The 110,274-nt window shown below is 64.9% G+C and carries 113 protein-coding genes, 3 tRNA genes and 1 pseudogene (2 of these 117 running past the window's edge); 57 read left to right on the top strand and 60 right to left on the bottom strand.

Annotated elements, in window-relative coordinates; translation table 11 throughout:
• From atpA to SAMIE_RS10285, 3 genes are all read right to left on the bottom strand, one after another.
• Positions 1-744, bottom strand: the start of a protein-coding gene (gene atpA / locus SAMIE_RS10295; protein WP_066701370.1) for a F0F1 ATP synthase subunit alpha. The gene continues 786 nt to the left of window position 1, outside the view; 744 of the gene's 1,530 nt are visible here — the first part of the coding sequence; it begins with the start codon at positions 742-744; the stop codon falls past the left edge of the window.
• Positions 745-756: 12 nt separating this feature from the next.
• Positions 757-1,311, bottom strand: coding sequence for a F0F1 ATP synthase subunit delta (locus tag SAMIE_RS10290; RefSeq protein ID WP_066701371.1), 555 nt, complete (start codon positions 1,309-1,311; stop codon positions 757-759).
• A 201-nt stretch (positions 1,312-1,512) separates the two neighbouring features.
• Positions 1,513-3,060, bottom strand: a complete 1,548-nt coding sequence (locus tag SAMIE_RS10285; protein WP_066701372.1) for a S1C family serine protease — start codon at positions 3,058-3,060, stop codon at positions 1,513-1,515.
• A gap of 116 nt (positions 3,061-3,176) precedes the next feature.
• Here SAMIE_RS10285 and ada point away from each other — a divergent pair, with 116 nt between their 5' ends.
• Both ada and bchE read left to right on the top strand, forming a co-directional pair.
• Positions 3,177-4,241, top strand: coding sequence for a bifunctional DNA-binding transcriptional regulator/O6-methylguanine-DNA methyltransferase Ada (gene ada, locus SAMIE_RS10280; protein WP_066701373.1), 1,065 nt, complete (start codon positions 3,177-3,179; stop codon positions 4,239-4,241).
• Positions 4,242-4,323: 82 nt separating this feature from the next.
• Entirely contained in the window at positions 4,324-5,856 is a 1,533-nt protein-coding gene (gene bchE, locus SAMIE_RS10275; protein WP_066701374.1) for a magnesium-protoporphyrin IX monomethyl ester anaerobic oxidative cyclase, read from the top strand.
• Here bchE and SAMIE_RS10270 read toward each other — a convergent pair.
• Positions 5,843-6,013 carry a DUF1289 domain-containing protein gene (locus SAMIE_RS10270; protein ID WP_066701375.1) on the bottom strand — a complete coding sequence of 57 codons (171 nt, stop codon included), beginning with the start codon at positions 6,011-6,013 and terminating at the stop codon, positions 5,843-5,845. The genes bchE and SAMIE_RS10270 overlap by 14 nt on opposite strands.
• Positions 6,013-8,181 carry a primosomal protein N' gene (locus tag SAMIE_RS10265; protein ID WP_066701376.1) on the bottom strand — a complete coding sequence of 723 codons (2,169 nt, stop codon included), beginning with the start codon at positions 8,179-8,181 and terminating at the stop codon, positions 6,013-6,015. The genes SAMIE_RS10270 and SAMIE_RS10265 overlap by 1 nt, the downstream gene beginning before the upstream one ends.
• Before the next feature lie 80 nt (positions 8,182-8,261).
• Here SAMIE_RS10265 and fsa point away from each other — a divergent pair, with 80 nt between their 5' ends.
• Positions 8,262-8,915, top strand: a complete 654-nt coding sequence (gene fsa / locus SAMIE_RS10260) for a fructose-6-phosphate aldolase (protein ID WP_066701377.1) — start codon at positions 8,262-8,264, stop codon at positions 8,913-8,915.
• A gap of 289 nt (positions 8,916-9,204) precedes the next feature.
• Here fsa and SAMIE_RS10255 read toward each other — a convergent pair.
• Positions 9,205-9,281, bottom strand: a tRNA-Arg gene (locus SAMIE_RS10255).
• Between the two features lie 70 nt (positions 9,282-9,351).
• On the opposite strand from SAMIE_RS10255, the gene SAMIE_RS10250 reads away from it, so the two are divergent.
• Together SAMIE_RS10250 and SAMIE_RS10245 are read left to right on the top strand one after the other, a co-directional pair.
• Complete coding sequence (locus tag SAMIE_RS10250) at positions 9,352-10,074, top strand: queuosine precursor transporter (RefSeq protein WP_066701378.1); 723 nt, start codon at positions 9,352-9,354, stop codon at positions 10,072-10,074.
• A gap of 63 nt (positions 10,075-10,137) precedes the next feature.
• Complete coding sequence (locus SAMIE_RS10245; RefSeq protein ID WP_066701379.1) at positions 10,138-11,109, top strand: GGDEF domain-containing protein; 972 nt, start codon at positions 10,138-10,140, stop codon at positions 11,107-11,109.
• Here the strand turns inward: SAMIE_RS10245 and truA are convergent.
• Together truA and fmt are read right to left on the bottom strand one after the other, a co-directional pair.
• Positions 11,076-11,840 carry a tRNA pseudouridine(38-40) synthase TruA gene (gene truA / locus SAMIE_RS10240; protein ID WP_066701380.1) on the bottom strand — a complete coding sequence of 255 codons (765 nt, stop codon included), beginning with the start codon at positions 11,838-11,840 and terminating at the stop codon, positions 11,076-11,078. The genes SAMIE_RS10245 and truA overlap by 34 nt on opposite strands.
• Before the next feature lie 7 nt (positions 11,841-11,847).
• Positions 11,848-12,756, bottom strand: coding sequence for a methionyl-tRNA formyltransferase (gene fmt, locus SAMIE_RS10235; RefSeq protein WP_066701381.1), 909 nt, complete (start codon positions 12,754-12,756; stop codon positions 11,848-11,850).
• 53 nt (positions 12,757-12,809) lie between these two features.
• Here fmt and recR point away from each other — a divergent pair, with 53 nt between their 5' ends.
• Both recR and def read left to right on the top strand, forming a co-directional pair.
• Entirely contained in the window at positions 12,810-13,406 is a 597-nt protein-coding gene (gene recR, locus SAMIE_RS10230; protein WP_066701382.1) for a recombination mediator RecR, read from the top strand.
• A gap of 191 nt (positions 13,407-13,597) precedes the next feature.
• On the top strand, positions 13,598-14,128 hold the full coding sequence (gene def / locus SAMIE_RS10225; RefSeq protein WP_066701383.1) for a peptide deformylase: 531 nt from the start codon (positions 13,598-13,600) through the stop codon (positions 14,126-14,128).
• A 65-nt stretch (positions 14,129-14,193) separates the two neighbouring features.
• On the opposite strand, the gene SAMIE_RS23400 is transcribed toward def, so the two are convergent.
• Positions 14,194-14,340, bottom strand: coding sequence for a hypothetical protein (locus SAMIE_RS23400; RefSeq protein WP_157077772.1), 147 nt, complete (start codon positions 14,338-14,340; stop codon positions 14,194-14,196).
• Between SAMIE_RS23400 and SAMIE_RS10220 the strand changes: the two genes are divergently transcribed.
• Both SAMIE_RS10220 and SAMIE_RS10215 read left to right on the top strand, forming a co-directional pair.
• On the top strand, positions 14,339-14,641 hold the full coding sequence (locus tag SAMIE_RS10220) for a hypothetical protein (protein ID WP_066701384.1): 303 nt from the start codon (positions 14,339-14,341) through the stop codon (positions 14,639-14,641). The genes SAMIE_RS23400 and SAMIE_RS10220 overlap by 2 nt on opposite strands.
• Positions 14,642-14,708: 67 nt before the next feature.
• Positions 14,709-15,428 carry a hypothetical protein gene (locus SAMIE_RS10215; RefSeq protein ID WP_174522239.1) on the top strand — a complete coding sequence of 240 codons (720 nt, stop codon included), beginning with the start codon at positions 14,709-14,711 and terminating at the stop codon, positions 15,426-15,428.
• A gap of 3 nt (positions 15,429-15,431) precedes the next feature.
• On the opposite strand, the gene phoB is transcribed toward SAMIE_RS10215, so the two are convergent.
• The 7 genes from phoB to SAMIE_RS10180 form a co-directional block, all read right to left on the bottom strand.
• Positions 15,432-16,133, bottom strand: coding sequence for a phosphate regulon transcriptional regulator PhoB (gene phoB, locus SAMIE_RS10210; protein WP_066701385.1), 702 nt, complete (start codon positions 16,131-16,133; stop codon positions 15,432-15,434).
• A gap of 3 nt (positions 16,134-16,136) precedes the next feature.
• A complete protein-coding gene (phoU, locus tag SAMIE_RS10205) occupies positions 16,137-16,832 on the bottom strand; it encodes a phosphate signaling complex protein PhoU (RefSeq protein WP_066701386.1) in 696 nt (231 codons plus the stop codon).
• Between the two features lie 17 nt (positions 16,833-16,849).
• The gene (gene pstB / locus SAMIE_RS10200; protein WP_066701387.1) at positions 16,850-17,638 is read right to left on the bottom strand and encodes a phosphate ABC transporter ATP-binding protein PstB; all 789 of its coding nucleotides are present in this window, start codon (positions 17,636-17,638) and stop codon (positions 16,850-16,852) included.
• Positions 17,635-18,897: a phosphate ABC transporter permease PstA gene (gene pstA, locus SAMIE_RS10195; RefSeq protein ID WP_066701388.1), complete on the bottom strand. Its 1,263-nt coding sequence runs from the start codon at positions 18,895-18,897 to the stop codon at positions 17,635-17,637. The genes pstB and pstA overlap by 4 nt, the downstream gene beginning before the upstream one ends.
• Entirely contained in the window at positions 18,894-20,288 is a 1,395-nt protein-coding gene (gene pstC, locus SAMIE_RS10190) for a phosphate ABC transporter permease subunit PstC (RefSeq protein ID WP_066701389.1), read from the bottom strand. Before pstC ends, pstA begins: the two co-directional genes overlap by 4 nt.
• A 6-nt stretch (positions 20,289-20,294) precedes the next feature.
• Positions 20,295-21,347 (bottom strand): substrate-binding domain-containing protein, encoded by a 1,053-nt coding sequence (locus SAMIE_RS10185; RefSeq protein ID WP_066701440.1) that lies wholly within the window; start codon positions 21,345-21,347, stop codon positions 20,295-20,297.
• Positions 21,348-21,452: 105 nt separating this feature from the next.
• Positions 21,453-22,739, bottom strand: a complete 1,287-nt coding sequence (locus SAMIE_RS10180; RefSeq protein ID WP_066701390.1) for an ATP-binding protein — start codon at positions 22,737-22,739, stop codon at positions 21,453-21,455.
• Positions 22,740-22,841: 102 nt separating this feature from the next.
• Here SAMIE_RS10180 and SAMIE_RS10175 point away from each other — a divergent pair, with 102 nt between their 5' ends.
• From SAMIE_RS10175 to SAMIE_RS10155, 5 genes are all read left to right on the top strand, one after another.
• Positions 22,842-23,276, top strand: coding sequence for a hypothetical protein (locus tag SAMIE_RS10175; protein ID WP_066701391.1), 435 nt, complete (start codon positions 22,842-22,844; stop codon positions 23,274-23,276).
• 144 nt (positions 23,277-23,420) lie between these two features.
• A complete protein-coding gene (locus tag SAMIE_RS10170; RefSeq protein WP_066701392.1) occupies positions 23,421-24,587 on the top strand; it encodes a glycosyltransferase in 1,167 nt (388 codons plus the stop codon).
• 59 nt (positions 24,588-24,646) lie between these two features.
• A complete protein-coding gene (locus tag SAMIE_RS10165; RefSeq protein ID WP_066701393.1) occupies positions 24,647-24,934 on the top strand; it encodes an HPr-rel-A system PqqD family peptide chaperone in 288 nt (95 codons plus the stop codon).
• Positions 24,931-25,794 carry an HprK-related kinase A gene (locus SAMIE_RS10160; protein ID WP_066701394.1) on the top strand — a complete coding sequence of 288 codons (864 nt, stop codon included), beginning with the start codon at positions 24,931-24,933 and terminating at the stop codon, positions 25,792-25,794. The genes SAMIE_RS10165 and SAMIE_RS10160 overlap by 4 nt, the downstream gene beginning before the upstream one ends.
• The gene (locus SAMIE_RS10155; protein ID WP_066701395.1) at positions 25,791-26,780 is read left to right on the top strand and encodes a nucleotidyltransferase domain-containing protein; all 990 of its coding nucleotides are present in this window, start codon (positions 25,791-25,793) and stop codon (positions 26,778-26,780) included. The genes SAMIE_RS10160 and SAMIE_RS10155 overlap by 4 nt, the downstream gene beginning before the upstream one ends.
• Positions 26,781-26,826: 46 nt before the next feature.
• Here the strand turns inward: SAMIE_RS10155 and SAMIE_RS10150 are convergent, their stop codons facing one another.
• Positions 26,827-27,420, bottom strand: a complete 594-nt coding sequence (locus tag SAMIE_RS10150; protein ID WP_066701396.1) for a TetR/AcrR family transcriptional regulator — start codon at positions 27,418-27,420, stop codon at positions 26,827-26,829.
• Between the two features lie 72 nt (positions 27,421-27,492).
• Between SAMIE_RS10150 and bdcA the strand changes: the two genes are divergently transcribed.
• The gene (bdcA, locus tag SAMIE_RS10145) at positions 27,493-28,206 is read left to right on the top strand and encodes an SDR family oxidoreductase (protein ID WP_066701397.1); all 714 of its coding nucleotides are present in this window, start codon (positions 27,493-27,495) and stop codon (positions 28,204-28,206) included.
• A 42-nt stretch (positions 28,207-28,248) separates the two neighbouring features.
• On the opposite strand, the gene SAMIE_RS10140 is transcribed toward bdcA, so the two are convergent.
• The 4 genes from SAMIE_RS10140 to SAMIE_RS10125 form a co-directional block, all read right to left on the bottom strand.
• Positions 28,249-29,589 (bottom strand): amidohydrolase, encoded by a 1,341-nt coding sequence (locus tag SAMIE_RS10140; RefSeq protein ID WP_066701398.1) that lies wholly within the window; start codon positions 29,587-29,589, stop codon positions 28,249-28,251.
• A 121-nt stretch (positions 29,590-29,710) separates the two neighbouring features.
• Entirely contained in the window at positions 29,711-30,262 is a 552-nt protein-coding gene (locus SAMIE_RS10135; RefSeq protein WP_066701399.1) for an opacity protein, read from the bottom strand.
• Positions 30,263-30,398: 136 nt separating this feature from the next.
• Positions 30,399-31,190, bottom strand: coding sequence for a 3-hydroxybutyrate dehydrogenase (locus SAMIE_RS10130; protein WP_066701400.1), 792 nt, complete (start codon positions 31,188-31,190; stop codon positions 30,399-30,401).
• Positions 31,187-32,371 (bottom strand): patatin-like phospholipase family protein, encoded by a 1,185-nt coding sequence (locus SAMIE_RS10125; protein ID WP_408641263.1) that lies wholly within the window; start codon positions 32,369-32,371, stop codon positions 31,187-31,189. Before SAMIE_RS10125 ends, SAMIE_RS10130 begins: the two co-directional genes overlap by 4 nt.
• Positions 32,372-32,528: 157 nt before the next feature.
• Here SAMIE_RS10125 and ypfJ point away from each other — a divergent pair, with 157 nt between their 5' ends.
• Entirely contained in the window at positions 32,529-33,407 is an 879-nt protein-coding gene (gene ypfJ / locus SAMIE_RS10120) for a KPN_02809 family neutral zinc metallopeptidase (protein WP_066701402.1), read from the top strand.
• 3 nt (positions 33,408-33,410) lie between these two features.
• On the opposite strand, the gene SAMIE_RS10115 is transcribed toward ypfJ, so the two are convergent.
• Positions 33,411-33,710 (bottom strand): hypothetical protein, encoded by a 300-nt coding sequence (locus tag SAMIE_RS10115; protein ID WP_066701403.1) that lies wholly within the window; start codon positions 33,708-33,710, stop codon positions 33,411-33,413.
• 67 nt (positions 33,711-33,777) lie between these two features.
• On the bottom strand, positions 33,778-33,966 hold the full coding sequence (locus SAMIE_RS10110; protein ID WP_066701404.1) for a hypothetical protein: 189 nt from the start codon (positions 33,964-33,966) through the stop codon (positions 33,778-33,780).
• Positions 33,967-34,062: 96 nt separating this feature from the next.
• Here SAMIE_RS10110 and SAMIE_RS10105 point away from each other — a divergent pair, with 96 nt between their 5' ends.
• The 6 genes from SAMIE_RS10105 (at position 34,063) to xth (ending at position 40,048) form a co-directional block, all read left to right on the top strand.
• The gene (locus SAMIE_RS10105; protein WP_066701405.1) at positions 34,063-36,765 is read left to right on the top strand and encodes a bifunctional [glutamine synthetase] adenylyltransferase/[glutamine synthetase]-adenylyl-L-tyrosine phosphorylase; all 2,703 of its coding nucleotides are present in this window, start codon (positions 34,063-34,065) and stop codon (positions 36,763-36,765) included.
• Positions 36,749-37,213, top strand: coding sequence for a peroxiredoxin (locus SAMIE_RS10100; protein WP_066701406.1), 465 nt, complete (start codon positions 36,749-36,751; stop codon positions 37,211-37,213). The genes SAMIE_RS10105 and SAMIE_RS10100 overlap by 17 nt, the downstream gene beginning before the upstream one ends.
• Entirely contained in the window at positions 37,210-38,019 is an 810-nt protein-coding gene (locus SAMIE_RS10095) for a ferritin-like domain-containing protein (protein ID WP_066701407.1), read from the top strand. Before SAMIE_RS10100 ends, SAMIE_RS10095 begins: the two co-directional genes overlap by 4 nt.
• A 109-nt stretch (positions 38,020-38,128) precedes the next feature.
• A complete protein-coding gene (locus tag SAMIE_RS10090) occupies positions 38,129-38,857 on the top strand; it encodes a M23 family metallopeptidase (protein ID WP_174522240.1) in 729 nt (242 codons plus the stop codon).
• 79 nt (positions 38,858-38,936) lie between these two features.
• Positions 38,937-39,263, top strand: a complete 327-nt coding sequence (locus SAMIE_RS10085) for a HesB/IscA family protein (protein ID WP_066701408.1) — start codon at positions 38,937-38,939, stop codon at positions 39,261-39,263.
• A gap of 11 nt (positions 39,264-39,274) precedes the next feature.
• A complete protein-coding gene (xth, locus tag SAMIE_RS10080) occupies positions 39,275-40,048 on the top strand; it encodes an exodeoxyribonuclease III (RefSeq protein ID WP_066701444.1) in 774 nt (257 codons plus the stop codon).
• A gap of 3 nt (positions 40,049-40,051) precedes the next feature.
• Here xth and SAMIE_RS10075 read toward each other — a convergent pair whose 3' ends face one another.
• The 3 genes from SAMIE_RS10075 to SAMIE_RS10065 are packed head-to-tail and all read right to left on the bottom strand — an operon-like array spanning position 40,052 to position 41,702.
• Entirely contained in the window at positions 40,052-40,699 is a 648-nt protein-coding gene (locus SAMIE_RS10075) for a heme exporter protein CcmB (protein WP_066701409.1), read from the bottom strand.
• Entirely contained in the window at positions 40,696-41,298 is a 603-nt protein-coding gene (ccmA, locus tag SAMIE_RS10070; RefSeq protein WP_066701410.1) for a heme ABC exporter ATP-binding protein CcmA, read from the bottom strand. The genes SAMIE_RS10075 and ccmA overlap by 4 nt, the downstream gene beginning before the upstream one ends.
• Positions 41,295-41,702, bottom strand: a complete 408-nt coding sequence (locus SAMIE_RS10065; RefSeq protein WP_066701446.1) for a metallopeptidase family protein — start codon at positions 41,700-41,702, stop codon at positions 41,295-41,297. The genes ccmA and SAMIE_RS10065 overlap by 4 nt, the downstream gene beginning before the upstream one ends.
• 42 nt (positions 41,703-41,744) lie before the next feature.
• Between SAMIE_RS10065 and SAMIE_RS10060 the strand changes: the two genes are divergently transcribed.
• Complete coding sequence (locus SAMIE_RS10060) at positions 41,745-42,032, top strand: 4a-hydroxytetrahydrobiopterin dehydratase (protein WP_066701412.1); 288 nt, start codon at positions 41,745-41,747, stop codon at positions 42,030-42,032.
• Between the two features lie 4 nt (positions 42,033-42,036).
• Here the strand turns inward: SAMIE_RS10060 and SAMIE_RS10055 are convergent, their stop codons facing one another.
• The 3 genes from SAMIE_RS10055 to SAMIE_RS10045 all read right to left on the bottom strand — a co-directional run bounded on the left by SAMIE_RS10055 (position 42,037) and on the right by SAMIE_RS10045 (position 45,682).
• Positions 42,037-42,534, bottom strand: a complete 498-nt coding sequence (locus tag SAMIE_RS10055) for a hypothetical protein (RefSeq protein WP_332004583.1) — start codon at positions 42,532-42,534, stop codon at positions 42,037-42,039.
• On the bottom strand, positions 42,531-44,864 hold the full coding sequence (locus SAMIE_RS10050) for a patatin-like protein (RefSeq protein ID WP_066701414.1): 2,334 nt from the start codon (positions 44,862-44,864) through the stop codon (positions 42,531-42,533). The genes SAMIE_RS10055 and SAMIE_RS10050 overlap by 4 nt, the downstream gene beginning before the upstream one ends.
• Positions 44,865-44,983: 119 nt before the next feature.
• A complete protein-coding gene (locus tag SAMIE_RS10045; RefSeq protein WP_066701415.1) occupies positions 44,984-45,682 on the bottom strand; it encodes an endonuclease/exonuclease/phosphatase family protein in 699 nt (232 codons plus the stop codon).
• A gap of 88 nt (positions 45,683-45,770) precedes the next feature.
• Here SAMIE_RS10045 and radA point away from each other — a divergent pair, with 88 nt between their 5' ends.
• The gene (gene radA, locus SAMIE_RS10040; protein ID WP_066701450.1) at positions 45,771-47,138 is read left to right on the top strand and encodes a DNA repair protein RadA; all 1,368 of its coding nucleotides are present in this window, start codon (positions 45,771-45,773) and stop codon (positions 47,136-47,138) included.
• A 12-nt stretch (positions 47,139-47,150) separates the two neighbouring features.
• The gene (locus SAMIE_RS10035; protein WP_066701417.1) at positions 47,151-47,669 is read left to right on the top strand and encodes a CvpA family protein; all 519 of its coding nucleotides are present in this window, start codon (positions 47,151-47,153) and stop codon (positions 47,667-47,669) included.
• A gap of 185 nt (positions 47,670-47,854) precedes the next feature.
• Here the strand turns inward: SAMIE_RS10035 and SAMIE_RS10030 are convergent, their stop codons facing one another.
• The 4 genes from SAMIE_RS10030 to SAMIE_RS10015 are packed head-to-tail and all read right to left on the bottom strand — an operon-like array spanning position 47,855 to position 51,681.
• Positions 47,855-48,769, bottom strand: a complete 915-nt coding sequence (locus SAMIE_RS10030; RefSeq protein WP_066701418.1) for an NAD-dependent epimerase/dehydratase family protein — start codon at positions 48,767-48,769, stop codon at positions 47,855-47,857.
• A 4-nt stretch (positions 48,770-48,773) separates the two neighbouring features.
• On the bottom strand, positions 48,774-49,904 hold the full coding sequence (gene proB, locus SAMIE_RS10025) for a glutamate 5-kinase (protein WP_066701419.1): 1,131 nt from the start codon (positions 49,902-49,904) through the stop codon (positions 48,774-48,776).
• A 31-nt stretch (positions 49,905-49,935) separates the two neighbouring features.
• Positions 49,936-51,033, bottom strand: coding sequence for a GTPase ObgE (gene obgE / locus SAMIE_RS10020; RefSeq protein WP_066701420.1), 1,098 nt, complete (start codon positions 51,031-51,033; stop codon positions 49,936-49,938).
• Between the two features lie 30 nt (positions 51,034-51,063).
• Positions 51,064-51,681: a TetR/AcrR family transcriptional regulator gene (locus SAMIE_RS10015; protein ID WP_066701421.1), complete on the bottom strand. Its 618-nt coding sequence runs from the start codon at positions 51,679-51,681 to the stop codon at positions 51,064-51,066.
• Between the two features lie 52 nt (positions 51,682-51,733).
• Between SAMIE_RS10015 and SAMIE_RS10010 the strand changes: the two genes are divergently transcribed.
• Together SAMIE_RS10010 and SAMIE_RS10005 are read left to right on the top strand one after the other, a co-directional pair.
• Positions 51,734-52,585: a metal-dependent hydrolase gene (locus SAMIE_RS10010; protein WP_066701423.1), complete on the top strand. Its 852-nt coding sequence runs from the start codon at positions 51,734-51,736 to the stop codon at positions 52,583-52,585.
• A gap of 31 nt (positions 52,586-52,616) precedes the next feature.
• Positions 52,617-53,150 carry a GNAT family N-acetyltransferase gene (locus SAMIE_RS10005; RefSeq protein ID WP_066701425.1) on the top strand — a complete coding sequence of 178 codons (534 nt, stop codon included), beginning with the start codon at positions 52,617-52,619 and terminating at the stop codon, positions 53,148-53,150.
• A gap of 16 nt (positions 53,151-53,166) precedes the next feature.
• Here SAMIE_RS10005 and SAMIE_RS10000 read toward each other — a convergent pair whose 3' ends face one another.
• The 3 genes from SAMIE_RS10000 to rplU all read right to left on the bottom strand — a co-directional run bounded on the left by SAMIE_RS10000 (position 53,167) and on the right by rplU (position 54,608).
• Positions 53,167-53,739 carry a GNAT family N-acetyltransferase gene (locus tag SAMIE_RS10000; protein WP_066701427.1) on the bottom strand — a complete coding sequence of 191 codons (573 nt, stop codon included), beginning with the start codon at positions 53,737-53,739 and terminating at the stop codon, positions 53,167-53,169.
• 273 nt (positions 53,740-54,012) lie between these two features.
• On the bottom strand, positions 54,013-54,282 hold the full coding sequence (rpmA, locus tag SAMIE_RS09995) for a 50S ribosomal protein L27 (RefSeq protein WP_066701429.1): 270 nt from the start codon (positions 54,280-54,282) through the stop codon (positions 54,013-54,015).
• 29 nt (positions 54,283-54,311) lie between these two features.
• Complete coding sequence (rplU, locus tag SAMIE_RS09990) at positions 54,312-54,608, bottom strand: 50S ribosomal protein L21 (RefSeq protein ID WP_066701430.1); 297 nt, start codon at positions 54,606-54,608, stop codon at positions 54,312-54,314.
• A gap of 185 nt (positions 54,609-54,793) precedes the next feature.
• Here rplU and SAMIE_RS23575 point away from each other — a divergent pair, with 185 nt between their 5' ends.
• From SAMIE_RS23575 to ybaL, 3 genes are read left to right on the top strand one after another with little or no spacing between them, the layout of a single operon-like run.
• Entirely contained in the window at positions 54,794-55,186 is a 393-nt protein-coding gene (locus tag SAMIE_RS23575; RefSeq protein WP_066701432.1) for a hypothetical protein, read from the top strand.
• Between the two features lie 56 nt (positions 55,187-55,242).
• Positions 55,243-55,377 carry a hypothetical protein gene (locus SAMIE_RS23985; RefSeq protein WP_267886515.1) on the top strand — a complete coding sequence of 45 codons (135 nt, stop codon included), beginning with the start codon at positions 55,243-55,245 and terminating at the stop codon, positions 55,375-55,377.
• A gap of 59 nt (positions 55,378-55,436) precedes the next feature.
• A complete protein-coding gene (gene ybaL, locus SAMIE_RS09980) occupies positions 55,437-57,086 on the top strand; it encodes a YbaL family putative K(+) efflux transporter (RefSeq protein ID WP_066701434.1) in 1,650 nt (549 codons plus the stop codon).
• Here the strand turns inward: ybaL and SAMIE_RS09975 are convergent.
• The 13 genes from SAMIE_RS09975 to SAMIE_RS09915 all read right to left on the bottom strand — a co-directional run bounded on the left by SAMIE_RS09975 (position 57,072) and on the right by SAMIE_RS09915 (position 70,160).
• Positions 57,072-58,610, bottom strand: a complete 1,539-nt coding sequence (locus tag SAMIE_RS09975) for a cryptochrome/photolyase family protein (protein ID WP_066701436.1) — start codon at positions 58,608-58,610, stop codon at positions 57,072-57,074. The genes ybaL and SAMIE_RS09975 overlap by 15 nt on opposite strands.
• Positions 58,611-58,660: 50 nt before the next feature.
• On the bottom strand, positions 58,661-60,391 hold the full coding sequence (locus tag SAMIE_RS09970; protein ID WP_066701451.1) for a DEAD/DEAH box helicase: 1,731 nt from the start codon (positions 60,389-60,391) through the stop codon (positions 58,661-58,663).
• 311 nt (positions 60,392-60,702) lie between these two features.
• Entirely contained in the window at positions 60,703-61,401 is a 699-nt protein-coding gene (rplA, locus tag SAMIE_RS09965) for a 50S ribosomal protein L1 (protein ID WP_066703044.1), read from the bottom strand.
• 4 nt (positions 61,402-61,405) lie between these two features.
• On the bottom strand, positions 61,406-61,837 hold the full coding sequence (gene rplK, locus SAMIE_RS09960) for a 50S ribosomal protein L11 (protein ID WP_066703047.1): 432 nt from the start codon (positions 61,835-61,837) through the stop codon (positions 61,406-61,408).
• Positions 61,838-61,951: 114 nt separating this feature from the next.
• Positions 61,952-62,488 (bottom strand): transcription termination/antitermination protein NusG, encoded by a 537-nt coding sequence (gene nusG / locus SAMIE_RS09955; protein ID WP_066703049.1) that lies wholly within the window; start codon positions 62,486-62,488, stop codon positions 61,952-61,954.
• A 27-nt stretch (positions 62,489-62,515) separates the two neighbouring features.
• A complete protein-coding gene (gene secE / locus SAMIE_RS09950; RefSeq protein WP_066703051.1) occupies positions 62,516-62,722 on the bottom strand; it encodes a preprotein translocase subunit SecE in 207 nt (68 codons plus the stop codon).
• Between the two features lie 171 nt (positions 62,723-62,893).
• A tRNA-Trp gene (locus SAMIE_RS09945) sits at positions 62,894-62,969 on the bottom strand.
• Between the two features lie 79 nt (positions 62,970-63,048).
• Positions 63,049-63,960 carry a YihY/virulence factor BrkB family protein gene (locus tag SAMIE_RS09940; RefSeq protein ID WP_066703053.1) on the bottom strand — a complete coding sequence of 304 codons (912 nt, stop codon included), beginning with the start codon at positions 63,958-63,960 and terminating at the stop codon, positions 63,049-63,051.
• A gap of 84 nt (positions 63,961-64,044) precedes the next feature.
• The gene (locus SAMIE_RS09935; RefSeq protein WP_066703123.1) at positions 64,045-65,268 is read right to left on the bottom strand and encodes a dihydroorotase; all 1,224 of its coding nucleotides are present in this window, start codon (positions 65,266-65,268) and stop codon (positions 64,045-64,047) included.
• Positions 65,269-65,300: 32 nt separating this feature from the next.
• Entirely contained in the window at positions 65,301-66,296 is a 996-nt protein-coding gene (locus SAMIE_RS09930; protein WP_066703055.1) for an aspartate carbamoyltransferase catalytic subunit, read from the bottom strand.
• A gap of 44 nt (positions 66,297-66,340) precedes the next feature.
• Positions 66,341-67,951 carry a phytoene desaturase family protein gene (locus SAMIE_RS09925; RefSeq protein WP_066703125.1) on the bottom strand — a complete coding sequence of 537 codons (1,611 nt, stop codon included), beginning with the start codon at positions 67,949-67,951 and terminating at the stop codon, positions 66,341-66,343.
• Entirely contained in the window at positions 67,948-69,111 is a 1,164-nt protein-coding gene (locus SAMIE_RS09920) for an aromatic ring-hydroxylating oxygenase subunit alpha (RefSeq protein ID WP_066703057.1), read from the bottom strand. Before SAMIE_RS09920 ends, SAMIE_RS09925 begins: the two co-directional genes overlap by 4 nt.
• Before the next feature lie 83 nt (positions 69,112-69,194).
• On the bottom strand, positions 69,195-70,160 hold the full coding sequence (locus SAMIE_RS09915; protein WP_066703062.1) for a bile acid:sodium symporter family protein: 966 nt from the start codon (positions 70,158-70,160) through the stop codon (positions 69,195-69,197).
• 99 nt (positions 70,161-70,259) lie between these two features.
• Between SAMIE_RS09915 and SAMIE_RS09910 the strand changes: the two genes are divergently transcribed.
• Positions 70,260-71,018 (top strand): enoyl-CoA hydratase-related protein, encoded by a 759-nt coding sequence (locus SAMIE_RS09910; protein WP_066703065.1) that lies wholly within the window; start codon positions 70,260-70,262, stop codon positions 71,016-71,018.
• Positions 71,019-71,086: 68 nt separating this feature from the next.
• Here the strand turns inward: SAMIE_RS09910 and SAMIE_RS09905 are convergent, their stop codons facing one another.
• Together SAMIE_RS09905 and SAMIE_RS09900 are read right to left on the bottom strand one after the other, a co-directional pair.
• On the bottom strand, positions 71,087-71,398 hold the full coding sequence (locus SAMIE_RS09905) for a hypothetical protein (protein ID WP_066703067.1): 312 nt from the start codon (positions 71,396-71,398) through the stop codon (positions 71,087-71,089).
• 81 nt (positions 71,399-71,479) lie between these two features.
• Positions 71,480-71,980, bottom strand: a complete 501-nt coding sequence (locus SAMIE_RS09900) for a MarR family winged helix-turn-helix transcriptional regulator (RefSeq protein WP_066703127.1) — start codon at positions 71,978-71,980, stop codon at positions 71,480-71,482.
• A 128-nt stretch (positions 71,981-72,108) separates the two neighbouring features.
• Between SAMIE_RS09900 and SAMIE_RS09895 the strand changes: the two genes are divergently transcribed.
• A tRNA-Gln gene (locus SAMIE_RS09895) sits at positions 72,109-72,183 on the top strand.
• Positions 72,184-72,888: 705 nt separating this feature from the next.
• On the opposite strand, the gene SAMIE_RS09890 is transcribed toward SAMIE_RS09895, so the two are convergent.
• Entirely contained in the window at positions 72,889-74,010 is a 1,122-nt protein-coding gene (locus SAMIE_RS09890) for an IS110 family RNA-guided transposase (protein WP_066703072.1), read from the bottom strand.
• Positions 74,011-74,232: 222 nt separating this feature from the next.
• Here SAMIE_RS09890 and SAMIE_RS09885 point away from each other — a divergent pair, with 222 nt between their 5' ends.
• The gene (locus SAMIE_RS09885) at positions 74,233-74,688 is read left to right on the top strand and encodes a hypothetical protein (protein WP_232037415.1); all 456 of its coding nucleotides are present in this window, start codon (positions 74,233-74,235) and stop codon (positions 74,686-74,688) included.
• 1,257 nt (positions 74,689-75,945) lie between these two features.
• On the opposite strand, the gene SAMIE_RS09880 is transcribed toward SAMIE_RS09885, so the two are convergent.
• The 4 genes from SAMIE_RS09880 to SAMIE_RS09865 form a co-directional block, all read right to left on the bottom strand.
• Positions 75,946-76,668 (bottom strand): MobA/MobL family protein, encoded by a 723-nt coding sequence (locus SAMIE_RS09880; RefSeq protein ID WP_066703077.1) that lies wholly within the window; start codon positions 76,666-76,668, stop codon positions 75,946-75,948.
• An 82-nt stretch (positions 76,669-76,750) separates the two neighbouring features.
• Positions 76,751-77,287 (bottom strand): hypothetical protein, encoded by a 537-nt coding sequence (locus tag SAMIE_RS09875; RefSeq protein WP_126516813.1) that lies wholly within the window; start codon positions 77,285-77,287, stop codon positions 76,751-76,753.
• Positions 77,288-77,331: 44 nt separating this feature from the next.
• Positions 77,332-78,024 (bottom strand): hypothetical protein, encoded by a 693-nt coding sequence (locus SAMIE_RS09870; RefSeq protein WP_066703082.1) that lies wholly within the window; start codon positions 78,022-78,024, stop codon positions 77,332-77,334.
• 100 nt (positions 78,025-78,124) lie between these two features.
• Positions 78,125-78,931, bottom strand: coding sequence for a 3'-5' exonuclease family protein (locus tag SAMIE_RS09865; protein WP_066703085.1), 807 nt, complete (start codon positions 78,929-78,931; stop codon positions 78,125-78,127).
• A gap of 340 nt (positions 78,932-79,271) precedes the next feature.
• Between SAMIE_RS09865 and SAMIE_RS09860 the strand changes: the two genes are divergently transcribed.
• Together SAMIE_RS09860 and SAMIE_RS09855 are read left to right on the top strand one after the other, a co-directional pair.
• The gene (locus tag SAMIE_RS09860; RefSeq protein WP_232037414.1) at positions 79,272-79,562 is read left to right on the top strand and encodes a hypothetical protein; all 291 of its coding nucleotides are present in this window, start codon (positions 79,272-79,274) and stop codon (positions 79,560-79,562) included.
• 119 nt (positions 79,563-79,681) lie between these two features.
• A complete protein-coding gene (locus tag SAMIE_RS09855; protein ID WP_066703088.1) occupies positions 79,682-80,203 on the top strand; it encodes a hypothetical protein in 522 nt (173 codons plus the stop codon).
• Positions 80,204-80,265: 62 nt separating this feature from the next.
• Here the strand turns inward: SAMIE_RS09855 and SAMIE_RS09850 are convergent, their stop codons facing one another.
• Both SAMIE_RS09850 and SAMIE_RS09845 read right to left on the bottom strand, forming a co-directional pair.
• The gene (locus tag SAMIE_RS09850) at positions 80,266-83,379 is read right to left on the bottom strand and encodes a hypothetical protein (protein WP_066703091.1); all 3,114 of its coding nucleotides are present in this window, start codon (positions 83,377-83,379) and stop codon (positions 80,266-80,268) included.
• A complete protein-coding gene (locus SAMIE_RS09845; protein WP_126516811.1) occupies positions 83,376-83,882 on the bottom strand; it encodes a hypothetical protein in 507 nt (168 codons plus the stop codon). Before SAMIE_RS09845 ends, SAMIE_RS09850 begins: the two co-directional genes overlap by 4 nt.
• Positions 83,883-84,155: 273 nt before the next feature.
• On the opposite strand from SAMIE_RS09845, the gene SAMIE_RS24120 reads away from it, so the two are divergent.
• From SAMIE_RS24120 to tnpC (SAMIE_RS09750), 20 genes and pseudogenes are all read left to right on the top strand, one after another.
• A complete protein-coding gene (locus tag SAMIE_RS24120) occupies positions 84,156-84,518 on the top strand; it encodes a hypothetical protein (RefSeq protein WP_157077777.1) in 363 nt (120 codons plus the stop codon).
• Positions 84,403-85,235: pseudogene (gene istB / locus SAMIE_RS09840) on the top strand (IS21-like element helper ATPase IstB). Before SAMIE_RS24120 ends, istB begins: the two are co-directional and overlap by 116 nt.
• Positions 85,236-85,529: 294 nt before the next feature.
• Entirely contained in the window at positions 85,530-85,835 is a 306-nt protein-coding gene (locus SAMIE_RS09835) for a MarR family transcriptional regulator (protein ID WP_066703095.1), read from the top strand.
• A 135-nt stretch (positions 85,836-85,970) separates the two neighbouring features.
• Positions 85,971-87,368: a TolC family protein gene (locus tag SAMIE_RS09830; protein WP_232037419.1), complete on the top strand. Its 1,398-nt coding sequence runs from the start codon at positions 85,971-85,973 to the stop codon at positions 87,366-87,368.
• A 1-nt stretch (position 87,369) separates the two neighbouring features.
• Positions 87,370-89,475: an ATP-binding cassette domain-containing protein gene (locus SAMIE_RS09825; protein ID WP_126516810.1), complete on the top strand. Its 2,106-nt coding sequence runs from the start codon at positions 87,370-87,372 to the stop codon at positions 89,473-89,475.
• A 44-nt stretch (positions 89,476-89,519) separates the two neighbouring features.
• On the top strand, positions 89,520-90,644 hold the full coding sequence (locus SAMIE_RS09820) for an HlyD family efflux transporter periplasmic adaptor subunit (protein WP_232037413.1): 1,125 nt from the start codon (positions 89,520-89,522) through the stop codon (positions 90,642-90,644).
• 218 nt (positions 90,645-90,862) lie between these two features.
• A complete protein-coding gene (locus tag SAMIE_RS09815; RefSeq protein ID WP_083952606.1) occupies positions 90,863-92,206 on the top strand; it encodes a tandem-95 repeat protein in 1,344 nt (447 codons plus the stop codon).
• Positions 92,207-92,302: 96 nt separating this feature from the next.
• On the top strand, positions 92,303-94,849 hold the full coding sequence (locus SAMIE_RS09810; RefSeq protein WP_066703111.1) for a beta strand repeat-containing protein: 2,547 nt from the start codon (positions 92,303-92,305) through the stop codon (positions 94,847-94,849).
• Positions 94,850-95,047: 198 nt separating this feature from the next.
• Positions 95,048-95,740 (top strand): M23 family metallopeptidase, encoded by a 693-nt coding sequence (locus tag SAMIE_RS09805; RefSeq protein ID WP_066703114.1) that lies wholly within the window; start codon positions 95,048-95,050, stop codon positions 95,738-95,740.
• Between the two features lie 191 nt (positions 95,741-95,931).
• A complete protein-coding gene (locus SAMIE_RS09800) occupies positions 95,932-96,825 on the top strand; it encodes a response regulator (protein ID WP_126516809.1) in 894 nt (297 codons plus the stop codon).
• 173 nt (positions 96,826-96,998) lie between these two features.
• Positions 96,999-97,343, top strand: a complete 345-nt coding sequence (locus tag SAMIE_RS09795) for a hypothetical protein (protein ID WP_066703121.1) — start codon at positions 96,999-97,001, stop codon at positions 97,341-97,343.
• Positions 97,344-97,437: 94 nt separating this feature from the next.
• Entirely contained in the window at positions 97,438-97,851 is a 414-nt protein-coding gene (locus tag SAMIE_RS09790) for a transposase (RefSeq protein WP_062346444.1), read from the top strand.
• On the top strand, positions 97,848-98,219 hold the full coding sequence (tnpB, locus tag SAMIE_RS09785) for an IS66 family insertion sequence element accessory protein TnpB (RefSeq protein ID WP_062346440.1): 372 nt from the start codon (positions 97,848-97,850) through the stop codon (positions 98,217-98,219). Before SAMIE_RS09790 ends, tnpB (SAMIE_RS09785) begins: the two co-directional genes overlap by 4 nt.
• 294 nt (positions 98,220-98,513) lie before the next feature.
• Positions 98,514-100,007 carry an IS66 family transposase gene (gene tnpC, locus SAMIE_RS09780; RefSeq protein ID WP_066522435.1) on the top strand — a complete coding sequence of 498 codons (1,494 nt, stop codon included), beginning with the start codon at positions 98,514-98,516 and terminating at the stop codon, positions 100,005-100,007.
• 366 nt (positions 100,008-100,373) lie between these two features.
• Positions 100,374-100,787 (top strand): transposase, encoded by a 414-nt coding sequence (locus SAMIE_RS09775; protein WP_062346444.1) that lies wholly within the window; start codon positions 100,374-100,376, stop codon positions 100,785-100,787.
• A complete protein-coding gene (gene tnpB / locus SAMIE_RS09770) occupies positions 100,784-101,155 on the top strand; it encodes an IS66 family insertion sequence element accessory protein TnpB (protein ID WP_062346440.1) in 372 nt (123 codons plus the stop codon). The genes SAMIE_RS09775 and tnpB (SAMIE_RS09770) overlap by 4 nt, the downstream gene beginning before the upstream one ends.
• Positions 101,156-101,449: 294 nt before the next feature.
• Positions 101,450-102,943, top strand: coding sequence for an IS66 family transposase (gene tnpC, locus SAMIE_RS09765; protein WP_066522435.1), 1,494 nt, complete (start codon positions 101,450-101,452; stop codon positions 102,941-102,943).
• Between the two features lie 49 nt (positions 102,944-102,992).
• Entirely contained in the window at positions 102,993-103,406 is a 414-nt protein-coding gene (locus SAMIE_RS23390) for a transposase (RefSeq protein WP_062346444.1), read from the top strand.
• On the top strand, positions 103,403-103,774 hold the full coding sequence (gene tnpB / locus SAMIE_RS09755) for an IS66 family insertion sequence element accessory protein TnpB (protein ID WP_062346440.1): 372 nt from the start codon (positions 103,403-103,405) through the stop codon (positions 103,772-103,774). The genes SAMIE_RS23390 and tnpB (SAMIE_RS09755) overlap by 4 nt, the downstream gene beginning before the upstream one ends.
• A 294-nt stretch (positions 103,775-104,068) precedes the next feature.
• Entirely contained in the window at positions 104,069-105,562 is a 1,494-nt protein-coding gene (tnpC, locus tag SAMIE_RS09750; RefSeq protein WP_066522435.1) for an IS66 family transposase, read from the top strand.
• Between the two features lie 379 nt (positions 105,563-105,941).
• Here the strand turns inward: tnpC (SAMIE_RS09750) and SAMIE_RS09745 are convergent, their stop codons facing one another.
• Positions 105,942-107,903 carry a site-specific integrase gene (locus SAMIE_RS09745; RefSeq protein ID WP_232037412.1) on the bottom strand — a complete coding sequence of 654 codons (1,962 nt, stop codon included), beginning with the start codon at positions 107,901-107,903 and terminating at the stop codon, positions 105,942-105,944.
• 324 nt (positions 107,904-108,227) lie between these two features.
• On the opposite strand from SAMIE_RS09745, the gene SAMIE_RS09740 reads away from it, so the two are divergent.
• Positions 108,228-109,058, top strand: a complete 831-nt coding sequence (locus tag SAMIE_RS09740; RefSeq protein ID WP_066703760.1) for a 23S rRNA (adenine(2030)-N(6))-methyltransferase RlmJ — start codon at positions 108,228-108,230, stop codon at positions 109,056-109,058.
• A gap of 135 nt (positions 109,059-109,193) precedes the next feature.
• The gene (locus SAMIE_RS09735) at positions 109,194-109,514 is read left to right on the top strand and encodes a hypothetical protein (protein WP_066703758.1); all 321 of its coding nucleotides are present in this window, start codon (positions 109,194-109,196) and stop codon (positions 109,512-109,514) included.
• A gap of 116 nt (positions 109,515-109,630) precedes the next feature.
• Here SAMIE_RS09735 and SAMIE_RS09730 read toward each other — a convergent pair whose 3' ends face one another.
• On the bottom strand, positions 109,631-110,274 hold the 3' portion of the coding sequence (locus SAMIE_RS09730; RefSeq protein WP_066703769.1) for a TonB-dependent receptor. 1,927 nt of this gene lie beyond the right edge of the window; the window shows 644 of its 2,571 coding nt (coding positions 1,928-2,571); the start codon falls outside the window, past its right edge — the gene reads right to left on this strand; its stop codon occupies positions 109,631-109,633.

Raw genomic sequence — 110,274 nt, 5'->3', positions numbered from 1 at the left:
ATAGGGCGCGAGATACTGGAGCGGGGCGGGTTCCGAAGCGGTCGCGGCGACGACGATGGAATATTCCATCGCGCCATTTTCCTCGAGCTGCTTGACGATCTGCGCGACGGTCGAGCGCTTCTGACCCACGGCGACGTAGATGCAGTAGAGCTTCTTGCTCTCATCGTCGCCCGCGTTGATGCCCTTCTGGTTGATGAAGGTGTCGATGGCGACGGCGGTCTTGCCGGTCTGGCGGTCGCCGATGATGAGTTCGCGCTGGCCGCGGCCCACAGGGACGAGGGCGTCGATGGCCTTGAGGCCGGTCTGCACGGGTTCGTGCACCGACTTGCGGGGGATGATCCCCGGCGCCTTGACTTCCACGCGCTTGCGCTCGGTGTACTGGATCGGCCCCTTGCCGTCGATCGGGTTGCCAAGGCCGTCCACGACGCGGCCCAGCAGACCCTTGCCCACGGGCACGTCGACGATGGTGCCGGTGCGCTTGACCGTGTCGCCTTCCTTGATCTCGGCGTCCGATCCGAAGATCACGACGCCGACATTGTCGGCTTCGAGGTTCAGCGCCATGCCCTGCACGCCATTGGCGAAGGCGACCATTTCACCGGCCTGCACATTGTCGAGGCCATGGACGCGGGCGATGCCGTCGCCCACCGTCAGCACGGAGCCGACTTCGCTGACCTGTGCTTCGGTGCCGAAATTGGCGATCTGGTCCTTGATGACCTTCGAAATTTCTGCGGCGTTGATGTCCATGATTGTAAGCCTTCAGCCTTTCATCGCCATGGCGAGGGTGTTCAGTCGGGTGCGGATAGAGCTGTCGATCATCTGGCTGCCAATCTTGACGACCAGCCCGCCCAGGATCGCGGGGTCGACCTTCGCGTCGATGGCGACGTCGCGGCCGACGCGGGTGCGCAGGTTGCGGGCCAGCGCCGCGACCTGATCGGCGTCGAGCGGGTGCGCGCTCGTCACTTCGGCGCGGGCCTCGCCCTTGTGATTCGACAGCAGCGTTTCATAGGCGCGGATGACGGCGGGAAGCTGCGCAAGGCGGCGGTTCTGCGCCAGCACGCCCAGAAATTTCGTGGTGAGCGGGTCGATGCCCATGGAGGATGCGACCGCGCCGATCGTCTTGCCTGCTGCATCGCGGCTGAGGACCGGACTGTTGATAAGCCCCTTGAAATCCGCCGATTGCGCGACGGCGGCCTTCAAAGCGGCGAGGCTGCCCGCCACCGTGTCGAGCGCGTTCGAGTCGCGCGCCAGATCGAACAGCGCCACCGCGTAGCGGCCGCTGAGACTGGCCTGAATACCGCCGCTCATCTCCACGCTTCTACCGTCCTCCGTTTGACGCACCGGCCTGTCGTTCATGCCAGTCATGCAAAAAGAGGGCGCGGGCTAATCCCGTCCCGTGCCCCTGTGCGGGCCGGTTAGCAGCGACATTGTGACTATGCAAGTCGCGTGACATGATTCGGCCATAAGTGCCGGAACCGGCTTATTTGCATGAGTATTTCCGCCGTCGCCGCGCCGTCAGGGCGCCGGATCGACAGGCGCCAGCCGGCCCTTCTGGCAATGATAGACGATCCGCTCGTTGGGCTGCGCGGGCAGCAGCGCGGCGACATCGCTGCGCAGCCCGGCGATGCGGGTGAGCAGGTCTGAGTCGCCGCCGCATCCGGCGAACCCCTTGTCCTTCGTCAGCGCGCGAACCTTGTCCATCGTGTCGAGGTCGGGCAGCCAGCGTTCGATGCGCAGCGTGCCGGTTGCCGGGTCGAACTGGCTGGCGGTCACATAATTGCCCTCGTCGGGGATGGCGGTGCGCTGCCATGCCGATCCGCTGGCGACATATTGCATATTGCCGTCGACGCAGCCGCCTTCGGTCCAGTTGAAGCCGACATCGTTGGGCTGCGACACCGTGAGGCGGCTGCGATTGAGGTCGACCCTGCACACATTGTCGCCGGCCCACGCATAGGCGCCGTTGCTGGTGACGCCCCTGTCTTCCGGCAGCTTCACCCGCTCGTCGATGCCCGAAAAGCTGGGGCGCAGCAGGAACAGGCCGAGGGCGCCCAGCATCGCCACGCCGCCGCCCGCCAGGAACCAGACCGCCTGCTTCTCCTTGCCCTGCGTGTAGAACAGCCCGCCCGCGCCCATGCCCAGCACCGCGAGCGCCAGCAGCACGGCCGCCCCCGCCATCACATTTTCGCGCGCGGTGATGATGTCCTGCGCCGCGTCCTCCCGCGCCTTCGTCAGCGCGGCGTCGCGCGCCTCGGCGCTCGCCCGGTCCTTCTGTTCGCTGGCCTGCGCTTCCCGCTGGGTCAGCGCCGCTTCGGCGGCGTCGGCCTCCGCCATCGACCGGCACGGAACCACCGTGTGCAGCGACGCCACCCCCGCCTGCCGCAGGAAGGACGCGACCTCGCGCCACGACACGGCAAAGCCGAACTCGGCGTCATTGCCGTCCGACACCGACCCGAAGCTGTTGACCCCCAGCACCCGCCCGCAATCGTCCACCAGCGGCCCGCCGCTGTTCCCCGCGGCGAGCGGGGCGGTATGGAGCAGGGTGTCGAAGCTGCGGCTCGCCCGGCCTGCCGAAATGTTGCCGCTCGTCTTCACCGTCGCCAGCGGCTCGACCAGTTGCTTGAGACCGAGGCCTTGCGCCCGGTCCACCGTGCCGGGATAGCCGATGGCGGTGACATGCTGGCCGTCCGCGACGGCTCCCGCGAAAAATGTGCTGACGGGCAGGCGGCCCTGCTCCAGCTGGATGAGGGCCAGGTCGTTGCCCGGCGAATAGGCGATGATCCGCCCGCCATAGGTCTTAGTGCCCTCCGACGGGATGACCCCGATGACGAGGTTCTTTTCCTCGCGCGCCAGCTCGACGACATGAGCGTTGGTCAGGATCTTGTCCGGCGCGACCGCAAAGCCGCTGCCATGTCCCACGAAATAGGCTTCCGACCCGTCCGTCGCGACCAGCGCCACGCGCACCACCCCGCGCGCGGCGGCGGCGATGTCCTGACTTTCGGCCCGCGCGGCGGCGGGAGCGAGCAGGGCGAGGATCAGGGCGAGGCGGCGCAGGACAGGAAGCATCGTCGCGCATTCATATGCGAAGCGGTGTCCCGCGCAATCGGGAAAAGACGATACGCGCCGCTTTGAACGCAAGGCGCGGGAAGCATGGCGCGCGCGGGCGCATTATAGCATAGGCTATGAACCAGATGACCGCTCTTGCGCCCCCTTCGCCCCTGCCGCCTGACGACGACGCCTGCTGGGACGCCTTCCTGCGCCGCGACCGCGCTTTCGACGGGCGCTTCGTGGGCTGCGTGACGAGCACGGGCATCTACTGCAAGCCCAGTTGCGCCGCCCGCCATCCCCGGCGTGAGAATATGCGTTTCCTGCCCGATGGCGCGGCGGCGCGGGCGGCGGGATACCGCGCCTGCCTGCGCTGCCGCCCCGATGAGCTGGGGCGCGACCGGCTGGCGGTGGAGCGCGCCGTCGCCCTCATCGAAGCGGCGGAGGAGATGCCCTCGCTGGAGGCGCTGGCGGCGCAGGTCGGCTATGCCCCGCATCATTTCCACCGCCTGTTCAGCCGCGCCACCGGCGCGACGCCCGCCGCCTATGCGCGCGCCTTGCGGGCCGGACGGCTCAAGGCGGCGCTGGAAAAGGAGAATAATGTGACCGACGCGATCTACGCCGCAGGCTATGCAGCGCCCAGCCGCGCCTATGCCGACGCACGGGCGCATCTGGGCATGACGCCTAGCGCATGGAAGGAAGGCGGGCGCGGCGTCACGATCCGGTGGAAGGTGGCGGACAGCAGCCTCGGCCCGATGCTGGTCGCCGCAACGGACAAAGGCCTCTGCCGCATCAGCTTCGGCGAGGGCGAGGCGGACCTGCGCGCCGCCTTCCCGCAGGCCGACCTGCGCCCCGCCGACGCCGCCCTCGACAGGCTGGCTGGCGCAATCACGGCGCTGGTCGATGATCCCGCCGCAGCGCCCGACCTGCCGCTCGATGTCGGCGGCACCGCCTTTCAGCAGGCCGTGTGGGCGGCCCTGCGCGCAATTCCCGCCGGCGAGACGCGCAGCTATGCGCAGCTCGCGGCCGCCGTCGGCCGCCCCGCCGCCGTCCGCGCGGCGGGCACCGCCTGCGGCGACAACCGCCTCGCCGTCCTCATCCCCTGCCACCGCATCCTGCGCAGCGACGGCGGCCTCGGCGGCTACGCCTGGGGACTGGAGCGCAAGCGTGCGCTGCTGGATCGGGAGAAAGAGGAAAGCTGAAGGAACGACATCCAAAATTCTCCTGTTTTCATCCCTTTAACACTGTGCTGGGATAGAGACGCGAGAAAGGAAAGGGTGTCGATTGCGAATCTTGCTGGTCAATGTGCCTCATCCCGCCATCGGCAGTCGGATACCAAAGGAGCAGTTGCCGCCGCTGGGGCTGCTTTATGTAGGCGGCTCTTTGATAGACAGCGGACATGACGTGGCATTGCTCGATGGCGAACATGGTCCAGTGCCGTTGCCGGACCTGATTGACGAGATCGTTCGCCGGGCGCCCGATGCAGTTCTCTTCGGCCACTCCGGATCGTCTTCGGCGCAGCCTATCATCAGCGCGGTAGCCGCGCAGGTAGCGCAGGTTCTTCCTCGAACCTTCATCCTCTACGGCGGCGTGCATCCGACCTATTTCTGGCGCGAAATCCTTGCTGCGGAACCGTATGTTCACGCCATCGTGCGCGGCGAAGGAGAGGAAACGGTGCGCCGGCTGATGGCGGCCCTCGAGGCGGGCGCAGCGCTCGACGACATTGCCGGTATCGCGTTCCGCCGGGACGGAGAGATCGTCGGCACCTCGCCCGCGCCGGTCATCACGAACCTCGATGCCTACCGGATTGGCTGGGAACTCATCGACCATAGCCGCTACAGCTATTGGGGCGGCAAGCGCGCCGTAGTGATCCAGTTTTCGCGCGGCTGCCCGCATCTCTGTAACTATTGTGGTCAGCGCGGCTTCTGGACGCGATGGCGACACCGTGATCCTGTTTTGCTGGCGGGCGAGATCGCGCGGCTCCATCGCGAACAGGGCGTGCAGGTCTTCAATTTCGCCGACGAAAACCCCAGCGCGGGCCGCAAGCCCTGGAAGGCGTTTCTCGAAGCGCTGATCGCGGAGGACATAGATGTGACGCTGGTCGGATCGACACGCGCCGATGATATCGTGCGCGATGCCGACATCCTGCATCTCTACAAGAAAGCCGGATTTGAGCGGTTCCTGTTGGGCATGGAGAATACCGATGAAGCGACGCTTGCGCTGATCCGCAAGGGCGGAGCGGTCGCGACCGACCGGGAGGCGATCCGGCTGCTGCGGGAGCATGACATATTGTCGATGGTCACATGGGTGGCGGGTTTCGATGACCAGACCGACCCCGATCTGTTGCGCGGGTTGCGCCAGCTCGTCGCCTACGACGCCGACCAGATTCAGGCGCTTTACGTGACGCCGCATCGCTGGACCCCCTATTACCGGATCGCAGCCGACAAGACCGTGGTGCAGTCCGACCTGACGCGATGGGATTACAAGCATCAGGTGCTCGGCATGCGCACGATGCCGCGCTGGCGGCTGTTCCTTTGGGTCAAGGCGATAGAGGCGGTCGCGCAGCTTCGCCCGCGCGCCCTGCGGCGATGGATATGGCACCGCGATCCCAAATTGCGGCATGCGATCCGATGGTATTATCGCATGGGCCGCCGCGTGTGGGTGCATGAAATGCTGTCCTTTTTCTTCCGTGACCGTCCGGACCGCTCTGGCGGCACCGTCGCGCAGTTTCTGGGCGCACCGCAGGATCATGAGGAAGAAGCATCCACGGTGTCCCGTCGCCGCAGGGCGCAGTCCGCCTCAGTCAGCGCGGCCTGAAACCCCGCACCCGCGCCATGATCGCCGTGCGTTCGGCGTCGGTCATGCCGCTCCAGCGCGCGATTTCGTCCATCGTGCGGCCGCAGCCGGTGCAGGTCTGCCGCGCCGCGTCGAGCGCACAGAGGTCGCGGCAGGGGCTGGGAACGGGGCTTCCCATCACATGAAGCTGTAGGGATCGACGTCCACCGCCACCCGCGTGCCCGATTTCCAGGCGATATTGCCCAGCCATTCCCGGATCGCGCCCTGCACGTCGACCTGTCGGCTGGCGTGGATCAGCAGCCTATGCCGGTGCCGCCCCCGCAGCACCGCCAGCGGAGCAGGGGCGGGGCCGTAGACCCGCATCCCCTCGATCGCCGGCGCGGACTTGCCGATCAGGCGCGCGGTCTGCGCGGCCTCGTCCGCATCCTCGCTCGACACGATGATCGCGGCGAACCGGCCGAAGGGCGGGGCGTTCGCGCGTCGCCTGTTCTCCGTCTCGACCTCGTAGAATCTCTCGGTATCCCCGTCGATCAGCGCCTTGATGACCTCGCTCTCGGGCATCCGCGTCTGGATGAAGACGCGGCCCGGCTTCTGCCCCCGCCCGGCGCGCCCCGCCACCTGCACGATCTGCTGGAATGTGCGCTCCGCCGCGCGCAGGTCGCCGCCCTCCAGCCCCAGATCGGCGTCGATCACGCCCACCAGCGTCAGGTTCGGGAAATGATAGCCCTTGGTGACGAGCTGCGTGCCGACGATGATGTCGATATCGCCCGCTTCCACCGACTTCACGAAATCCGCGACTTTTGCCGGCGACCAGAGCGTATCGGAGGTGACGATGGCGGTGCGCGCGTCGGGCCACAGCGCCTTCACCTCGTCCGCGATCCGCTCGACGCCGGGGCCGCAGGCCACCAGCGAATCCTCCTCCTTGCATTCCGGGCAATGGCGGGGCGCTGGCGTCACATGCCCGCAATGATGGCAGGCGAGCCGGTGGGTCAGCCGATGCTCGACCATCCACGCTGTGCAATTGGGGCACTGGAAGCGATAGCCGCAATGGCGGCACAAGGTCAGCGGCGCATAGCCGCGCCGGTTAAGGAAGAGGAGGCTCTGTTCCCCCTTCGCCCGCGTCTCGTCGATGGCCTTGACCAGTTCGGGCGCGATCCAGCGGCCCCGCTCGGGCGGGTCGGTCAGCAGGTTGATGCCGTGAATGTCCGGCATCTCCGCCCCGCCATAGCGCGACGGCAGCCTGATCTCCGCATAGCGGCCCAGCTCCACCTGATGCCGCGTCTCGATGGCGGGGGTGGCGGACGCGAGGATGACGGGGAATTTCTCGATCAGGCCGCGCATCACCGCCACGTCGCGCGCGTGATAGTGAACGCCATCCTCCTGCTTGAAGCTCGCCTCATGCGCCTCGTCCACGACGATGAGGCCGAGCTTCGGATAGGGCAGGAACAGCGCCGAGCGCGCGCCTACCATCACCTGCGCCTGCCCGCTCGCGATGGCGCGCCACGCCCGCCGCCGCTCGCTCTGCCGAAGGCCGCTGTGCCAGTTGACGGGAATCGTGCCGAAACGCTTCTCGAACCGTTCGAGGAAAGGCTCCGTCAGCGCGATCTCGGGCAGCAGCACCAGCACCTGCCGCCCCGCGCGGATCGCCGCTGCAATCGCCTCGAAATAGACTTCCGTCTTGCCCGACCCGGTGACGCCGTCGAGCAGGAAGGGCGCGAAGTCCCCGCTCCGCACCGCATCTGCCATCTGCCCCGCCGCCGCCGCCTGCGCCTCCGACAGGGCGGGCGGCGCATGGTCCGGATCGGGCGTGGGAAAGGGCGTATCCACGCTCACCTCCACCGCCTCGAAGATGTCCTGCCTGACGAGGCCGCGGATCACCGCGTCGCTCACTCCGCCGATCATCGCCAGCTCACGGATCAGCCCCTGCCGCTCGCCGATCCGCTCCAGCGCCTGCGCCCGCTGCTCGGTCATGCGCTCGGGCACCGCGCCGGTCGCCTTATACTCGATGACCGTCCGCGCGCCCTCCAGCGCGGACATGGACGAAAGCGCCATCCGCAGCACGGCGGCGGGCGGCGAGAGATAATAGTCCGCCGTCCATTCGATCAGCCGCCGCAGCGGTTCCGGAATCGGCGGCGCGTCCACCACCTCCAGCAGGTTGCGCAGCCGGTTGTCGCCCACCGTCTCGACCTGCGGGAAGCTGTTCTCCTCCCACACCACGCCGATCAACTGGCGCGGACCCAGCGGCGCGACGACGATGCTGCCCGGCTCCACGCGCATCCCGTGGGGCACGCGATAGTCGAGGGGACCGAGGGCAGCGTTCAGCAGGAGGACACGGGCGCGGGACATTTCCGCCCCATGTAGGACAGGACAGGCGGGAGACGCTATAGGCGCAGCCAACGAATCACTTTGCTTGTCAGGGGACAGCCATGAAATTCTTCGTCGACACCGCCGACATCGCCGAAATCCGCGATCTGGAATCCACCGGCCTGCTCGATGGCGTCACAACCAACCCGACCCTCATCCACAAGTCGGGCCGCAAGTTCCTCGAAGTGATCGAGGAAATCTGCGGCGTGGTGGACGGCCCCGTCTCCGCCGAAGTCGTCGCCCTCGATCATGAGACGATGATGAAGGAAGCCGAAATCTTGCGGAAGATCGCGGACAATGTCTGCATCAAGGTCCCGCTCACCATCGACGGTCTCAAGACCTGCAAGGCGCTGACCGGAGAGGGCACGAAGGTCAACGTCACCCTCTGCTTCTCCGCCAATCAGGCGCTGCTGGCGGCGAAGGCGGGCGCGACCTTCATCTCGCCCTTCGTCGGCCGCCATGACGACAACGGCTTCGACGGCCTCGCCCTCATCGAAGACATCCGCCTCATCTACGACAATTACAGCTTCACGACCGAAATCCTCGCCGCCTCGCTGCGCCACCCCATCCACGTCCTCGACTGCGCGAAGATCGGCGCGGACGTCATCACCGCGCCCCCGGCGGTCATCCGCATGCTGTCGAAGCACGTCCTGACCGACAAGGGTCTCGAAGGCTTCGCCGCCGACTGGGCGAAGACCGGCCAGACGATTCTCTGAGCCGCGGACGGCTTGTCCGGTCTGTCCCCGTCTTGATCCAGGTAATGGATCGCCATCCGAAATGGTTGCATGAAGACGGGAACAGACGGGAACAGACGGGAGACAGAAGATGCACGAGGACGACGACATCCTCTATTATCGCCGCCGCGAACAGCAGGAGCTGAAGACGGCGCAGACGCTCACCGACCCGCTTGCCGCCCGGCTGCACTGGGAAATGGCGCAGCAATACGCCACCCGCGCCCGGCTGCGCGAGGAAGCGCAGGCCTATCTGGAAAGCGAAGGCAAGGATTGGCGACCCCGGCAGGATTCGAACCTGCGACCATTCGCTTAGAAGGCGAATGCTCTATCCAACTGAGCTACGGGGCCGCAGCGCCCTGCGAATAGCGGCCGCGCGCGCCGCTTGCAATCGGCAGGGCAGCCGATAATCATCGCGGCCATGAGCGACGGGACATTGCAGCGGATCGACGCAGGCGCGCTGGGGGAACGGCCGCTGCGCTATTACGACTTTTTCATGGGCGCGTTCGTCACCATCCTGCTGCTCTCGAACCTGATCGGCGCGGCCAAGCTGTCGAGCGTGGGCGGCTTCACCTTTGGCGCCGGCATCCTCTTCTTTCCGCTGGGCTATGTGCTGGGCGACGTGCTCACTGAAGTCTATGGCTATGCCCGCGCGCGGCGCTGCGTCTGGGCGGGGTTCGCCGCTATGCTGTTCATGGCGGGGATGAGTTGGGTCGTGGTGGCCCTGCCGCCCGCCGAAGGCTGGCCCGACCAGAAAGCCTATGAAGCCGTGTTCGGCAGCACATGGCGCATCGTCTTCGCGTCGGTGTGCGCCTTCTGGGCGGGAGAGTTCGCCAACAGCTTCGTCCTCTCCAAGATGAAGATCCTGACGCAGGGAAAGCATCTCTGGATGCGCACCATCGGATCGACCGTGGTGGGGCAGGGGGTGGACAGCATCCTTTTCTACCCGCTCGCCTTCTACGGCCAGTGGACCGATGCGCAGGTCGTGACGGTGATGGTGACGAACTGGGCGATGAAGGTCGGCTGGGAAGCGCTGCTCACCCCCGTCACCTATGCCGTGGTCGGCTTCGTCAAGCGGCGCGAGGGGCTGGACATTTATGACGAGCACACCGACTTCACCCCGTTCCGCACCCGCCTCTCCTGAAATTTTCTGCGGCCACCGCTTCGATAAGGTCATGTTTACCAGTTTCGCGGCAAAGAGTCGGGGATGAGCAGGCATTGGCACGAGCAGTTTTCCGCGCCCGCGCAGGGGCATGACGTCGATCTACTGGCGCGCGAGACCGCCGCTCAATGCTACGGGGCGATGGAGGCGGAACTGGCCCGCGCCCGCCGCCGGTTCGACGCCACCTTTCACCATGCGCCGGTCGGCATGGCGCATGTCGGGCTGGACGGCAGCTTCCTGCTGGTCAACCCGCGCTTCTGCGCCATCAGCGGCTATGATGCCGACACGCTGATCCGCACCGGCTTCCAGCAGATCACCCATCCCGACGATCTGCGCGCGGACGAAGCGTTGCTCACGCGGCTGAACGCTGGCGAACTGCCGCGCTATTCGATGGAAAAACGATATATCCGCGCAGACGGAGCGATCATCTGGGTCAATCTGACCGTCGCCATGGCGCGGGACGAGGCAGGCGAACCGGATTTCTATGTCGCGGTGATCGAGGATCTGTCCGAACTGCGGCAGGCGAGTTTCGAGGCGATCCACGATCCGCTGACGGGTCTGCTCAACCGGCGCGGCTTTGCCTCGCGCGCGCGGGACCGGATCGGCGATACGGGAGCCTCGCTCCCGCAATGCTCGCTTGTCTTCCTCGATCTGGACGGGTTCAAACAGCTCAACGACCGCGAAGGCCATGGCGCAGGCGACGCCTGTCTGGTCGAGGTGGCCCGGCTTCTGCGCGCACCGTCGGGCGAAAGCGACCTGATCGCGCGGCTGGGCGGCGACGAGTTCGTGCTGCTGATGCTGGATGAGGACGCTGACGGCGCGCTGCACCGGGCGCAGCGGCTCTGCACTGCGCTTGCCGGCTGCGGCAGGGGCATCACCGGCAGCATCGGCCTCGCCGTTGCGGAGGCAGGCGAGTCCGGGCTGGACAGCCTGATCGCGCGGGCCGACACGGCAATGCTGACCGCCAAGCGCGCGGGAAAAAATCAGGTCCGCGTCGCCGTCTCCGCTCCGGCATAGGCCGCGCGCACGAAATACAGCCCGTCCGGCGGCGCGTTGAGGCCCAGCGCCGCGCGGTCCCGCGCCTCCAGCGCCGCGCGCAGATCGTCCGCGCTCCACCGCCCCATGCCCACCATCGCGAGGCAGCCGACCATCGACCGCACCTGATGGTGGAGGAAGGACCGCGCCGCCGCGTAGATCGCAATGCGGTCGCCGTCACGCTCCACATCCAGCCGGTCGAGCGTCTTGACCGGGCTGTCCGACTGGCAGTGCGCCGACCGGAATGTGGTGAAGTCATGCCGCCCCACCAGCACCTGCGCCGCCGCGTGCATCGCCTGCGCATCGAGCGGCTGGATCACCCGCCATACCAGCCCTTCCTCGAAGGTCAGCGGCGCGCGGCGGTTGGCGATGCGATAGACATAGGATCGCCCGATGCAGGAAAATCGCGCATGCCAGTCGCCCGGCACCTCGACGCAATCTAGGATCGCGACCGGCGCGGGCCGCATCACGGCGTTGAGCGCTTCCATCAGGCGAAACGGCGCGATCGGCTTTTCCACATCGGCATGGGCGCGCATGCCAAGGCCATGGACGCCTGCGTCGGTGCGCCCTGCTGCGTGGACCGCCACCCGCTCGCCCGTCACCTGATGGATCGCGTCCTCGACGGTCTGCTGGACGCTGGCCCCGTGCGCCTGCCGCTGCCACCCCATGAAGGGGCGGCCATCATATTCGACGGTGAAGGCGAAACGGGTCATGGACGGATCACGGATCGACGCGGCTGCCCGCGGGCATCTCATAGCCGCGCAGCAGTTCGCCCGCGCTCATCGCGCCCTTGCCCGCCCGCTGGATCAGCGTCGGGCGAATGGCGTCCGCGCCGCAGCCGATCAGCAGGCTGTCGTCCAGCAGCACGCCCGGCTCCCCGCCATGATGCTCGACATGGGCGGCAAGGATGCGGAACCGCTCGCCGCGATACTGGAAGAAAGCGCCCGGCGCGGGATTGAACGCCCGCACCTGCCGCTCGACGCCATGCGCGCCCTTGGCAAAGTCGATCCGCGCTTCGGCCTTGTCGATCTTCGCGGCATAGGTCACGCCCTCCTGCGGCTGCGCCATCGGCGGATGCAGCGAAATATCGTCCAGCACCTCGACCATCAGGTCCGCGCCCGCTTCCGCCAGTTCGGCGGTCAGCCCGCCCGCCGTCTTGTCCTCCACCGGCGTCACATGCTTGGCGCGCATCGGTCCGGTGTCGAGGCCCGCTTCCATGTCCATGATCGTGACCCCGGTCACATTGTCCCCGGCCAGGATCGCCCGCTGGATCGGCGCTGCTCCCCGCCAGCGCGGCAGCAGCGAGGCGTGGATGTTCATGCAGCCATTGCGCGGCGCGACGAGGATCGCGCGCGGCAGGATCAGCCCATAGGCCGCCACCACCGCCACATCGGCGTCGAGCGTGGCGAATGCCGCCTGCGTGTCCGCCTCCTTCAGCGACAGCGGCGTGCGCACTTCGATCCCCAGCGCTTCGGCCCGCTGATGCACGGGGGAGGGGCGCAAGCCCTTGCCCCGGCCCGCCGGGCGCGGCGGCTGGCTGTAGGCCGCGACGACCTCATGCCCCGCGCCGATCAGCGCATCGAGGGCCGGAACGGCGAAATCGGGGGTGCCCATATAGATTATCCGCATAGCGCGTCCTCAAAGCCCTTGTGTGCGACAGTTGCAACACTTTATCTCGGTCCATGGCTTCACCAGAAATCGACGCCCTCACGCAGGCGCTCTCCCGTCTGCCCGGCCTTGGCCCCCGCTCGGCGCGCCGCGCGGTGCTGCACCTCCTCAAACGCCGGGAAAGCGCGATGGAGCCGTTGCTGCGCGCGCTGGAGGCGGTGAACGAACGGCTTGTCACCTGCGGCATCTGCGGCAATGTCGACACCGTCGATCCCTGCGGCATCTGCGCCGATCCGCGCCGCGACGCCCGCGCGCTCTGTGTCGTGGAGGATGTGTCGGACCTCTGGGCGCTCGACCGCTCGCGCCTCTTCCCCGGCCGCTTTCATGTGCTGGGCGGGCGGCTTTCCGCGCTGGAAGGGGTGCGGCCAGAGGATTTGGGCATCGACGCTCTGGTTGCGCGGGTGGAGGCGGGCGGCATCGACGAGGTGGTGCTGGCGATGAACGCCACGCTGGAGGGGCAGACCACCGCCCATTATCTTGCCGAGCGGCTGGAGCGCTTCCCCATTCGCCTGACGCAGCTTGCCCATGGCGTGCCGGTCGGCGGCGAACTCGACTATCTCGACGAAGGCACGCTGGCGCAGGCGCTGCGCGCGCGCCGGCCGATGGCCTGACCTGTCCTACCTTTGCCTTGTCTCCTATCCCGGCAGGGTGCACGCGAGGGAGGCGTGCGCAAGAAAATGTCCGGTATAGGAAATACTATGTCAAAACTTGCGGGAAATATGCGAAGTTAAGCGAACAGGGATCATGAACACCCCGCCGCCTCCGGCTTGAATCGATCCTGCGTTCCGCCTATGTTCGGACCATGGCAATCCGTCCCATTCTCGAAGCACCCGACCCGCGCCTGCGCACCATCTCGACCCCGGTCGAGACCATCGACGACGATCTGCAGACGCTGATCGACGACATGTTCGACACCATGTATGACGCGCCGGGCATCGGCCTTGCCGCGATCCAGGTCGGCGTGCCCAAGCGGGTGCTGGTGATGGATCTTCAGGAACCCGAGTCCGACGAAGAAGGCGCGCCACCGGTCAAGAAGCCGATGGTGTTCATCAACCCGGAAATCCTGAAAGGCTCCGAAGACCTCTCGGTCTATAACGAAGGCTGCCTGTCGGTCCCCGACCAGTTCGCCGAAGTGGAGCGTCCCGCCGTCATCCGCGCAAGCTGGATGGATCGCGAAGGCCGCATCCATGAGGAGCAGCTCGAAGGCCTGCTCGCCACCTGCCTCCAGCATGAGATGGATCATCTGGAGGGGATTCTCTTCATCGACCACCTCTCGCGCCTCAAACGCGACATGCTGATGAAGAAACTGCTCAAGGCGCGCAAAGCGGCCTGACCGCCGCCGCGAAAGTGCAAGTAAAGCAACGCCCTGACCATGATGTCGGGGCGTTTTTCTTAAACTTAAGGTGAAAAATCCTTTTCTTTCAATCCGTTCATCTTGCTCGACTGGTCGGGCGTGATGCACAAATCGTCGGAACCTTTCTTGCCGGATGATGCTTGTTCCGCTTGGAAACGTTTCGCCTGGAAAATTAAAGGAGCAATAACCATGTCGCCTTCCGTCAAGAAGATCGTTCCCCTCTCGCTCGTGCTGGTCGGCGCGCTGGGCCTTGGCGGCTGCGCCACCAAGGGCTTCGTGCGCGAGCAGGTCGCCACCGTGAACCAGCGCGTCGATGCGCTCGACTCCAAGCTCCAGCAGACCGACGCCACCGCGCAGCAGGCGCTGGGCGAAGCGCGCTCGGCCTCGGGTCTGGCGCAGCAGAACGGTCAGCGCCTCGACCAGCTCGGCGCGCGCGTCGATGGCGTCGAACAGCGGATGGCCGAAGCGCAGCGCAAGCGCCCGCGCAACTGATACGAGATTGGAAAAGGGCCGGGGCTTGGCATAAGCTCCGGCCCTTCCACATGAGTCGCCACCTTCCATGATGAAATTGCCGCAGGCGTCGTTCGCGATGGCGCTCTCGATCGTCGCTCTCGCAGCCACGCCGCCCGCCCTCGCCGCGCAGAAGCCGCGCAAGGGCAAGGAGGCCGCAGCCGCACCGGCCAAACCGGCCAGACAGCCCGACGCTACTGAAATGACCGTCGATCCCACGCCCCCGGCGCAGCGGGTCATGGGCTGGGTCGGGTCGGCGCGCGACAATGGCAGGCTGCCCTACGCCATCATCGACAAGCAGTCCGCCCGCATCTGGCTGTTCAACGCGAAGGGCGAACGCATCGCCGACGCGCCCGTGCTGATCGGCATCATGGCGGGCGACGACGCCACGCCCGGCATCGGCGCCAAGTCGCTGGCGGAGATCGGCCCGGCGGAAAAGACGACGCCAGCGGGGCGCTTTCTCGCGAAATTCGGGGTCGCGGCGGGCAAGACCCGCGTGCTCTGGGTCGATTACGCCACTTCGGTGGCGCTCCACACCATCCCGCCCGGCAACCCGAAGGAAAAGCGCGTCGCCCGGATGCTCAGCCCCGACATTGCCGACAACCGCATCACCTTCGGCTGCATCAACGTGCCCAAACGCTTCTATGCGCAGGTCAGCCCGCTGTTCGCGAAGAAGGGCGGCTACGTCTACATCCTGCCCGACATCAAGCAGCCGGAGGACGTCTTCCCGCAACTCCACGCCTATCCGGCGGCGGCAGGGGCAGGCTGACGCTCAGCCCGCTCCGTCGGTGTCGAGCGCATAGCCCGCCGACCGGACCGTGCGGATGATGTCCTGATAGCGGCCATCGCCGTTGATCGCCTTGCGGAGGCGGCGGATATGCACGTCCACCGTGCGCAGTTCGATGTCGCTGTCCTGCCCCCACACGCTGTCGAGCAGCCGCTCGCGCGAGAAGACCCAGCCGGGATGCTCCAGAAAATGCTTGAGCAGCCGGAACTCCGTCGGGCCGAGCGGGATCACCTGACCGCTGCGGCGGACCTTGTGCCCCACCGTGTCCATTTCGACATCGGCGAAGGTCAGCGTCTCCCCGGCCAGCGCCGGACGCACCCGGCGCAGCACCGCGCCCACCCGCGCCACCAGTTCGCGGGGCGAGAAGGGCTTGGTCACATAATCGTCCGCCCCGGTTTCGAGGCCGCGCACGCGATCCTCTTCCTCGCCGCGCGCGGTCAGCATGATGATGGGCACATTGGCGGTGCCGCTCATCCGGCGCAGGCGGCGGCACACTTCGATCCCCGACAGGCTTTCGACCATCCAGTCGAGCAGCACGATGTCGGGCGTGCTCTCCTGCGCCATCAGCAGCGCTTCCTCGCCATCGACGGTATGCGCGACCTCGAAATCCTCGCGCTTGAAATGCCAGATGAGCAGTTCGGCGAGCGCCGCGTCATCCTCCACCAGCAGCATTCTGGCCCGTGCCATGCGCTATTCCTCCGGCTGCAGATCTTGGCGGCGCTCGCGGTCGGGCAGCGTCTGGCCGGTCGCGGCATAATAGACCATCTCCGCGACGTTGGTCGCATGGTCGCCGATGCGTTCGATATTCTTGGCGACGAACAGCAGATGCGCGCACTCGCTGATCGTCTTGGGATTTTCGACCATGAAGGTGACGAGCGTGCGGAACACGCTGTTGTAGAAATCGTCCACCACGGTGTCGCGCTCGACCACCGCCAGCGCCAGATCGGGATCGCGCGCGGCGAAGGCGTTGAGCGCGTCGTGCACCATCTCGCCCGCGACCTGCCCCATGGACGGGAGCAGCGACACCGGCTCCATCGTCCGGCTGTTGGTGGCGATCAGCGGCACGCGCTTGGCGATATTTTTGGCATAGTCGCCGATCCGCTCGACCACGCTCACGATCTTGAGCGCCGCGATCACGTCGCGCAGGTCGTTGGCCATCGGCGCACGCAGCGCGATGACCTGAATGACGAGCTTTTCGACCTCCGCCTCGATGGCGTCGATGCGCTTGTCGTCGGCGACCACCTGCGCGGCAAGGTCGCGATCCTGCCGCAGCAGCGCCACCATCGCATTCTCGATCGCCGCTTCGGCCCGTCCGCCCATTTCGGCGATCAGCCCCCGCAGCGTGTCGATTTCCTCGTCGAAAGCCTTGATCGTATGTTCAGCCATAGTTCGTCTCCCCCGGATCAGCCGTATCGTCCGGTGATATAATCCTTGGTCCGCTCCTGACGCGGGTTGGTGAAGATGTCGGATGTCACGCCATATTCGACCAGTTCGCCCAGGTGGAAAAAGGCCGTGCGCTGCGACACGCGGGCCGCCTGCTGCATGTTGTGGGTGACGATCACGATGGCGTAGCGGCCGCGCAGTTCGTGGATCAGTTCCTCGATCTTGGCGGTCGCGATGGGGTCGAGCGCGGAGCAGGGTTCGTCCATCAGGATGACTTCGGGTTCCACCGCGATGGCGCGACCGATGCACAGCCGCTGCTGCTGCCCGCCCGAAAGCGCGGTGCCGCTGTCGTGCAGGCGGTCCTTCACTTCTTCCCAGAGGCCCGCACGGCGCAGCGACTTTTCGACGATCACGTCCATGTCCGCCTTCCCGGCGGCAAGGCCGTGGATGCGCGGGCCGTAGGCGATATTTTCGTAGATCGACTTGGGGAAGGGATTGGGCTTCTGGAACACCATGCCCACCCGCGCGCGAAGCTGCACCACGTCCATCGACGGCGCGTAGATGTCGTCGCCGTCCAGCGTGATCGTCCCTTCGACGCGCGCCGACGCGACCGTGTCGTTCATGCGGTTGAGCGTGCGCAGGAAGGTCGACTTGCCGCAGCCCGACGGGCCGATGAACGCGGTCACATTGTCCATGTCGACGTCGATGGACACGCCCTTGATCGCCTGCTTGGTACCGTAGAAGACCTTGACGTCGCGCGCCGTCATCTTGGGGTCGGCGGGGGCGAGGGCTTTCTGTTCTTCGGTCATGACCACCGTCTTTCGAATTTGTTGCGCAGGTAGATGGCGAGCCCGTTCATCGCGAGCAGGAAGACGAGCAGCACGATGATCGCGGCGGACGTCTTTTCGACAAAGCCCTTCGACACTTCATCGGACCACAGGAAGATCTGGACCGGCAGAACGGTCGCCGGATCGGTGACGCCGCCCGGCGGCGTCGCGATGAAGGCGCGCATCCCGATCATCAGCAGCGGCGCCGTCTCGCCCAGAGCGCGCGCCATGCCGATGATCGTGCCGGTCAGGATGCCGGGCAGGGCGAGCGGCAGGACATGCTGGAACACCACCTGCACCGGCGACGCCCCGATGCCGAGCGCGGCGTCGCGGATGCTGGGCGGCACCGCCTTGATCGCATTGCGACCGGCGATGACGATGACCGGCATGGTCATCAGCGCCAGCGTCATTCCGCCCACCAGCGCGGCGGAACGGGGCAGGTGCAGGAAGTTGAGGAAGATCGACAGGCCCAGCAGACCGAAGATGATCGAGGGCACAGCCGCCAGATTGTTGATCGACACTTCGATGATGTCGGTCCACCACGCCTTTGGCGCATATTCCTCCAGATAGAGGGCGGTCGCGACGCCGATGGGGAAGCTCAGCAAAAGGGTGACGAGCATCGTCAGCAGCGACCCCTTGAACGCGCCCCAGATGCCGACCTGCGTCGGATCGGTGCCGTCGCTCGACGACAGGAACGTCGCGTTGAAACCGGTCGACAGGACGCCTGCCTTCTTGAGCCGCTCCACCGCCGCTTCCGCTTCCGGCGTGCCCTTGCCCTTGTTGGCGAGGTCGATGGCGGTCGCGGCGGGCAGTTCGATCGTGGCCGTCCGCCGCAGGATCGTCGGATCGTCCTTAATCGCATCGCGGATCGCGAGCCATGCCGTCGGAGCGATCAGGTCGTCGCCATCGGGGCCGAGCGCCTTTTCCGCGACCGCGCCCGTCATCGTCGGCAGTCCGGCTTCGGCCAGCGCCCTGTCGGTGATGGCGGCGGGGTCGAGCTTCAGCGGCGAGGCGGGGAAGTCGATCTTCACCGCAATCTCGGTCCGGGTGAAGCCGCGCAGGCCGTTGCCCATCATGGTGACGAGCAGGAAGGCGAGGAACGCGGCCGACAGCAGCACCGCGAGCAGTCCGACCGCCCTGAAGCGCCGTTCGGAGGCATAACGGCGGGCGATCCGCCGCTGCATCGCATCCGATTTCCAGTCGGTAGGCAGGCGCTCTGCGGAAAGAGGAGCGGAACTCATTCGTAAGCCTCGCGATATTTCTTCACGACCCGCAGGGCCACGATGTTGAGCAGCAGGGTGACGATGAAGAGGACGAGGCCGAGCGCGAAGGCCGCCAGCGTCTTGGCGCTGTCGAACTCCTGATCGCCGGTCAGCAACTGGACGATCTGCGTCGTCACCGTGGTCACGCTGGCGAAGGGATTGAGCGTCATGTTCGCGGCAAGGCCCGCCGCCATCACCACGATCATCGTTTCGCCGATCGCGCGGCTGACCGCGAGCAGCACGCCGCCCACAACGCCCGGCAGCGCAGCGGGGATCAGGACGCGGCGGATGGTCTCGCTGGTGGTCGCGCCCATGGCGAGGCTGCCGTCGCGCATGGACTGGGGCACCGCCGCGATGCTGTCGTCCGCCATGGAGGACACGAAGGGAATGATCATCACGCCCATGACCAGACCGGCGGCGAGCGCGCTTTCGCTGCTGGCGCCGCCGATGCCGATGGCGGCGGCAAGGTCGCGCAGCGCCGGGGCGACGGTCAGCGCCGCGAAATAGCCGTAGACCACCGTGGGCACGCCAGCCAGCACCTCCAGCATCGGCTTCATCCAGCGGCGCACCGTGGGGCTGGCATATTGGGTGAGGTAGATCGCGCTCATGAGGCCGAGCGGAATGGCGACGATCATGGCGATGATCGCGCCGATGAAGATCGTGCCCCAGAACAGCGGCACCGCGCCGAACGCATCATTATTGCCGTAGCCCATCGCAGCGGACTGCGGCGACCATTTGAGGCCGAAGAGGAAATCGACGGGACTGACCATCGAGAAAAAGCGGAAACTTTCCCACAGGAGCGACGCGACGATGCCCAGCGTCGTCACGATCGCCAGCAGCGAAGCCAGCAGCAGCAGCGCCATCACCAGCCGCTCGACCCGCGTGCGAGCGCGGAAGTCGGCGCGGATGCGGGTGAAGGCATAGGCGCCCCCGGCAAAGGCCAGCACCAGCGCCAGCGCCGCGCCCGCCATGCCGTAATGCGATCCGGCTTCGCGATAGGGCTGCACCAGCGGTTCGCTCGCCGGGTTGAAGGCGGCGGCCTGATCGCCCTGAGCAATGGCCCGCGCTTCGCCCAGAATGGCAGAACGGGCGAAGGCGTCGGTGGGCAGGGTGCGCGCGGCGGGGTCCGCCAGCACGCTCTGCGTCACGAGGCCGGGCGACACATTCGCCCACACCGCCAGAAACAGCGCGGCGGGCGCGACCGCCCACAGCGCCACATACCAGCCGTGGAAGCCGGGGAGCGAATGCACCGCGTCGCGGCGGCCCGACGCGCGCGCCGCCGTCTGGAATCGGACGGCGCGGGCGCGGGCGCTGACCCAGGCGATCGCGCCGAGGCCTGCGAGCAGCAGGAGGATGGCTGGTCCGGTCATAGTCCCTTACTTCAGATCCGTGCCGTCGAGCACGGTCAGCATTTTGACGATCTTCGCGTTTTTCGCGCGCACCTCTTCGGGCGCCGCGACCATGCCCCGCTTGGTGAGCGGCCCGCCCGGCCCCCAGTTCACCGCGAAAGCGTCGAGATAGCCCGCAAGGCCGGGAATGGCCTTCATATGCGCTTTCTTGACATAGACGAACAGCGGCCGCGCGCCGGGATACTGGCCAGTCGAAACCGTGTCATAGGTCGCCTGCATGCCGTTGATCGGCACGTCGCGCAGGCTGTCCTTATTCTCCTCCAGAAAACTGAAGCCGAACACGCCGACCGCATCGGGATTCGCGCCGAGCTTCTGGACGATCAGATTGTCGTTCTCGCCGGCATCGACATAGCGGCCATCCTCGCGGACGCGGGTGCAGATGCCCTTATATTTCTTCTCGTCCTCTTCCTTCAGCGCCTTCATCGCCGGGTCGGTCTGGCATCCCTTTTCCAGGATGAGTTCGGCCAGCGAATCGCGCGTGCCGCTGGTCGATGGCGGGCCGAGGACGGTGATCGGGACGGCGGGGAGGGAAGGGTCGACATCCTTCCACGTCTGCGCCCGGTTGTCGCCCTTGCCATAGGGACTGGCCGCCAGCGCCTCATAGACGATCCTGGGCGTCAGGCTGATGGGCGGGCCATTTTTCGACTGGGCGAAAGCGAGGCCATCGACGCCGATCTGCACCTCCACAATGTCGCGGACGCCGTTCGACCGGCACTGTTCGAACTCGGACTTCTTGATGCGGCGCGACGCATTCTCGATGTCGGGATATTGCGCGCCGACGCCCGAGCAGAAAAGCTTCATGCCGCCGCCCGTGCCGGTCGCCTCGATGATCGGGGATTTCATGCCGGGCGTTCCCAGCACGAAGATTTCAGCGGCTGCGGTGGCGAAGGGATAGACGGTCGAAGAACCGACGGCCCGGATCTGGTCGCGCGTCGTGCTTGCGCCGCCCGCACCGTCACCGCAGGCGGTGAGGGTGCAGAGGCTCGCAACGCTGACGGCGAGCAGGACTGAGCTTTTCACGCGGGTCTCCAAATTCAGGGCCGCGAGTCCCGTGTCGCCGCCCCCCTGTCGGAGAACGCCCCTAATCGCGGTTCGTCGCCGCTTTGTGACATATCGGTTTCATTTTCATGACACCGTGCCCGAAAGTGCCGAAGGCCGCTTTTTCTCGTCGTTCCTCTGCGCGCTTTCCTCGACCGGCGGCGGCAGCAGGACGGTGATGGTCGCCCCCTTGCCCAGCGTGCTGGCAATATCGAATCGCCCGCGATGCCGCTCGACGATGTGCTTGACGATGGCGAGGCCGAGGCCCGTGCCCCCCATCGCCCGGCTGCGGCCGGAATCGACGCGGTAGAAGCGTTCGGTGAGGCGCGGCAGATGATCGGGCGCGATGCCTTCGCCTTCGTCCGCGACGATCAGCTTCGCCATGCGGCTCGGCCCTTCGGTCAGCGACACATGAATTGGCGTGCCGGGGCGGCCATATTTGACCGAATTGCCGATGAGGTTGTGCAGAAGCTGCGACAGTTGCGCCCGGTCGCCCTGAACGGCGGGCACGGCAGGCGCGATGTCCATCTGCACGTCACGGCCCCGCTCGCCGTGGCTGGAGCGAAAGACGCCGACCACCTCCGCCGCCAGTTCGGCCAGATCGACGCGCATGTCGGGCAGGCGATGCTTTTCCGATTCGATGCGAGACAGGGAAATGAGGTCGTCGATCAGCCGCTGCATCCGCCGCGCTTCGCCGTCCATGATGCCGAGGAAGCGTTGCCGCGTTTCCCCGTCCTTGCCCAGTTCCGGGTCGGCCAGCGTTTCGATGAAGCCCAGTATTCCGGCCAGCGGCGTGCGCAGTTCATGGCTGGCATTGGCGACGAAATCGACGCGCATCCGCTCGGCGGCATGGGTTCCGCTATGATCGACGAGGTGGACGAGGCGGCGGATGTCGGCGACGTCGCCCACCGGCGCGATGCGCATCTGCCAGCGCGCATCGCGGCCGCCCACGCCGACCAGTTCGATGGTCAGCGGCTCGGCGAGCGGGGCCGTGCTCGACAGCCGCTCGGCGGCGGCGGGGTGGCGGATGGCGAGCCGTGCGTCCTCCCCCTCGATATGATTGCCCAGCAGCCGCTGCGCCGCGCGGTTGGCGCGCAGGATGCGCCCGCGCTCGACCAGCATCAGCGGGTCGGCGATCGCTTCCATCAGGCTGGCGAAGGCGGGATGATCGGGAAAGTCGGGAATGTCCGCGTCCGCAGGTGTGGTGTCCGTGCCGGTGGGCGTCCCTTCGGCGCAGATCAGCATGACGACAAGGCCCGCCAGCACCGGCAGCGCGATGGCGATGGCCGACGCGCCCAGCGCCAGCGCGCCCCCCGTGCCCAGAAGCAGCATGGCGAGCGAGGCGGTGATCTGGGAAGTGGTCAGTCGATTCATGGTTACCGCGCTGGATATTTCCCGCATTTGCTGCGATGTCTGAACCCAATAGCGGCCAATCGTGACGCTTTGGCAAGCGCATTGACAGAAATAGGGACGCAGATGAACGAACCGACGCAGCCGCAGGATGCCGCGCAGGGCGAAGAGGCAGGGCGCACCGACGCCGCGCTGCCCGTTCCCTCGCGCCGCCAGTTGCTGATGGGCGGAGCGGTCGCGGGCGCGGCCATCGTGTCGATCCGCCCGGCGCTCGCCAACACCGCCGCGTCGGTGCTCAACTGCACCATCCCGGTCCCCGATCAGGGCCGCGCCAGCAACTATATCGCGCCGGACGGCAATCTGGTCCCGGCGGGCACGCAGGGCGCCTATCCCGGCGCGGGGCGGCCCTTCTCCGGTGAACAGGTCAAGCAGGCGATGCAGGGCGGGCGGCTGCCCGGCACCAGCTACGAGCAGAATCAGGCCTATCTCAACTATATCCGCCGCCTTCAGCGCGGCACCAGCGGCTTTACCTGCTACGCTTCCCTGCAAATGCCGCGCTAGGTCTCGAAACAGGCGGACCCCGTCCGCCGGATCGCGACGCCGAAATATATCGTTTCTGCATTGTAACAAACTGAACTTTGGATGGATTTCCCGGTTTGACTCCGTCACAGACAGGGCGGGTCGCATACTACAGGGGAACAGTCGATGTTTCAGTATGGCGGCCCGGAAGGGTCCAGACCCTTTGTCGCGATCTATCTCTATCAACCGGGCGACGGCGGTCTCGACCGCGTCGCCATCCTCCTCGCCAACCATCTGCTCCGGCGACGCATTCCGGTCGAACTGTGGATGACGAGGCTGGAAGGTCCAGCGGCGCATCTCATTGATCCCGACGTCCCCGTGCGTCAGGTCAAAGCGCCCCGCATGGCCCGCCGCCTGTCGATGATCGCGCAATATCCCCGCCTCGCGGCCATGGTCCGGCGCCATCGCCCCGACATCCTCTATTCGGCGGGCAATCAGAGCAATATGCTGGTGGCGCTGGCGTGCCGGGGGACACCGACAAAGGCGGTGGCGCGCATTTCCAACCCGATCGTGCACGCCGGAAAGCACCGCCTGCCGACGCTTGCGCGGCTCAGCCGGTTTCGCGCGATCAGCCGCATCAGCGATCTGACCATCGTCATGGGCGCGCATGACCGCGATCTGCTGGAAGCAACCGGCCCGGTGCGCCTGCTGCCGCGCCCCACCGTCACGCCCGCCATGGCGCGGATCGGCGCGTCGCGCAAAGGTCGCTGCCCGGACGCGCCGTGGCGGCTGCTGATGGTCGGCCGGCTCGCAAAGCAGAAGGACCATGCGACCGGGCTGGCGGCGCTGGCCCGCTTGCGCCACATCGACTGGCGGCTGACCATCGCGGGGCAGGGGCCGCTCGAAGCGTCGCTGCGGGACCGGAGCGAATCGCTGGGCATCGCTGACCGCGTGACCTTCGCCGGCTATGTCGGTGATCCCGATGCGCTGGCCGCCCTCATGGGGGAATCCGACATTCTGCTCCAGCCATCCTGCTGGGAAGGGCTGGGCGCCACCCTGATCGAAGCGCTGTCCTGCGGAACGCAGGTGGTTTCGACCGACTGCACGCCCAATATCCGCCCGATCATGGCTGCGGCGGCGCAGCATCCGGTCGTGCCGGTGGGCGACGCCGCCGCCTTCGCGCGCGCCGTCGAACGCACGATGGCGCATCCGGTCGCGCCCGAAAGGCTGACCGCCGCCGTGCGCGATCATGGCGTGGAGCGCGCGCTCGACCATTATCTCCACGCGTTCAGGACGCTGGTCGGCATTCAGGCGAACGCGACGCCCATCGCCAGCCCCGTGCTGATACGTTAGGCACTTGGCTACTCTCCCGCGCTAGAGAAGGGGGGAGACGCGATCCGGGGGTGCCATCATTGTCCGCGACGACAGCCTATCGCCGGAGCGAAGCCGACGCGCTGCTGACCTGCGCGCTCGATGACCTGACTTTGCTCTATCACCGCCGCTCGGGTCAGACGCATATGGTCATCAGCCCCGTGCCGGAGATTCTCGCCCGCATGGAAAGCGGCGCACCGGTGACGGCGGCGGCGCTGCACGACGATCTCGCGCGCGACTTTGACCTCGGACCCCGCGATGCGGCGGTGGAGGCCATCGCCGCGCATCTGGAATCGCTGGCAGCGCTGGGGCTGGTGCGCCCGGCATGAGGCACAGGCTGACCCTGAAGATCGGTCCGGCGAACTTCCGCATCGGCTCTGCATGGGCGTCGCCGATTGCGGCGCTGCGGCGGCTTTATGCCGGTTATCCGGATGCGGACGGGTGCATCGCCGACTTCACCGTTCGGCTCCAGCCGACCGGCGCGCTGCGCCGCTGGGTGCGCCCGTCCATCTTCATCACCGGCGACCATGGCCTTGCCGACGCCGCGCCGATGAGCCTTGCGCATGGGCTGCTGGCGGCGGAAATGGGGATGAACCTGCAAATGGCGCTGGGCTGGCGGCGGCACCTGCTGCTCCATGCATCGAGCGTCGAGAAGGACGGGCGCGCGCTCGTCATGACGGGCGAGTCCGGCTCGGGCAAATCGACGCTGGCGGCCTTGCTGGGTGAGCGCGGCTGGCGCTTCATGGGCGACGAGTTCGCGCTCCTCGACCTGACGAGCGGCGCAATCCTGCCCTTCCCCCGCCTCGTCAGCCTCAAGAACAGCGCTATCGACGTGGTGAAGGGGGAAGTCGGCGAAGCCCGCATGGGACCGCTGTTGCGGGGCACGGCGAAGGGAGACATCCGCCACATGGTCCCGCGCGCCGACGCCGTCGCGCGCATGGGGGAGGGGGCGATGCCCGCGCTGCTTCTCTTCCCGCGCTTCGGTCACGCCAAGGACGAAAGGCCGGTCGGGCAGGCCGAAATCTTCATGCGCATGACACAGGCGTCGACCAACTATGTGACGCTCGGGCAGCCGGGCTTCGCTGCGCTGACCCGCTTCGTGCAGCAGGTGCCCGCCCGCGCCATCGACTTTCCCGACGGCGAAGCCGCCGTCGCGATGGTCGAGCGGCTGTGGGAGGAACTGGCATGAGCGCCGCGCTGCTGGTCCGCGCCCTGCGCGATCCCGCAAGCGTCGAAGCGCTCCGCGCTGCGCAGTGGAACGCACTGCTCGCCGCCGCCAAGGCGGAGCGGCTGATCGCGACGCTGGCCGTCCGGCTGGAGGAGCGCGCCGTGCCGCCCGCCGCCCGCGCCGTGCTGGACGACGCCCGCGCCGACGCCGAGCGGGAGGCGCAACAGGCGCTCTGGGAAGCGGACCGCGCCGCCTTCGCGCTGCGCGGGACCGGTGTGCCGCCGGTGCTGCTCAAGGGCGCAGCCTATGCCGCCGCTGGCCTTGAAGCGGCGCAGGGCCGCTTCATCGGCGATCTCGACATCCTCGTGCCGCGCGCGGCGATGGATCAGGTGGAGCGCGCACTGCTGGCGGCGGGCTGGGAATGGGTGAAGGAAGACGCCTATGACGACGCCTATTACCGCCAGTGGATGCACGAACTGCCGCCCCTGATCCATGCCGAGCGCGACCGGATGATCGACGTGCACCACAACATCCTGCCGCTGACCGCGCGCCCCCGTCCCGATCCGCAGGCGATGCTCGCCGATGCCGTCGCGGCGGGGGAGGGGTTGTATGTCCTCTCACCCGAAGACCGCGTGATCCATGCCGCCGCCCATATGCTCGCCGACGGAGACCTGCAGGGCGGGCTGCGCAACCTGTGGGACATTCACTGTCTCCTCCGGGAGTGCGATCCGGCGGATCTGGATCGACGTGCGGAACGCCATGGCCTTGCCCGCGATGTGAGACAGGCCCGCAGGCTGGCAGGTGCGATCTACGGCGCGGGCACGCGCCTGACCTTGCGGGACCGGCTCTTCATCGCCCGCCTGCTCGCCCGCGACGGATGGGGCCGCGAAACGCGCAAGCCGCTGGTGTTCGCCTTCTACCTGCGTTCGCACCTGCTGCGCATGCCGCTGCCGATGCTGGCGCGCCACCTGTTCACCAAATGGCGCAAGGGCCACCGGCCCCAATGATCCGACAGGCCCGATGATCCGACAGGCCCAGCGATGCGGGGGGCGGTCAGCGCCCGCCCAGCATCGCCCGGATCGCCAGCCCCGCCATGTCCGCCACCGCCAGTATCTGCTCCGGTGTCTTGCCCGCGCGCGCATCGGCGGACATGCCGGACATGATCGCCGCCATATAATCCGACACGACCTGCGCCTTGTCGGGATGGGTGATCGCCACGAAGTCGCGCATCCGGTTGCAACTGTCGTTCAAGAAGGCACGCGCGCGGCAGCTCGCGTCCGGATCGACGCCTCTCGCGCCCTCCAGCACCAGGCAGCCGGGCGCCTGCGGATCGGCGGCGTAGATTGCCGCCGTCTCCCGCAAAAAAGCGGACAAAGCCGCCGCCGGATCGCCGCCCGGCGCCAGCAGGTCGCGCATCGGAGCGGCGGCGCAGTCATAGCGCGCCAGCACCTCCTCATAGAGCGCGGCCTTGCTGCCGAATGCGGCATAGAGGCTGGGCGGATTGACGCCCATCGCTTCGGCCAGCGCCGCCACGCCGACCCCCTCATAGCCATGCGCGTGGAACAGCGCCTGCGCCGTCCGGAGCGCCTTGTCCCGGTCGAAAGCGCGCGGTCGGCCACGGCGTTTCGATTTTTCTTTATCGACCACTATAAAAATCCTTGAATCGGCGCATCGGTACTATACATAGCGACTGCTACAAAATTCTCAAGGAAAGCTCCCATGACCGACTTCACATCCAAAAAGGCACTCGTCATCGGCGGCAGCCGCGGCATCGGCGCGGCAATCGTCCGCCGGTTCGCCGCGGACGGAGCGCAGGTGACATTCACTTATTCCGGCTCGCACGACGCAGCGCAGGCGCTGGCGGCGGAAACAGGCGCCACCGCCGTCCGATCCGACGCCGCCGACCGGCAGCAGGTGGTAGATGTCGTCGCCGCGCAGGGGCCGCTCGACATATTGGTGGTGAACGCAGGCGTCGCCATCATCGGCGACCCGCTCACCTTCGACGCCGACGAGGTGGACCGCATGATCGACATCAACGTCCGCGCGCCCTACCATGCGTCGGTCGAAGCCGCACGGCGGATGCCCGACGGCGGCCGCATCATCGTCATCGGCTCCGTCAACGCCGATGCGGTCCCCTTTGCGGGCGCGGCGGCCTATGCGCTCACCAAATCGGCGCTTCAGGGTCTGGGCCGTGGACTGGCGCGCGACTTTGGCGATCGCGGCATTACCGTGAACATCATCCAGCCCGGCCCCATCGACACCGATATGAACCCGGCGGAAGGCGGCATCGCTGACATCGTCAAGCCCTTCCTCGCGATCAAGCGCTATGGCAGGGCGGATGAGATTGCGGGCCTCGCGGCCTATCTCGCGGGTCCGGAGGCGTCCTATGTCACCGGCGCGTTCCACACGATCGACGGCGGCTTCGGCGCCTGACGCGGTGGCAGAAGCGGGCGCTCCATCGGGGCGCCCGGCCGCTCATTTCCTTTTCAGTATGTCGAGCGCCAGCACGGTCATCGCCTCGCTCGCCGTGGCGATGACCTGATCGGCCTGCGGCGCCCAGAAGGGGCTGTGGAGCGAAGGCAGTGTCGCCTGACCCGCCTTCGCCGCCGCCATTTTGTCGGCAGGCACACCGCCCACCCAGAAGATGAAGCTGCTGATGCTCTTGTCCGCGCGGTAAAAGCGCCCGAAATCCTCGCCGCCCATGACCGCGGCGGTCCGCACGACGCGCCCCTCGGGGAAATGTGCTTTCAGGATACCCGCCATCTGCTCGGCGAACTCGGGCGGATTATAGGTGGACGGGGTGAACTCGTCCTTCACCGTTACCACCGGCATCCGGTCCTCCGGCACGCCCGCCGCAATCGCCTCGCCGCGCGCGATGCGGCGGATGCCCTCGATGAGCTTCGCGCGCGTTTCGTCCGAATAGCTGCGGACGGTCAGCAGCAGCTTGGCTTCGTCGGGGATGATATTATGCTTCGCCCCGCCCTGAAAGCTGCCCACGGTGACGACCGCCGGATCTTGCGGTTCCTGCTCGCGGCTGACCAGCGTTTGCAGGCTGGTGACGATCCGCGCGCCCAGCACGATGGGGTCTTTCGTCGTCTGCGGATAGGCGCCATGGCCGCCCACGCCCTTCACGTCGATGTCCACGCTGTCCACATTGGCGAGCGCATAGCCCGGCGTGTAGCCGATCTGCCCGGCGGGCAGGTTCGCCGCATCGTGGAAGGCGATGGCGTGTGTCGGGCGCGGGAAGCGGGTGTAGAGGCCATCCTCCAGCATGTCGCGCGCGCCCTTGCCCACTTCCTCTGCGGGCTGGAGGATCATGACGAGCGTGCCGTCCCAGTACTTCTTGCGCGCGGCAAGCAGCTTCGCCGTCTCGATAAAGGCCGTCATGTGCGTGTCATGGCCGCAGGCGTGCATGACCCCCGTTTCCACGCCTTCGGGCGTCTTGGTCCGCACTTTCGACGCGAAGTCGAGGCCGGTTTGCTCGACGACCGGCAGCCCGTCCATGTCGGCGCGGATCAGCAGCACCGGGCCGGAGCCGTTCTTCATCACCGCGACGACGCCCGTGCCGCCGACCTTTTCCGTCACGTCGAATTTCAGTGCGCGCAGCCGCCTGGCGAGCTTGGCGGCGGTGCTCACTTCCTGAAGCGACAGTTCGGGACTGGCGTGGAGATCGCGATACAGCGTCATCAGCCCGTCCATATCCTTCGCGACCGCAGCGCCGATCTCGCTCTGCGGCGGCGGCGTCGTGGGTGTCTGTGCGGCGGCGATGGACGAAAGGCTGGCGGCGGCCAGAAAGGCCGTTAACGCGTGGCGCATGTGCGAATGTCTCCCTTGCTGGGGCGGGAGCATAGGCGCAAATGCGCGGCGGAAAAGGGGCAAAAGCAAAAGGCCCGCCCCTTGAAGGGACGGGCCTTCGGCCGTCAGCCTGACGAAACGGTCAGAGGTGGAACACCAGACCGGCCATCGGGCGGAAGCTGTCGAAGTCGTAGGTGTCGACCTGGAAGCGGACGCGCACGCCGCTGTTGCCGGTGATGCCGCCCATGCCGATCTCCTTGGGACCGACCTCGACGCCCGCGCCGTACATCCAGTCCTTGCGGTCGGGCCAGCCGCCCTTGCCGTTGACCCACTGATAGCCAGCCGACGCGTAGATCAGGCCGCTTTCACCGGCGCGCGCGCCGAACCGGCCCTTCACGCCATATTCCCAGTCGATGTCGCTGAAACCCTTGGTGGCGTTGCCTTCAACGCCGACGAAAACGGGGCCGAGCGGCACGTTGACGCCCGCGATACCGCTGATGAGCGCACCGTTCATGATGGTTTCGCCCGGAATGCGGCCGAACTCGCTGCCACGGTCGAACGTGTGATAGCCGCCCAGTACGCCGACATAGGGTTCGATGCCGAAGGCGTCGGTGCCGTCAGGCGCGGTGTCCTGCGCGAAGGCAGCCGAAGGCAGCGCGGCGACCATCGCCGCGGCGAGAAGATATTTTTTCATAAGGGAAAATCCTGCGAAGTTGATGTTTGCGTTTGCGAGGGTTTAACCCACGGCAATCTTCGCTGGTTTCCCTTCCGCCCCGAAAATCTCGCTGCGTTGCAAAAAGGACACGGAAACTTGCTGCAAGATGAACGGCTTACTGCGCCGTCCAGCCTCCGTCGATGCTGAGATTGGCGCCCGTCACCTGCGCCGCCGCGTCGCTGCACAGATAGAGCGCGGTCGCAGCAACCTGCTCGGCGGTGACGAACTGCTTGGTCGGCTGGCCCGCCAGCAGCACGTCGTTCATGACCTGCTCGCGCGTCATGTTCCGCGCCTTCATCGTATCGGGAATCTGGTTTTCCACGAGCGGCGTCCAGACATAGCCGGGCGAAATGCAGTTGGCGGTGATGCCGAACGTCGCGACTTCCAGCGCGACCGTCTTGGTGAAGCCGGCAAGTCCGTGCTTGGCCGTCACATAGGCCGCCTTGAACGGCGAGGCGACGAGCGAATGGGCCGACGCGGTCTGGATGATCCGCCCCCATTTCTTCTGCTTCATATAAGGCACCGCGAGCCGCGTCGTATGAAACGCGGCGTTGAGGTTGAGCGCGATGATGAGATCCCATTTGTCGAGCGGAAATTCCTCCACCGGCGCAACATGCTGGGTGCCCGCATTGTTGATGAGGATGTCGACGCCGCCGAAGGCGTCCGCCGCTTCCTTCATCATCGCCTCGATCTGGTCGACCTTTGTCAGGTCATGGCCCGAAAAGAGCGCCTTCGCGCCGGACAGCGCCTCAAGGCCGACCCGTTCCTTCTCGATGGCGTCCGCATCGCCGAAACCGTTGATGACGACATTGGCGCCTTCACCCGCCAGCGCCCTGGCATAGGCGAGGCCGATGCCCGATGTGGAACCGGTGATGAGGGCGGTCTTGCCGGCGAGGGACTTGCTCATGCGCTCTTCTCCTTCAGGTGATCGGGGGCGTCGAGGTCGAAGGACGAACTGCGGCCGTTGACGATGTTGCGGGCGATGAGGTCGCCCTTGTGCATGACTTCTTCCACCGCTTCCCGGCCCTGACTCCAGTGGTCGAGCATGGTCGAGCGGGAAAATTCGAAGTCCTTCGCCCCGCTTTCCCAGTTGCGGGTGCGGTAGATGAGGTGGACGATGTTGACCGATCCCTGATCCAGACACTGACGCAGCGCCTGTGCTTCCTCGCTGCGCTGGAGTTCGGGCGGCAGCCGGTCGAGCAGCGCCTTGATCGCGCCATGTTCGCGGCGCAGGCGCAGATACTGGTCCGTCACCTGCCGGGTGCGGCTGCTATACTGGATGTCCTTCATGCGCGAATAGACATCGGTCATCTGCCGCGGCATCGGCCCTTCGGCGGGGAAGAGATCGACCTGAAACACCAGCATATCCTCGGTCTGGTGGTCGAGAACATGAGCCAGCGGGGTGTTGGAGACGATGCCCCCGTCCCAATACCAGCGCCCGTCAATCTCCACCGGCGAAAGGCCCGGCGGCAGGGCGCCCGAAGCCATGATGTGCCGCGCGTCGATCCGCGTGTTGCCGCCGGGGCCGCGCGTATCCCAATAGGCGAAATTGCCCGTCTCCACCTCCACCGCGCCCACCGACAGCCGGACAGGCCCATCGTTGAGCAGATCCCAGTCGACGCAGGCGTCCAGCGTCTCCTTGAGCGGGGAACTGTCGTAGAAGCTGATCGCGCCCGGCGTCCCTTCGGGCATCAGCGTCGCGGGCCAGAGGCGCGGGCGGAACATGCCCGGCACGCCGAACCCGGCGACCACACTGGCGGCGGTGAGGTGCGCGGCTTCCCGGATATGGTCGATTTCGGGCAGGATGACGTTGGGCATCCCGCCCGACACCGTATACCAGAATTTCTTGAGCCGGCTGATGCGGCGGTGCGGCGGATTGCCCGCGATGATGGCGGCGTTCACCGCGCCGATGGAAATGCCCGCAACCCAGGAGACATCGACGCCCAGCTCGTCGAGCCGCTCATAGACCCCCGACTGATAGGAACCCAGCGCGCCCCCGCCCTGCAACAGCAGCGCCACCTCGCGCGGCAGCGGCAGCGGCGTGCGTGCGCGGCGGGGCGGCTTGGAATCGGATGCGGGAGTGTTCATGTCTGCCATGTCGCAGTGCAATATAGAATGTGGGCGCGGCATTCCAACTGAACTTGTCGTAACAATCGGGACATATCGCGCAACTTTCCGGCCGGTCGGGCAGTTCCCTCCTGCGATCGGATCGCCTAGGAAATGACCGGCGAACAGGGAGGGCAGAATGCGGCTCGACGACGAACAGGAAAGCAGCCATTTCGAGGTGCAGGACGGCCGGGGCGGCGGCTTTGGCGGCGGAATGGGCGGCGGCCTCGGCATGCTGCTCCCGCTCATCGGCAGCCGGTTCGGCTGCGGCGGCATCGTCGTGGTGCTCATCGTCATGGCGGTGATGGGCATGAACCCGCTGAGCCTCGTGGGCGGCGGAGGCGGCGGCCAGCCGGTGCAGACGGAAAGGCCGAAGCTGGAGGATCTGTCGGATGTCCAGCGCACCTCGCTGCGCGTCCTGGGATCGACCGAGCGCCGCTGGAGCGACATCTTCAAGGCGGAAGGGCAGAGCTATCCGCCGCCGACGCTGGTTTTCTACAGCCAGAACGGCCAGTCGGGCTGCGGCGCGGCGATGTCCGCCATGGGGCCATTTTATTGCCCCGCCGACCAGCGCATCTATCTCGACACCGACTTCTTCCGCGAGATGGAAACCAGGTTCAACGCGCCGGGCGACTTCCCCATCGGCTACATCATCGCGCATGAGGTCGGCCATCATATCCAGACCGTCACCGGTGAAGCCGACCGCATCCGCAAGGCGCAGCAGCGCGCGTCGGAAGCGGAAGGCAATGCGCTTCAGGTCAAGATGGAGCTGCAGGCGGACTGCTATGCGGGCGTCTGGGCGGCGCGCGACACCAACCTCATGGAGCCGGGCGATCTGGAGGAAGGGATGCGCGCGGCCGAAGCGATCGGCGACGACACGCTCCAGAGGGCGGCGGGGCGTCGGCCCGTGCCGGAAAGCTTCACCCACGGCACCAGCGCGCAGCGCATGCAATGGCTGCGCAAGGGGCTGTCCACCGGCGATCCGTCGCAGTGCGATACGTTCGGCGGTGCGATCTAGGCTTTAGCGGCTGACGTTCTGCGCGCCGTCCTGCGCATTGGTCTCGCCCAGAGGCAGCATCGGCTCCCCGGCGCCGGGGGTCGGCTGGCCGAAGGCGGGGGCGGCAGACAGGACGGCGGCAGGCTCGGGCGCGGGCTGCGGCTGGGCCATCGGGGCAGGGGGCGGCGACTGCACGGGCGCCAGCGGCTCTGCCTGTCCCGCGGTTCGATCGGTCCCGTGCCGGCTGCCCGCCACCGAATCCGCCATGATCGCCAGCAATGGCGCTGCAACCAGAGTGATGAGCGCAAAAACGCGGTAGTTCATGCCAACCCCATTCCGCTACGAATGACGGCTTCGCGTAGCAGGAAAAGGTTAATGCCGTGCTGACGGACTAATGCCGGTCGAGCCTGTCCAGCAGCACCATCATGTCGGCGGGCAGCGTCTCCCGCGTCGGCGCGAAGGTGGAGCGCAGAGCATTGCCGACCCCCTCATAGGGCGCGGGACTGCGCACGGTGACGACCTGTCGTCCCGCATCCCGTCCCGGTGCCGATCGGCCGATGGATTTGCCCTGTAAGTCCATGACATCCAAACGGCCTTGTTGCACAAAAGTTTCTGGCAATCGGCATTGGTGCGGGCAATAGCGCCGAACCGGAGACGAAAAGGCGGGAGAGTCAATGTGACCCAATGGGCACCGACGGAGGAGAGGATCAGGGCGCATTCGCCCTTTCTGGCGCGGGCGCTGGACCGCTTTCCTTCTGTGACCGGGGCGCTTCGGGACGGCGATTTCGAAGGGGCGCTCGGCGCGGCTCGGGACGTGGCAGCGCCCGACGATCCGGTCGCTCGCTCGCTGCGGCGGCGGCGCGGCGCGCTGGCGCTGGCGGTGGCGGGCGCGGACCTTGCGGGTGCGTGGGACGTGGACCGGGTGACACGCACCCTGTCCGATTTCGCCGACGAAGCGCTGGAGGAAGCGCTCGCCACGGCGATGCGCGAACGCTATCCCGACGCCGAGCATAAGGGGTTCGTCGTGCTGGCGCTCGGCAAGCATGGCAGCCGCGAACTCAACTATTCGTCCGACATCGACCCGATACTGCTCTACGATCCGCGCACTCTGCCCCATGGGGAGCGGGAGGATGTGGCGGACGCCGCCGTGCGCATCGGCCGCCGCATGAGCGAACTGCTCACCGCGCGCGACGGCGACGGCTATGTCTTCCGCGTCGACCTGCGCCTGCGGCCCTCGCCCGAAGCCACGCCCATCGCGCTGCCGGTGGAAGCGGCCATCGGCTATTATGAATCGACCGCGCTCGGCTGGGAGCAGGCGGCCTTCATCCGCGCGCGCCCTGCGGCGGGGGACAGAGAACTGGGCGAATATTTCCTGCGCCAGATCCGCCCCTTCGTCTGGCGGCGCAATCTCGACTTCGGAGCCATCGACGCCATCGTCGACATCAGCCGCCGCATCCGCGACCATTATGCGCAGGGGCAGGCATTCGGGCCGGGCTATGATCTGAAACGCGGGCGCGGCGGCATCCGCGAGGTCGAATTTTTCGCGCAGGTGCACCAGTTGATCCACGGCGGACGCGATCCTTCGCTCCGGTCGGGCAACACGCGCGAGGCTTTGCGCGCGCTCGCGGCGGCGGGCGTGGTTGAAGCGGACGCCGCCACGCGGCTCGATGACGCCTATGTCCTTTTCCGCACCGTCGAACACCGGCTCCAGATGGTCGAGGACCGGCAGACGCACGAGTTGCCCAGATCGCCCGAAGCGCTCGACAATGTCGCGCGGCTGCACGGGGCGGAGGACGGCGCGACGCTGATCGGGCTGCTGCGCCCCCATGTCGAATGGGTCGGCCGCAACTACGACCGCCTGACGCCGGAGAAGGAGGATGCGTCCCTCTCCCGCGACGAGGACCGGCTGAAGGCGCAGCTCACCGACATGGGGTTTGCCGATGCCGACACGCCGCTCGCCCGCATCGCGCGCTGGCGTGGGGGCACGATCCGCGCCCTGCGCAGTGCGCCCTCGCGCGATGCGCTGGAGGCGCTGCTGCCCGGCCTGATGCGCGCGCTCGCGACCGCGCCCGATCCCTCGCGCGCGCTCAACCGGCTCGACGACATGATTGGCCGCCTGCCGAGCGCGATCAATTTCTTCAAGCTCCTCGCCGCGCGCCCCGCGCTCGTCGCGCTGCTGGCGGAGATATTGAGCCACGCGCCCACGCTCGCCGACGCGCTCGGGCGGCGGGCGGAGCTGCTCGACGGCCTGATCGACGCATCCGCCTTCGACCCCGCACCGCCTGTCGATCAACTCGCGGCGCAGTTCGCCGCGCTGGAGCCGGGCGAGGATTATCAGGCGCTGCTCGACCGCGTGCGCCAGCGCGTCAACGACCGCCGCTTCGCCATCGGCGCGCAGATCGTCCGGGGCGGCGATCCGCTGGAGGGGGGCAGGGGCTATGGCCGTGTCGCGCAGGCCGCGATCGCGGCGCTGGGCCGCGCCACCGTCGCCGAGTTCGAGGCTGCTCATGGCAAGGTGCCGGGCGGCGAACTGCTGATCCTGGCGCTCGGCCGCATGGGCGGCGGCGTCCTGACCCATGCCTCCGACCTCGATCTCGTCTATCTCTTCACCGGCGATTTCGCGACCGAAAGCGACGGCCCAAAGCCCTTGGGCGCGACGCAATATTTCAACCGCCTCGCCCAGCGTGTCACCAACGCCCTCTCGGTGCAGACGGCCTCGGGCCGCCTCTACGAAGTCGACACCCGCCTGCGCCCCTCGGGCGCGCAGGGGCTGCTCGCGGTCAGCCTCGACAGCTTCGCCCGCTATCAGCGGGAGGAGGCATGGACGTGGGAGCATCTGGCGCTCACCCGAGCGCGGCCGGTGTTCGGATCGCCCGAGGCGTGCGCCGCGCTCGATGCCGTGCTCGACGAAACGCTCCAGCGCCCGCGCGATCTCGACAGCCTGACGCGCGAAGCGGTCAAGATGCGCGGCGACATCGCCCGCCACAAACCGCCCGCCAGCGATCTCGATGTGAAGCTGGTGCCCGGCGGCCTCGTCGATCTCGAATTTCTCATCCACGTGACTCAGTTCCGTCATCGCATGGCGTTCGACCCCGACCTGTCGGTGGCGCTGGCCGAACTGGTCGCGGCGGGGCACCTGCCCCCCGGCCTGATCGCCGCGCACGACCTCATCACCCGCTTCCTCATCGTTTCCCGCCTCGTCTCGCCCGCCTCGACCGAGCCGCCCGAAGCGACCCGCCCGCTCGTGGCGCGGGCGTGCGGGGCTGACTCTTGGGACAGGCTGCTTGAAAGCTACGCGGAGGCGCGGCAATGCGTGTCGACAAGCTGGGGCGCGCTCGCCGCCCCCTATCAGGAGCCTGAAGATGCTGGACAAGGGTGACGCCATACCCCCCGTGACGCTGAAGGATGCGGAAGGCGTGGACTTCACGCTCGACGCCTATCGCGGCAAGCCGCTGGTCGTCTATTTCTATCCCAAGGCCGATACGCCCGGCTGCACCAGCGAGGCGAAGGATTTTACCGCGCTGGCCGACGCCTATGCCGCCGCCGGCGTCCCCGTCATCGGCGTGTCGAAGGACAAGCCGGGCAAGCTCAAGAAATTCACGGAGAAATACGGCCTCTCCGTCATCCTCGCGTCGGACGAGGAAAGCGGCGCGGCCTGCGAGGCGTTCGGCACATGGGCCGAAAAATCGCTCTATGGCCGGAAATATATGGGGATCGAGCGCGCGACCTTCCTTTTCGACGCGGGCGGCCATGTCGCGCGCGTCTGGCCCAAGGTGAAGGTGAAGGGCCACGCGCAGGAGGTGCTGGAGGCCGTGCGGGCGCTTTGACCCTTCCGCCCTCCATCGCCAGCGTCGGCGCGGCCTGCGCCCATGTGCTGCTGACCCCCGATCCTGCGGCCAAGCTGATGGCGGCGCGGGCGGTCGCGCGCGCATGGCGCCTCGGGCGGCTCGCGCACCGCTTCGACGCCGCGATGCCCGACCGGCCCGCACGCCCCGCCGCGCCCGAACTGCTGCCCGCCAACCGGATGCCCAAACGCGGCAGGATCGGCTCCGACCGCGCGCGCATCGCGATGCTCCACGCGCTCGCCCATATCGAATGTGTCGCCATCGACCTGGCGTTCGATCTCATAGGCCGGTTCGGGGGAGAATTTCCGTCCGCCTTCACCGACGAATGGATGCGCGTCGGCGCGGACGAAGCGATGCACTTCGCCCTGCTCGACCGGAGGCTGCGGCAGATGGGCAGCCATTACGGTGCGTTGCCCGCGCATGACGGATTGTGGGAAGCGGCGGAGGAGACGGCGCATGACGCGCTCGCCCGGCTCGCCGTCGTGCCCATGGTGCTGGAAGCCCGCGCGCTCGACATCACGCCCGCCACGGTCGAGCGGTTCGAGCATGTGGGGGACAGCGCATCGGCGCGGATACTCCGGCGCATCATGATCGACGAGATTCGGCATGTGTCGGCGGGGACGAACTGGTTCGGCTGGGCGACGAACGGACTGGGGCTGAACGCCGCCAATCATTACCAAATCCTTGTGAAACGGCATTTTCGTGGGACTCTGAAGCCGCCATTCAACGACTCGGCGCGTCGACAGGCCGGTTTAACCGAAGATTTTTACGTTCCGCTTGCAAGCTGAGCCGGGATTTGCAGTCTGCGCTCAGCGGGGGCGATCCAGGTCGCCAAAAGATTTGAAACAAGCCAAGCGCCGAGTGGCAACAGCCTCCGGTGACATAGTCGGGGTCTGCATGTCGGTTCTTCATTCGGGTAATGCGCGCGGGGCGATTTGGTTCCGGTCCGCAAATATGGTTATCAAGGCTTTCACCGGCATGGCGGTTTTCGGAACGCTCTGTGCGATGGCCCCGGCCCACGCGGCCGAAAGCGACGATCCCTATGGCGACGCGACCGAAATCAACATGAGCCCGCTCGGGCCGTCCGACGTCGGCTTCTCCAATCTCTTCGCCAGCCTTCAGCGGATGGACGGCAACGCCAAAACCGCCGCCTACATCCCCTCGGGCCGCCCGGTCGAAAAGCTTTCGCTGACCTCCAACTTCGGCGTCCGCTCCGATCCCTTCAACGGCGGCGCGCGGATGCACAAGGGCATCGACATTCCGGGTCCGATCGGCACTCCTATCCACGCCACCGCCGACGGCATCGTCAGCCGCTCGGGCTGGGCCAGCGGCTACGGCAACCTCGTCCAGATCTCGCACGGCAGCGGCATGGAAACGCGCTACGGCCACATGTCCAAGCTGCTCGTCGCTGAAAACAGCTATGTGAAGCGCGGCCAGATCATCGGCCTCATGGGGTCGACCGGCCGTTCCACCGGCAGCCACCTCCATTATGAAGTCCGCGTCGACGGCGCGGCGATCAATCCGCTGCCTTTCGTCGCCGGTCCCGACTATCTGGTGGCGATGAACACCAAGCCGCCCGTCGCGATGGGCGGCCCCACCAAGGCGGATGAAAAGGCGGTCGACTGACCCCACTCCGTCCAAGAGTTTCGCAAAGGCCCGGCAGCAACGCTTGCCGGGCCTTTTGCTTGCTCCTATCTGAAGCATCATGGCTGACATCGACCTTACCCCATCCGCCGCTGCCCGCGTCTCGGCGATTGCCGCCAAACAGGGCAAGCCAGCGATCCTGCGCCTGTCGGTGGAAGGGGGCGGCTGCTCCGGCTTCCAGTATCGCTTCGGTCTGGCCGAAGCCGTGGAGCCGGAGGATCTGTCGGTCGAACGCGACGGCGTGACGCTGGTCGTGGACGATGTCAGCATCGACCTGGTGCGCGGATCGGCGGTCGATTTCGTCTCCGATCTGGGCGGGCAGGCGTTCAAGGTCACGAACCCCAACGCGACCGCCGGATGCGGTTGCGGCACCAGCTTCTCGGTGTGACGCCGCTTCCCATGCGCATCGCCACCTTCAACATCAACGGGATCAAGGCCCGCCTGCCGCGCCTGATCGAATGGCTCGACGAAACGCGGCCCGACATCGCCTGCCTTCAGGAAATCAAGACCAGCGACGAAACCTTCCCGGTCAAGGACATAGAAGCGGCCGGTTACGGCGCGATCTGGCACGGGCAGAAGGGATTCAACGGCGTCGCCATCCTCGCGCGCGGCGAAACCCCGGTCGAGGTCCGGCGCGGGCTGGAGGGCGAGGCGGAGGACGAGCATAGCCGCTATCTCGAAGCCGATGTGAAGGGCGTGCGCGTCGCCTCCATCTACCTGCCCAACGGCAATCCGCAGCCCGGCCCCAAATTCGACTACAAGCTGCGCTGGATGAAGCGGCTGCGCGCCCGCGCCGCCGAAATCTGGGCGGAGGAAGTGCCCGCCGTGCTGGCGGGCGATTATAATGTGATCCCGCGCGATGTGGACACCTATTCGGTGAAGGCCATGGCCGACGACGCGCTGATGCAGCCTGAAAGCCGCGCCGCCTATCGCCGTATGCTGGGGGACGGGTGGACCGATGCGCTGCTATCGCGCCATCCTGGCGGTGGCGTTTGGACCTTCTGGGACTATCAGATGAACGCATGGCCGCGCGACGCTGGCTTTCGCATCGACCATCTGCTGCTCAGCCCCGCCGCTGCCGACCGCATGATCGACGCGCAGGTGGACAGGGATTTCCGCGGCCGGGAAAAGGCCAGCGACCACGCGCCGGTCTGGGTGGAACTCGCCGCCTGATGCCTATTCCCGCCCGGCGCGGATCGCCGCGCCCCCGGCAAGGGGCGTGATCGCCACCAGCAGCAGCGACGCCGCGCCCAGAAACTTGATCGCCGCCCCGCTGCCGTCGCCCAGCGATCCCGCGCCGAAGATCAGCAGCGGCACCGCGAGCGGCAGCGCCAGCAGCCCCGCCAGCGCCCCGCTCGACCGCAGCCCCGCCGTCAGCGTCGCGACCAGCAGCCCCAGCGCCGCCAGCGCAGGCGTGCCTAGCAGCAGGCCCGCCTCCAGCTTGAGGATCGTTCCCGCGTCGAGCTTCAGCAGCGCGGCGGCAGGCAGGCTCGCCAGCATCAGCGGCGGCCCGAACCCCAGCCAGTGTGCGATCAGCCGCGCCGTCACCAGCATCTCCTCCCCGATGCCGCGCAGCGCGATCTGGTCGAGCACGCCCGCTTCCATGTCCGGCGCGATCAGCCGGTCGACCGGCAGCAGGCAGGCGAGCAGCGCTGCGATCCAGATCATGCCGCCGCCGGTCCGCGCCAGCACGGCCGCGTCCGGTCCCACAGCGAAGGGATAAAGGCTGGCGACCAGCAGCAGGAACGCGACGGGCAGCCACAGCCCCGCCGACGCCCACGCCTGCCGCAGGTCGCGCGCGATCAGGAGCCGCAGCGCCCTCATGCGGCCACCTCGGGCCGATAGTCACCCAGCGCCATCGTCGTGCAGGCGGGCAGGGGAAGCGGCTGGTGCGATGCCGCGAGCACGATCCCGCCGCGCGCCAGATGCGCTCCGACCGCATCGCCCAGCAGCGCCAGCGACGCATCGTCCAGCCCGTTGCCCGGTTCGTCCAGCAGCCAGATCGGCGCGCCGCTCGCGATCACCCGCGCCAGCATCGCGCGCTTGCGCTGCCCGGTGGACAGCATCCGCACCGGCACCTGCGCCAGCGGTCCCAGCGCCACGGAATCCATCGCCGCCCCGACCGCTCCGGGCACGGCTCCGTCCAGCCCGGCCCAGAAGCCCAGCGCCCGCTCCAGCGGCGCGTCCTGATCCAGCGCCAGCCGCTCGTCGCTCAGCGCGATCCGCCCTTCGCGTTCCACCGATCCCGCATAGGGGCGCAGCAACCCCGCGCACAGCCGCAGGAGGCTCGATTTGCCCACGCCATTGGGTCCGGTCAGCAGCGCTGCGCCACCCGGCGCCAGGTCCAGCGAAACGCCACGGAACAGCAGGCGCTCGCCGCGCAGGCAGGCGACATCGCAAAGCCGCAGGGACGCGCCGCTCATGGCGCGACCATGTCCTCCAGCACATGCATGTCGAGATCGGACAGGCCGAAATGATGGCCGATCTCATGCACTACGACATGCGTGATGAGCGCATCGAGCGGCACGCCCGTTTCCACCCATTCGTCGAGCAGGGGGCGGCGGTAGAGATGCACGGTCGGCGGCGCGTCCCCCGTCTGCGCGTCCTGTCCGACCGGGCGGCCGGTATAGAGGCCGGTCAGGCCGAACGGATCGTCGATCTCCATCTCCCTGAGCACGTCTTCATCCGCGAATTCCTCGACGAAGAGGACGACATGGGCGAGATGCTCGCTGAAGGGCGGGGGCAGGCGGGACAGCGCCTCCAGCGCCAGCGTCTCGATCTGTTGCGCGGTGGGCGCGAAGAGGGGCGGTTGACCGTCGGATGCCATCGCTGCCACATAAGCCAAAGCACACAGCCGGGATAGGGTCGAATGATCGGGAAGTTGAGCGATGAAGCGCGCGCGCTGGCGTTGGCGGACCTGCCGCAATGGACGGCGGTGGCGGAGCCGGACGGCATTTCGCGCCGCTTCACCTTCGTCGATTTCGCCGCCGCCTTCGGCTTCATGACGCGCGTGGCGATCATGGCGGAAAAGGCGGACCATCATCCCGAATGGTCGAACGTCTATAATCGGGTGGACATCCTGCTCACCACCCATGACGCGGGCGGCCTGTCGCAGCGGGACGTGGACATGGCGAAGGCGATCGACGCCATCGCCTGATGCGTCAATAGCTCGCGGGCGCCTCGATCCGGTCCTCATATCCCTTGAGCGCGGCGATCACCGCAGGATCGGCGGCGTAGCGGCGGCGCAGCATGGCGAGCCTTGCATCGGTGCCGGTGCACAGCTCGGTCACATTCTCGTCGATATAGGCGCGCCGTTCCGCGTCATGGGGCTGCTCTCCCCGGAAATGGTCGCATCCGTCGCGGTCCACCATGAAAGCGGTGACTTCTCGGGGAAAAGGCTCCACCGCGCCATCGTCGGGCGATGGCGGCAGGTCCAGCGGATTGCGCGGCGCGGGCTGCGCGCGCACCGTGACCTTCGGACCGGGGCGGGGAAGGGCGACGGGTTCGGGCGGCGGGGGCGGTGTCTCGGGCGCGGCTTCCGCCACGGCAACGGGCTTGGGCGGCGTGCTGTTGGTCTCCGCCACGGGATCGGACGTGTCGCGGCAGCCGGCCGTGGCCAGCATCAGCATCACCGGAACCAGCATCCAACGCCCGCTCACCCGATTTCCTTTCGCAAGCTGGCGATGAGGTCGGCCACATGGGACAGCCGCGACTCTTCCTCTTCCAGGATCGCCAGAAACGCGGCCCGCCTATAGTCGGCCAGCCGCTCGGGGGAAAGACGGCTTGCCACGGGTGTTGCACTATTCACGATGTCCAGAAGCCGCTCGACGCCATGGAGCCGACCCCAGAGATAGTCGTTTTCCCGATAAGCCCTGCTAAAGAAGGCACCGAAATTATTGAATTCTATGCCTTTCAAAGTGACGTCTGCGCTGCCCGCCCGGATGGCGGAGCAATCCTCCGGCGAAATCCGGTCGACCTTCACCGGATCATATTCATCCAGAGTGTCACCCTGAAGCAACGGTAGTGTCGCGATGTCGGTGAAGGGAAAGCCGAGATAGGCGAGCAGCATCGTGCGGCGGCCGCCCTTGGGCAGGGCGGCAAAGGCTTCGGCCAGCATTTCGTCCGCCGCATCGTCCCGCGCCTTGAGGCCGCGCGCGTCCGCCACCGCGTCCAGCGCCGCGCCCGCATCGGTGGGCACCGCCTTGGCCGCCGCCACGACCGCCTCGCCATGAAAATCCGCATCCTCGCATTCGGCATAGAGCGCCAGCGCGCCATAAATGGCGTCGTGCATCGCCTGCACCGTCGGATCGTCGCTCTCCGCCTCCAGCTCCAGCGTCTCGGCCAACCGCCGCGCGACATAACGCAGGCGGCGGATGCGGAAGGCGAGGTCATGGGCGCGGAAGAAATCCACCGGCCCGCTCGCCGATCCGTTCGCTTCGCCGAGTTGATCCGCGCCCCGCGCCCGGACCTCGCTCCACACCGCCTGCCGGTATGCCTCCCGCATCATCGCGCTTTCCTCGCCCGACAGGCGGAAAAGAAGGTCGCTGAGCGATTCGACGATGCCCGACAGTTTCAGATGCCCATAGGCCGGGAACGCGAAGCCCGCCGCGCCCGCCGCCCGCTGCTGCGCTCTGGCCCGCCAGCCGGACAGGCGCGCGGGCGTCGGCCGGTCGAGAAACAGCATCCGCCCGACCGCACCCTCGACCTCCGCCTCGATGCCGGGCCGCAGCGCGTCGAGGATGCGCCGCATTCGCCGAATCCGAGCCGAATGCCGGTCGATCGCTTCCAGATTGTCGCGGATCGGCTGTTCGCGCGGGATGTCGCTGAGCGCGCCGAAGATGGTGCGGAAAAATCCGGGCAGCGGCGCGTCGTCGCCGCGCGGCGCATCCTCCTGCTCGCCCTCGCGATTGAGGCGGATCGAACGATGACCGGGCTTGGGGTCGATATAGACGAAGCGCCGGTCCACTTCCCGCCGCGACGGCCGGTTACGCAGCGCGCCGATGGCCTGCGCGAACGGGGCGTTGGCCAGCACCGATCCGTCGATCAGCACGGCGTCCTCCGCTGTCCCTCGCGCCGCATGGCGGGGCAGGGCGCGCGCCAGAAAAGCGTCGCGCGTCGGCCAGCTCCGGTGGCGGCGCTTCAGCACCCGGTCCATTTCCCGCACGGTGAAGGGGGGGAAAGCGCCGGGAAAGCTCGCCGTCGCGCGGGCGGCGAACGACAGTTCGACAGGGTCGGCAAAGGCCCGCGCATCGCGCCCCCGCGCCCGAAAGCCGATGGACAGGCGATGTTCAGTTTCAATGACTTGCGGCGGACTGTTGAGATTGAGACTTTGCGGATGCCCCTCAAAATCCGTGACCGTGACAAACAGGTCGAGCGGATGGCCTTCGGGCAGCAGCGCCGGCCCGCGCTCGCTCGCCTCCATGGCGTCGAACGCGTCGATCAGCATCCCGGTGAACACGTCGCCCCCGAAAGGCGGCTCGAACCAGCGCGAGCGGATGAAGCGCGACAGCTTCATGCGCACCTCCTCGCGCGTGTCGGGCGCGACCGTCCGCTCCACCGCATCGCCCGGCCGCCGCGCCGCCATCCAGACGAGCGGCGTCGCCCAGAATTTCGTGAGCGCCCGCGCGGGCCGCGCATCGGGATCGAGCAGCCGGTCGACATCCGCATTGTCGAGCCACAGGTCCGTCAGCGGCTCCAGCGACTGCCCGGTCTCTATCGCCTGCGCGAGGAAGATGCCGTTGATCCCGCCCGCGCTCGCACCGGCGATGATATCCGGCATGACGCGAAGCCGGATGCCGCTTTCCGCCTCGATCGCTTCCAGCACCTGCCGGTAGACCGCTTCGCTGCCGTCGCTGGCAGGAACATGGTCGTGAAAGGCCCGGCTCGCCCGCGCCAGCCGCCACACTTCCTTGGTGATGCCATGCATGTAGACGGCAAGGCTGATCCCGCCATAGCAGACCAGCGCCAGCCGTAATTCCCTCTCCTTCATGGAAGCAGCGTCGCAGAGGGCGGGGCGGGATGCAACCCGTTCGCTTCGAGCGAAGTCGAGAAGCCTCAGGCGCTGCGCCAACCGTTTCCCGACACGCTCGAAACGAACGGAGACTGACGTCAGCGAACAATAAAATCCGCCCAGATCGGCAGATGGTCCGACGCCTTGCGCGCCGCCGCGCTTTCATGGACGCCGCAGCCTTTGAGCGTCATCCGCCCGCAATGCATGATCCGGTCGAGCCGCGCCACCGGGCGGCGCGCATGAAAGCTGCGCCCGCACGGCGCGAAGCTGTAATGGCGTGCGAAGTCGGCGAGGCAGCCGCGATCCGCGCTCCATTCGTTGAGGTCGCCCATCAGCACCGTGGGCATCGCCTCGCGCTGGCCCGCCGCATGGATCACGGCGGCGGCCTGCTTGCGCCGCCATAGGCCGGAGAGGTCGAGATGCATGCCGAAAACGCGCAGCGTCGCGCCCTTGAGCGCGACTTCGGCCATCGTCGCGCCGCGCGGCTCCAGATAGGGGAGGTGCAGCACATCGTGCGCGCCGATCTCCGCCTCCTTGCGCACCAGCAGTGCGTTGCCGTGCCACCCCATCGAATCGACCTGAACATTGAGCGGCACGGGCTTGTAGTTGCTGGCTTTCTCCAGAAGCTGCGGCGGAATGGCGGCGGACCGCACACCGAACCGCCGGTCCGCTTCCTGAAGGGCGATCACGTCGGCATCGACCTCGTTCAGCACCTCGATCACCCGCTCGGGCACCCGCCGCCTGTCCGTTCCGATGGCCTTGCGGATATTGTAGCTCGCGACGCGGATCATGGTCATGCCCGATCAATGCGTCAGCCGCCCCGATGTTTCCAGAGCCTCCTGCTATGTTCTTGCAATGTTCGCGCCGGAGCGGCATAGCGAAGCCATGGCCAAGGCAAAGCGCAAGTTCGTCTGTCAGCAATGCGGCACCGTCACGGGCCGGTGGCAGGGGCAGTGCGAGGATTGCGGCGAATGGAACAGCATCGTGGAGGAAGCGGCCGAAACCGTCTTTTCCGCGCGCCATGACCTGCAGGGCGGCGGCCGCGCCATTACGCTCGTGGGCCTCGACAGCCGGGTCGAACTGCCGCCGCGCACCTCGACCGGCATCGCCGAATTTGATCGCGCGCTGGGCGGCGGCATCGTCAGCGGTTCGGCGACGCTGATCGGCGGCGATCCCGGCATCGGCAAATCGACCCTGCTCCTTCAGGCGGCGGCACGGATCGCCGCGCGCGGCCTGTCGGTCGCCTATATCAGCGGGGAGGAAGCCGCCGATCAGGTCCGCCTACGCGCCCAGCGCCTCGGCCTCGGCAACGCGCCCGTTCAACTGGCCAGCGCCACGTCCGTGCGCGACATTCTCACGACATTGGGCGACGGCCCGCCGCCCGCGCTGCTGGTGATCGATTCGATCCAGACCATGCACAGCGACCTGATCGAAGGCGCGCCGGGCACGGTCAGCCAGGTCCGCGCCAGTGCGCAGGAACTCATCAAATTCGCCAAGCAGCGCGGCACCGCGCTCATCCTCGTCGGCCATGTGACGAAGGACGGCAGCATCGCCGGGCCGCGCGTGCTCGAACATATGGTCGATACCGTGCTGGCTTTCGAGGGGGAGCGCAGCCATCAATATCGCATCCTGCGCGCCATCAAGAACCGCTTCGGCGGCACCGACGAGATCGGCGTCTTCGCCATGGTGGCGGAGGGTCTGGAGGAAGTCACCAATCCCTCCGCCCTGTTCCTCACCCACCGCGACGAAACGGTGACGGGCGCGACCGTTTTCCCGGCGCTGGAGGGAACGCGGCCCGTTCTGGTGGAGATACAGGCGCTGGTCGTGCGCCTGTCGAGCGGCGCGACGCCCCGGCGCGCCGTCGTCGGCTGGGACAGCGGGCGGCTCGCGATGATCCTCGCCGTGCTGGAGGCGCGCTGCGGCCTCAGCTTCTCGACGGCGGAAGTCTATCTGAACGTCGCAGGCGGATATCGCCTGAGCGATCCCGCCGCCGACCTTGCGGTCGCCGCCGCGCTCATCTCCGCCCTGTCGGAACGGCCCGTCGCCGCCGATGTCGTCCTCTTCGGCGAAATCGCGCTGTCGAGCGAGATCCGCCCTGTCGCCCATGCGCCGCTGCGCCTGCGCGAAGCGGCCAAACTCGGCTTCAACCGGGCCTATATCCCCGCTTCGGCGGCGGACGGGGTCAAGGGCATAGCGGTCAGCGGCTTCAAGACCCTGAGCCAGCTTGTTGACCAGATGCTCGGGCGCGGATAGCCAGCAAGGCGCATGAACGCCATCGACATCCTCGTCCTCGTCGCCATCGGCGGTTGCGCCGTGCTCGGCCTCATGCGCGGTTTCGTGCTCGAAACGCTTTCGCTCATCGCGTGGGTGCTCGCGATCTTCGCGATTCGCCTGTTCCATTCGCCCGTCGCCGAACTGCTCAGCGCCTTCGTCGGCACGCCCGGCGGCGCGGCGGTGCTGGCGCTGGTGCTCGTCTTCGGCGTCACCTTCGGCATCGGCAAGCTCATTGCGCGCGCCATCGGCCGCCGCACGCGCCAGTCGGTGCTCGGCCCGGTCGACCGCGTGCTCGGCGCGGGGTTCGGCGCGGTCAAGGGGCTGATCGGCGCGACGCTCGTCTTCCTCGCCTTCAGCCTCGTCTACGACACTTTCTACGGCAGCGCGGCGCGCCGCCCCGACTGGCTCAGCGACGCGCGCACCTATCCGCTGCTCAACGCCAGCGGGCAGGCGATCAGCGAATTTCTCGCCGAACAGCGCGCGAAAAAGCCTGCGCCCGGCGATAGCTGACGCGTCACTGTCGCGGCCATGGCGCGTCGGCGTCGCTTCGCCGTCGCGTCACAGGCGCGTGGGCGGCGCGTCACCGGCGCGTCACGTTGCTCTCGTCCACGGAAAATGGCGGATTTGCGTCGCCGACCCCTCGACAACGGTGTGAACTTCGGCGTGTCGCTTCGGCGTGCCCGTCCGGCCGCTGTTCAGAGCCAGCCCTTGTCCCGGTAGGCCGCCGCCGTCGCCTTCAGGCCATCGGCGGTCGCCACCTGCGGCACCCAGAGCCGCTTGGGCGGCTGTTTGCGCTTTCCCACCACCCAGTCGGGATGGCAGAAATAGCTAACCCGGTCGGGCGTCAGCTTGGCCCGCCTGCCACGCACCATCCGATCCGCCTGCGCCGCGAGCGACAGCAGCCATTGCGGCGTCGCCAGCGTTTTGACCTGACGCCCCATCGCCCGCCCGATTTCCGCGCCGAACGCCTTGTGGTCCCATCCGCCCGCAACGCCGTCATCCACCTCATAGGTGCGCGTCAGGCTCGCTTCCTTCTCCTGCGCCAGCGCCAGCAGCAGCCGCGCGAGATCGCCGACATGGATCACCGACAGGCGCCCCCCCGGCGGCAGCAGCATGATGCCCCGCCGCGCCATGCGAAACAGGTCCAGCATCTCGCGGTCATTGGGTCCGTATATCGCCGGCGGCCGCACAATGCTCCAGTCCAGCCCGCTCGCCTTCACATATTTCTCGGCCAGTTGCTTGGACCAGCCATAGTCGGAAAGCTTCGGCTCCCGTGCCGCCAGCGACGACACATGCACCAGCCGCCGGATGCCCCGCCGCCGCATGGCGTCGATCACCGCCATGGTGCCCCGCGCATTGCCCGCCTCGAAACCCTCCCGGTCGGGCGCGTTGACCACGCCTGCGATATGCACCACCGCATCGGCATCCCGCACCAGCGTGTCCAGCGCGGCGGCATCCTCCAGCGACCCCGGCACCCATTTCAGCCGTGCACGCGGCGGCTGCGCCTTGCGGGTCAGCGCATTAACGCGCAACCCTTCGGCCAGCGCCTGTTCCAGCACCTCGGTCCCGACGAAGCCCGTCGCACCCGTTATTGCAATGCGGAACGCCATGAAGTCAGACCATCGCCATATGGTCGCGATGGACCAGCACGGATCGCGGCATTTCGCCCAGCAGCGCGGCGATCTCCTCGCTGCGACGCCCTGCGATCTTCGCGGCGGCATCGCTGTCATATTCGATCAGACCGCGCGCGATCACGCGGCCGTCCTGCGCCACGATGTCGACCACATCCCCGCGCTCGAACACGCCTTCGACCCGCGCCACCCCGGCGGGCAGCAGGCTGTTGCCGCGCCCCAGCGCCTTCTCCGCGCCCGCATCGACCACCAGCCGCCCGCGCGTCGTCAGCCGCCCGGCGAGCCATCCCTTGCGCGCCCCCTTGCCCTGCGCCGCGAGGAAGATCGACCCCCTGCCGCCGCCCGCCCAGTGCGACAGCGGCGCATCGACCTTGCCCGACAGGATGGCGAGGTGCGCGCCCGCCCCGGTGGCGATCTTCGCCGCCTGAATCTTCGACACCATGCCGCCCGAACCCATGCCCGATGCGGAACCGCCATCGGCCATCGCCATGATGGCATCGTCTATCGTCTCTATTGTCTCGATCAGCATCGCGCTCGCATCGGCGTGCGGGTTGGCGGTGTAAAGCCCGTCCACGTCCGACAGCAGCGCAACCGCGTCGGCCCGTGCCGCCTGTCCGATGCGCGCCGCCAGCCGGTCATTGTCGCCGAAGCGGATCTCCGCCGTCGCCACGCTGTCATTCTCGTTGACCACCGGCACCACGCCCAGCGCCATCAGCCGCTCCAGCGTCGCCGACGCATTGAGGTAGCGCCGCCGGTTTTCCAGATCGTCCAGCGTCACCAGCATCTGCGCGGCGGTGATCCCGCGTTCTTCCAGCAGGCTGGCCCAGCATTGCGACAGCGCGATCTGCCCCGTCGCTGCCGCCGCCTGCGCATCCTCCAGGGAGCCGCGCCCGCCCTTGGGCAGTTTCAGCCGCCGCGCGCCCAGCGCAATCGCGCCCGACGAAACGATGATGACGTGCTGCCCCGCCGCGCGCCGATCCGCCACGTCGCCGACCAGCGTGCGCAGCCATCCGGTGCGCACCTGCCCGTCCCCGTCGACCAGCAGCGCCGACCCGATCTTGATGACCAGGCGGCGGATGAGGGCAGGGGGGAAGCCGGAGAGGGGGTGGGTCATGCGACACCGAACGGGAGGGACAATGCCATGATCAGATCGGCGACCATGGCTTTTCGGCCGCAGGCGCTTCCTCATCCTCGTCGTTTTCGGGCGGCTGGTCCAGCAGTGGCAGCACCGCGTCCAGCAGCGTGCCCACGCCATCGCCGGTCGCGCCGGAGATGATGAAGACCTCCTCCACATCCGCCTCTTCGCGCAACTGATCGGCGATGTCTTCCATCAGCTCCTGCCCCAGCAGGTCGCCCTTGTTGAGCACCACAAGCTGCGGCTTTTCGTCCAGCCCGCCGCCATAGGCCGCCAGTTCGTCGGTCACGATGCGGAACTGCTCGACCGGATCTTCGCCCGTTGCGTCGATCAGGTGCAGCAGCACGCGGCACCGCTCGATATGGCCCAGGAACCGGTCACCGATACCCGCGCCTTCCGCCGCGCCTTCGATCAGGCCCGGAATGTCCGCCAGCACGAATTCCCGGTCGCGGTGCAGCACCACGCCAAGCTGCGGCTTGGTGGTGGTGAAGGCGTATGCGCCGACCTTCGCCTTGGTGTTCGTGACCTGATTGATGAAGGTCGATTTGCCGGCGTTGGGCATGCCGACAAGACCGACGTCCGCCAGCAGCTTCAGGCGCAGCCACACCCACATTTCCTGCCCCGGCCATCCCGTGCCATGCTGGCGCGGCGCGCGGTTGGTGCTGGTCTTGTAGGACAGGTTGCCGCGCCCGCCATCGCCGCCGCGCAGCAGCACGAGCCGCTGGCCCACCTCGGTAAAGTCGGCGAGCAGTTCCTGCTCATATTCCATCGTGCCGTCTTCCTCGTCCTCCGTCCCGTCGACGGGGGTGGGATCGGACAGGATCTGCGTGCCCACGGGCACCTTGATGACAAGGTCTTCGCCGCCCGCACCATAGCGATTCTTGCCCATGCCGGGCTGGCCGCGCTGCGCCTTGAAATGCTGGGTGTAGCGGAAGTCGATCAGCGTGTTGAGACCCGCCACCGCTTCGAAAATGATGTCGCCGCCCTTGCCGCCATTGCCGCCGTCCGGGCCGCCATATTCGACATATTTCTCACGCCGGAAACTGACCGCGCCGGGGCCGCCCCAGCCGGACTTGATATAGATTTTCGCTTGATCGAGGAAATGCATGGCGCGCCCATAGCGCCATATGGGCCAAAGTTAAACCTTGGCCTGCGCCGCATGGGTCACAGCTTCCGCCAGCAGCGCCGAAGTAAGGCTGCGCGTCGCGATCTCCCGCGCCTTTTCGCGCGACAGGCCGATCGCCGCCGCCATCGGCCCGCCCAGTTGCGAATCGCCCAGCGCCAGCAGCACCAGCATCAGCGTATTCTCGCGGATCAGGCCGGCGAGGTTGGGCGTGAGCGCGCTGGCGGCCAGCTTGTCGACGAGGCGATGGATCGCCTCCACCACCGGATCGAGCGCGTCCTCGTTGCCGGACGAGAGCATCCAGCTCGCCAGCGCGCCCGCGCCCTGCGCGTCGAACGCGTCGAAGGTCATGTCGACGATGGTGCGCGGACTGACTTCGCCGCGCCGCGCAGCATCCACCGCTTCGCCGATATTCGCGGTGATGACTTCGGCCAGATGCGCCGCGAGCGCTTTCTGCAATCCCGCCGCCGATCCGAAATGATGCAGCAGATTGGCATGCGTTCGTCCAATCCGCGCCGCCACGGCCTTCAGCGTCACCGCCTGCGGGCCTGCCTCGATCAGCAACGCACGCGCGGCTTCCACAGCGGCGAGGCGGCTTTCGTCGGGAGTAAGGCGTCCGCGTTTTATTGACATGATTGTCAGTATCTCATATTTACATCAATGTCAGTATCGAAAGGAGCGTCTCATGACCCCCGTCGACCTCACCATCACTCCGCGCGACCGCCGCTTCGGACGGGCACGCAGGATGCAGCGACATTGGCTGAACGGCGATCCCTTCGCCACGGCTTTCTTCAACGCGCTGTCGATCACCTTCCCGCGCGGCGAAGCCTTCTTCATCGACTCTGTCCGCGCCTTCCGCGAGGGCGCCTCCGACAAGCTGAGGCAGGAGATCGCTGCTTTCATAAAGCAGGAGGTCGTCCACAGCCGCGAACATCTGGCCTTCAACCGACAGGTGACGGATCAGGGCTATGATGTATCGCGCCTCGATGCGGACGTGACCATGGTGCTGGACCTCGCCTACCGCCGCCCGCCCATCGTCCGCCTTGCCGCGACCATGGCGCTGGAGCATTTCACCGCCATCCTCGCCCATGAACTGCTGCGCGATCCGCGCCATCTGGACGGTGCGGACCCGGACCTCGCCGCGCTGTGGCGCTGGCATGCCGTCGAGGAGATCGAGCATAAGGGCGTGGCGCACGACACTTGGGTCCATGCCACCCGCGACTGGCCGCGCCTCAGGCGCTGGTGGGTCAGGTCGCTGATGATGCTGATCGTCACGCGCCATTTCCTCCACCATCGCGCGCGCGGCATGGTGGATCTGCTGCGGCAGGACGGGATCACGGGCATTCGCGCATGGGGCGGGTTGCTGCACTATGCGCTGGCGAGGCCCGGCATCGTGCGGCGCGTAGCGCTGCCATGGCTGGGCTATTTCCTGCCCGGTTTCCATCCGTGGAAGGTGGATGACCGGGCGCTGATCGCGCTGGCCGACACGCCCTATGAGGATGCGCGAATGGAGAGTGCCTTGCCCTCCATCGCTTGACCGTGGGGGGCGGGGGCTGTCTTATCCTGCTATGTCCGGCGCTCCCATTCTCGAAACACCCCGCCTCATCCTCCGCGCGCATCGGGTGGAGGATTATGCCGCCTGCCGCCGCCTCTGGTCCGATGCCGATGTCGTCCGTTTCATCGGCGGGATGGCGCAGGACGCGCAGGCGGTGTGGTTCCGCCTGCTGCGCTATGCGGGCATGTGGTCGCTGCTCGGCTACGGCATGTGGGCAATCGAGGACCGGGAAAGCGGCGCGTTCCTGGGCGAAGCGGGCCTGCTCAGCGCGGAGCGCGGCATCCCCGAACTGGAGGGCGTTCCCGAAGCCGGCTGGGTGCTGGGGCCGCAGGCGTGGGGAAAGGGCATCGCGACTGAAGCCATGACCGCCGTCATCCGATGGGCAGACGCCCATGCGGATGCGCCCTCGCTCCGCTGCATCGTCGAACCCGACAATGCGCCCTCTATCAGGGTCGCGGAGAAGCTGGGATTTTCCCCGCTGACCGACACGCTCTACGGCGGCAAGCCCACTCGGGTGTTCGACCGCCCGCGCAATCCCCCCGGTTAGGGATGTCGCGCGGGCGTCAGGCCGCCGCCAGCATGGCGTCGCGATAGACCTCCATCGCCGGATCGTCGTTCATTTCGCCGGTTTCGCCTTCTTCGAAGATCAGGGAATCGACCGCCGCGCCGCGCCCGAGGCTGAAGCGCGATGCTGTCTCTCCCGTGCAGCGAAAGCCGAGCTTGCGCAGCACCTTGCCCGACGCGGGATTGTCGATGAAGTGCCCGGCGCGGATGTCCGTGACCCCCGCCGCCCGCGCCATGCCCAGCACGGCCCGGCCCGCTTCGGTCGCGAAACCCAGCCCCCAATAGGCGCGCGCGATCCAGTAGCCCAGCTCGGGGCGGCCCTTCTCGTCGAGATGCAGCCCGCATCCGCCGACGAGGCGCGGCGCGCCGTTCGTGCGCGTGAAGGCGAGCAGGCGCGGCAGGCGGCTGTCCTGCGGCATCGACAGGAAGGCTTCCGCGTCGGCCAGCGTGTAGGGGCAGGGCACATGCGTCAGGTTGCGTGCGACGGCGGGGTCGTCGATGGCGTGAACCAGCGCGGGCGCATCTTCCATCCAGCCGGGACGCAGCAACAGGCGCGGGGTGCGGGCGAACATTCTCTTCTCTCCTCCGGATGCGCCGTTAGCTGCCCATGATGACGGCTTGACGACGCTGCCTCTGGCTGGCGGCTTTGCCCGCATGACGCGTGAAAAGCCGCTTGGTTCCAGGGGCTTGAGGGATTTTCGAGGGGGATGTCGCCCAACGCGAACAGGGGCGCCCCTCATGATGAGGAGCGCCCCTTGTTGCCTCGGACACCGGTGTCGGACTGCTTGTCCGGACACCGGGAGGATCGCCCCTTTGCGGAGGACGACCCGTCATACGATCGTCCGTTATTCGGCGGCTTCGGCTACCGCGTCGACCGACACATATTTGCGGCCGAGCTTACCGGTGTGGAATACCACCTTGCCTTCGTCCAGCGCGAAGAGGGTATGGTCCTTGCCCATGCCCACGTTGCGGCCCGGATAGACGCGGGTGCCGCGCTGGCGAATGATGATGTTGCCGCCGATCACGTCCTGACCGCCGAACTTCTTGACGCCAAGGCGCTTCGACTCAGAATCGCGACCGTTGCGCGACGAACCGCCAGCTTTTTTATGTGCCATGACCTAAACTCCTTATTCTGCGCTACGGCTCAGGCGATCGACACGATCTTGAGGATCGTGTGATTCTGGCGGTGGCCGTTCTTGCGGCGATAATTGTGGCGGCGGCGCTTCTTGAAGACGATGACCTTCTCGCCCTTCGCCTGCGCGATGATCTCTGCGGCGACGGTCAGCTTCGACGCGTCCTTGAGGTCGCCATTTTCACCGGCCAGCAGGACATCGCCCAGCGTAACCTTGTCACCGGCTTCACCGGCCAGCTTCTCAACGACGATCTTGTCTCCGGCGGCGACGCGATACTGCTTGCCGCCCGTGCGCACGATAGCGAACATGGCTTGTCTCTTCTCGTTCAAATCTGCTTTACGCAGCTCATCAAGGACTAGCCCTGTCGACCCGCGCGGGAATGTGGCCCGTTAGTGGAATGAGGCTGCCCTGTCAACCGATCCAGCGCGGTTTTGCGGGGTGGTTTTGACGGCACCGGCACCTTATCTATGGGACAGACGATACAGGAGCGACGATGCGGCATAGCGGTGCAGACCGGCAGAAGGGAAGAGGCGGGCGCCACCGCCCCGCGATTCTCGCTGCGCTCTGGACCCTGATCGCCGTCACGCTGCTGTCCGCCCTCGCGCCGCTCGGCCCGCCGCTCAGCCGGACGCGCGGCTCCGCCTTCAACCCGGCGACCAGCGAAGTGGTGGTGAAGACCCGTCCCACGGTCCGCACCGATGCGTCGCCGGAACGGCTGCCAGACGGCAGGGTCGCGCCCTTCGTGGCGATTCTGGCGGTGCTGCTGAGCCTGTTTGCCGGGGCGCGCGTCATGCTCACGTCCGGCGGGATGCGGCCTGCACCTGTCCACATCCCTGTCTCTCTTCTTCGCACTGGCCGGTCCCGTGCGCCCCCCTCAGCCGCCTGACCATAGAGAACCGCTCGCCTTCGCGCGGGCTTTCGTCGGCATAGAGGAGGGACGCCATGCCCCATGACGATGATCCGCTGGACGAGCGCCCCCGGCGCCGTCCGCCCTGGTGGTTCATGCCCGCGGTCATGACTGGCCTTGGACTTGCAGCCGCAATGCTTGCCATGACCATGATGAGCATCGTGGAATGACGTGAACAGGGCCGGGCGCGCACCCATGCGCGTCCGGCCGCTTGAAGAGAAAAACAATCATGCCCCATCATACTCCCCTGATCGGAACCATCGTCGCGGGTCTTGTCGTCGCCTTCATCATGGGGTCGATAGCCCACCGGCTGAAGCTGTCGCCGCTGGTCGGCTATCTGGTCGCCGGCATCCTCGTCGGTCCCTTCACTCCCGGCTTCGTCGCCGACGCGGGCCTTGCCAACGAACTCGCCGAAATCGGCGTGATTCTCCTGATGTTCGGGGTGGGGCTGCATTTTTCGCTCAAGGATCTGCTGTCGGTCCGCAATATCGCGGTGCCCGGCGCTCTGGTTCAGATCGCGGCGGCGACCCTGCTTGGCATGGGCCTTGCGCACCTCATGGGCTGGACGCTCATGGGCGGCCTCGTGTTCGGCCTCGCGCTTTCGGTCGCGAGCACCGTGGTGCTGCTGCGCGCGTTACAGGGCGCGGATCTCGTCGATACGCGGCGCGGACGGATCGCGGTCGGATGGCTGATCGTCGAGGATCTGGTGATGGTGCTCGCGCTTGTCCTGCTGCCCGCGCTCGCTACTGTCATGAAGAATGCCGATGGGGGCGGAGCGTCGGCCCTACTGGCGCCGCTGATCGGCACGCTGCTGAAAGTCGCGGGCTTCGTCGTGGTGATGATGGTGGTGGGCCGCCGCATCATCCCCTGGGCGCTGCACTGGGTCGTCCACACCGGATCGCGCGAGCTGTTCCGGCTCGCCGTTCTGGCCATCGCGCTCGGCGTTGCGTTCGGTGCGGCCTATGTGTTCGACGTGTCCTTCGCGCTCGGCGCGTTCTTCGCGGGTATGATCCTCGGCGAAACGCCGCTCAGCCGCCGCGCGACGGAGGAGACGCTCCCCCTGCGCGATGCGTTCGCGGTGCTCTTCTTCGTGTCGGTGGGGATGCTCTTCAACCCCTCGATCGTGGTCGAACAGCCGCTGCCGCTGCTGGCCACCGTGCTCATCATCGTCATCGGCAAGTCGATTGCGGCATGGGGCATCGTGCGCGCGTTCGGCCATCCCAATGTGACTGCGCTCACCATCGCGGCCAGCCTTGCGCAGATCGGCGAGTTTTCCTTCATTCTCGCATCGCTCGGGACAGGCCTCGGCGTCCTGCCAGCCGATGCGCGCGACCTCATTCTGGCGGGCGCGATGGTGTCGATCTTCCTCAACCCGATCCTCTTCTCGATGATCGTGCGCGACCATCGCAAGGAGGAGGACGTGCCCTCCGCCGCCGACAGCCAGATCGCGCAGAATATGGGGCACACCATTCTCGTGGGATATGGCCGCGTCGGCAAGCTGATCGCCGCGTCCCTTGCGGCCAAGGGCGTCCATTTCGTCGTCATCGAGGACGACCGGGAAAAGTCGGAGGAAGCAGGCGAGGCGGGCCATATCGTCGTGCGCGGCAACGCGCTGGAAGACCGGCATCTGCGCGCGGCGAACATCGGCGAAGCGCGCAACATGCTGATTGCGGTGCCCGAAGGGTTCGAGGGCGGCGCGATCCACGAACATGCCCGTCACCTCAACCCCAACCTCAACGTCATCGCCCGTGCGCATAGTGACGCGGAAGTCGCGCATCTGGAGACGCTTGGCGTGCCGCATATCGTCATGGGCGAGCGGGAACTGGCGGCACGGATGCTGACGCTCTGCGGCGCGGGACAGGGGCTAGGCAAGCGATGAGAGGAACCGCGCCGCCTGTTCGCGGATGGCGGCGCGGTCCTCGTCCGTCATCCTCGCCCAGTTGCGATAGGGCATCGCCATGCGCGGGTTGCGCGCCAGCTTCTTCCCGTTGCGGGCGATGAAATCCCAGTAGAGCGCGTTGAAGGGGCAGGCGTCCTCGCCCACCCGCTTCTTCACGTCATAGCGGCATCGGCCGCAATAATCCGACATCCGGTTGATATAGGCGCCGCCCGCCGCATAGGGCTTCGACCCCAGCAGGCCGCCATCGGCGAACAGCGCCATGCCCACGGTATTGGGCATTTCCACCCATTCATAGGCGTCGGCATACACCTCCAGATACCAGACATGGACCTGCCGCGGGTCGATCCCGGCGATCAGCGCGAAATTGCCCGTTATCATCAGCCGCTGGATATGATGCGCATAGGCCTGGCTTATGGTCTGGCCGATGGCCTGCGCCATGCAGCGCATGTCTGTTTCGCCCGTCCAGTAAAAGCCGGGCAGGTCGCGCGTCGCATTGAGGGCGTTGCGCGATCCGTAATCCGGTCCTTCGTGCCAGTAGACGCCGCGCACATATTCGCGCCAGCCGATGATCTGGCGGATGAAGCCCTCCGCACAGTTGAGCGGCACCTTGCCCGCGCGAAAGCGTGTCTCCACCTCTCGACACAGCGCCAGCGGATCGAGCAGTCCCACGTTGAGGTAGGGAGACAGGACCGAATGCCAGAGGAACGGTTCGTCGGTCAGCATCGCGTCCTGATAGTCCCCGAAGCGGGGCAGAGCCTCGTCTAGGAAGCGCTTCTGCTGGCGCAGCGCTTCCTCGCGCGTCGTGGCGAAATGAAAGCTATCGAGACTGCCGATATGGTCGGCGAACCGCTCCGCCACGATTCCCAGCACCTCTTCCGTGACGGCATCGGGCCGGAAGCGGATGGGCTGCGGCATCAGCAGGTCGCGGCCCGGCGCGGGTTTGCGGTTCTCGGCGTCGTAATTCCACTGTCCGCCCTCGGGCTGGCCATCCTGGTCCAGCAGCAGCCCGGTTCTGCGCCGCATGTCGCGGTAGAAAAACTCCATCCGCATCTGCTTGCGCGCCGCCGCCCATGTGTCGAACTCGGCATGGGAACAGAGGAAACGGTCGTCCTCATGGATGGTGACGGGAATGGAGAAGCGATCCGCCCAGCTTTCGAGCATCGCGCGGACGCGCCATTCGCCCGCTTCGGTCACATGGATAGCGCGGGGCCGATGCCGCTTCACCGCCCGTGCGACCTCGCCGGTGAAGGAGCCTGTATTGTCCGGATCGTCCAGCCGCACATAATCGACCGTCCATCCCTCGGCGCGGAGCGCCTCGGCATGGTGGCGCATCGCCGACAGGATGAAGGCGATCTTTGCCTTGTGATGTTTCACATAGGTGGTTTCGTCGGCGACCTCCATCATCAGGACGACCGCATCGTCCCTGTCCACCGCCCGCAGCGCGGCAAGATCATGGCTGAGCTGGTCGCCCAGCACCGGAACGAGAAAAGGGCCGTCGCGCATTCCGTCAGGAATGAACGAGCGGCCCTTTCGCTGCCAGCCTGTCCGAAAGGTCAGCGGCCGCGCGGCGGCCCCTTGCGTCCGCCGCCGCCCTTGAAGGGGCGGGGGGCGTAGTTGCCGGGACGCGGGCCGCGGTCGTTCGGGCGGCCACCCTGACGCCGGTTCTCCCGCGCCTGCTCGCGCGGTGCGCCATCGACGGGTTCAAACGCCACGTCCGCGCCTTCGTCGCTGGCCTGCCCCGTGCGTTTGACCGCCGCGATGAAGCGGCTGGCGATGGCCTTGGGGATTTCGAACATCGTCTCGTTGGCGGCGATGCGGATCGCGCCGATTTCCTGCCGCGACACATGGCCGCGACGGCAGATCAGCGGCAGTATCCAGCGCGGGTCGGCGTTCTGGCGGCGGCCAATGTCCATGCGGAACCACTGGGTGTCCTCGAACCCCGGACGCGGCCCGTCATTACGCACAGGCGCTTCGCTGCCGTCGAGCAGTTCCTCGGGCGCGGGGAGAGCCGCGCGGGCGCTCTTGACCAGCATCGCGGCGATTTCCTTGGCGCTCTTTTCGGCGAGCAGTTCCGCGCCCAGCGCCCAGTCCGCCTCGTCCAGTTCCGCCCGTTCCATCAGGCTGGCGCGCAGCCGCGCATTGTCCTGTTCCAAGATGGCTTCCCTGCTCGGCGGGGTGCCCCATTCGACCGGGATCTTCGCACCGCGCAGCATGGATTCGACGCGGCGGCGGCGGGGGTAGGGGACGATCAGCACCGCCGTTCCCTTCTTGCCCGCGCGGCCGGTGCGGCCGGAGCGATGCTGCATCGTTTCGGCGTCGCGGGGCAGCTCGACATGAACGACCAGCGACAGCGAGGGAAGGTCGATGCCGCGCGCCGCCACGTCCGTCGCCACGCACACCCGCGCTCTCTTGTCGCGGAGCGCCTGAAGCGCATGGTTGCGCTCATTCTGGCTATGCTCGCCCGACAGCGCCACCACGGCGAAGCCGCGCTCGGTGAGGCTGGCGTGCAGGTGCCGCACATTGTCGCGCGTGGCGCAGAACAGGATCGCCGTCTCCGCTTCATGATAGCGCAGCAGGTTGACCACCGCATTTTCAATGTCGGATGGCGCGACGGTCAGCGCCTGATAGCTGATGTCGCCATGGCCGCGCTCTTCGGAGACGGTCGAAATGCGCAGCGCGTCTTTCTGATAGCGCCGGGCCAGCGCCACGATGGGCTTGGGCATGGTCGCGGAGAAGAGCAGGGTGCGCCGGCCCTCCGGCGCGCTATCGAGAATGCCCTCCAGATCCTCGCGGAAGCCCATGTCGAGCATCTCGTCCGCTTCATCCAGCACCACGGTGCGTATCGCCGACAGGTCGAGCGCCCCGCGCTCCAGATGGTCGCGCAGGCGGCCCGGCGTGCCGACCACGATGTGCGTCCCGTGGCCGAGGTTGCGGCGCTCCTTCGCGGCGTCCATGCCGCCGACGCAGGTCGCGATGCGCGCGCGCGCCGCGCCATAGAGCCATTCCAGCTCGCGGCTCACCTGCAACGCCAGTTCGCGGGTGGGCGCGATCACCAGCGCCAGCGGCTGACGCGGCGGGGGCAGGCTGTCGCCTGCCCCGAGCAGCTCGCCCGCCATCGCAAGGCCGAAGGCGACGGTTTTCCCCGACCCGGTCTGCGCGGACACGACCAGATCGCGGCCAACCGCGTCCTCCTGCGTCACTTCGGACTGGACGGGGGTCAGCGTCTCATAGCCCTTGGCGACGAGCGCCTGCGACAGGAGAGGGGGGAGAGTATCGAATGCCATATTCTTGTTTTCCATCGGTAAAAGCGACCCGCCATATGCCGACGGATACAGGAGACCTTTTCATACTTCCGGGGATCGGAAGCCCGAAGGAAGGTCAGTCCTTCGGTTCCAAAATCCTCCCCTGTAAGGGGAGGGGGACCGCCAGCGAAGCTGGTGGTGGAGGGGGGTCCCCTCTCGATAGCAGGACGCCCCTCCGTCAGGGCTTCACCCTGCCACCTCCCCTGCGAGGGGAGGATGAAATTTGAAAATAAGAAGGCCGCCTTCCCCCGCAAGGAGGGAAGGCGGCCCCTTTATCGGTTATCGTCAGCCGCTCAGACGGAAGCGACTTCCGCCACATCGACCTTCACGCCCGGGCCCATCGAGGAGGACAGGGCGATCTTGCGGACATATTTGCCCTTCGAACCCGACGGCTTCGCCTTGACGATCGCATCGACGAAGGCGTCAAAATTCTTGCGCAGGTCTTCGGCCGGGAAGCTCGCCTTGCCGAGACCGGCGTGGATGATGCCGGCCTTTTCGACGCGGAATTCGATCTGACCGCCCTTGGCGGCCTTCACGGCTTCGGCGACGTTCGGCGTCACGGTGCCCAGCTTCGGGTTCGGCATCAGACCCTTGGGGCCGAGCACCTTGCCCAGACGACCCACCAGACCCATCATGTCGGGGGTGGCGATCACGCGCTGGAAGTCGATGTTGCCGGCCTGGATCGAATCGAGCAGGTCTTCCGCACCCACGATGTCGGCGCCGGCGGCGGTGGCCGCTTCAGCCTTGTCTCCACGGGCGAACACAGCGACGCGCACGTCCTTGCCGGTGCCTGCGGGCAGGGTCACGACGCCGCGGACCATCTGGTCGGCGTGACGCGGATCGACGCCGAGGTTGATCGCGATTTCGACGCTTTCGTCGAACTTGGCGGTGGCGTGGGTCTTGATGAGGCCCAGAGCCTCGTCAACGCCGTGCAGCTTTTCGCGGTCGACCGCAGCGGCCAGGGCTTTCGCCTTCTTCGTCAGCTTTGCCATGTTCTTAGCCCTCCACCACTTCGAGGCCCATCGCGCGGGCGGAGCCTTCAATGATCTTCGTCGCCGCTTCGATGTCGTTGGCGTTGAGGTCGGGCATCTTGGTCTGCGCGATCTCGGCAAGCTGCGAACGCTTGATCTTGCCACCGCTGATCTTGCCCGGCTCCTTCGAACCCGACTTCAGGTTCGCGGCTTTCTTGATGAGGTAGGTGGCAGGCGGCATCTTCGTGATGAAGGTGAAGGAGCGATCCGCATAGACGGTGATGACGGTCGGCAGCGGCGTGCCCTTTTCCATCTTTTCCGTCGAGGCGTTGAACGCCTTGCAGAATTCCATGATGTTGACGCCGCGCTGACCCAGGGCAGGGCCGATCGGCGGGGAGGGGTTGGCGGCGCCGGCTGGCACCTGAAGCTTGATATAGCCGGTAATCTTCTTGGCCATGTGTCTCACTCTGTTGCTGGACCCGCCGCTGGCGACGCGTCCGGTTCAAGTTTAGCGGTCCAGACGAAGGACAAGTCCTTCTCCCGCGCATATCCCCGGTTGCCCGGAAATTCCTTATTTCGACAGTTCGACCTGTTCGAAATCCAGTTCGACCGGGGTGGCGCGGCCGAAGATCGACACCGACACCTTGACCCGGTTCTTTTCGAAATCCAGTTCCTCGACCACGCCGTTGAAGCTGGCGAAGGGACCGTCCAGCACCTTGACGCTGTCGCCGATTTCGTAATCGACGCTGATCTTGTGCTTGGGCGCGGCCTCGGCTTCCTTCTGCGCGCCGAAATAGCGGGCGGCTTCGCTCTCGCTGATCGCCTGCGGCTTGCCGGACGAGCCGAGGAAGCCCGTAACCTTGGGCGTGTTCTTGACGAGGTGGTAAATGTCATCGTTCATCGCCAGCTTGGCGAGGACATAGCCCGGCATGAACTTGCGTTCGACCTGAACCTTCTTGCCACGCTTCACTTCGGTCACGGTCTCTGTCGGCACTTCGACCTGCTCGACGAGCTGCGACAGGCCCATGCGCTCGGCTTCGGCCAGGATGGACTCCTTGACCTTGCTTTCGAAGCCCGAATAGGCGTGGATGATGTACCAGCGCGCCATGTTACAGTCTCAAACTCCCGTCTTCGCTCAAGCCCGGCCCGACGCCAGGCTGAGCAGCCACTGGACGATCGCGCCGAAGAAGGTGTCGATGCCGAAGAAGAACATGCCCAGCAGCGACGTCATCAGCACCACCATCACGCCGGTCATCACCGTTTCGCGGCCGGTGGGCCATACGATCTTCTTCGCTTCGGTCTGCACCTGATTGACGAATTCGCCGGGGGTTACCTTCGCCATCGTCCGCCTTCTTGCCTTCCACACAAACACCGATCGCGGAGCAACAGTCCGCCCTCCCGATCCCGCCCTGTTTTGGCGTCCGGGGGTGCGGCCGATCTGCTCCGCGACCATCTTTCGCTGGCGCACTTACCTGCGAACCCATGAATTTTCAAGGGCGCGCAGGCTGCCGACTGGCAGGAGTGGAGGGACTCGAACCCCCGGCATTCGGTTTTGGAGACCGACGCTCTACCAACTGAGCTACACTCCTGCACTGGCGGCGAGCCAGCGAAGGAGGGCGCTTTAGCGTGGGCGTGTCGGCAGGGCAAGCGCCATTATGGCGCTCGGGATCAGGCCGCTTTCGGCTCCTCGACCTGCGTGTCCGCGCTGGTCTGGCGCTCGGCTTCCTGGTTGAGCTGCGCGCCCAGCAGGACCACGAAAGCGGACACATAGAGCCACAGTTGCAGCACCACGACCGCGCCCAGCGACCCGTAGGTCTCGTTATAATTGCCGAAGCGCGAAACATAGAAGGAAACGCCCAGCGTCGCCAGCAGCCAGAACAGTGTCGCGACGACCGATCCCGCCGTCAGCCACTGCCAACGCGCCCGGCGGCGGTGCGGCCCGAATCGATAGATGAGCGCGAAGATGAGGCTGGCGAACAGGCCCGCCGCGATCCATGTCAGCGCCTTCACGAAGAAGATCGCGACCGGACCCCAGCCATCGACGAAAGACTGGAGGAAACCCAGCACCGACGCCGCCAGCACGCCCACGACCACCACCAGAACGGCGGAAAAGGTGATGCCGATGGACACGCGATAGAAGGACAGCATCGAGCGCGCCTCCTTCTCCTCATAAACGATATTGAGCGCCTCCATCGTCGCGGACGAAGCGCGCGTCGCGCCATAGATGGCGAGCAGGAAGGACAGGAGCAGGCCAAATCCGATGGCGGGCTTCGCGGTCGTCACCACGGCCATCAACTGATCGAAGATCAGTTTCGCCGCCTCGCGCGGCACCACCGTGATGATGGAGCGGACATGTTCCGCCACCAGCGCGGGATCGCCGATCAGGCCATAGGTCAGCACCACGGCGGCCAGCAACGGCGCAATCGACAGGAAGGCATAATAGGCGACGCCCGCCGCCAGCAGGCTCAGATGGTTTGCGCTCTTCTTCGCATAGACGCGCTTCAGCACTTCCCACCAGCCACGCGCCGGTATCTGCCATGGCGCCTCCGCATGGACCTGCTGCGCTACCCGTTCCGTCATCGCTATCCCCTTGCTGCGAGGGAACAAGCGCGCAAAGCGGAAAGGATGTTCCGAAAGTTTCCGGCGGGCCGCCAGCGCCCCGCCTTAGAGGAACATGCCGCCCTTCATGATCCGCCGTGCACGACCCTGCACCGGCAGCCGGTCGAACGGCGTGTTGCCCGCGGCCGCCGCCATCTTCGCGCTGTCGACGATCCACGGCGCGTCGGGATCGACGAAGATCAGGTCGGCGGCGCTACCGGGCGCGAAGCTGCCCGCGTCGACACCCAGAATGCGCGCGGGGTTCGCGGCGAGCAGCGCCATCAGCCGCCCCATCGACACCAACCCCTCGCGCACCAGATTGAGCGACAGCGCCAGCAAGGTCTCCGCCCCCGCCATGCCCGGCGCGGCGTCGGCGAAGGGCAAACGCTTGTCCTCCGGCCCGCGCGGATCGTGGCTGGAGGTGATGACATCGACCGTCCCGTCCGCCACCGCGCGCAGGCTCGCCTGCCGGTCATCCTCATGCCGCAGCGGCGGGGAGAGGCGGGCGAAGGTGCGGAAATCGGTCATCGCCTGATCGTTCAGGAACAGATAGGCCGGGCTGATCCCGCATGTCACCTTCAGCCCCTCCGCCTTCGCCGCGCGGATGAGGTCGAAGCCCGCCCTTGTCGTCACCAGCCGGAAATGGATTGCCGCACCGGTCTGACGCACCAGCATCAGATCGCGCGCAATCGCCATCGCTTCGGCGCAGGCCGGGGCGTGCGGCAGGCCGAGCCGCGTCGCCGTCTCTCCGCTCGTCGCCACCGCCTTCGCCGTCAGGCCCGCATCCTCGGCATGGGCGATGACGGTGAGGCCAAGGCCGTGGGCATAGGACAGGATGCGCAGCATGACGCCCGAATCCGCGATCCACTGGCGGCCCGTGGCCACCGCTTTCGCGCCCGCCCGTTGCATCAGGCCGATCTCGGCCATCTCCACGCCCGCAAGGCCGCGCGTCGCCGCCGCGATGGGATGCACCCAGAAGTCAGGCTTGCCAGCCCGCGTCGCCTGCCGGATCAGGCCGACTTCATCGAGCGGCGCGCGCTGGTCGGGCATCAGCGCCGCGCGCGTGATGCCGCCGAAATGGAAAGCGGGCTTGTCCGTTGCGAAGACGCCAAGGTCGACAAGCCCCGGCGCGACAACCTGTCCGTGCGCGTCGATCCGCTCTGCATCGCCCGGAACCGTAACAGCGCCCGCCGCGACGATCCGATCGCCCTCGATAAGCACGGTGCCGGGTGCGGGGGAATCGCCCGCCGGATCGGCCAGCAGCCCGTTGACGATGGCAATCCGGCTCATGCCCGCCCCGTTTTCCTTGTTGGTCGGGATGCTCAAGACCATCCCTCCACACCGCGCGCCCCGCGCGTCAGCACGTCGAGGCACGCCATGCGCACCGCCACGCCCATCGCCACCTGTTCGGTGATCGCCGACCGCTCGGGATGATCCGCGACCGAACTGCTGATCTCCACGCCTCGGTTCATCGGGCCGGGGTGCATCACCAGCGCATCGGGCTTCGCCAGCGCCAGCCGCTCGGGCGTCAGGCCGTAGAGCGCATGATATTCGCGCGCGGACGGGATGAACGCCCCGTCCATCCGCTCATTCTGAAGCCGCAGCATCATCACCACGTCGGCGCCGTCCAGCCCTTCGTCCATGCGCGTATAGGGCGTCGCGCCCAGCATTTCGACCTCCGGCGGCAGCAGCGTCGGCGGCGCGACGGCGCGCACCTGAGCGCCCAGCGCCGCGAGGCAGAGCATGTTCGACCGCGCCACCCGGCTGTGCAGCACATCGCCGCAGATCGCGACGATCAGCCCTTCGAAACCGCCCTTGCGCCGCCGGATCGTCAATGCGTCGAGCAACGCCTGCGTGGGATGCTGGTGCCAGCCGTCACCCGCGTTCAGCACCGGACAATCCACCTTGTCCGCGATCAGCGCCACCGCGCCCGAACTGGCGTGCCGGATCACGATGACATCGGCGGCCATGGCGTTCAGCGTCATCGCCGTGTCGATCAGCGTTTCGCCTTTCTTCACGCTCGACGTCGCCGCCGCCATGTTGACCACGTCCGCGCCCAGCCGCTTGCCCGCGATTTCGAACGACAGCAGAGTGCGGGTAGAGTTCTCGAAGAAGGCGTTGATCTGCGTCATCCCCGCCAGCCGGTCGTCATGCTTGCGCGTCTGACCCTTGTTCGCCTGCGCCCAATGTTCCGCCTCATCGAGAAGGAAGCGGATTTCCCAGGGTTTGAGGTCGGCGATGGACAGGAGATGCCGATGCGGGAACAGCGCCCGCCCGGTCAGTTCGGGGGGCGCATCGGGGATAGCGAAATCGGGCATGAACCGGGTCTTTAGGGGAGGGGGACGGGCAGGGCAAGGGCGCTTCAGGTCCGCCCGCGCCAGCGCCCGAAGATCGACCCGTCGCGCAGCACCTCGCGCGCCGCATTATGTCCCGGCGCACCCGTGACGCCGCCGCCCGGATGCGTGCCTGCCCCGCACATATAAAGACCCTTCAAAGGCCCGCGATAGGCGCCATGTCCCAGCACCGGCCGCGCCGACCACATCTGGTCGAGCGAGAGATGACCGTGCATGATGTCGCCGCCCACCAGCCCGAACTTGCGTTCGAGGTCTGACGGCGAGTGGATCTGCCGCGCGATCACGCTCGTCGCGAAACCCGGCGCGTGCGCGTCCACCGTGGCGATGATCGCGTCCGCCGCCGCCTCCCGCTCCTCGTCCCAGCTTCGTCCGTCTGGAAGCTCCGGCGCAAACTGCTGGCAGAAGAGGCTGGCGACATGGCATCCTTCGGGCGCAAGGCTGTCGTCAACGGTCGAGGGGATCAGCATCTCGACGATAGGCTGCTTCGACCAGCCGTCGCGCTTCGCATCCATGAAGGCGCGGTCCATATAATCCAGCGTCGGCGCGATGATGATGCCCGACTGGTGATGCTCGCCCACGCCGGGAAGGCATGTGAAATCGGGGAGGGCGGAAAGCGCCACATTCATGCGGAACGTGCCCGATCCCGTCTTGAAGCCGCCAATGCGCTTCACGAAGTCGGCGGGCAGGTCGGCTGCATCCATCAGCCGCTCGTAAAGCAGCTTCGGCCCCACATTGGCGATCACCGCACCGCCCATCACTTCTTCGCCGCTTTCGAGCGCCACGCCCACCGCACGGCCGCCATCCACCAGCACCCGCGCGACCGGCGCGTCGAGGCTGATCTCCACCCCCATGGCGCGCACCACCTTTGCCATGATCTGCGTGATCGACCCCATGCCGCCCACGACGTGCCCCCACGCGCCCTTCTTCCCGTTCACTTCGCCGAAGACATGGTGCAGCAGCACATAGGCGCTGCCCGGCGTGTCGGGGCTGGCATAATTGCCGACCACCGCGTCGAAACCGAAAGCCGCCTTCACCGCCTCGCTCTCGAACCAGCCGTCGAGGAAGGAGCGCGCCGACTTGGTGAAGAGGTCGAGCACGTCGCGCTGCTGCTCCAGCCCCAGCGCGGCGATGCGGCGGCCCTGCTTCAGCGCATCGACGATCATGCTGAACCCGCCGCCGACATTGGGCGGGCTTTTCAGCACCAGATCGCGCAGCACGTCCGCCACGACCTCCAGCGCATCATAATAAGCGGGCAGCGCCTCGGCGTCGCGCGCGCTGAATTTCGCGAACTCCGCCTGCGTGGCGGCAATGCCGCCGCCCAGCTTCAGATAGCGCCCGTCCTCTTGCGGCAGAAAATTGCTGATCGGGCGCTCGATCACGCGATAGCCATGGTCGGCCAGGGCCATGTCGCGGATCACCCTGGGGTTGAGCAGGCTGACCGTGTAGCTCGCCGTCGAGTTGCGGAAGCCGGGGTGAAATTCCTCCGTCACCGCCGCCCCGCCGATCACGTCGCGCCGTTCGAGAATGCGCACCTTATAGCCCGCCCGCGCCAGGTAGAAGGCGCAGACCAGCCCGTTATGCCCGCCCCCAATGATGACGGCATCGTAGCGCTCGGTCATGCCCTGCCCCATCCAGCCGGAGGCGCATGATGCAGCCGCGCCTGCGGGATCAGCGCACGCATCCTTCGCCCGAAATGCCGAAGCGCCACTTCATTTTCGGAAAGCGGCCCTACGGTGAAGCTGCGCGATGCCATCCCCGCCTGAACGCGTGCGACCAGCGCGGTGTCCTCCGCATTTACCTGTCGGTTGATCCTCCAGTTGAGGTAGCGCGCCGCCTTCATCTCCCGCCGCTCGTCGGGAATCGCATAGCTGATTTCCCGGATCAGCGTCTGCGTCGGCGACACGGGCAGCCACGCCATAAAGTCGATCTGATCGGGGTAAATGTCGAACGCGAAGTTGGGCCAGAGCTTGAAATAGGTCCACAGCCTCTGCCGCTGAGACGGCAAGTGAGACACATGCGGCAGGAAATGCTGATAGGCGCGCTCGGACAGGTTGGACGAAGGCTTCTCCACGATCGGCCCCCACATCCTGTCCGCATAGGCCGATGCCTCGACGCCATAGCCGTCGCCCATCAACCGCCTGAGGCCCGGATGCGCCACGGCGATGTGCAGACCGTCCGAATAATTGTCGCCGATATTCTTCCAGTTGACCGCCCGCGGACGCAGCGTCACCCGGCCCAGCGCTCGCAGATCGGGCAGGCGGTAATGCGCGATCTCTTCGGCATAGGGCGCCATCATCTCCGCCACGGACGGCCCGCCATCGTCGGCGAGACGCACGAACAGAAAGCCCTGCCAGTTTTCAAGCTCGACCCGCGCAAGACCATGATCCGCCATGTCGAAGGTGCTGCCGTAGCTTGCCTTCATCGGCACGCCGCTCAGCCGCCCGTCGCTTTCATAGGTCCAGCCATGATAGCGGCAGACCAGCTTGCGGGCGCAGCCGGTCGGTCCTTCTACGATCCTTGCGCCGCGATGGCGACACACGTTGGTGAAGGCGCGCACGACGCCGTCTTCTCCCCGGATGACAACGATATTTTCATCAATGAAATCAAAGACATGATAGTCTCCGGGGGAGGGCAGGTCGCTCTCGTGCGCGGCGATCTGCCATGCGGGCCGAAACACACGCTCGACCTCCGCTGCAAAGAAGTCCGGATCGCCATATGTCCATGCGGGCAGGCTCCACCCCGCGTCGGGATCATCCGCTTTCGATCCGTCACCATCCATTGCCAGCCCCCACAGCCATATCTTTTACATACGCAAAATAATGATCGCGCAAAATCGATTCAGTTGTCTACTTCGCTGTCTCTTTATGGCTCGGCCCGCCGGGCATAATGCCTTGCCAGCAGGGCGCACGCCATCAACTGAATCTGGTGGAACAGCATGATAGGCAGCAGCACCGGACCCACCGCGCTCGCCGGAAAGAGCACGCCCGCGATCGGCACGCCCGACGCCAGGCTCTTCTTCGATCCGCAGAATTGCAGCACGATCGCTTCCTCGCGCGAAAGTCCGATGATCCGACCGAGGGCAAAGGTGAAGAGCAGGATGAGCGTCAGCATCGCCAGACACAGCCCCGCCAGTTCCGCCAGCTCGACCGGGGAAACCTTCGACCAAAGCCCCTCGACCACCGCGGCGGAAAAGGCGGCATAGACGACCAGCAGGATCGACCCGCGATCGACGCTCGACACCAGCGCCTTGTGTCTGGCGACGAAGCCGCCGATCCACGGGCGCGACAGATGCCCCAGAATGAAGGGCAGCAGGAGCTGGAGCAGGATGCTCTCCACGGATGACCATGAGACAAGGCTTCCGCTCCCGCTCCGCTCCATCAGAAACGCGACAAGCAGCGGCGTCACGGCGATGCCCAGCAGGTTGGAAAAGGACGCGCTCACCACGGCGGCGGCGACATTGCCGCGTGCGATGGCGGTAAAGGCGATGGAGGATTGCACCGTCGACGGAAGCAGCGTCAGGAACAGCACACCGTTACGCAGCGAGAGCGGCGCAACGCCGAATCGGACGATGGCGATCCCCAGCAGGGGGAAGGCGATGAAGGTCGTTCCCAGCGTCGCCAGATGCAGCCGCCACGCTTTCGCCCCGTCCAAAATCGCTTCCCGCGACAATTTCGCGCCATGCAGGAAAAAAAGAACCACGATGCCCGCGTCCGCGATCCCGTCCGCGACCGCTGCGCCCGGACCCCTCGCTGGCAGAAAGGACGCTAGGGCGACCGTGGCGATCAGCAGCAGCAGGAAGGGATCGAGCGCTTGGCGCAGGCGATTCATGGGCGTTGTACCGGATGGACGGGAGAGATGAGGGGGGATAGACGCGGCGCGCCGGGTGCGCCAACAATTTCCTTGGACCGATCAAAAGAGAGGCTTTCGATGAGCGAGGATGTCGCAATCGTGGAGAAGGGCGGCGTGCTGGAAGTGCACCTCAACCGCCCGGACAAGAAAAACGCGCTGACCGCCGCCATGTATCGCGCGATGATCGCCGCGCTCGCCGATGCGTCCGCGCGCGCGGAAATCGGCACCGTCCTGCTCGCCGGTCGCGGCGACGCCTTCTGTGCGGGCAATGACCTCGGCGATTTCATGAAGGGGCCGGAAGGCGGCGCGGCGGCGTTCGACTTCATTCAGGCGATAGCGACGTTCGACAAGCCTCTGGTCGCCGCCGTTCAGGGTCTCGCTGTCGGGGTCGGCGCAACGATGCTGCTGCACTGCGACCTTGTGTATGCGTCGCCGGACGCCCGCTTCGTCATGCCCTTCGCCAATCTGGGCCTCGCGCCCGAGGCGGGTTCCAGTCTGCTGCTTCCGGCGCTGATGGGCCATGCGAAGGCGGCGGCCATGCTTCTGCTCGGCGAACCGATGGATGCGGCGGCGGCGGATGGGGCAGGGCTGCTGACGGCAGTGGTGCCCGGCGAAACACTGATCGACCACGCCCGCGCCAAGGCCGCGCTGCTCATGACCAAGCCGCCGCAGGCGCTGGCCGCTACGAGGCGCCTGATGAAAGGCGATCCTGCCGCTCTCCACGCCCGGATGCAGGAAGAAGCGGAGGCATTCCGCGCTGCGCTGACCGGAGACGAAGCGCGAGAGGCGTTCGCGGCCTTCTTCGAAAAGCGTCCGCCGGTCTTCCGCCGCGGCTGACGGGCGCATGAAAAAAGGGGGCGCTCCTCACGCCCCCTTCCGCCTTTGCCCGTGCAATCGGACGCTGGTCAATTCTTGATGTCTCGCCCGGCATCCTCGATTGCGCTTCCAACGTCATGCTTGGCTTCGCGTCCTTCGCGCTTCGCGTCGGCGGCTGCATTGTCGGCTGCCGCATCGACCTTGTCGGCGCTCCGGTCGATGGCCGCGCCCGCATGATCGAGACCGTTGTCGATCTTCTCGCCGGCGGCATCGAGATTGTTGTCGATGTCGCTGCCCACGGCTGCGCCCGCGTTCGCGACCTTGTCCTCGGTCTTTTCCGAACATGCGGACAGGCCGGCAACGGCCAGAATGGACAGTCCGGCGATCAGGGTTTTACGCATTTTTGGCTCCTCTTGCCCTTGTCATGAAGCGTCTTGGAGCCGGTAAAGCGCAGCAGCGTGAATAAAGTTGCGTAAGAGCAACTATCCGGTGCGCAACCCGAAGACCATCGACCGGTCCGCATCGGGGATCAGCCCTTCAAGAACGCGCCAGAAACCCGTCACCGATCCCTGCCCTGCCTGACCGTAGGCCGCCGCCATCTTCTCCCGCAGCGCCCGGAACAGCGACGCTTCCAGTTCCTTCCCCGCAGGGCTGAGCCGCAGCAGCTTCTGCCTGCGGTCGCTCGTCCCGGTGCGCGTTTCGATATAGCCGCCCTCGATCAGGTCGTTGAGCACCCGGCCCAGCGACTGTTTCGTGATCGACAGCAGGCGCAGCAGATCCTTGACCGTCAGGTCCGGCTGGCGCGAAATGAAATAAAGCGCCCGGTGATGCGCGCGCCCCAGCCCCTGCGCCGCCAGCCCCTCGTCGATGGAACGGGTGAGCGCGGCATAGCCGAAATAGAGCATTTCGATCCCGCGCCTTATTTCGTCCTCGCGCAGGAACAGCGGGGATGCAGGAGCGATCTGGGCATTGGAAACCGACATGATGCGGGGTGATTCCGATGGAAGGAGCCTGACCCATATTGGCGTCATCGAAGCGCCATGACTAGGCTTTCCTTTCGCGAATGACGCGCTATAGGACGTGCCGCACCGGCGAAGCTCGCCGGCCCTGCTGGGGCGTAGCCAAGCGGTAAGGCAGCGGTTTTTGGTACCGCCATGCGCAGGTTCGAATCCTGCCGCCCCAGCCAATCTCACTGAGATCAACAAGCCTTTGAAAATATAGAGAAAACTCTGCGTTTGAACGTCAGTGGCCCGTGCCAAGGCACCTGGCCGTGGCCCCTGCAGAACCAATATGGACCCTATTCTCCAGGTCCGCAAGGAGCGCTATCGGCGAGGCTGCCTGAATCTGCTTGTGCCTGCGATCGACGTGCATGCCAGGGGCAGTGCTTTCGTCTTTCTTTCGCCGGATGGCGCGAATGACTCGAAAGCCGCGAGGGATCGCAAGCCAGAACGAGCCAACTTCACGAAACTTTTCTCCCCTTCAATCTCGGTATCGATTCCGTAACGGAAATGCGGCATTCTGATCATGCAGGCATTTGTCCTGCAGTGCGACCCAAACTTGCCCCGTTCCTGCGCTGAGTAGGCGGGGCTTTTGATTCTCATGTCCGATTTCAAGATTGAGCTCGCAGGTTTTCGCCGCCTCGTTCGGCGTGCAGGGGATACCGGCTGTGCAGGGTCGGACGCGGCGGCACTAAGACGACGGTTGCTCAGACTCTGATACGCGGGTTGGCTACCGCAGGACCGTGGTTCGTCTCGGACCTTCCTGCTGTCTCAACTGGCGCGAGTGTTGCTCGCTGAATCAAATCGAGGGTTGCCCTGACCGGCCACCGCGCCCGACGCTGCACAGCATGAATGAGGAACTTGCGGCTCCTTTTCTGTCTAGTTGAGGTGCGTCAAGCGGCTTGCACCGGGGCGGGAGACTGGATGGCGATTGCCCAGACGAAGGCAGCCAGTTCGCGTGCGATGGCGACTGTCACGACATTCTTTGGCCGCCCCGAACGCAGCATGCGACGGTAGCGCGCGCAGAGGCGGACCTGCGCCTTCCACGCGATGTCCCGCGCCTCCTGGGAGAGATTGGCGCTGCGGCGGAGGAGGTCTCCAGCGACCCGGGCAGGGAGCCGATAGGTCCAGGCGCTTTCCACCAACATGCGGCGGGCCCGGCTATTGCCTGCTTTGGTGATGTTCCCCTGCGAGCGCGTTGACCCCGACGACCGTTCGCGTGGTACAAGTCCGAGCCAACCCATAAGCTGACGAGGATTGGCGAAGCGCCGAAAATCGCCCACCTCCGCAATGATCGTTACCGCTGCGATGAGCGATATGCCCCGCAATGCCTGGATAGCTGCCACCATTGGATGGAGAGACCAGTTGGGCAGCAGCGTCTCGATTTGCTTCTCAAGCCGCGAACGGCGAACCTCCGCCTGCTCGATGGCGCGGTTATATTCCTCGAACGCAATCTGCTGAGCTGGGTGATCGAAACGCTGATCGCCGAGCCAGCGGCGGTGCTTCCTGGTCCAATGTTTGATGCCACCGTTGTAGGTTCGACCATGGCGCAGAAGGAAGGACAGCAGTTGTTGCCGTGCCCGACGAACTGCTTCTACCGCCGAAATCCGAGCCCGGACGAGGTCGCGCATGGCTTCGTGCTCCGTGTCGGGAACCCAGATCGATGTGAGTTCGCCGGCTCGAAACAGGCTGGCCAGAACAACGGCATCACGGCGATCGGTCTTGATCTGGCTGCCGGGCCGTGCTGGCGTCATCGAAGGCGCCACCACGTGACAGGCATAGCCCAGTTCGATCAGCTGCCGATACAGGCCGTAGCCGGTTGGCCCTGCCTCGTAAGCGAAGGCCAGCGGCCCGTGCTTTGCCGCCAGCGTCTTGACCAGTTTGGCCACGGCCTCGGGTTTGCTGGAGATGGTTCCGTAAAACCGCACCTCACCGCGACGACCACCTTCGGCAATCGCGACCGCAATCGTTTCCTTACTTACATCCAGCCCGATAAATGTTGTACTCCGTTCCATGGCTCGTCTCCCATGTCTGAGGCTCTGGTCGCAACACTAACCCTCGATACCGACATGTTCGAGGCGAGCCACCCGACACCACGCTCGGACATGGCGTCTCACCGACAGTGGCTGAGACCTTAGCAAGCACTAATCTCTGCCCGACTTCTCCAAATGCACCATTGAATGGTGCGCCGGTTGCGCTGATAATGGGACTGTTTCACTCTGGACGAGGAGAGTGACATGAAATTAGCGGCCGCTTCCATTGCGTTCCTAATTACGGCATCGCCTGCCTCCAGCCAGACGAACTTGTCCTCCGCCGATCGCGCTGCCGCTTTTCGGGCTGGCGGTTTTAAGCTGGAGCGCGGCCAATGGCGCGCATGTGGTGACCCAGGCACCCCAAGCTATAGCCCTGGAACGATCGAGACGGTGCGGGACCTGAACGGCGACGGGCAAGTCGAGGCGGTCATCATGGAAGGCGGCACCTACTGCTTCGGCATGACCGTCACCGGCTTCACCATCGTGAGCAAACAGGCCAGCGGCGACTGGAAACTGATAACTGCAAGCCACGGCATCCCCAATTTTCTTCGCGCAAAAGGCGTGGGCGGCTGGCCTGACATCGAAATTGGTGGGCCAGGGTTCTGCTTTCCCGTCGAGCGGTGGAACGGGCGGGAATACGCGCTTAACCGCCATCAATAGAAGGCAAGCCCTGTCGCCCTAGGTAGCGAATTCACCATCGCCTCCCCGCTCTAGTCGCGGATATTCGACTTTTCTCCTATCGGATAGCGCTCCGATACATTCCAGGTAGGGCAGCGGCATGGCTTGCCATGGGAAGCTGTCCTCGAAAGCTTCACATCTATGATGCCGCTCGGTTACATTCCTGCCTCTTAGCGTAGTCACGACTCCACCATCATAACGTCTTCGTGGCTCAACGGCCACTGGATGCAGCGTGCTTTTCTCACATTCACCAACAAACGCACTCAGGGGACGCCAGTGGTCGCAGCCGGCGCAGCAGGGGCCATTTTTCCAGTAGAACTGGTCGAGGATCTCCTGTGTTTCTGCGTTCAAATTCACCTCCCTAGTGGGAGCAATGCACGGCTGACGAGGCCATGACCTTGAATCGTCATCAGTGTAACACTGGAGAGCGCTGCAGCTTAGCGCGCTTATGGATAGTCCGTTTGGATGCGATCACACCAGCAGGGAGCGCAGCCGACGTGTCGCGGCGAGGAACTACCGATCATTGAGATTGTTCACCATAGGCAGGCTGATCTGTTCCCCTCACAGAACAGCCTGGAACCTGAGGCCCGCCCTGCCGCCGAGTGGGCCTCTTCGCTTATGGAAAGGCTTGAGCGATGAACCCCCTATCTGTGGAATTCTGCACAGCTCAGGCCGAACATCACCTCAGCAAAGCAGAATTGTGCGATTTGGCCAATGTGCGGGCGATCTGCCTCACCGCCGCCGATTCGTGGATGCGGGAGGCCGAAAGCGCCCGCCGGATTATGGAACGTCGCCAGCGGAGCGCGTCATTCGATATAGGGTAGGTCGCCTCTAGTCTGTTTCACGGTGATTCCAGGCGCGCGTCGCAAGACGCGATCGTCCGTCTTACCGCCATTGTCGGCTGATCCGCCGCAGCAGCCGCCGGCCACGGTGCCATTTCCTTATGATGCCGGTGACACGCTATATAGGGGCTGTAGCAATTACAGGGTTAAGTGCATGGCGTTGACGATCGGCAAAATGGGGACCGGGCCTGACGGCGACGCCATCGAACCACCGGCTTTGGCGGGTTAGCCGGATGGCCGCTGACCGGTGCAACGGCTGATTAGAAAGGCGGATGCACAGCTGACGCTGAGACTTCGGACGGCTCGTCCGGGTCATCTGCAAAGGGATGTCAACCCAATCGTCGTGATAAAGCCCCCTCGGCATCGCTATCATCGCGTGCCGAAGGGGGAAACGTCGTTAGCGGATCAGCGACGGCCAGCAACCGTTGACGAAGAAGCCCGCGCGCGTGAGATCGCGCATGCTGGAACAGCGCCGCCGCCAAGCGAATTCCATTCGTTTCTGCTGCGCCCAGCTGCCGATCCAGTTGGGGTGACGGCGACCATGGCGCTTGTCACGGCGCCAGTAACGTGCGGTCACAATGGCATGCATATGGGGCCTGATGATCCACTCCCCATCGGTGCCTTCCACGGCGTGAATCGCCCACGCCACCGCGGCGCCCTGCTGCACCAGCTGGCTGTGCAGAAAACCTTCACAGAGCCAGCGCCAGTTTTCCGGCCGGACATTGAGGGGGATATCCATCACGGCATGCCACGCCGCGACGGCGGTTGGATCGCGCGTGGCGACGGCCACAGCGTCCGCCTCCGACCAGATTTTATAAGGATCCGACCCGGCCCAGAGGGGCGCGCTCGCTGGCAGCAACAAGCCCGACCCTTTCAGTTCGAAACGACGCGCTGCGAAACGGGCAGGCATGGGGCCGAAGCGGTCGACCGGTTCGCTGTCGCGCCAGATGTAGGCGGTGTTCGCAACCGCCGACTTATACGCAGGCACGCGTCCGAAATACTGCCATTCTTCCGAAATCGGCCTGATCTTGAAGTCCGGCCATTCAATCCGCGATATGCTGCGAGGACGGACAACCAGCTCCCGGCGGGCCTGACGAAGTTGATCCTGGGTGATGAACATATAGGTTTCCTTAAAAACGCGAACGCTGCCCACAGGAGCGGCGCTGGAGGCGTCCTGACGACGCGGTAATTGAAGCGATGGTTCAGCCGACGACCTTGATCGCCTCGGTCGGCAGGGCATCGGCGAGAGGCTTCCCTTGGGGCACGAACTTGTTGCCCGTGAGTTCGATGCCATCCATGTCCACTGCCGCCTTGCGCCAGCGCGCCCAAGCGATCTGTTCGCCGCGGACCAGAAGATGGCGAGGCGGCAACTTGTCGCTGACCAATTGGTTACGCTCGTCGATGCACCAGCGCCTTTCCCCTTGAAGCAACTCGACCGGAGCCCGGTCGCTTGCCGCATAGAGCTGACAGCCCGGCATCCATTCGACGCAGAGAGGCTGGTGCAACACCAGCGATACCAAGCATGGTTCCGGGTCATCCAGTTCGGCAAAGGTCAGATGCAGCATGTCCGTCCGCGTCTGAGTGGCGAGCTGGGTCAGATGCACGATATCGGCGAAATCACGCGGACCGCTGGTGCAGAAGCTCATGGTCTGGCGTGTCGGCTGATGGGGTGGATAACCCATCAGGGTCCGCAATGCCAAAGCCCATGCCTGACTGCGTGCGAGATAAGGGTGTGTCATTCAGATACTCCAATGTTCAGGTGACGGCATGTCAGCCGGGGATTTCACTTTTTCCGCTCTTCACGGATCCCGATTTCACGCCTTTCCGCTCCAAGTGCGCGGGGCTCGCTCTTAATCAAATGGATGCTGCTACGGCGGCGCATCCAGGCGACGGTCTCGTCTTCCGCGTCCAGACCCATTGTCTGCGCCTGCCGTAGGAAGAGGAGCCAGATGGCCAACGCCTCCGACCCGCAGTCAGCGCGCAAGAGATCGAGTCGGCCGACGCTCCAGTTGCCGAGCAAGGCATCTGCGGTCATGCGCGGCGAAGCGATGGCAGCCTCTCCCGCAACTTCCCACAAAGCAGATGCCGCTGCGCCGCCCCGGTCGATCGCCAGATCGACGACATTGTTGCGGAGCGCCCGGGCGAGGCGCAGCGTGAAATGGTGCGCGATCGTCGCGTCCGCATGAGCAGCGGCATCGAGCAGCGCTGGCACCAGCCGGTGATCGATCTGCCAGCCGATCAACGTGTCCGCCAACGGCAGCCGGTCGGCAAGCCAGAGTAACAGGTTCTGCTCTTTCTCGCCTGCGGCGATGATGGCGGCCTCGCTGCTGAACCGCCAGTGGGAGCTATCGCGTGTGGCAATAAATAGCCCCGCGCCGATCAGATGCGTGCCCGGCGCAGCATCGCTTTTCGCGGCGGCGGGTATGGAAACGGCAGCCACAGTGAGGGAAACAAAGGTGATGGGATCGTGGGTCATAAACATGTCCTGATATGCAGGCGCGCGCCATCACCCCCGGGGACAGCCGGAGCGATGAGCGCGCGCAAATTGGTCTGGATGGAGGAGGGGTGAAGCCGACCTAGCGGGCGGCGAACGCGGCTTCGTCGCGCTCCCGCCTCCGCCGAAGCTCGGCATCAGCAAGGGCGGCCTCTGCACGCAGCGCCGGCGCACGGGAGCGCGCCCATAGGGCGGGACGGCAGGTCGCAAAGGGTTTCAAGTGCTGAAGCTTCGGCTCGCTCTCGATCCATACGCTGAGATCGGCCAGCGGCAACGCTATCAGCCGTTCATCACCCTGCCGCCAGGCTATGGCATGCAGGTAGACAAGGTAGCTCGCTAGCACATCCTCCTGCACATACCGTGCCACCGCCCTCACATCGCCCTGTCGCCAAAGATCACCAACATCGGCCCCGGACACGCTGGTCTTCACCGGAATGTCCAAGGCGTTGCAAAGCTCGGCAAGCGACGCCCCCCTCCCGCCATAAGCATCGAGAAGATCAAGATGGTCGATGTCGTATCTGCCCGCTTCGGCGATCCGGGCAATATTGCGCAAGTCGTAGAGGCCGTGGCGCTGAGCCTGTAGCCGAAGCACCTGCGTGTCGAATCCGCGTCCGTTCAGCGTTACCGCCATTGATCCGGAGGGGAACAAAGCGTCGGCCTTGCGCAGGAAGTGCTCCTCCCCGCCCTCGCGGCAGATGAATGTGTTAAGGGTGAAGTCATGGTCCTGCCCTTGGCGGTGGGCGGTCAGAAAAGAGCCAGCTACTGGCTTGTGCCGGGGCCAAGGCGGGAAACTGCCGTCCGGCATCTCCTCATCGACGATTGTTTCGAGATCGAACACCGTCACGTGCTCGTGCGGATATTGAAGCGGCGGACGCTGCCACTGTCGCATTTCATTTACTCCATGGGGACGCACCGCCGGATAGCGGTCGCGGACCGGAGCCGCTGGGCGGCGTCTTGCCTTTTCCCTTAACGATCTCCGGTTACGGAAAACCCGCTATGGTGGGACTTCAAATCTGGTGATCCGCGTATGGCGCGATCGCCTGACACCAGCGCAATATCGCGCGCCCTCTTCCCTGTGGCTTTTCCACAGTGACTGCATGACTAGCCGATCATGCCGCGACGCAACTCCAATCATCGCGATATCGCCGCGATAGTGCCAATCAACGCCGCACCAGATCCGCATGCACGAGGTGGTTTGCTGCAGCGTTTTCGCCTCCTATAATTCCCGCATGGATGGCGAGCCCGATCAGAATGAAAAATCAATGGCGCCGACACAGCTGGCAATGATCGCTGAGTTGCTGGCGGCGGTGGGCTCAATGCTTGCGGCAAGGGCCGCCCGCCGTCGTGGCGGACCGGGCGCGATGCGTCGCGCGAGGGCCATTGCAATTGCTCTCCTCTCGCTGGTCGTCGCTCTATCACAGGACGGCGATATCGCCGCGATGCGACGAGGCTGGGCAACGACCGCTCGCCGCTTGCGGCGACATATGGCTCAGCCTCCGGCAGGCTGGACCGCACCTTAACGAGGCGAGGCTTAGTCGCGATATCGTCGCGGCACTAGCTGAGAATAGGGCGATGCTGTCCCAGCCGCTGCGATATCGCGGCGATCACGACGGCGCGGCCCTGCCGATAGGAGGCATTAATGGCCAGACATACCGAAGAAGATTTTGCCCGCGCGAAGAGGGAGATTGCCAAGCAGCCCGGTCATAGCGGCGAAGTGACCAATTATCAGATCGCCCTGCATCTAGAACGCTCACCGGGTGGCGGCCTCTATAAGCAGCTGGATGAATGGCGTGCCGGCAACCGCTCTGCTGACACAAGCATGCCTAGCGTGACGCAGCGCGGAGTAGTTGCAACGATGCAGCAGGTGAACGACGATAATTGGTCGGTCACCATCACCTTGCCCCGCGATTTCGCCGAGCCTGACACGGTTGCGATGTGTCAGGTTTATGCTGAACGGGATAGTGCCTATAAAGAAAAGGAACGGCTGGCCGCGCTACTGGCGGAATCGCGATCGCGGGAAAGGGTCTTGGTCAACGAACTCGCGGCTCTGCGCCTTTCGCGCGACTTCCATTCCGCGCAGATGCAGCTGGCAGCAAACAGGTTGAGCGCCGGACTCAGGCCCTCTCGCCCGAAGCGGCTCGTGGAACCCATTACGGAATAAGCACATGAACGGACGCGCTCCGGCTGCAGGGCGACAGATCTGCCGATCCCGCAGGAACTAGTCTAGCGCTCCAGTTCCGCCGGACGCGCGGAACGTGGATCGCGCGCTTTACCTTTGCCCTGCTCAAATGCCCGCTTGAGCAGGGCGCCGATATTGGAGTGCTCCTGAAGAATTTGAAGGCTCTTCTGATCATCATCGGCCCAACCAGGCGCAATAAGCTGGCCGTCCCGAAGCTTATAGTCGCCGCGGTTTTGCTGTATGTCCTCCAGCAATTCTTTGAGCGGTCCATGAGGCTGGCCATCAGGTGCAAAAAAGCGTCCCGTGTCCTGCCGTTGCTGCACGACATCCCGCCTCGCTGCGCGAGTAGGGGCTTGCCGAGGGCGTGGTGCGTCGATGGATGAGGGCAAGGCTGTAGGCGCCGTCGGTAGCTGCATGGGAAGGCTGATGTGCGTTTCGACGGGGTTCCCGTCAGACCGGCTTGGACGCATCTGCCGAATCCACGATCGCCGTTCAGCCTCTCGCTTCCGTTGCTCGGCCGGTGGCAGCTCGGCTACGCTCTCAGCCATCGTGGCATCGACATGATCTTTGAAGGGAACTCCGCCTGGAAGGTCCGAAGAGAGAGGTGACAAGCGGGCAAATGAGTGGCGGACATCAGTCCACGGCAAGCCCTGCTGGAGGAGTTTGGCCGCAATCTCGCGATCGATCGATCTGTAAAGATCATGCCGGTCTGCCGCTAAATCGACCGGCCGCTTGGGCAATATTTCGCTATAAAGGTTTGCCCAAGAACCGTCGCTCGCGCTTTCCTCTCGCGCTGCCCGCTCCATCCTATCTAACACGCTAAACCGAGATGACATTTCCGCCTCTTCAGCGGCCCGAACACGATTTTCATCCGCTCGCCGCTTGATGTCCGGTTGTTCGAGGGCTGCGTTGAGCATGGTATCAGCCCAGTCCGTCGGCCTCGCATCCGATCCGAGGATCGCCGTCGCCGGAGTCCGCGCAGCGATCACCTTCCTGACGACATGCTCGCCGTAACATGCCTTATCGTTCAGCACCTCCTTGATTGCGCCGATTTCGATGGTGCGTGCCTGGCGCTCGTCAATCATTTGACTTACTGGGAAATCCTGTAACGCCGACCGCCAAGCCGACAGATATATAGCTGTGGCATAACTGTCTTCCTGACGCTCCTGTGCCGCTGCAACAAGCTTCGCCCGAAGGTCGGCAACTCGTGCCGCTGTCGCTTGAGCCTTGAGACGATGTGCCGCGAGCGCACCGGACATCCCTCGGTTCTTCTCGGCTTGAAACTCCGCTGCGGCACGTGTTCTTTCTTGCTCATGCCGCTCGTGCAGATCGCCCAGAACCGCTCGGACTTCCGGCTCCCCCTGCCACCGCAAATGCGCATGAACGCCTGCCGGAAGAGCAGCGATGTCGATCGCCATTCGCCCATCTCGCATGCCAAGGGCCGCACTTCCTCCAACAGCATCGCATAGCGATCTTATAGCCAGGCTTTGCCTCTCTGCCGCGATCTGGAAAATCAGCAGGTGAGCCGGGTCGCTTATCAGTTCTTGCGCCTCCCTCTCTGGCTGGAAGCGGTCGATGATGACCCGGCCGTGCACGACCCGTATACGGTGCCCAGCGCTGTCGAGCCGCTCAATCAACCGCTTGGCCAAGTCGCGTGCTTTCCGCGCCAGCTTCCAGCCGGTCATTTTGCTGCGATGCAAAGCCGCGGCTTGGATCCGAACCGCTTGCTTCCGGGCAGGTTCCACACTGTCGCGCAGGTTGGCGACGAGCCCAGACAGCTGTGCACGAAGCCGTGCAGCATCCGCCCGGATTGCCCTGGCCGCTTCCGCGAGTTTGGCAATCTGGGCCCTGTGCTCGTCAAGAGCCTGTCGTCGCGTTTCAGAGGTCTTGGATAGCAGATCCTTTCGGACCTCAGCTGCAGCGGCATCGCCTTGGTCCGCACGTTGCGCCACGAAGTCAGCAAAGGTCGGACGAGCCGCCTTTGGGCCTGCCTCCAGAAGCGCGAAATCCCGATCGGCCTTGATCAGCGCTAATTCGCCAGACCGTTCAGCCCGAATGTCGCGATGCAGGAATTTGTCCGGTTCATCGCTCAGCCGCGCATCGAACTCCGCGATAATTCGCGCCCTGGCCCGCTTATACTGATTAAAGGCAAGATTCCGACGTTTTTGCGCGGCCTGCCAATGTTGGTAATGCAGGTGAAACTGGCGCTGCGTGGCACGCCAGTGGTCATTGCGGGATTCGATGTTGGTTTTGCGGAGGTTGACGGCGGCCTTATATTCAGGATGCCAGGTGAGAAACGGCATGTCCGCGCTGGCGTCGAGCTTTTGCATACCGCCGAGGTCGAATGCCGAAACCTTCACAGCGTCCTTGCTGTTGTTGATGCTCTGCACCATGAGGCCGCGCACGCGGCCCTTCACCTCATGGGGTCGCAGGACGAGCGCGTGGACGGCCAGCGCCGCAGCGCGTTCTTCCCATGTGGGCAGAGCCAGCGCATGGCGAACCTCATGGAAGAAACGATCCTGAAGCGGGACCAGTCCGGTGCGCGTCAGATGCTCCTGCTGGGCACGGCTGATTTGCGGTTCATCCGAATTCCGGGCCGCCCTCTTTGAACTGAGCTGGCGAAGGCCCCACTCGAGCTCAATCTCACGTGCCAAAGCGGTAAGCCGCCAGGCTAACTGGCTGTCCCATGCCCGACCCTCAACGGACCGCTTCGGCATATGGCGCGCTGCCTCGGCAGTCACTTCCCGGCGATTGACCTTATCCCAGAGAAAGCGCGCGGGAACCTTGCCTTCGTCGTCAACCTCGCACACGACAAGATGGAGGTGGCCATTATCCTCATGGTCATCCGGTTCGTCGTGGACCACCTTGATATGCGCGCGCCCCTCAAGCCGAGCGACCTTCAACATCCGATTGCCCAATTCTGAATATTGCGCATCCGTAAGGGACCGCTCCGCGCGGGCAATCAGATGCACCACAGGCTTGCTGCGTCTAGGATCCCGCGCGGCATCATAAGCCAGCTGGGCAGCGAAGGTGCGATGATCGAACAGACCCGGCGCCTCAAGCACGCGGGCGTCGGCCTGGCCGGCATATTTGCCGCGCCGGGTAACATAGTCGATCACGCCACCGAAGCAGCTGCCCCGGACGACCTTGATAATCATGGGCGCACTGCCTTGTGGATGGCGTCAATCGCCTCCTCCAACCGCGTGCCGATCCGCGCTTCGATACGGCCGATATCGGCAGTGACGCGCTGGGCGGCTAGCGGAAGCTCATTCCGGACACGCTCCCGATGCTCGTCGGCGATGAACACGGGGTCGATGCGGTCCAGCCATTCACGCAGGCGGCGAAGATCACGTTGCATGTCGCGCAGGTCGGATGCGACGTTGCCAAGTAGCGCGAGCGCCTCCTGTCCGCCGGGCATGGCCATCGGCAACCGCTGATGTGAGGGCCGAACCTTGCCCCGACTGCGCTTTGGCTGAGCGGCCATGCCGGTGATCTGAGAGCGCAGCCAGTCTTGTCGGGCATGCGGGCCTTTGAAACCCATGTCCGCAATGGCTGCATCGAAAACGGCCATGTCCTCTGGCGACAGCCTCAGGCGAAGGTCCTCGCGGCGAGGCCGATGCCTAGGGGCGTGGTCGCCATCCTTATCCAGCGGGGTGGTCATGCCGACCCCCCATACTTGGGGTGGGTTCGGGAGGGGGAGTGCCCCGCCTGACGAGTAAGGTCGTTCCACCGCCCCTGGCGACAGAGCATAGCGACAGAGGCAGGGGCTAAAGTGGTGGACACGACATTACTCGCTTACTGTCTTATTTCTTACGATCTCATATTAGTCTGGGGATACCAAGGACTTCGTGCGCGGTGTCGATCCGGACACAAAAAAAACGTTTTGCGAAGAAAAAACCTCATTCCTGGATAAGCAGAGTCCAGACGATGTGCGATGCACGACCGGTTGTGCAGGGCGGTGACAAACCAGGCCATCCCGATTGAGGTGGTCACCTTCGCGGTGAACGAGGCGATCCACATCGGCGCCATCGGCTTCGATGCGAGCAAGCAGATCGCGCTGGCGCGCATCCAGCGCCGCACCGCCCGGCTCGATCTGGCCTCCTATCCGCACCTGCCCAAAATGGAGGTAAAGATGCGACGCGCGCCGCCGACTATGCCACTCTCCTGCCGGAACTGGCAGCATGAGCAGGGCAGCGGACGACAGGATGTCGGCCGGCACGACGGCGTGCACGCCGCAGGTCCTGCTCGCGCATCACCTCAATCAGATCAAGCTGCCGACGGTCCTGCGCGAGTATGAGAAGCTGGCCGGGGAATGCGCGCGCCATGGCGTCGATCACACCCGCTACCTGCTGCGCCTCGTCGAGCTGGAACTGATCGACCGGGAGCGCCGCACGGTCGAGCGCCGGATCCGCGCAGCCCGGTTCCCGGCGATGAAGAGCTTCGACACCTTCGACTTCACGGCTATCCCCAGTCTCAACAAGATGCTCGTCTTGGAGCTGACGCGCTGCGAATACATCCTGCGGCGGGAAAACATCATTGCGCTGGGGAACAGCGGGACGGGCAAGACCCACCTCGCGCTCGAGCTGGGCCTGGCGGCCTGCCAGAAGGGCTTCACCGTCGCGTTCACCACCGCCGCGGCGCTGGTGAACCAGTTGATGGAAGCCCGCGACGAAAAGCGGTTGCTCAAGATGCAGCGCGACCTTGCCGCCGTGAAGTTGCTAATCGTTGACGAACTGGGCTACGTTCCGCTCTCGTCCACGGGTGCGGAACTGTTATTCGAAACCTTCTCGCAGCGCTACGAGGGGGGATCGACGATCGTCACGTCCAACCTGCCGTTCGACGACTGGACGCAAGTTCTGGGTCCGAGCGGCTCACCGGAGCGCTGCTCGGCCGGCTTACTCACCACGTCAGCATCCTGACCATGAACGGCGACAGCTACCGCCTCAAGCAGTCCGCTCACCGCCGCCGCGCTGCCAGGGCGGAGCAAAAACCAGGCCACTCCCGCCCACGCTAGCGTCTGATCCGCCGCAACGGCAAATATGCAAAGGGCCCCAAGCGAAGCCCTTTGCACATCATCCGCGCTCAGACTCAATGGCCTGCTTTACTCCGCCGTGCTGGTCTGGAATCTGACCGCCGTTAACAACCGGAACGCTTAACCGACGATCAGCTCCTTGCGTTATCCGCTGCCGCCTTCTTCACTGCCGCGTGCCCCTCCGAAAAAACATGCCGGCGGCGACATTTTATGTGTGACATTTACATATAAACTTTATACGGACCTTCCCACCCTTGGAAGATCAGGCAATCGGCAATGGAGGACGACCACACTGAAGACCTGCTGATGATCGACACCGGCGATCCGCGCTGGCGAGAACTGATCGATTTCGATGCGCGGCTTTTTAGGAAGAAGCAGCTCCGGCTGCTCACTCCCGAGGCGAGGGTGCTTCTTCGCCTCATGATTGGAGGGCCGCTTCGCGTCAATGAGGCGATGGAGGTAGCCGCTACATCCTACAAAGGCTTTTACGCAGTGCTCGAGCGCCTCAAGCGGGCGGGACTGGTTAGCCTCACCAAGGATGAGAAGGATCATCGCGCTCGCAATCTAACGATCGAACGCTAGCGCGCCCTCATTTCTACTTACATTTAGCCAGGAAACTGAATTTTGGACCGCAAAGCTTTTGCTCGTTCGTCTCGGGGAGGCGCGTTAGGTGCGATCGCCGTCATCTGCGCGGTTCAATTCGTCGGGTCATCTGCCATGGCGCAAGGCGGGGCGCCCATCGGCGAGACAGGAGCAAGCGGGCTGCCTGTCCAGCCATTGGTCGAGACGTCTGCCTCTGCGCTCCCCGCAGCTAGTGCGGCAGTGCAGGCAGACACGGAAGCCAGGCAAGGTCCTCTTGTCCCCTATGGTCCGCCAGCGCCGAAGGTCGAGAAGGGTCATTTACCAGAGATTAGCTGGACAGAGCCGCCCCCCCAGGTGCCGCGCGCTCTAGACCAGGCCGTCAACATCGTGACGCGCAACTATCCCTCGGCGAAATCGGCTCGTGCGGCGCTCGGCGCTGCAGCAGCCGACGTCCGAGCCGCTAAATGGCGCCGGTTCCCCAGCTTGACCGGCAATTTGGCCTATCTCGACGCTGATGCTTCGCCGGAACCGCAAGTAGTTGCCGAGCTTCCAATATGGTCCGGCGGGCGGCTCAGCGCGGACATCCGCCGCGCGAAGGCGGCGGAAGACGTGTCTGCCTCCTCCTATGTCGAAACCGTGGTGACGCTTGCCCAAACAACGGCCCAAACCTATTTCGACGTCGTGCGCCTTGCTCAGCGAGAGCAATTGCTTGCCGAGAGCTTGCAAGAGCATCAGCGGTTGGTCGGCACCATGGAACGGCGGGTCGAGCAAGAGGTGAGCCCCCTTGCCGACCTTGATCTTGCCCGGTCGCGGGCGGCCCAGATCGAACAGGACTACACGGTCACCCGCGCTCAGCGCCGGTCTGCATTGCGGATCCTGGCAGAACTTATCGCCGACCCCGCTTATGATCTCGGTGCAATCCCGAAATATGAGGTTGTCGAACTGGCAAACCGGACCGCGTTAGAAGAGCAGGCCGTAGGTTACGACCCCGAGTTGCGGCGCCTGCGCGGTCTGGTGACAGTTGCCGAAGCTGACCTGCGCGCCAGCAAGGCGTCGATCCTGCCACAATTAAATGCGCAGTATTCTTATGATGATGTGTTTGGCAGCAGAGTCGGGCTTGTCTTGCGGCAGCAGACCACTGGCGGCTTGAGCCAAATATCCGAGGTCGAAAGATCGCGGCTGAGGATCCAGGGCGCGCTCGAGGATGTGCGCGTGAGCGAACAGCAACTCCGTCGCGAGATCACGAACGATCTCATCGAATATGATGCGGCCAGGGCGCGCGCTCGAATTTCCACGGGAGCATCGGAAACGGCGGCCCGCGTCAGCGAGAGCTACATGCGTCAGTTTATCACCGGCCGGCGATCATGGCTCGACGTGATGAACGCTTTGCGCGAGGCCGTTACGGCGCAAATGGGCAGGGTGGATGCCCAGGTCACAGCGATGTCCGCTGCCGTGCGGGTGATGCTGCGAAGCGGGCGCTGGCGCCCAACATTTGAACAGTCGGCTCAGCTTGCAGCCGGTGGGGGGAATTGACGTGACGAACGCAATCGTTGCAGCTATTGCGACACTCGCTCGAATGCGACGGGTCGATCTGCGACCTGACTGGGCCGATGCTGCCCGCGACATCAGTGGTGACGACCCGGCGACGCTTGACCTGGTTTGCCAGACAATGGGCTGGGCTCCCCCAACGCCCTATGTGGAAACACCGCGCGCGCATGAGTTCCCGCTGCTGGTCTACCACCCCGATCACGGCTGGGCAGTGGCCGAGCGGGTGGAGAGCGACAATCGCTTGAGCATCGTCAAGGAGGGCATCAGCACCACCTGGCGCGATGCCGACCGAGCGCACCTTTATGACTTGGTCATCCCGCTCCCTGCGGGCCGCCAGACCTTCACAAGGGCCATCGACGTGTTCAAGTCGGCGGTGTTTCGCCGGAAGCATGCCATTTTCTTTGCGATACTCGCCACATTCGTCGTTAATCTCATCGCCCTGGTGACCAGCATCTACTCGATGCAGGTTTACGACCGCGTGGTGCCGCGGGGCGCGTTCTCGACGCTGTGGGTCCTCACGGCCGGCGCGATCGTGGCCATTCTGTTCGACTTCATCCTTCGCGTAGTGCGAGCAAACATGCTTGAGGATGATGCGGTCAAAATCGACACTGAAGTGTCGGAATTCTTTTTTTCGCGGACCGCGGAGGTCCGACTGGACGCCCGGCCTCCGTCGATCGGCACCACGGCTGCGCAGTTGAAGGGGCTGGAGCAGATCCGGGCGATGTTGTCATCCTCGGCGTTGTTTGCTCTTGCCGACCTGCCATTTGCCATTCTCTTCATCGTCGTAATCGCCAAGCTCGGCGGCGTCATCGCGATCGTTCTGGCAATTTCCTTCCCTCTGGCAATTCTGGTGGCCTTGATTTTCGCCTGGCTCATTCGCGACAACACGGGCAAGGCGCAGGCAAGTGGCAACCGCAAGAATGGTCTCCTTGTAGAGGCGTTGGACGCTGCCGAAACCATGAAGGCCAATCGGGGCCAATGGTTCTTGCTATCACGTTGGAACCATTTGCTCGAAGAGGTGCATGCAGCGGAATTGCCCGTGAAAAGGCTGCAGGCGATGGCCGGAACGATCTTCGGCACAATCCAGCAGATCGCCTATGTTTGCCTCATCGCCTGGGGTGCGGTCGAAGTATTTGAAAATCGCATCTCTATGGGTGCGCTGATTGCTTGTTCCATCCTTTCGGGCCGGGTTAACGGGCCTCTCCTCGGCCAGCTTCCCTCCCTACTCGTGCAGTGGACCTACTCGAAAATATCTCTGCAAATGCTGGATAATATCTTGCAACTGCCGGTAGATCGGCCACCGCACGTGGACCAGCTCCGCCCCAACCGCCTTTCGCCCACCCTCTTGTTCAACAATGTCTTGTTTGCCTATCCCGGACAGCGCAGCGGCGTCGTTATCCCACGGCTGGAGATTAACGCGGGCGAACGGATCGGTGTGATTGGCGGCATAGGCTCTGGCAAATCGACGTTGCTCAAGCTGATGGCTGGACTTTATGCCCCTGCGCAAGGGCAGATCCTCATGGATAGGCTCGATATGGGCCAGATCGCAGAGGATCTGCTGCGCGCCCAGATTGGCTATCTGCCGCAGGACTATCGCCTCGTGAACGGCAGCCTTCGCGATAATCTCACATTGGGCCTTTCAGATCCGGGCGACGATGAGATCATGGAAGCAGCGCGAGGAACGGGCCTCGCCAATCTTATCACGGCGCATCCTCGCGGTCTTGACCTACCCATCAGCGAAGGTGGGCGGGGACTTTCCGGCGGGCAGCGGGTGCTGACGGGGCTCACGCGGCTCTTCCTCGCCAAGCCAAAGCTGATCTTGTTGGACGAGCCGACGGCCAATCTCGATGTAGATACCGAGGCGCTCGTCCTGCGCACGTTGCAGGCGAGCCTCACCCTCGACACCACATTGATACTGGTGACGCACAAGCTCCAGCTACTGAACCTCGCCAGCCGAGTTTTTGTCATGGCCAATGGTCAGATCGCCCTTGATGGTCCCACGGGCGAGATCCTCAACCGGCTGAAAAAAACACCATCAGTGCCGCAGCCCGCCAATCAGGTGGCGGATGCATCGAAGGGGGCACGCGCATGAAAATCTCTCCTGCTTTCCGAAACCGATGGCTCCGACCATCCTCCTTGATCATCATCGGGATCATAGCCTTCTTTTCGCTCGCCTTGATCTGGTCCTTCTGGGCGGAGCTCGATCAGGTGAGCCGCGCGCCCGGTCAGATCATCCCCACCGGCCGGGTTCAGGTCATTCAGAGCACCGACGGCGGCAAGATTGCGAATATCCTTGTTCACGAAGGTGAGGCCGTGAAGAAGGGTCAGTTGCTGGTCCAGTTGGATGACACCAAGATCAGCGCAGCAGTCGGCGAAGCGCAGGGCAAGGTCGCCTCGCTGATGTCAAGCATGGCGCGGATCAATGCCGAACTGTTCGACCGACCACTGGAGTTTCCCGCGGAAGTAAAGCCGTTCCCGGATTTCATGGCCAATCAGACGCTGCTCTACCAGAAACGGCGGCAGGCGCTGCAGGATCAGCTTGCCTCACTGCGCGCCATGCTCGGGTTAATGGAGCAGGAGCTGAACATGAACATGCCATTGCTCCAACATGGCGACGTCAGCCGGGCCGATGTGCTGCGATTGCAGCGCGGCGTCTCCGACATTCAGTCGCAGATCGTGAATGCGAAAAACAAATATATCCAGGATCTCCAGGCCGAATATACCAAGACGGAGGAAGATCTCGTCACCGCTCGGGAGGTGCTCAATCAGCGCAGCGATGCGCTTGCAGATACCCGCATTGTGGCCCCGGTGGATGGCATCGTGAAGAATGTTCGACTCACCACCATTGGTGGCGTTTTACGGCCGAGCGACGAGGTGGTCAGCATCGTACCCACCGGCGATCAGCTGATCCTGGAGACCAAAATGCCACCCAGCGACATTGCCTATGTCAGGGTTGGGCAACCCGCCTCCGTCAAGTTCGATGCTTATGATTCGTCAATCTACGGATCAGCGCTCGGCAGGGTTACGTATGTTAGCCCCGATACGCTCGCTGAGCAGAGCCCGCAGGGCGAGGTTTATCATTACCGGGTCCACATCATCGCGGATCCGCGCCCAATGAAGCCTCATCTGCGAGGTGAGAAAATCGAGATTCAGCCTGGAATGACAGCGACCGCCGAGATCCAGACAGGGCGAAACACAGTATGGCACTATCTGACAAAGCCGATCAACAAAACCCTGAGCGAAGCCATGACGGAGCGCTAGATAAATCGACCAGGGCGCGTCGCCGTAGGTTCGCTTCACCGCGTTTAACCTCAGTGCGATACTGCATATAGCCGCCGATCTATACCTTGTCCGCCCCCAATACATTCAAATTGGCAGCATTCCGGCTCCAGTTGCGCTTGGTTCAAGGCGAATGCCGTTGCTAGACCACCGCCAGCGAGGACCATCTCGCCTCGGTTCTAGCCCATATTGGGGGAAAAATGACAAAGAACGTAACGACGGCGACAGCTGCACGAGCGAAGGTGCTCGGCCGCGCCAAAGACCATCATGACAAGCAGGCTGCACAGAAGCAGGCCCATGACGAGGCGGCAGCTGCAGAGGCCGCAGCCTATCATTCCGCTGCCGTTCTGCCGCAGGGTGAAGCCGATGAGCTGCAGCAAGCGGTGCCTGGCACGCTCGCGCCTGACGCGTCGCTCGCCGGCGATTTCTCGTTTGCTAACGTCATGGCCGATGTGTCCGGTTCCATGGCCGGTTCCGCTGGAATGTTCGGCGGCGAGGCCTTCTCCTTCGCCCAGGCTTCCGGCGGCGCGGACGCCGGTGCTGGCGTCGGTGGCGGTGGCGTCAGCACTCCGCTGATCATCGGCGGCGTCGTTGCAGCGGGCGGTCTGATCGCGATTGCGGCGTCTGGTGGCGACGATGATGACAATGACACCGTGGCTCCCCCGCCGCCCCCGCCGGCCAACACTGCGCCGACCGTTGCCGCAACTCAGACCGTGGCCGGCACGGAAGATGCTGCTGCGACCGTCACTGTCTCGGCGACTGACGCAGAGAATAACGCGCTGACCTATTCGGCCGCGGGCGCCCAGAATGGCACCGTAACGGGTGGTCAGGATGGCGTATTCACTTACACGCCGAACGCGAACTTCAATGGCACGGATACCTTCACGGTGACTGTGACCGATTCGGCTGGTGCTTCATCGACCCAGACCGTCACCGTCAACCTTGCGGCTGTGAACGACGCACCGACCATCGATGCGTCGGCCACGAGGGCCTTCTCGGTTGTATCGGGCGCCTCGCAGGCTTTCACGATCAGCGCGTCGGACGTTGACGGGGATGCACTAACCGCTTCCATCAGCCCCACTGATGGCCCGGCGAATGGCACGATCGATCTGGCGACCAACACCTATACCGCGAATGCGGGCTTTGTCGGCACCGACGACTTCACCATCCAGGTGAGCGACGGCACCGCAGTGACCGAATACACGGTCACGGTGAACGTCACCGCGCCGCCGTCGACGGGCGTGACGATCAACGCTGCAGGAACGAGCGACGCTTCGGCGGGCGACGTCACCTACACGGTGGAAGCCGGCAACTATGTGCACACCATCAGCGGCTTCGGTGCGGGCGACGAGATCGTCAGCCCGGCTGGCAATCCGGGGACGCTCAACAACAGCGACTTCACCGATGGCCAGGCGACTATCCAATATGCCAACAGCGGACAGGTGACGCAGATAGTGCTGACGGGTCTTACCCGGGCGCAGGATGAGGCGCTGTTCGGCCCGAGCGACCTGAATACTGTCTTCGGCGCAGGCACCTTCGCCTGATCCTGGTGTGATCCCGCCCCCTCTAGGGCGGGATCATCGTCGTCACAGTGCAATAACCTTCCTAACTGGACATCCCAGTTTTCCTGGAGCAAGCAAATGGCTGATCTTTATCTTTCGTCGGGTGACAATCTCACTGGCGTGACCTTCGGCGGCAACGTGTTCGGCGCCGCTGGCACCGAAACCGTCACCTACACCAACAACGCAACCGGCATTGTCGTCGACCAGAATGTCGAGCAGGTTCGTCTAGCGGGCGCCACCTCGTCCTACACCTTCCAGCAGGCCGGTAATCAGCTGCTGGTGTTTAGCAGCGGCGCTCAGGTTGCTCGCATCACCCTGCAGAACGACACCAACGGCACGCTGATCAGCTTCGCCAACGGCACCGTTGAAGCGAAGGTTTCTGCTTCGGGCCTGACCCTCGGCGGCACTACCGTCCCGTCTACTGCAGCCTCGCCCGTGGTGCCAACCACCATTGACAGCAGCAGCGGCACCGCCGTGCAGACACTGACCTTGACTCCTGGGCCCGATACCTTTGTTGCCACCAATGGCGATGACGTGTTCAATGCGCTGACGGTGAGTGCCGCTGGAGATGAAGCAAACACGCTGTCGGATTTCGACGATCTCGACGGTGGTGCGGGTTCCGATACGCTCAACATCTTCACAGATGCAAACAACAATCGAACGCTCCCGAGCACGGCTTCGATCCAGAACATCGAAACTGTCAACATCATCAATACGACGCCCGCCGCCGCCAACATTGCCGACGCATCGAAGTTTGTCGGGGTGGAGGAGCTGTGGCAGATCAATGCCGCCAACAACGTCACCAACCTGTCCGAAGGCACGGTCGCTGGCTTCCGCAATGCTGATCTGAGCGCTGGGCTCAATGTTCAGGCGACTGATGTTGCAACGTCGGTCTCGATTGCGTTGGATAACACGCGTGGAACGGGCATCTTCGGCGGTCCGAATGATCAGCTGATCGTTGTAAATGGGGGGCCCACATCGGCGACTTCTTCGCTCAACTCGGTTTCGGTGTCCGGAACGATTGTTAAGGGCGATGAGACCGATGCAGACGAAGCTAGCCTCATCCTGGTAGCCAATGCTGGCGCCAACGTTGAAACTTTCTCCGTCAATACTGCGGTTGAGACAATCCTCGTTGTCAATGAAAACGCGGCAAGCGCGGCTTCCGCTGACATCCGCACCATCGACGCTTCGGCGAGCGCGGGCAGCATCTTCTTCGACGGGACGGTCGGTGGTGGCACCGCTGGTTCGGTTGCGACTATCAAAACGGGCGCCGGCGACGACATCGTGGAGCTTGTCACGGCCACTGCCGTTGACGCTTCGGCTACATCGGTGGACGAAACAGTTTCCGCGACAGTGTCGACGGCCGCTGGCGCCGACGATATTCTGATCAACACCACGGGCGCGGGCACGACGACTGTTGATGCTGGCGACGGTGATGACGTCGTCACGCTCAACAGCCGCGGCGACGGCAAGCTGACTATCAACCTCGGTGCGGACGTTGACACGTTCAACGTGACCGGTGGCGCGACGGTCAATGCCGGCGACACGATCGACGCGGGTGCAGGCTCGGATACGCTCCTGCTCAACATCGTGGGGGCGGCGAACATCGGCGCTTTCTCGAACTTCGAAGTGTTCGATGCGGTTGGCCTCAACAAGGAGCTTGACGTCAACATTTTGGCGACCAACAACACCGTTACCGAGTTCGTCGCGTCCGGCGATGTAGGTGCTACGCAGGCTCAACTGAGCAATGTTGGCGCTAATGTCGGATACCGCGTCACGGGTGATACCAACGTTGTCAACGATCTCGTATTCAACCAGGCGACGCCTGGTGCGCTGACCGTCACCCTCGACATCGATGAACTGACCGCTCCGAGCGCCGCAACGACCGCCGCCAATAGAGATGCTTCGGTCACCACCAATGCTACCTCCGTCAACGCGGTCTTCGACTCGGCATTCTTCGATGCCGCGACTGGCGCCACGGACAATGCTACGAACCTCCAGATCAATGCTGGTGCCGCGACGACGCTGTCGGTCGTTTCGGGGGGTGCCAACGCTACGAATGACCTTGACTTCACTGGTGCGTCGCTGACCAACGTGACCGTTTCGGGTGCTCAGGCGTTGAATCTCGATCTGAGCAACCAGGTAACGTCGGTGAATGCGTCGGCGCTCACTGGTAATCTGGCCTTTGATCTGGCGAATCTGGCTGCGGGTGGCTCGATCACTCTCGGCTCAGGCGACGATGTCCTGGCTGCTGCCAACGATCGCTCGATCGTCGGCTTCGAGAAGGGGACGGCTGAAGATGCTGCTGCACAGAGCGGCTTCGACGTGATCACGCTTGCTTCCGCAGTTCAGGCCGATGACGCTGCGCCAGCTGGCTCTGGCTACGAGCTCGAGAATGGCCTTCTTACCTTCACGGGTGCTGGGCCGGCCACGCTCGCCGAGGCTCGCAGCCTGGCGAACACCGCAGCGGATGCGGTTGGTGAAACCCTCGTGTTCGAGTACCTGGGTGACAGCTATGTCTTCAGCCAGGGAGCTGTGACGGACACGGTCATCGAACTGTCCGGTGTGACTGGCCTGACCGGTCTCGACACGGTCGGCGCGAACACCAACGTCTACGTGTTCTGATACGAAGGACTATCCCCGGTTATGCCGGGGATGGGCGAAGCCCCCGGCATAACCGCCGGGGGCTTTTTGTAGGTGATCCGGTTCGGCTCGGTGAAATTCTCCGGTTCCATGGCCGTCTTGGGTCGGCGACCGCTCAGCGGGCGGAACGGCTCATCTATCGCTAAGATATTTTCTCCTCGCACGAACGAGCGACCCTCCATGCGCGTGAATTATGCTCGGATTAGTTCAGCCTGCTCAGCCGCCCTTCTGCTCCTGCTTCAGCCAAATTCTGTCGCAGCGTCGGAACGGGCAGCACAGGATGAACAATTCGGCTTCGGCGACGATCAATACGAACGCTTGATGGATGCCTGGCATGAGGAACCCAGGCGCGTGCCATCGCTCGCGGCGATCTACGAAACCGATGCTCCGCGACAGGTCCTCAATAAATTCGATCAGTCTGCTGATGGCTTCGACGAAACAGGTGCACTGAGGCGCAACCTGTCACTGCGCTCCCCAACCAAATTCCCTCTGTCCGAATCTGCAGCGAAGCCGCTTGCTTTCCTGCGTATCACGAGCGCTTTCGGCATGCGTGCTCATCCGCTGCTGGGCGGCATGCGGAATCACCAGGGGATAGACCTTGCCGCGCCGATAGGCACGCCCGTCCGCGCGGCTGCGGACGGCATTGTGTCGCAGGCCGGGTGGAGCGGTGGCTATGGCCTGCTGGTGGCCATCGATCACGGTCAGCGGATGGCCACCCGCTATGGCCATATGTCACGCCTTGCGGTTGAGCCGGGACAGCGTGTCCTGCGAAACAGCGTCATAGGATATGTCGGTTCCACCGGTCGCTCTACGGGACCGCACTTGCACTATGAGGTGCTCCGTAACGGCCGAGCCGTGGATCCCTTAAACTAGGTTAGCCAAGGAAAGGCCGGTGCGAAACAAGACTTTGATGTGGATCAAGGCGCGGGGTCGATAAGTGGTTATGGGAACGGGTGGTACAATAAATGGCGAGAGGAAGACAAAGTAAAAATTGAACATTTAGTTTTACGTGCGTGAAAGTCTGCGCGAATTTAGGGCTTAACAAAAACAAGGGGCATTTCTTCGTGAACGAGAGTTCGGTCATTTCACTGGCTGCTATTGATCGACCTGATTTCATCCAGCCGGCAGTCATGGTGATCGAGCATGACCCTGCGGCGTTGAGTGACTGTCAGCACGTGCTCGGAACGCTGGGCTATGAGTATCACAGTGCAACCAACCTCGGCGACGCAATTGATCTCCTTCATCGTGTGTCTTCCATACAGATCATTCTGGCAAGCGAGCAAATGCCCCATATAGGGGGACTCAGAGTTATTGAAGAGCTCCTGCTACGGGCCGATAACGGTCGGCCTGTTGTTCCAATCATCGTTACCGACACGCTCACCGCCGATTTCGCATTGGAAGCCTTGCGTTCCAAAGCAGTCGATGTGGTTGTCCGTCCCTTCAACGTGGACACGTTCGCCACGGCCTTGCGTCGAGCCATCGGTCGTTTACGGGAGCATTTAGATCTCCAGAGGCGAGAGTCTTTGTCGGGAATCGGCTTGCAACTCACCCGATTGATTGCGTCTATGAACGAGCCCGGTGGCGAGGTTTCGACTTCTGGAGAGCTATCAGATCAAGAGTTGAATGCGACGTTGCAAACGATCTTGAGTGGGCGCTCACTGCGAATGCGATATTTTTCGAACCGCCTCTTCGCAGACCCGGTTTGGGACATACTTCTGGATCTCATGCGCGCACGCCTCGAGCACCAGACGCTTTCCGTGTCCAGCGTGTGCATTGCAGCGTCCGTGCCCATGACCACGGCCCTGCGGGCGGTGAAGCAAATGACAGATGAAGGTTTGTTGCGGAGATGGCCGGATCCCAAGGATAAACGCCGCGATCTGATCGACCTGACGGATACCACCGCGTCCTACATGCGCGAATATTTGAGCGTCGTGACCCGCATGATGGCAAGGCCTTGAATATGCAACAGTCGCCAACTTCAGCTTTGAGACGGTCGGCCATGCTAGAGCCTGGCGCTCGCTGTGGTAGCGGCTTTCCCAGCCGGTTCGGTTGTGGATGATGGAGACACATTCCTGAACATCCTTCACGTTCTAGACAATCTTAAATCAGCCGATGCGTGGCCGGGAGACGAATGATGACCGAAGGTGGCCAGGCCGAAAGGACGCTTATCGAAGATCTCATCGCCACCGCACTTCTGAACATGTTGGCTGACCCGCAGGTCAATTTGCATGATGCGGCCAGAGGAACACGGCAGGGCGAAGTCGACTGGGCGCGGGAGGCAGCCAGGGACCCGCTGCTGCAAAGGAAGATATTACTGGCGATGCGCCAGTTGGGTTCGCCACCGGCGTGGGCGCTTGATATGTCGGGTCTTACTGCTGAGCAGTGGAACGACGAAATTGACTGGTTCGTGGGCCGCGCATCGCAGGGGCCGGCGAAGATCATCGACTTTGAAAAGATGCGACATCCCAAAGGTTGATGGTATCCGTCATCCCAGACCCACGTGGCGTAGATGGCCATGAGCTTTGAGTGTCCCGCGTGCATATCGCGTAATTTGATTCGGCGGGGTGACTGTGGAGCAAGAGATCGACGGCAGTGGCGGCGTGGAGAACGGGCGCCGACGGCGCTGGACGCTGGAAGAGAAGCGCGCGGTGGTGGAGCTGTCGCTCGATCCGGCGTGCAGCATGGCGGAGGTGGCCGCGTGTTTCGATGTCCTTCCGGCCCAGATATATGCCTGGCGCCGCGAGTTGCGCGAGATGGCGGAGGACGCGGCGCGCGAGGACAGGGCGATGTTCCTGCCGGCGGTCATCGAGCCGACATCGGTGCCGGCGGTGCTGCTCGAACCGGAGGCCGCGAACGCGCGGCTGCTGCCGGACGCGGTGGTGCAGGTCGCAATGGAAGTGCGCGGCGTGCCAGTGATGGTCGCCCACGGCGCAAGTTCGACGCTGGTCGCCTCGGTAATCGCAGCGCTGCTGAGGGCGCGATGATCGGGCCGGGCAGCGACGCCAAGGTGCTGATCTACACCAAGCCGATCGATTTCCGCTGCGGCATCGACACGCTGGTGGCCAAGGTCCAGCACGAGTTGAGCCAGGATCCGTGGCGCGGAGTCGCCTATATTTTTCGTTCCAAGAGGAAGGACAGGCTGAAGATTCTGTGGTTCGACGGCACCGGCATCTGGCTGATGACCAAGCGCGCCGAGGCCGCCGAAGGATTCGCCTGGCCGCCGGCGGTCGATGGCAGTTTTTCGATCACGGCGGCGCAGATGGCAGCACTCACCTCGGGCATGGACTGGCGTCGGCACCGCGCGCCAAGGCGCGTAAATCCGCCTAAAATCGAGGGTTTCGCTGATGCGTGAGATAGTCGCGACAGGCCGAGTCAACTGCGCTGGACGCGTCGTTACGCATGTGATTCGATGCCTGCCATGGACCCGCTGACGGCCTCCTGCAAAGACCCAGTTGCGCTGCTCGCGACCATCGCGAAGCTGACCGCCGAGGCGGCCGAACGCGACCAGCAGATCGTTCGCATCAACGCCGAGAACGAGGCGCTCGCCCGCGCTGCGGCCCAAGCTGAGGCGCGCGAGATCATCGCGCTCGCCACCGCGAAAGCGGCCGAACACGCCGCCGTCATCGCCGAGGCGAAGGCCGCCGAGATGGAGGACGCGCTCGCGGCCGCCCGCGATGAGGTCAAGCGCCTCAACGACATTCTCGACCAGTTCAAGCGCCACCGTTTCGGCCAGAGCGCCGAGCGGCTCGATCCCGACCAGTACCAGCTCGTGCTCGAAGAGCTCGAAGCTGCCTTGTCGCGCGCCGAGGCCGGGCTCGAAGCGCTGATCGACCAGGCTGACGCGACCGGCGAGACAAAGCGCCGCCGCCGCAACAACCGTGGAGCGCTGCCCGCCCATCTCGAGCGTATCGAGCAGGTCGTCGACATCGAAGACAAGCAGTGTGCCTGCTGCGGCAACGATCTTCATGTCATCGGCGAGGACGTCACCGAGCGCCTCGACGTCGTGCCCACCATCTTCCGCGTGCTGGTCACCCGCCGTCCGCGCTATGGCTGCCGCGGCTGCGACGAGGGCGGCGTCACCCAGGCGCCGGCGCCAAGCTTCATCGTCGATCAGGGCCTGCCCACCGACGCGCTCGTCGCCCAGGTCATCGTCGCGCGCTACGCCGATCACCTTCCGCTTTACCGGCAAGCCCAGATCTACGCCCGCCAGGGGATCGATCTCGACCGGGCAACGCTCGCCGACTGGGTCGGGCGCGTCGGATGGTGGCTGACTCCGCTCAGGCAGCATCTGCTCGCCGAGCTGCGAAGTTCGGTGAAGCTGTTCGCCGACGAGACGCGCATGCCCGTGCTGGCGCCCGGGACCGGCAAGACCAAGAGCGGCCAGCTGTGGGCCTATGCCCGCGACGATCGGCCATGGGGCGGACTCGCGCCGCCCGCCGTCGTCTACATGTACGCCGCCGGCCGCGGCGGCATGCATCCGATCGACCATCTCGGCGACTTCGCCGGGGTGCTCCAGGTGGACGGCTATGCCGGCTACAATGAGATCAAGCGCCGCAATGGCGTCACCCTCGCATTCTGCCTGCTTCACGCGCGGCGCAAGTTCTACGATTTCCGCGAAAAGGAGCCCGTTGCCGACGAGGTGCTCCGTCGCTTCTCGGCGATCTACAAGATCGAGGCGACGCTCAGGGACACCTCGCCCGAGGCGCGGTTCGAAGGGCGGCAGCTGATACTGAAGCCGCTGTTCGATAACCTGCGCGACTATCTCTCGAAGAACCTCGGCCGGTTCAGCGCCAAGGGCAAGATGGCCGAAGCGATCAACTATATGCTCAACCACTGGCAGCAGCTCACCTATTGCCTGCTCGACGGCCGCGTCGAGCTCGATACCAACACGGTCGAAAGAAGCATCCGCCCGATTGCCCTGTCGCGCCGCAACTCGTTGTTCGCCGGCAGCGATGCCGGGGCAGACAATTGGGCGGTGCTCGCCAGCCTTCTCGAAACGTGCAAACTCTCGGACGTCGATCCGCTCGCCTGGCTCACCGCCACCCTCACCAAGCTTGCCAACGGTCATAGCAACAAGGACCTCGATTCCCTCATGCCCTGGCACTTCCCCAAGATCGCCGGGCGCAACGCCCCCTCTTAAGACGCTTGACCGGCACGTTTCCGCCACGTGGGTCTGGGATGACGGATACGGTTGATGTCTTGCGATGCAGGTTGGTCAAATCGTAACCGCAGGCGCGGCCGATCAGGGCCGGTAACCTCATGACCACGATGAGCGCCAGTTCTCGGAACTGGCCGATCCTGGTTGAGAAGATCAGTATCCGTCATCCCAGACCCACGTGGCGTAGATGGCCATGAGCTTTGAGTGTCCCGCGTGCATATCGCGTAATTTGATTCGGCGGGGTGACTGTGGAGCAGTATCCGTCATCCCAGACCCACGTGGCGTAGATGGCCATGAGCTTTGAGTGTCCCGCGTGCATATCGCGTAATTTGATTCGGCGGGGTGACTGTGGAGCAAGAGATCGACGGCAGTGGCGGCGTGGAGAACGGGCGCCGACGGCGCTGGACGCTGGAAGAGAAGCGCGCGGTGGTGGAGCTGTCGCTCGATCCGGCGTGCAGCATGGCGGAGGTGGCCGCGTGTTTCGATGTCCTTCCGGCCCAGATATATGCCTGGCGCCGCGAGTTGCGCGAGATGGCGGAGGACGCGGCGCGCGAGGACAGGGCGATGTTCCTGCCGGCGGTCATCGAGCCGACATCGGTGCCGGCGGTGCTGCTCGAACCGGAGGCCGCGAACGCGCGGCTGCTGCCGGACGCGGTGGTGCAGGTCGCAATGGAAGTGCGCGGCGTGCCAGTGATGGTCGCCCACGGCGCAAGTTCGACGCTGGTCGCCTCGGTAATCGCAGCGCTGCTGAGGGCGCGATGATCGGGCCGGGCAGCGACGCCAAGGTGCTGATCTACACCAAGCCGATCGATTTCCGCTGCGGCATCGACACGCTGGTGGCCAAGGTCCAGCACGAGTTGAGCCAGGATCCGTGGCGCGGAGTCGCCTATATTTTTCGTTCCAAGAGGAAGGACAGGCTGAAGATTCTGTGGTTCGACGGCACCGGCATCTGGCTGATGACCAAGCGCGCCGAGGCCGCCGAAGGATTCGCCTGGCCGCCGGCGGTCGATGGCAGTTTTTCGATCACGGCGGCGCAGATGGCAGCACTCACCTCGGGCATGGACTGGCGTCGGCACCGCGCGCCAAGGCGCGTAAATCCGCCTAAAATCGAGGGTTTCGCTGATGCGTGAGATAGTCGCGACAGGCCGAGTCAACTGCGCTGGACGCGTCGTTACGCATGTGATTCGATGCCTGCCATGGACCCGCTGACGGCCTCCTGCAAAGACCCAGTTGCGCTGCTCGCGACCATCGCGAAGCTGACCGCCGAGGCGGCCGAACGCGACCAGCAGATCGTTCGCATCAACGCCGAGAACGAGGCGCTCGCCCGCGCTGCGGCCCAAGCTGAGGCGCGCGAGATCATCGCGCTCGCCACCGCGAAAGCGGCCGAACACGCCGCCGTCATCGCCGAGGCGAAGGCCGCCGAGATGGAGGACGCGCTCGCGGCCGCCCGCGATGAGGTCAAGCGCCTCAACGACATTCTCGACCAGTTCAAGCGCCACCGTTTCGGCCAGAGCGCCGAGCGGCTCGATCCCGACCAGTACCAGCTCGTGCTCGAAGAGCTCGAAGCTGCCTTGTCGCGCGCCGAGGCCGGGCTCGAAGCGCTGATCGACCAGGCTGACGCGACCGGCGAGACAAAGCGCCGCCGCCGCAACAACCGTGGAGCGCTGCCCGCCCATCTCGAGCGTATCGAGCAGGTCGTCGACATCGAAGACAAGCAGTGTGCCTGCTGCGGCAACGATCTTCATGTCATCGGCGAGGACGTCACCGAGCGCCTCGACGTCGTGCCCACCATCTTCCGCGTGCTGGTCACCCGCCGTCCGCGCTATGGCTGCCGCGGCTGCGACGAGGGCGGCGTCACCCAGGCGCCGGCGCCAAGCTTCATCGTCGATCAGGGCCTGCCCACCGACGCGCTCGTCGCCCAGGTCATCGTCGCGCGCTACGCCGATCACCTTCCGCTTTACCGGCAAGCCCAGATCTACGCCCGCCAGGGGATCGATCTCGACCGGGCAACGCTCGCCGACTGGGTCGGGCGCGTCGGATGGTGGCTGACTCCGCTCAGGCAGCATCTGCTCGCCGAGCTGCGAAGTTCGGTGAAGCTGTTCGCCGACGAGACGCGCATGCCCGTGCTGGCGCCCGGGACCGGCAAGACCAAGAGCGGCCAGCTGTGGGCCTATGCCCGCGACGATCGGCCATGGGGCGGACTCGCGCCGCCCGCCGTCGTCTACATGTACGCCGCCGGCCGCGGCGGCATGCATCCGATCGACCATCTCGGCGACTTCGCCGGGGTGCTCCAGGTGGACGGCTATGCCGGCTACAATGAGATCAAGCGCCGCAATGGCGTCACCCTCGCATTCTGCCTGCTTCACGCGCGGCGCAAGTTCTACGATTTCCGCGAAAAGGAGCCCGTTGCCGACGAGGTGCTCCGTCGCTTCTCGGCGATCTACAAGATCGAGGCGACGCTCAGGGACACCTCGCCCGAGGCGCGGTTCGAAGGGCGGCAGCTGATACTGAAGCCGCTGTTCGATAACCTGCGCGACTATCTCTCGAAGAACCTCGGCCGGTTCAGCGCCAAGGGCAAGATGGCCGAAGCGATCAACTATATGCTCAACCACTGGCAGCAGCTCACCTATTGCCTGCTCGACGGCCGCGTCGAGCTCGATACCAACACGGTCGAAAGAAGCATCCGCCCGATTGCCCTGTCGCGCCGCAACTCGTTGTTCGCCGGCAGCGATGCCGGGGCAGACAATTGGGCGGTGCTCGCCAGCCTTCTCGAAACGTGCAAACTCTCGGACGTCGATCCGCTCGCCTGGCTCACCGCCACCCTCACCAAGCTTGCCAACGGTCATAGCAACAAGGACCTCGATTCCCTCATGCCCTGGCACTTCCCCAAGATCGCCGGGCGCAACGCCCCCTCTTAAGACGCTTGACCGGCACGTTTCCGCCACGTGGGTCTGGGATGACGGATACGTGGAGCAAGAGATCGACGGCAGTGGCGGCGTGGAGAACGGGCGCCGACGGCGCTGGACGCTGGAAGAGAAGCGCGCGGTGGTGGAGCTGTCGCTCGATCCGGCGTGCAGCATGGCGGAGGTGGCCGCGTGTTTCGATGTCCTTCCGGCCCAGATATATGCCTGGCGCCGCGAGTTGCGCGAGATGGCGGAGGACGCGGCGCGCGAGGACAGGGCGATGTTCCTGCCGGCGGTCATCGAGCCGACATCGGTGCCGGCGGTGCTGCTCGAACCGGAGGCCGCGAACGCGCGGCTGCTGCCGGACGCGGTGGTGCAGGTCGCAATGGAAGTGCGCGGCGTGCCAGTGATGGTCGCCCACGGCGCAAGTTCGACGCTGGTCGCCTCGGTAATCGCAGCGCTGCTGAGGGCGCGATGATCGGGCCGGGCAGCGACGCCAAGGTGCTGATCTACACCAAGCCGATCGATTTCCGCTGCGGCATCGACACGCTGGTGGCCAAGGTCCAGCACGAGTTGAGCCAGGATCCGTGGCGCGGAGTCGCCTATATTTTTCGTTCCAAGAGGAAGGACAGGCTGAAGATTCTGTGGTTCGACGGCACCGGCATCTGGCTGATGACCAAGCGCGCCGAGGCCGCCGAAGGATTCGCCTGGCCGCCGGCGGTCGATGGCAGTTTTTCGATCACGGCGGCGCAGATGGCAGCACTCACCTCGGGCATGGACTGGCGTCGGCACCGCGCGCCAAGGCGCGTAAATCCGCCTAAAATCGAGGGTTTCGCTGATGCGTGAGATAGTCGCGACAGGCCGAGTCAACTGCGCTGGACGCGTCGTTACGCATGTGATTCGATGCCTGCCATGGACCCGCTGACGGCCTCCTGCAAAGACCCAGTTGCGCTGCTCGCGACCATCGCGAAGCTGACCGCCGAGGCGGCCGAACGCGACCAGCAGATCGTTCGCATCAACGCCGAGAACGAGGCGCTCGCCCGCGCTGCGGCCCAAGCTGAGGCGCGCGAGATCATCGCGCTCGCCACCGCGAAAGCGGCCGAACACGCCGCCGTCATCGCCGAGGCGAAGGCCGCCGAGATGGAGGACGCGCTCGCGGCCGCCCGCGATGAGGTCAAGCGCCTCAACGACATTCTCGACCAGTTCAAGCGCCACCGTTTCGGCCAGAGCGCCGAGCGGCTCGATCCCGACCAGTACCAGCTCGTGCTCGAAGAGCTCGAAGCTGCCTTGTCGCGCGCCGAGGCCGGGCTCGAAGCGCTGATCGACCAGGCTGACGCGACCGGCGAGACAAAGCGCCGCCGCCGCAACAACCGTGGAGCGCTGCCCGCCCATCTCGAGCGTATCGAGCAGGTCGTCGACATCGAAGACAAGCAGTGTGCCTGCTGCGGCAACGATCTTCATGTCATCGGCGAGGACGTCACCGAGCGCCTCGACGTCGTGCCCACCATCTTCCGCGTGCTGGTCACCCGCCGTCCGCGCTATGGCTGCCGCGGCTGCGACGAGGGCGGCGTCACCCAGGCGCCGGCGCCAAGCTTCATCGTCGATCAGGGCCTGCCCACCGACGCGCTCGTCGCCCAGGTCATCGTCGCGCGCTACGCCGATCACCTTCCGCTTTACCGGCAAGCCCAGATCTACGCCCGCCAGGGGATCGATCTCGACCGGGCAACGCTCGCCGACTGGGTCGGGCGCGTCGGATGGTGGCTGACTCCGCTCAGGCAGCATCTGCTCGCCGAGCTGCGAAGTTCGGTGAAGCTGTTCGCCGACGAGACGCGCATGCCCGTGCTGGCGCCCGGGACCGGCAAGACCAAGAGCGGCCAGCTGTGGGCCTATGCCCGCGACGATCGGCCATGGGGCGGACTCGCGCCGCCCGCCGTCGTCTACATGTACGCCGCCGGCCGCGGCGGCATGCATCCGATCGACCATCTCGGCGACTTCGCCGGGGTGCTCCAGGTGGACGGCTATGCCGGCTACAATGAGATCAAGCGCCGCAATGGCGTCACCCTCGCATTCTGCCTGCTTCACGCGCGGCGCAAGTTCTACGATTTCCGCGAAAAGGAGCCCGTTGCCGACGAGGTGCTCCGTCGCTTCTCGGCGATCTACAAGATCGAGGCGACGCTCAGGGACACCTCGCCCGAGGCGCGGTTCGAAGGGCGGCAGCTGATACTGAAGCCGCTGTTCGATAACCTGCGCGACTATCTCTCGAAGAACCTCGGCCGGTTCAGCGCCAAGGGCAAGATGGCCGAAGCGATCAACTATATGCTCAACCACTGGCAGCAGCTCACCTATTGCCTGCTCGACGGCCGCGTCGAGCTCGATACCAACACGGTCGAAAGAAGCATCCGCCCGATTGCCCTGTCGCGCCGCAACTCGTTGTTCGCCGGCAGCGATGCCGGGGCAGACAATTGGGCGGTGCTCGCCAGCCTTCTCGAAACGTGCAAACTCTCGGACGTCGATCCGCTCGCCTGGCTCACCGCCACCCTCACCAAGCTTGCCAACGGTCATAGCAACAAGGACCTCGATTCCCTCATGCCCTGGCACTTCCCCAAGATCGCCGGGCGCAACGCCCCCTCTTAAGACGCTTGACCGGCACGTTTCCGCCACGTGGGTCTGGGATGACGGATACGAAGATCACGCCCTACCCGCGCGACTACCGAGGGACAGCAATTTTCTGCGTTGGCGCCGGGAGGGAGCGCTCGGCGATCCAAATCCCTCAATCAAATCGGGTCGAACCTATCAGCGGTCGTCCATTTTGAGGCGGTAAAGCCGCGTCCCCTCCCCTTTCACGATCCGCTGATTCGAAGTCCACAAGTCGCCTATCGTGATAATATGGATTAGGTCGCCCTGGTTACCAGCTACCACAGGCAAACAGGCAGTCGTCCTCTTGGTGTTTGGCGCGACCGGGGTGATGGCAGCCCGCGCCGCGCCATTGAGCTTCGCCAATCGAAAATAGTTATCATGTTTGTCGCGGCGCACGCGCCCGGCGCGGCATACGCATCCCAGCAGGCAACAGCGCGAGGGGCGGCGCGGTCAAGGCGGACGTAACTATGGGGATCTGATCAACGGCTGCGCGTAGGGGTCCCAGTCGCGCGGCCTTAGAATATCGCCCCCCAGTTTCTGACTGTATTGCATGACCGACCAGATCTGCGCGCACTTCTTCAAAGACGCTCAAATTCTTCAACTCGTCCGTTACCGTGTGGCGAAATGAATGCATGGCTTGGCCCGGTTCAAGGAAAGGCAGGCGGGTAGCAAGCTTTCTCCAGTGGTTTTTATAGTAGGCATCACCTTTCGTGCCCTTGCCACTTTCCGCTGCCAGTTCAGGGAACAACAGCGTTTCACCTGCGGCCCGAAGAGCCTCAACATATTCAGGCAGGCGCAGCCGTCCCAATTCCGAAGCAAACGGAACCAGCCGACGGGAAGTTCTGGTTTTAAGCCTCCGCTCGCTGTTTACCTGCACCTTGAAATGCCACTGGCCATCTTCCTGTTCGATGTCGACAAGCTGCAAGCCGCAAATTTCCTCCCGGCGAAGCCCGGTGTACCAGGCGATGAGAGGCACAAAGTAGCAGGCGTCATGGATGATCGTTTCGCCTGGCATCAAACGGCGGGTTGAGGAAGCGCAACCCGTCCATGGCGGAAGGGCAAAAAGAGCTTGTCCCTCTTCGACACTGTAAGTGTCGCGCAGCGATCGCGGATCTCGGTCATCGTCCATGATGAAGGCGCTATAATCAAGGTTGGCAATCGGCTGATGGCGCTGGAACCAAGTTGTAAGCTGGCGAAGAAATCCCCAGTGCCGGTTGGTCGTGCCGATCCCCAGTCCGATTTCGTCCTCGGCGATTTCGCCCTTGCGGACTGCTGCGGCGTTTTCCTCGACAATCTCCTGGATCGTCATTCCTCGTTGGCGGGGCGACTTTCGGAAGCTGGGGCCGTGCAGACTGTTGAAGCAACTGTCGAGTTGGACCAGATCGAAGTCGGTGATGGTTGCCAGCGGCCGCCCAATCATAACCTGCTCCAGCAACAAGGCCGGCAATTTGAACTGCTCACGCGTTTTTTCTGTCCAGCTGCTGCCTTTTTTACGAGCGTTCCCGTCGTGTCCGCCGGTACGGGGGTTGGCGTCGATAAAGGCCGCTGCCGCTTGCGAAGCTGTCATCCTGGCCCAAGGCGATTGCAGCGCGACTGGCGGTTGCGTTCCTCCGTGGCTAGGACCGCCTGTCGCGCATGCGGGGAGTGATGGGGCGGGCAAGTCAGCGCCGGCGACCGGAACGGGCGGATAGGCCGCGCCGGGATTTTCCAAGTTGCGTTTATATTCCCGCAAAGCCTCGACAGCGGCTTGATGCACAACCCTGAGCGCCATCTGTCGGTTGAGCGCGGTTGCGTCGATGCCAAGGGAATGGAGATGATCGGCGACCGCTGCATTGGGATCATCCGCCGCCAGCGATCCCGCGAAATCCTGCCAAGTCATGATTTCGATGGGGTGGTCATCGTCATCAGGGGCGTTTTCGTCCGGCATTCGAACGAATAAAAACTCGCCTGTGGCACCATTGTCTGCAAGATCACGACTGACCGCTTCGCCTGCGTCGAGCCGGAAGCTGAGCGCGTCGGCGGGCAGTTGCCCGCCGAGATCCAGAAGCTGGAGCTGGGCGTGCCCCGCCTCGATGCGGTCGCGCTCGCGCAGCATCTGGCGCTTGAAAATTTCGGCCCTTTGCGCTGCCGACAGTCCGTCTCGCCCCATTGTCGTCATCAGCCTGTTCCGCATCACCTCGCATGCCATCGCGAGCGCCGGCGCGATGGCCTTGGCCTGGCGATAACTTATGGTCCTGAGCGAAACGCGTAAGCGAAAAGGCTTATCTTCCCCTAAACGGATGATCCGTCGGAAATAATATATGCCGTCCTTGCGGCTGACATATTGAATGCTCGTCATCTGCGTGGCCCCTTTTGTGGCCCCCGCCATGGCTCCTGCATGGCGGAGGAGGGCAAAGTTCCTTTATCCTCAAATGCTTAGAGCGAAGCTGGCTGGGTATCCTGCCGCCCCAGCCAGATATTGCGACGTGCAAAACTTCTTGAGCCATTATCCGCCAATGACGCGAGCGACTTGGTCTCCGACCATGGCGGGCAGCCGGCACGAAATAGCTTGCGCCGTCGGCCGCTGGGCTTCGACATCCTTCGATACTGGCGCGCAATGGCTTTGCTTGGCAAAAGGTTCAGCCGCTCGTGTAACGACCGCTGGTCAGGATTTTGAATTGCCATGAATTATCGCCATTCCTTCCATGCCGGCAACAGCGCCGATGTCGTGAAGCACAGCCTGCTGATAGCTCTGGTGCGGGCGTTGCAGCTCAAGGAGAGCGCGCTGACCCTGATGGATACCCATGCGGGGTGTGGACTGTATGACCTTCGCGGCGACGAGGCCCAGCGCACCGGCGAGGCCGTGTCGGGCGTGCTGCGGGCCTTCGCCGACCCGACCCCCCTGCTGGACGACTACCGCGCTGCCGTGCGGGCGGTGAATATGGGTGGCGAACCACATCTCTATCCCGGCTCTCCGCGGTTTCTGGCGCAGCTTTTGCGTCCGCAGGATGTCCTGATCCTCAACGAAAAGCATCCGCAGGATGCTCACACCCTGCGCGCGGTGATGCGGGATACCCGCGCGGCGGTGCATGAACGCGACGCCTACGAACTTTGGCTCGCCATGTTGCCTCCCCGGACTGCGCGCGGCGTCGTTGTGGTCGATCCACCCTATGAGCAGACGGACGAGCGCGCGCGCATCACCGCGACCCTCGCCGCTGCGCACCGCAAATGGGCGCATGGTGTGACGGTGATCTGGTTTCCGCTGAAAGACCGTGCCACGCATCAGCAGTGGAAGCAGCAGTTACGCAAGCTCGGCATACCGAAATTGCTGCGGGTGGAGCATTGGCTGTACGATAGCGAGCAACCCGGCATCTATAACGGCGCGGGTCTCTTCATCGTCAATCCGCCTTACGCCTTCACGCAGACGCTGCCGCCACTGCTGGAAGCTTTGCGCGCGGCATTGGCGCCGGAAGGGCATAAGGGCGAGATCCTGTCCGGCTGGTTGAACGAGTAAGAAAGATTGTCATTCCAGCTTTCCTCCAGAACGCACTGCCGTGCTTGGGATGGCAGCCTCCGTGGGCAACAGACACGATCCTGCATTCTCGATACCATGGATGGAGTAACGCTGACGACATGCTAAGGGCATGACATGGTTCAATCACCCGGCCGCAGCGGCACTGTCGAGATCGACGGTTTGAAATATGACTGGCAACTCCTGAGCGAGCCTCAACTGTCCTCTTCCGATGGCTGGAAGGGGATGACTGTCTCTTTACGTTGCAGAGACATGCCGCGCGGCGCGGTACTGGAATTTCCGGCGCCCAAGCGCCTGATGAAAGGATTGCCGAAAGGCCGCCTGCACATCAACGACGCGATTGCTTCCCGAGGGGTGCGAGCGGCATTATCGGCGGGATGGGACCCCGCCTCGCGGGGCAAACCCACGGTTTTCATGGTCGATGCCAACGGCGACTGAAAGGGGGCAAATCGTGTCCCACTATTGCAGTTATAAATATATCGGGCGGCTTCGTCCGAACGGGCATCGTGCAATTTCTGCACCTATGGCCCGTCCGTATCCCAAAGTACCTTCGGTCAGAAACGATAGTTGAGGCTGAAGACCGCTGAACGGGTTGAAGCCGGCTGTGCCCAGCTCCCTCCTACGGCGTTGCGGACGGTGGTCACATATTTCTCGTTCGTGAAATTCTGTATGTTGACCTGCGCGGTCAGACTGGGCGTGATCGGATAATTCGCCATGAAACGATGGATCGTATAGCTCGGCACATGATAGCCGACATAGGTTCCGGCGGTGAGCTGCGCGAGAGTTGGCTGGTTCAGCAGGAACTTGCCCTGATATGTCAAACCATAGCCAAGCTGCAGACCAAAGCCGAACCGATAGGTTGTGAACAGGCTGCCTGAATGCTTCGGCGTATTGGTGAGCGCATATCCGCGGGTGGGATCGGGGTAAGCCGGGCTGTTGGCGCAGTTGCCAGCCGAACTGCTCGTCGCGCCGGGGTTGGCCAGGCAGAAGTCCGATACGCCCTGTCTGATTTCACTCCTGAGATACATGTAATTGGCGGAAATCGTCCAGTTGCCTGTCACGGTTCCCGACGCCCCGAAGGAAATGCCCTCGACCCGCTGGAACCCGTCGGTCGCCTGATCCGGCAGGGTGGGATCGCCGGAAACGACCTTGATCTGGTTCCGATCGTTCCGGAACGCCGCGACCGTCAGCAGCAGCT

It is taken from the genome of Sphingobium amiense (assembly GCF_003967075.1).
Classification (GTDB): Bacteria; Pseudomonadota; Alphaproteobacteria; order Sphingomonadales; family Sphingomonadaceae; genus Sphingobium; species Sphingobium amiense.
The sequence above is the reverse complement of the archived record's forward strand: the minus strand, read 5'-3'. Positions and strand labels throughout refer to the sequence as shown.

What these genes read in the sequence shown, in the direction of transcription:
- SAMIE_RS09830 (WP_232037419.1), top strand. Translation starts at nt 85,971, where the DNA reads ATGGCGCAAGGCGGGGCGCCCATCGGCGAGACAGGAGCAAGCGGGCTG.
- fmt (WP_066701381.1), bottom strand. Translation starts at nt 12,756, where the DNA reads ATGCGGATAATCTATATGGGCACCCCCGATTTCGCCGTTCCGGCCCTC.
- SAMIE_RS09815 (WP_083952606.1), top strand. Translation starts at nt 90,863, where the DNA reads ATGACAAAGAACGTAACGACGGCGACAGCTGCACGAGCGAAGGTGCTC.
- SAMIE_RS09810 (WP_066703111.1), top strand. Translation starts at nt 92,303, where the DNA reads ATGGCTGATCTTTATCTTTCGTCGGGTGACAATCTCACTGGCGTGACC.
- rplK (WP_066703047.1), bottom strand. Translation starts at nt 61,837, where the DNA reads ATGGCCAAGAAGATTACCGGCTATATCAAGCTTCAGGTGCCAGCCGGC.
- rplA (WP_066703044.1), bottom strand. Translation starts at nt 61,401, where the DNA reads ATGGCAAAGCTGACGAAGAAGGCGAAAGCCCTGGCCGCTGCGGTCGAC.
- SAMIE_RS09935 (WP_066703123.1), bottom strand. Translation starts at nt 65,268, where the DNA reads ATGAGCCGGATTGCCATCGTCAACGGGCTGCTGGCCGATCCGGCGGGC.
- tnpC (WP_066522435.1), top strand. Translation starts at nt 101,450, where the DNA reads ATGGAGGACGCGCTCGCGGCCGCCCGCGATGAGGTCAAGCGCCTCAAC.
- SAMIE_RS10130 (WP_066701400.1), bottom strand. Translation starts at nt 31,190, where the DNA reads ATGAGCAAGTCCCTCGCCGGCAAGACCGCCCTCATCACCGGTTCCACA.
- obgE (WP_066701420.1), bottom strand. Translation starts at nt 51,033, where the DNA reads ATGCATTTCCTCGATCAAGCGAAAATCTATATCAAGTCCGGCTGGGGC.
- SAMIE_RS09855 (WP_066703088.1), top strand. Translation starts at nt 79,682, where the DNA reads ATGGCCAGACATACCGAAGAAGATTTTGCCCGCGCGAAGAGGGAGATT.
- SAMIE_RS24120 (WP_157077777.1), top strand. Translation starts at nt 84,156, where the DNA reads ATGCACGACCGGTTGTGCAGGGCGGTGACAAACCAGGCCATCCCGATT.
- SAMIE_RS10005 (WP_066701425.1), top strand. Translation starts at nt 52,617, where the DNA reads ATGTCCGGCGCTCCCATTCTCGAAACACCCCGCCTCATCCTCCGCGCG.
- SAMIE_RS10110 (WP_066701404.1), bottom strand. Translation starts at nt 33,966, where the DNA reads ATGGACTTACAGGGCAAATCCATCGGCCGATCGGCACCGGGACGGGAT.
- SAMIE_RS09845 (WP_126516811.1), bottom strand. Translation starts at nt 83,882, where the DNA reads ATGACCACCCCGCTGGATAAGGATGGCGACCACGCCCCTAGGCATCGG.
- SAMIE_RS10140 (WP_066701398.1), bottom strand. Translation starts at nt 29,589, where the DNA reads ATGCGCCACGCGTTAACGGCCTTTCTGGCCGCCGCCAGCCTTTCGTCC.
- pstA (WP_066701388.1), bottom strand. Translation starts at nt 18,897, where the DNA reads ATGAGTTCCGCTCCTCTTTCCGCAGAGCGCCTGCCTACCGACTGGAAA.
- SAMIE_RS10115 (WP_066701403.1), bottom strand. Translation starts at nt 33,710, where the DNA reads ATGAACTACCGCGTTTTTGCGCTCATCACTCTGGTTGCAGCGCCATTG.
- SAMIE_RS09865 (WP_066703085.1), bottom strand. Translation starts at nt 78,931, where the DNA reads ATGCGACAGTGGCAGCGTCCGCCGCTTCAATATCCGCACGAGCACGTG.
- SAMIE_RS10030 (WP_066701418.1), bottom strand. Translation starts at nt 48,769, where the DNA reads ATGGCGTTCCGCATTGCAATAACGGGTGCGACGGGCTTCGTCGGGACC.
- SAMIE_RS09735 (WP_066703758.1), top strand. Translation starts at nt 109,194, where the DNA reads ATGGTTCAATCACCCGGCCGCAGCGGCACTGTCGAGATCGACGGTTTG.
- SAMIE_RS23400 (WP_157077772.1), bottom strand. Translation starts at nt 14,340, where the DNA reads ATGGTTATTGCTCCTTTAATTTTCCAGGCGAAACGTTTCCAAGCGGAA.
- SAMIE_RS09975 (WP_066701436.1), bottom strand. Translation starts at nt 58,610, where the DNA reads ATGCGCGACGGCCCTTTTCTCGTTCCGGTGCTGGGCGACCAGCTCAGC.
- phoU (WP_066701386.1), bottom strand. Translation starts at nt 16,832, where the DNA reads ATGGCTGAACATACGATCAAGGCTTTCGACGAGGAAATCGACACGCTG.
- SAMIE_RS10265 (WP_066701376.1), bottom strand. Translation starts at nt 8,181, where the DNA reads ATGTCCCGCGCCCGTGTCCTCCTGCTGAACGCTGCCCTCGGTCCCCTC.
- SAMIE_RS10215 (WP_174522239.1), top strand. Translation starts at nt 14,709, where the DNA reads ATGATGAAATTGCCGCAGGCGTCGTTCGCGATGGCGCTCTCGATCGTC.
- proB (WP_066701419.1), bottom strand. Translation starts at nt 49,904, where the DNA reads ATGACCCACCCCCTCTCCGGCTTCCCCCCTGCCCTCATCCGCCGCCTG.
- bdcA (WP_066701397.1), top strand. Translation starts at nt 27,493, where the DNA reads ATGACCGACTTCACATCCAAAAAGGCACTCGTCATCGGCGGCAGCCGC.
- xth (WP_066701444.1), top strand. Translation starts at nt 39,275, where the DNA reads ATGCGCATCGCCACCTTCAACATCAACGGGATCAAGGCCCGCCTGCCG.
- rpmA (WP_066701429.1), bottom strand. Translation starts at nt 54,282, where the DNA reads ATGGCACATAAAAAAGCTGGCGGTTCGTCGCGCAACGGTCGCGATTCT.
- SAMIE_RS09860 (WP_232037414.1), top strand. Translation starts at nt 79,272, where the DNA reads ATGGATGGCGAGCCCGATCAGAATGAAAAATCAATGGCGCCGACACAG.
- SAMIE_RS09930 (WP_066703055.1), bottom strand. Translation starts at nt 66,296, where the DNA reads ATGCCCGATTTCGCTATCCCCGATGCGCCCCCCGAACTGACCGGGCGG.
- SAMIE_RS23985 (WP_267886515.1), top strand. Translation starts at nt 55,243, where the DNA reads ATGCCCCATGACGATGATCCGCTGGACGAGCGCCCCCGGCGCCGTCCG.
- SAMIE_RS09880 (WP_066703077.1), bottom strand. Translation starts at nt 76,668, where the DNA reads ATGTTCATCACCCAGGATCAACTTCGTCAGGCCCGCCGGGAGCTGGTT.
- tnpC (WP_066522435.1), top strand. Translation starts at nt 104,069, where the DNA reads ATGGAGGACGCGCTCGCGGCCGCCCGCGATGAGGTCAAGCGCCTCAAC.
- SAMIE_RS10285 (WP_066701372.1), bottom strand. Translation starts at nt 3,060, where the DNA reads ATGCTTCCTGTCCTGCGCCGCCTCGCCCTGATCCTCGCCCTGCTCGCT.
- SAMIE_RS09795 (WP_066703121.1), top strand. Translation starts at nt 96,999, where the DNA reads ATGATGACCGAAGGTGGCCAGGCCGAAAGGACGCTTATCGAAGATCTC.
- SAMIE_RS09740 (WP_066703760.1), top strand. Translation starts at nt 108,228, where the DNA reads ATGAATTATCGCCATTCCTTCCATGCCGGCAACAGCGCCGATGTCGTG.
- SAMIE_RS10250 (WP_066701378.1), top strand. Translation starts at nt 9,352, where the DNA reads ATGAGCGACGGGACATTGCAGCGGATCGACGCAGGCGCGCTGGGGGAA.
- radA (WP_066701450.1), top strand. Translation starts at nt 45,771, where the DNA reads ATGGCCAAGGCAAAGCGCAAGTTCGTCTGTCAGCAATGCGGCACCGTC.
- SAMIE_RS10245 (WP_066701379.1), top strand. Translation starts at nt 10,138, where the DNA reads ATGAGCAGGCATTGGCACGAGCAGTTTTCCGCGCCCGCGCAGGGGCAT.
- def (WP_066701383.1), top strand. Translation starts at nt 13,598, where the DNA reads ATGGCAATCCGTCCCATTCTCGAAGCACCCGACCCGCGCCTGCGCACC.
- SAMIE_RS09900 (WP_066703127.1), bottom strand. Translation starts at nt 71,980, where the DNA reads ATGTCGGTTTCCAATGCCCAGATCGCTCCTGCATCCCCGCTGTTCCTG.
- phoB (WP_066701385.1), bottom strand. Translation starts at nt 16,133, where the DNA reads ATGGCACGGGCCAGAATGCTGCTGGTGGAGGATGACGCGGCGCTCGCC.
- tnpB (WP_062346440.1), top strand. Translation starts at nt 97,848, where the DNA reads ATGATCGGGCCGGGCAGCGACGCCAAGGTGCTGATCTACACCAAGCCG.
- ybaL (WP_066701434.1), top strand. Translation starts at nt 55,437, where the DNA reads ATGCCCCATCATACTCCCCTGATCGGAACCATCGTCGCGGGTCTTGTC.
- tnpB (WP_062346440.1), top strand. Translation starts at nt 100,784, where the DNA reads ATGATCGGGCCGGGCAGCGACGCCAAGGTGCTGATCTACACCAAGCCG.
- SAMIE_RS09870 (WP_066703082.1), bottom strand. Translation starts at nt 78,024, where the DNA reads ATGACCCACGATCCCATCACCTTTGTTTCCCTCACTGTGGCTGCCGTT.
- SAMIE_RS10220 (WP_066701384.1), top strand. Translation starts at nt 14,339, where the DNA reads ATGTCGCCTTCCGTCAAGAAGATCGTTCCCCTCTCGCTCGTGCTGGTC.
- SAMIE_RS09915 (WP_066703062.1), bottom strand. Translation starts at nt 70,160, where the DNA reads ATGAATCGCCTGCGCCAAGCGCTCGATCCCTTCCTGCTGCTGCTGATC.
- SAMIE_RS09875 (WP_126516813.1), bottom strand. Translation starts at nt 77,287, where the DNA reads ATGACACACCCTTATCTCGCACGCAGTCAGGCATGGGCTTTGGCATTG.
- SAMIE_RS10180 (WP_066701390.1), bottom strand. Translation starts at nt 22,739, where the DNA reads ATGAATCGACTGACCACTTCCCAGATCACCGCCTCGCTCGCCATGCTG.
- tnpC (WP_066522435.1), top strand. Translation starts at nt 98,514, where the DNA reads ATGGAGGACGCGCTCGCGGCCGCCCGCGATGAGGTCAAGCGCCTCAAC.
- recR (WP_066701382.1), top strand. Translation starts at nt 12,810, where the DNA reads ATGGCTTCACCAGAAATCGACGCCCTCACGCAGGCGCTCTCCCGTCTG.
- ypfJ (WP_066701402.1), top strand. Translation starts at nt 32,529, where the DNA reads ATGCGGCTCGACGACGAACAGGAAAGCAGCCATTTCGAGGTGCAGGAC.
- truA (WP_066701380.1), bottom strand. Translation starts at nt 11,840, where the DNA reads ATGACCCGTTTCGCCTTCACCGTCGAATATGATGGCCGCCCCTTCATG.
- SAMIE_RS10170 (WP_066701392.1), top strand. Translation starts at nt 23,421, where the DNA reads ATGTTTCAGTATGGCGGCCCGGAAGGGTCCAGACCCTTTGTCGCGATC.
- SAMIE_RS09885 (WP_232037415.1), top strand. Translation starts at nt 74,233, where the DNA reads ATGAAATTAGCGGCCGCTTCCATTGCGTTCCTAATTACGGCATCGCCT.
- secE (WP_066703051.1), bottom strand. Translation starts at nt 62,722, where the DNA reads ATGGCGAAGGTAACCCCCGGCGAATTCGTCAATCAGGTGCAGACCGAA.
- SAMIE_RS10135 (WP_066701399.1), bottom strand. Translation starts at nt 30,262, where the DNA reads ATGAAAAAATATCTTCTCGCCGCGGCGATGGTCGCCGCGCTGCCTTCG.
- SAMIE_RS10100 (WP_066701406.1), top strand. Translation starts at nt 36,749, where the DNA reads ATGCTGGACAAGGGTGACGCCATACCCCCCGTGACGCTGAAGGATGCG.
- SAMIE_RS09835 (WP_066703095.1), top strand. Translation starts at nt 85,530, where the DNA reads ATGGAGGACGACCACACTGAAGACCTGCTGATGATCGACACCGGCGAT.
- fsa (WP_066701377.1), top strand. Translation starts at nt 8,262, where the DNA reads ATGAAATTCTTCGTCGACACCGCCGACATCGCCGAAATCCGCGATCTG.
- SAMIE_RS10010 (WP_066701423.1), top strand. Translation starts at nt 51,734, where the DNA reads ATGACCCCCGTCGACCTCACCATCACTCCGCGCGACCGCCGCTTCGGA.
- SAMIE_RS10090 (WP_174522240.1), top strand. Translation starts at nt 38,129, where the DNA reads ATGTCGGTTCTTCATTCGGGTAATGCGCGCGGGGCGATTTGGTTCCGG.
- SAMIE_RS10075 (WP_066701409.1), bottom strand. Translation starts at nt 40,699, where the DNA reads ATGAGGGCGCTGCGGCTCCTGATCGCGCGCGACCTGCGGCAGGCGTGG.
- SAMIE_RS09805 (WP_066703114.1), top strand. Translation starts at nt 95,048, where the DNA reads ATGCGCGTGAATTATGCTCGGATTAGTTCAGCCTGCTCAGCCGCCCTT.
- SAMIE_RS10045 (WP_066701415.1), bottom strand. Translation starts at nt 45,682, where the DNA reads ATGACCATGATCCGCGTCGCGAGCTACAATATCCGCAAGGCCATCGGA.
- SAMIE_RS10125 (WP_408641263.1), bottom strand. Translation starts at nt 32,371, where the DNA reads ATGAACACTCCCGCATCCGATTCCAAGCCGCCCCGCCGCGCACGCACG.
- ccmA (WP_066701410.1), bottom strand. Translation starts at nt 41,298, where the DNA reads ATGAGCGGCGCGTCCCTGCGGCTTTGCGATGTCGCCTGCCTGCGCGGC.
- SAMIE_RS10060 (WP_066701412.1), top strand. Translation starts at nt 41,745, where the DNA reads ATGATCGGGAAGTTGAGCGATGAAGCGCGCGCGCTGGCGTTGGCGGAC.
- SAMIE_RS10175 (WP_066701391.1), top strand. Translation starts at nt 22,842, where the DNA reads ATGAACGAACCGACGCAGCCGCAGGATGCCGCGCAGGGCGAAGAGGCA.
- rplU (WP_066701430.1), bottom strand. Translation starts at nt 54,608, where the DNA reads ATGTTCGCTATCGTGCGCACGGGCGGCAAGCAGTATCGCGTCGCCGCC.
- SAMIE_RS10035 (WP_066701417.1), top strand. Translation starts at nt 47,151, where the DNA reads ATGAACGCCATCGACATCCTCGTCCTCGTCGCCATCGGCGGTTGCGCC.
- SAMIE_RS09925 (WP_066703125.1), bottom strand. Translation starts at nt 67,951, where the DNA reads ATGACCGAGCGCTACGATGCCGTCATCATTGGGGGCGGGCATAACGGG.
- pstB (WP_066701387.1), bottom strand. Translation starts at nt 17,638, where the DNA reads ATGACCGAAGAACAGAAAGCCCTCGCCCCCGCCGACCCCAAGATGACG.
- SAMIE_RS09745 (WP_232037412.1), bottom strand. Translation starts at nt 107,903, where the DNA reads ATGACGAGCATTCAATATGTCAGCCGCAAGGACGGCATATATTATTTC.
- SAMIE_RS10270 (WP_066701375.1), bottom strand. Translation starts at nt 6,013, where the DNA reads ATGGGAAGCCCCGTTCCCAGCCCCTGCCGCGACCTCTGTGCGCTCGAC.
- SAMIE_RS10050 (WP_066701414.1), bottom strand. Translation starts at nt 44,864, where the DNA reads ATGAAGGAGAGGGAATTACGGCTGGCGCTGGTCTGCTATGGCGGGATC.
- SAMIE_RS10160 (WP_066701394.1), top strand. Translation starts at nt 24,931, where the DNA reads ATGAGGCACAGGCTGACCCTGAAGATCGGTCCGGCGAACTTCCGCATC.
- pstC (WP_066701389.1), bottom strand. Translation starts at nt 20,288, where the DNA reads ATGACCGGACCAGCCATCCTCCTGCTGCTCGCAGGCCTCGGCGCGATC.
- SAMIE_RS09850 (WP_066703091.1), bottom strand. Translation starts at nt 83,379, where the DNA reads ATGATTATCAAGGTCGTCCGGGGCAGCTGCTTCGGTGGCGTGATCGAC.
- SAMIE_RS10085 (WP_066701408.1), top strand. Translation starts at nt 38,937, where the DNA reads ATGGCTGACATCGACCTTACCCCATCCGCCGCTGCCCGCGTCTCGGCG.
- SAMIE_RS23575 (WP_066701432.1), top strand. Translation starts at nt 54,794, where the DNA reads ATGCGGCATAGCGGTGCAGACCGGCAGAAGGGAAGAGGCGGGCGCCAC.
- SAMIE_RS09905 (WP_066703067.1), bottom strand. Translation starts at nt 71,398, where the DNA reads ATGCGTAAAACCCTGATCGCCGGACTGTCCATTCTGGCCGTTGCCGGC.
- SAMIE_RS09910 (WP_066703065.1), top strand. Translation starts at nt 70,260, where the DNA reads ATGAGCGAGGATGTCGCAATCGTGGAGAAGGGCGGCGTGCTGGAAGTG.
- ada (WP_066701373.1), top strand. Translation starts at nt 3,177, where the DNA reads ATGAACCAGATGACCGCTCTTGCGCCCCCTTCGCCCCTGCCGCCTGAC.
- nusG (WP_066703049.1), bottom strand. Translation starts at nt 62,488, where the DNA reads ATGGCGCGCTGGTACATCATCCACGCCTATTCGGGCTTCGAAAGCAAG.
- tnpB (WP_062346440.1), top strand. Translation starts at nt 103,403, where the DNA reads ATGATCGGGCCGGGCAGCGACGCCAAGGTGCTGATCTACACCAAGCCG.
- SAMIE_RS09890 (WP_066703072.1), bottom strand. Translation starts at nt 74,010, where the DNA reads ATGGAACGGAGTACAACATTTATCGGGCTGGATGTAAGTAAGGAAACG.
- SAMIE_RS09970 (WP_066701451.1), bottom strand. Translation starts at nt 60,391, where the DNA reads ATGGCATTCGATACTCTCCCCCCTCTCCTGTCGCAGGCGCTCGTCGCC.
- SAMIE_RS09920 (WP_066703057.1), bottom strand. Translation starts at nt 69,111, where the DNA reads ATGGATGGTGACGGATCGAAAGCGGATGATCCCGACGCGGGGTGGAGC.
- SAMIE_RS10155 (WP_066701395.1), top strand. Translation starts at nt 25,791, where the DNA reads ATGAGCGCCGCGCTGCTGGTCCGCGCCCTGCGCGATCCCGCAAGCGTC.
- SAMIE_RS10015 (WP_066701421.1), bottom strand. Translation starts at nt 51,681, where the DNA reads ATGTCAATAAAACGCGGACGCCTTACTCCCGACGAAAGCCGCCTCGCC.
- SAMIE_RS09940 (WP_066703053.1), bottom strand. Translation starts at nt 63,960, where the DNA reads ATGACGGAACGGGTAGCGCAGCAGGTCCATGCGGAGGCGCCATGGCAG.
- SAMIE_RS10065 (WP_066701446.1), bottom strand. Translation starts at nt 41,702, where the DNA reads ATGGCATCCGACGGTCAACCGCCCCTCTTCGCGCCCACCGCGCAACAG.
- SAMIE_RS10000 (WP_066701427.1), bottom strand. Translation starts at nt 53,739, where the DNA reads ATGTTCGCCCGCACCCCGCGCCTGTTGCTGCGTCCCGGCTGGATGGAA.